Origin of the sequence: Isoptericola jiangsuensis, assembly GCF_048320105.1 — a bacterium.
Classification (GTDB): Bacteria; Actinomycetota; Actinomycetes; order Actinomycetales; family Cellulomonadaceae; genus Isoptericola; species Isoptericola jiangsuensis_A.
In genome coordinates this window covers 1-114,652 of sequence record NZ_CP182942.1, presented here as the reverse complement: position 1 = coordinate 114,652, position 114,652 = coordinate 1, and the positions used below count along the sequence as shown (strand labels likewise).

The 114,652-nt window shown below is 70.7% G+C and carries 96 protein-coding genes, 3 tRNA genes, 3 rRNA genes, 4 pseudogenes and 1 riboswitch (1 of these 107 cut by a window edge); of the genes and pseudogenes, 32 read left to right on the top strand and 74 right to left on the bottom strand.

Annotated elements, in window-relative coordinates; all coding sequences use genetic code 11:
* Positions 1-256: the 5' portion of a DAK2 domain-containing protein gene (locus ACNHYB_RS00530; protein ID WP_418276439.1), read on the bottom strand. Its footprint begins 1,553 nt before the window's first position; the window shows 256 of its 1,809 coding nt (coding positions 1-256); it begins with the start codon at positions 254-256; its stop codon lies beyond the left edge, outside the window.
* Positions 257-422: 166 nt separating this feature from the next.
* Between ACNHYB_RS00530 and rpmB the strand changes: the two genes are divergently transcribed.
* On the top strand, positions 423-614 hold the full coding sequence (rpmB, locus tag ACNHYB_RS00525; RefSeq protein ID WP_418276438.1) for a 50S ribosomal protein L28: 192 nt from the start codon (positions 423-425) through the stop codon (positions 612-614).
* 177 nt (positions 615-791) lie between these two features.
* Positions 792-1,310 carry an N-acetyltransferase family protein gene (locus ACNHYB_RS00520; protein ID WP_418276437.1) on the top strand — a complete coding sequence of 173 codons (519 nt, stop codon included), beginning with the start codon at positions 792-794 and terminating at the stop codon, positions 1,308-1,310.
* Between the two features lie 30 nt (positions 1,311-1,340).
* Here the strand turns inward: ACNHYB_RS00520 and ACNHYB_RS00515 are convergent, their stop codons facing one another.
* On the bottom strand, positions 1,341-2,384 hold the full coding sequence (locus ACNHYB_RS00515; protein ID WP_418276436.1) for a thiamine-phosphate kinase: 1,044 nt from the start codon (positions 2,382-2,384) through the stop codon (positions 1,341-1,343).
* 52 nt (positions 2,385-2,436) lie between these two features.
* Between ACNHYB_RS00515 and ACNHYB_RS00510 the strand changes: the two genes are divergently transcribed.
* Entirely contained in the window at positions 2,437-2,904 is a 468-nt protein-coding gene (locus ACNHYB_RS00510) for a DUF3515 family protein (RefSeq protein WP_418276435.1), read from the top strand.
* A gap of 114 nt (positions 2,905-3,018) precedes the next feature.
* On the opposite strand, the gene ACNHYB_RS00505 is transcribed toward ACNHYB_RS00510, so the two are convergent.
* Both ACNHYB_RS00505 and ACNHYB_RS00500 read right to left on the bottom strand, forming a co-directional pair.
* Positions 3,019-4,155: a D-alanine--D-alanine ligase family protein gene (locus ACNHYB_RS00505; RefSeq protein ID WP_418276434.1), complete on the bottom strand. Its 1,137-nt coding sequence runs from the start codon at positions 4,153-4,155 to the stop codon at positions 3,019-3,021.
* A 67-nt stretch (positions 4,156-4,222) separates the two neighbouring features.
* Positions 4,223-5,797 (bottom strand): AMP-binding protein, encoded by a 1,575-nt coding sequence (locus ACNHYB_RS00500; protein ID WP_418276433.1) that lies wholly within the window; start codon positions 5,795-5,797, stop codon positions 4,223-4,225.
* A 121-nt stretch (positions 5,798-5,918) separates the two neighbouring features.
* Here ACNHYB_RS00500 and ACNHYB_RS00495 point away from each other — a divergent pair, with 121 nt between their 5' ends.
* From ACNHYB_RS00495 to ACNHYB_RS00460, 8 genes are all read left to right on the top strand, one after another.
* Positions 5,919-7,082, top strand: coding sequence for an acyl-CoA dehydrogenase family protein (locus ACNHYB_RS00495; RefSeq protein WP_418276432.1), 1,164 nt, complete (start codon positions 5,919-5,921; stop codon positions 7,080-7,082).
* Positions 7,083-7,204: 122 nt separating this feature from the next.
* On the top strand, positions 7,205-7,552 hold the full coding sequence (locus tag ACNHYB_RS00490; protein WP_418276431.1) for a molybdopterin oxidoreductase: 348 nt from the start codon (positions 7,205-7,207) through the stop codon (positions 7,550-7,552).
* 2 nt (positions 7,553-7,554) lie between these two features.
* Positions 7,555-10,101 carry a nitrite reductase large subunit NirB gene (nirB, locus tag ACNHYB_RS00485; RefSeq protein ID WP_418276430.1) on the top strand — a complete coding sequence of 849 codons (2,547 nt, stop codon included), beginning with the start codon at positions 7,555-7,557 and terminating at the stop codon, positions 10,099-10,101.
* A complete protein-coding gene (locus tag ACNHYB_RS00480) occupies positions 10,098-10,442 on the top strand; it encodes a Rieske (2Fe-2S) protein (protein ID WP_418276429.1) in 345 nt (114 codons plus the stop codon). The genes nirB and ACNHYB_RS00480 overlap by 4 nt, the downstream gene beginning before the upstream one ends.
* Positions 10,443-10,490: 48 nt before the next feature.
* Positions 10,491-11,921 carry an MFS transporter gene (locus tag ACNHYB_RS00475; protein WP_418276428.1) on the top strand — a complete coding sequence of 477 codons (1,431 nt, stop codon included), beginning with the start codon at positions 10,491-10,493 and terminating at the stop codon, positions 11,919-11,921.
* On the top strand, positions 11,918-13,393 hold the full coding sequence (locus ACNHYB_RS00470) for a pyridoxal phosphate-dependent decarboxylase family protein (protein WP_418276427.1): 1,476 nt from the start codon (positions 11,918-11,920) through the stop codon (positions 13,391-13,393). The genes ACNHYB_RS00475 and ACNHYB_RS00470 overlap by 4 nt, the downstream gene beginning before the upstream one ends.
* Positions 13,394-13,435: 42 nt before the next feature.
* A complete protein-coding gene (locus ACNHYB_RS00465; protein ID WP_418276426.1) occupies positions 13,436-14,593 on the top strand; it encodes a trans-sulfuration enzyme family protein in 1,158 nt (385 codons plus the stop codon).
* A 44-nt stretch (positions 14,594-14,637) separates the two neighbouring features.
* A complete protein-coding gene (locus ACNHYB_RS00460; protein WP_418276425.1) occupies positions 14,638-15,288 on the top strand; it encodes a hypothetical protein in 651 nt (216 codons plus the stop codon).
* 19 nt (positions 15,289-15,307) lie between these two features.
* Here the strand turns inward: ACNHYB_RS00460 and ACNHYB_RS00455 are convergent, their stop codons facing one another.
* The 6 genes from ACNHYB_RS00455 to ACNHYB_RS00430 form a co-directional block, all read right to left on the bottom strand.
* Positions 15,308-16,309 carry an NAD(P)H-dependent glycerol-3-phosphate dehydrogenase gene (locus tag ACNHYB_RS00455; RefSeq protein WP_418277955.1) on the bottom strand — a complete coding sequence of 334 codons (1,002 nt, stop codon included), beginning with the start codon at positions 16,307-16,309 and terminating at the stop codon, positions 15,308-15,310.
* A gap of 5 nt (positions 16,310-16,314) precedes the next feature.
* Positions 16,315-17,070: a lysophospholipid acyltransferase family protein gene (locus ACNHYB_RS00450; protein ID WP_418276424.1), complete on the bottom strand. Its 756-nt coding sequence runs from the start codon at positions 17,068-17,070 to the stop codon at positions 16,315-16,317.
* Between the two features lie 83 nt (positions 17,071-17,153).
* Entirely contained in the window at positions 17,154-18,470 is a 1,317-nt protein-coding gene (murA, locus tag ACNHYB_RS00445; protein ID WP_418276423.1) for a UDP-N-acetylglucosamine 1-carboxyvinyltransferase, read from the bottom strand.
* A 232-nt stretch (positions 18,471-18,702) separates the two neighbouring features.
* Positions 18,703-20,373, bottom strand: a complete 1,671-nt coding sequence (locus tag ACNHYB_RS00440; protein ID WP_418276422.1) for an MDR family MFS transporter — start codon at positions 20,371-20,373, stop codon at positions 18,703-18,705.
* A 64-nt stretch (positions 20,374-20,437) separates the two neighbouring features.
* A complete protein-coding gene (locus tag ACNHYB_RS00435) occupies positions 20,438-21,610 on the bottom strand; it encodes a MarP family serine protease (protein ID WP_418276421.1) in 1,173 nt (390 codons plus the stop codon).
* Positions 21,611-21,692: 82 nt separating this feature from the next.
* Positions 21,693-22,187 carry a pyridoxamine 5'-phosphate oxidase family protein gene (locus ACNHYB_RS00430; protein ID WP_418276420.1) on the bottom strand — a complete coding sequence of 165 codons (495 nt, stop codon included), beginning with the start codon at positions 22,185-22,187 and terminating at the stop codon, positions 21,693-21,695.
* 191 nt (positions 22,188-22,378) lie between these two features.
* Between ACNHYB_RS00430 and ACNHYB_RS00425 the strand changes: the two genes are divergently transcribed.
* Positions 22,379-23,419 (top strand): acyl-CoA desaturase, encoded by a 1,041-nt coding sequence (locus tag ACNHYB_RS00425; protein ID WP_418276419.1) that lies wholly within the window; start codon positions 22,379-22,381, stop codon positions 23,417-23,419.
* 168 nt (positions 23,420-23,587) lie between these two features.
* Here ACNHYB_RS00425 and ACNHYB_RS00420 read toward each other — a convergent pair.
* The 4 genes and pseudogenes from ACNHYB_RS00420 to ACNHYB_RS00405 form a co-directional block, all read right to left on the bottom strand.
* Positions 23,588-23,665, bottom strand: a pseudogene (locus ACNHYB_RS00420) (deaminase); the annotation flags it as partial.
* A gap of 259 nt (positions 23,666-23,924) precedes the next feature.
* Complete coding sequence (locus ACNHYB_RS00415; RefSeq protein WP_418276418.1) at positions 23,925-24,710, bottom strand: SCO1664 family protein; 786 nt, start codon at positions 24,708-24,710, stop codon at positions 23,925-23,927.
* 46 nt (positions 24,711-24,756) lie between these two features.
* A complete protein-coding gene (locus tag ACNHYB_RS00410; protein ID WP_418276417.1) occupies positions 24,757-25,377 on the bottom strand; it encodes a DUF3090 domain-containing protein in 621 nt (206 codons plus the stop codon).
* A gap of 9 nt (positions 25,378-25,386) precedes the next feature.
* A pseudogene (locus ACNHYB_RS00405) lies at positions 25,387-26,090 on the bottom strand (MSMEG_4193 family putative phosphomutase).
* Positions 26,091-26,168: 78 nt separating this feature from the next.
* Here ACNHYB_RS00405 and ACNHYB_RS00400 point away from each other — a divergent pair.
* Complete coding sequence (locus tag ACNHYB_RS00400; RefSeq protein ID WP_418276416.1) at positions 26,169-27,113, top strand: serine aminopeptidase domain-containing protein; 945 nt, start codon at positions 26,169-26,171, stop codon at positions 27,111-27,113.
* A complete protein-coding gene (locus ACNHYB_RS00395) occupies positions 27,110-27,553 on the top strand; it encodes a MarR family winged helix-turn-helix transcriptional regulator (protein WP_418276415.1) in 444 nt (147 codons plus the stop codon). Before ACNHYB_RS00400 ends, ACNHYB_RS00395 begins: the two co-directional genes overlap by 4 nt.
* A gap of 27 nt (positions 27,554-27,580) precedes the next feature.
* Here the strand turns inward: ACNHYB_RS00395 and ACNHYB_RS00390 are convergent, their stop codons facing one another.
* Together ACNHYB_RS00390 and ACNHYB_RS00385 are read right to left on the bottom strand one after the other, a co-directional pair.
* Positions 27,581-28,519, bottom strand: coding sequence for a nucleotidyl transferase AbiEii/AbiGii toxin family protein (locus ACNHYB_RS00390; RefSeq protein ID WP_418276414.1), 939 nt, complete (start codon positions 28,517-28,519; stop codon positions 27,581-27,583).
* Positions 28,516-29,070 carry a type IV toxin-antitoxin system AbiEi family antitoxin domain-containing protein gene (locus tag ACNHYB_RS00385; RefSeq protein ID WP_418276413.1) on the bottom strand — a complete coding sequence of 185 codons (555 nt, stop codon included), beginning with the start codon at positions 29,068-29,070 and terminating at the stop codon, positions 28,516-28,518. The genes ACNHYB_RS00390 and ACNHYB_RS00385 overlap by 4 nt, the downstream gene beginning before the upstream one ends.
* Before the next feature lie 259 nt (positions 29,071-29,329).
* Here ACNHYB_RS00385 and ACNHYB_RS00380 point away from each other — a divergent pair, with 259 nt between their 5' ends.
* Entirely contained in the window at positions 29,330-30,436 is a 1,107-nt protein-coding gene (locus tag ACNHYB_RS00380) for a N(5)-(carboxyethyl)ornithine synthase (protein WP_418276412.1), read from the top strand.
* Positions 30,437-30,475: 39 nt separating this feature from the next.
* Positions 30,476-30,593, top strand: a riboswitch (SAM riboswitch).
* A 7-nt stretch (positions 30,594-30,600) separates the two neighbouring features.
* Positions 30,601-30,897, top strand: coding sequence for a hypothetical protein (locus tag ACNHYB_RS00375; RefSeq protein WP_418276411.1), 297 nt, complete (start codon positions 30,601-30,603; stop codon positions 30,895-30,897).
* Positions 30,898-31,301: 404 nt separating this feature from the next.
* Here ACNHYB_RS00375 and ACNHYB_RS00370 read toward each other — a convergent pair whose 3' ends face one another.
* The 15 genes and pseudogenes from ACNHYB_RS00370 to rnhA all read right to left on the bottom strand — a co-directional run bounded on the left by ACNHYB_RS00370 (position 31,302) and on the right by rnhA (position 50,217).
* On the bottom strand, positions 31,302-33,038 hold the full coding sequence (locus ACNHYB_RS00370; protein WP_418276410.1) for an ATP-binding protein: 1,737 nt from the start codon (positions 33,036-33,038) through the stop codon (positions 31,302-31,304).
* Positions 33,038-34,219 (bottom strand): SIR2 family protein, encoded by a 1,182-nt coding sequence (locus ACNHYB_RS00365; RefSeq protein ID WP_418276409.1) that lies wholly within the window; start codon positions 34,217-34,219, stop codon positions 33,038-33,040. The genes ACNHYB_RS00370 and ACNHYB_RS00365 overlap by 1 nt, the downstream gene beginning before the upstream one ends.
* Positions 34,220-34,244: 25 nt before the next feature.
* Positions 34,245-34,571, bottom strand: a complete 327-nt coding sequence (locus ACNHYB_RS00360; RefSeq protein ID WP_418276408.1) for a hypothetical protein — start codon at positions 34,569-34,571, stop codon at positions 34,245-34,247.
* A gap of 2,039 nt (positions 34,572-36,610) precedes the next feature.
* A pseudogene (locus ACNHYB_RS00355) lies at positions 36,611-37,072 on the bottom strand (DEAD/DEAH box helicase family protein); the annotation flags it as partial.
* A 307-nt stretch (positions 37,073-37,379) separates the two neighbouring features.
* The gene (locus ACNHYB_RS00350; protein ID WP_418276407.1) at positions 37,380-39,380 is read right to left on the bottom strand and encodes a site-specific DNA-methyltransferase; all 2,001 of its coding nucleotides are present in this window, start codon (positions 39,378-39,380) and stop codon (positions 37,380-37,382) included.
* A gap of 2 nt (positions 39,381-39,382) precedes the next feature.
* Positions 39,383-40,126, bottom strand: coding sequence for a DUF4391 domain-containing protein (locus ACNHYB_RS00345; protein ID WP_418276406.1), 744 nt, complete (start codon positions 40,124-40,126; stop codon positions 39,383-39,385).
* Positions 40,126-43,446 (bottom strand): helicase-related protein, encoded by a 3,321-nt coding sequence (locus ACNHYB_RS00340; protein ID WP_418276405.1) that lies wholly within the window; start codon positions 43,444-43,446, stop codon positions 40,126-40,128. The genes ACNHYB_RS00345 and ACNHYB_RS00340 overlap by 1 nt, the downstream gene beginning before the upstream one ends.
* Positions 43,446-43,655, bottom strand: a complete 210-nt coding sequence (locus ACNHYB_RS00335; RefSeq protein ID WP_418276404.1) for a helix-turn-helix domain-containing protein — start codon at positions 43,653-43,655, stop codon at positions 43,446-43,448. The genes ACNHYB_RS00340 and ACNHYB_RS00335 overlap by 1 nt, the downstream gene beginning before the upstream one ends.
* A 271-nt stretch (positions 43,656-43,926) precedes the next feature.
* A complete protein-coding gene (locus ACNHYB_RS00330; protein ID WP_418276403.1) occupies positions 43,927-44,268 on the bottom strand; it encodes a hypothetical protein in 342 nt (113 codons plus the stop codon).
* A gap of 482 nt (positions 44,269-44,750) precedes the next feature.
* The gene (locus ACNHYB_RS00325; RefSeq protein WP_418276402.1) at positions 44,751-45,062 is read right to left on the bottom strand and encodes an excisionase family DNA-binding protein; all 312 of its coding nucleotides are present in this window, start codon (positions 45,060-45,062) and stop codon (positions 44,751-44,753) included.
* Between the two features lie 103 nt (positions 45,063-45,165).
* Positions 45,166-46,110, bottom strand: coding sequence for a nucleotidyl transferase AbiEii/AbiGii toxin family protein (locus ACNHYB_RS00320; RefSeq protein WP_418276401.1), 945 nt, complete (start codon positions 46,108-46,110; stop codon positions 45,166-45,168).
* Positions 46,110-46,679 carry a type IV toxin-antitoxin system AbiEi family antitoxin domain-containing protein gene (locus ACNHYB_RS00315; protein WP_418276400.1) on the bottom strand — a complete coding sequence of 190 codons (570 nt, stop codon included), beginning with the start codon at positions 46,677-46,679 and terminating at the stop codon, positions 46,110-46,112. Before ACNHYB_RS00315 ends, ACNHYB_RS00320 begins: the two co-directional genes overlap by 1 nt.
* 95 nt (positions 46,680-46,774) lie before the next feature.
* Positions 46,775-48,061, bottom strand: a complete 1,287-nt coding sequence (locus tag ACNHYB_RS00310; RefSeq protein ID WP_418276399.1) for a tyrosine-type recombinase/integrase — start codon at positions 48,059-48,061, stop codon at positions 46,775-46,777.
* Between the two features lie 230 nt (positions 48,062-48,291).
* Positions 48,292-49,695: a dihydrolipoyl dehydrogenase gene (lpdA, locus tag ACNHYB_RS00305; RefSeq protein ID WP_418276398.1), complete on the bottom strand. Its 1,404-nt coding sequence runs from the start codon at positions 49,693-49,695 to the stop codon at positions 48,292-48,294.
* 78 nt (positions 49,696-49,773) lie between these two features.
* Positions 49,774-50,217 (bottom strand): ribonuclease HI, encoded by a 444-nt coding sequence (gene rnhA / locus ACNHYB_RS00300; RefSeq protein WP_418276397.1) that lies wholly within the window; start codon positions 50,215-50,217, stop codon positions 49,774-49,776.
* Between the two features lie 95 nt (positions 50,218-50,312).
* On the opposite strand from rnhA, the gene ACNHYB_RS00295 reads away from it, so the two are divergent.
* Positions 50,313-51,176 (top strand): LLM class flavin-dependent oxidoreductase, encoded by an 864-nt coding sequence (locus ACNHYB_RS00295; protein ID WP_418276396.1) that lies wholly within the window; start codon positions 50,313-50,315, stop codon positions 51,174-51,176.
* Between the two features lie 54 nt (positions 51,177-51,230).
* On the opposite strand, the gene leuD is transcribed toward ACNHYB_RS00295, so the two are convergent.
* Together leuD and leuC are read right to left on the bottom strand one after the other, a co-directional pair.
* Complete coding sequence (gene leuD, locus ACNHYB_RS00290; RefSeq protein WP_418276395.1) at positions 51,231-51,869, bottom strand: 3-isopropylmalate dehydratase small subunit; 639 nt, start codon at positions 51,867-51,869, stop codon at positions 51,231-51,233.
* A gap of 29 nt (positions 51,870-51,898) precedes the next feature.
* Positions 51,899-53,373: pseudogene (leuC, locus tag ACNHYB_RS00285) on the bottom strand (3-isopropylmalate dehydratase large subunit).
* 119 nt (positions 53,374-53,492) lie between these two features.
* Here leuC and ACNHYB_RS00280 point away from each other — a divergent pair.
* From ACNHYB_RS00280 to ACNHYB_RS00270, 3 genes are all read left to right on the top strand, one after another.
* On the top strand, positions 53,493-54,212 hold the full coding sequence (locus ACNHYB_RS00280) for an IclR family transcriptional regulator (RefSeq protein ID WP_418276394.1): 720 nt from the start codon (positions 53,493-53,495) through the stop codon (positions 54,210-54,212).
* 77 nt (positions 54,213-54,289) lie between these two features.
* Positions 54,290-54,484 carry a hypothetical protein gene (locus ACNHYB_RS00275; RefSeq protein ID WP_418276393.1) on the top strand — a complete coding sequence of 65 codons (195 nt, stop codon included), beginning with the start codon at positions 54,290-54,292 and terminating at the stop codon, positions 54,482-54,484.
* A gap of 2 nt (positions 54,485-54,486) precedes the next feature.
* A complete protein-coding gene (locus ACNHYB_RS00270; protein ID WP_418277954.1) occupies positions 54,487-55,278 on the top strand; it encodes a PH domain-containing protein in 792 nt (263 codons plus the stop codon).
* 98 nt (positions 55,279-55,376) lie between these two features.
* Here ACNHYB_RS00270 and ACNHYB_RS00265 read toward each other — a convergent pair.
* The 3 genes from ACNHYB_RS00265 to ACNHYB_RS00255 form a co-directional block, all read right to left on the bottom strand.
* Positions 55,377-55,449, bottom strand: a tRNA-Glu gene (locus ACNHYB_RS00265).
* 54 nt (positions 55,450-55,503) lie between these two features.
* Positions 55,504-55,576, bottom strand: a tRNA-Glu gene (locus ACNHYB_RS00260).
* A gap of 97 nt (positions 55,577-55,673) precedes the next feature.
* Positions 55,674-55,745 (bottom strand) — tRNA-Gln (locus ACNHYB_RS00255).
* Positions 55,746-55,935: 190 nt separating this feature from the next.
* Here ACNHYB_RS00255 and ACNHYB_RS00250 point away from each other — a divergent pair.
* Positions 55,936-56,697 carry a class I SAM-dependent methyltransferase gene (locus ACNHYB_RS00250; protein WP_418276392.1) on the top strand — a complete coding sequence of 254 codons (762 nt, stop codon included), beginning with the start codon at positions 55,936-55,938 and terminating at the stop codon, positions 56,695-56,697.
* On the opposite strand, the gene ACNHYB_RS00245 is transcribed toward ACNHYB_RS00250, so the two are convergent.
* Positions 56,666-57,565 (bottom strand): LysR family transcriptional regulator, encoded by a 900-nt coding sequence (locus ACNHYB_RS00245; RefSeq protein WP_418276391.1) that lies wholly within the window; start codon positions 57,563-57,565, stop codon positions 56,666-56,668. The two genes, ACNHYB_RS00250 and ACNHYB_RS00245, sit on opposite strands and share 32 nt — an antisense overlap.
* 70 nt (positions 57,566-57,635) lie before the next feature.
* Between ACNHYB_RS00245 and ACNHYB_RS00240 the strand changes: the two genes are divergently transcribed.
* The gene (locus ACNHYB_RS00240) at positions 57,636-58,694 is read left to right on the top strand and encodes a YeiH family protein (RefSeq protein WP_418276390.1); all 1,059 of its coding nucleotides are present in this window, start codon (positions 57,636-57,638) and stop codon (positions 58,692-58,694) included.
* Between the two features lie 28 nt (positions 58,695-58,722).
* On the opposite strand, the gene ACNHYB_RS00235 is transcribed toward ACNHYB_RS00240, so the two are convergent.
* The 3 genes from ACNHYB_RS00235 to ACNHYB_RS00225 form a co-directional block, all read right to left on the bottom strand.
* Positions 58,723-59,499: an HAD family hydrolase gene (locus ACNHYB_RS00235; protein ID WP_418276389.1), complete on the bottom strand. Its 777-nt coding sequence runs from the start codon at positions 59,497-59,499 to the stop codon at positions 58,723-58,725.
* Positions 59,496-60,947, bottom strand: coding sequence for a glutamate--tRNA ligase (gene gltX, locus ACNHYB_RS00230; protein ID WP_418276388.1), 1,452 nt, complete (start codon positions 60,945-60,947; stop codon positions 59,496-59,498). The genes ACNHYB_RS00235 and gltX overlap by 4 nt, the downstream gene beginning before the upstream one ends.
* A gap of 64 nt (positions 60,948-61,011) precedes the next feature.
* A complete protein-coding gene (locus ACNHYB_RS00225; protein WP_418276387.1) occupies positions 61,012-61,797 on the bottom strand; it encodes a fumarylacetoacetate hydrolase family protein in 786 nt (261 codons plus the stop codon).
* Positions 61,798-61,866: 69 nt separating this feature from the next.
* Between ACNHYB_RS00225 and ACNHYB_RS00220 the strand changes: the two genes are divergently transcribed.
* On the top strand, positions 61,867-62,472 hold the full coding sequence (locus ACNHYB_RS00220; RefSeq protein WP_418276386.1) for a hypothetical protein: 606 nt from the start codon (positions 61,867-61,869) through the stop codon (positions 62,470-62,472).
* 81 nt (positions 62,473-62,553) lie between these two features.
* On the opposite strand, the gene ACNHYB_RS00215 is transcribed toward ACNHYB_RS00220, so the two are convergent.
* Entirely contained in the window at positions 62,554-63,372 is an 819-nt protein-coding gene (locus tag ACNHYB_RS00215) for a methyltransferase domain-containing protein (protein WP_418277953.1), read from the bottom strand.
* Positions 63,373-63,587: 215 nt separating this feature from the next.
* Between ACNHYB_RS00215 and ACNHYB_RS00210 the strand changes: the two genes are divergently transcribed.
* A complete protein-coding gene (locus tag ACNHYB_RS00210) occupies positions 63,588-64,742 on the top strand; it encodes a heparan-alpha-glucosaminide N-acetyltransferase domain-containing protein (protein WP_418276385.1) in 1,155 nt (384 codons plus the stop codon).
* Positions 64,743-64,763: 21 nt separating this feature from the next.
* On the opposite strand, the gene ACNHYB_RS00205 is transcribed toward ACNHYB_RS00210, so the two are convergent.
* The gene (locus tag ACNHYB_RS00205; protein WP_418276384.1) at positions 64,764-65,612 is read right to left on the bottom strand and encodes a PhzF family phenazine biosynthesis protein; all 849 of its coding nucleotides are present in this window, start codon (positions 65,610-65,612) and stop codon (positions 64,764-64,766) included.
* A gap of 43 nt (positions 65,613-65,655) precedes the next feature.
* Here ACNHYB_RS00205 and ACNHYB_RS00200 point away from each other — a divergent pair, with 43 nt between their 5' ends.
* Positions 65,656-66,582: a 3-methyladenine DNA glycosylase gene (locus ACNHYB_RS00200; protein ID WP_418276383.1), complete on the top strand. Its 927-nt coding sequence runs from the start codon at positions 65,656-65,658 to the stop codon at positions 66,580-66,582.
* Positions 66,583-66,657: 75 nt separating this feature from the next.
* Here the strand turns inward: ACNHYB_RS00200 and ACNHYB_RS00195 are convergent, their stop codons facing one another.
* Positions 66,658-67,197, bottom strand: a complete 540-nt coding sequence (locus ACNHYB_RS00195; protein ID WP_418276382.1) for a CGNR zinc finger domain-containing protein — start codon at positions 67,195-67,197, stop codon at positions 66,658-66,660.
* Positions 67,198-67,236: 39 nt separating this feature from the next.
* On the opposite strand from ACNHYB_RS00195, the gene ACNHYB_RS00190 reads away from it, so the two are divergent.
* Both ACNHYB_RS00190 and ACNHYB_RS00185 read left to right on the top strand, forming a co-directional pair.
* Complete coding sequence (locus tag ACNHYB_RS00190; RefSeq protein WP_418276381.1) at positions 67,237-68,292, top strand: EamA family transporter; 1,056 nt, start codon at positions 67,237-67,239, stop codon at positions 68,290-68,292.
* 24 nt (positions 68,293-68,316) lie between these two features.
* Positions 68,317-71,049, top strand: coding sequence for a DEAD/DEAH box helicase (locus tag ACNHYB_RS00185; RefSeq protein ID WP_418276380.1), 2,733 nt, complete (start codon positions 68,317-68,319; stop codon positions 71,047-71,049).
* 21 nt (positions 71,050-71,070) lie between these two features.
* On the opposite strand, the gene ACNHYB_RS00180 is transcribed toward ACNHYB_RS00185, so the two are convergent.
* Positions 71,071-71,835, bottom strand: a complete 765-nt coding sequence (locus tag ACNHYB_RS00180; protein ID WP_418276379.1) for a TSUP family transporter — start codon at positions 71,833-71,835, stop codon at positions 71,071-71,073.
* A gap of 98 nt (positions 71,836-71,933) precedes the next feature.
* Between ACNHYB_RS00180 and ybaK the strand changes: the two genes are divergently transcribed.
* A complete protein-coding gene (ybaK, locus tag ACNHYB_RS00175) occupies positions 71,934-72,431 on the top strand; it encodes a Cys-tRNA(Pro) deacylase (RefSeq protein WP_418276378.1) in 498 nt (165 codons plus the stop codon).
* A gap of 51 nt (positions 72,432-72,482) precedes the next feature.
* Here ybaK and ACNHYB_RS00170 read toward each other — a convergent pair whose 3' ends face one another.
* Positions 72,483-72,884, bottom strand: coding sequence for a YccF domain-containing protein (locus tag ACNHYB_RS00170; protein ID WP_418276377.1), 402 nt, complete (start codon positions 72,882-72,884; stop codon positions 72,483-72,485).
* An 80-nt stretch (positions 72,885-72,964) separates the two neighbouring features.
* Between ACNHYB_RS00170 and ACNHYB_RS00165 the strand changes: the two genes are divergently transcribed.
* Positions 72,965-73,714 carry a YggS family pyridoxal phosphate-dependent enzyme gene (locus ACNHYB_RS00165; RefSeq protein WP_418276376.1) on the top strand — a complete coding sequence of 250 codons (750 nt, stop codon included), beginning with the start codon at positions 72,965-72,967 and terminating at the stop codon, positions 73,712-73,714.
* Between the two features lie 15 nt (positions 73,715-73,729).
* On the opposite strand, the gene ACNHYB_RS00160 is transcribed toward ACNHYB_RS00165, so the two are convergent.
* From ACNHYB_RS00160 to ACNHYB_RS00110, 11 genes are all read right to left on the bottom strand, one after another.
* A complete protein-coding gene (locus ACNHYB_RS00160; RefSeq protein WP_418276375.1) occupies positions 73,730-74,113 on the bottom strand; it encodes a hypothetical protein in 384 nt (127 codons plus the stop codon).
* Positions 74,110-76,563 (bottom strand): FAD-binding and (Fe-S)-binding domain-containing protein, encoded by a 2,454-nt coding sequence (locus ACNHYB_RS00155; protein WP_418276374.1) that lies wholly within the window; start codon positions 76,561-76,563, stop codon positions 74,110-74,112. The genes ACNHYB_RS00160 and ACNHYB_RS00155 overlap by 4 nt, the downstream gene beginning before the upstream one ends.
* Positions 76,554-77,501, bottom strand: a complete 948-nt coding sequence (locus ACNHYB_RS00150) for a BadF/BadG/BcrA/BcrD ATPase family protein (RefSeq protein ID WP_418276373.1) — start codon at positions 77,499-77,501, stop codon at positions 76,554-76,556. The genes ACNHYB_RS00155 and ACNHYB_RS00150 overlap by 10 nt, the downstream gene beginning before the upstream one ends.
* A complete protein-coding gene (murQ, locus tag ACNHYB_RS00145; RefSeq protein ID WP_418276372.1) occupies positions 77,498-78,421 on the bottom strand; it encodes an N-acetylmuramic acid 6-phosphate etherase in 924 nt (307 codons plus the stop codon). The genes ACNHYB_RS00150 and murQ overlap by 4 nt, the downstream gene beginning before the upstream one ends.
* Positions 78,418-79,917 carry a sodium:solute symporter gene (locus tag ACNHYB_RS00140; RefSeq protein ID WP_418276371.1) on the bottom strand — a complete coding sequence of 500 codons (1,500 nt, stop codon included), beginning with the start codon at positions 79,915-79,917 and terminating at the stop codon, positions 78,418-78,420. The genes murQ and ACNHYB_RS00140 overlap by 4 nt, the downstream gene beginning before the upstream one ends.
* A gap of 47 nt (positions 79,918-79,964) precedes the next feature.
* Entirely contained in the window at positions 79,965-81,152 is a 1,188-nt protein-coding gene (locus ACNHYB_RS00135) for an anhydro-N-acetylmuramic acid kinase (protein WP_418276370.1), read from the bottom strand.
* Positions 81,149-82,717, bottom strand: coding sequence for a glycoside hydrolase family 3 N-terminal domain-containing protein (locus ACNHYB_RS00130; protein ID WP_418276369.1), 1,569 nt, complete (start codon positions 82,715-82,717; stop codon positions 81,149-81,151). The genes ACNHYB_RS00135 and ACNHYB_RS00130 overlap by 4 nt, the downstream gene beginning before the upstream one ends.
* Entirely contained in the window at positions 82,714-83,556 is an 843-nt protein-coding gene (locus ACNHYB_RS00125; RefSeq protein ID WP_418276368.1) for a carbohydrate ABC transporter permease, read from the bottom strand. The genes ACNHYB_RS00130 and ACNHYB_RS00125 overlap by 4 nt, the downstream gene beginning before the upstream one ends.
* On the bottom strand, positions 83,553-84,521 hold the full coding sequence (locus tag ACNHYB_RS00120; RefSeq protein ID WP_418276367.1) for a carbohydrate ABC transporter permease: 969 nt from the start codon (positions 84,519-84,521) through the stop codon (positions 83,553-83,555). Before ACNHYB_RS00120 ends, ACNHYB_RS00125 begins: the two co-directional genes overlap by 4 nt.
* 3 nt (positions 84,522-84,524) lie before the next feature.
* Entirely contained in the window at positions 84,525-85,829 is a 1,305-nt protein-coding gene (locus tag ACNHYB_RS00115) for a sugar ABC transporter substrate-binding protein (protein ID WP_418276366.1), read from the bottom strand.
* Positions 85,830-86,021: 192 nt separating this feature from the next.
* Positions 86,022-87,098 (bottom strand): lipoate--protein ligase family protein, encoded by a 1,077-nt coding sequence (locus ACNHYB_RS00110; RefSeq protein ID WP_418276365.1) that lies wholly within the window; start codon positions 87,096-87,098, stop codon positions 86,022-86,024.
* An 85-nt stretch (positions 87,099-87,183) separates the two neighbouring features.
* Between ACNHYB_RS00110 and ACNHYB_RS00105 the strand changes: the two genes are divergently transcribed.
* Positions 87,184-88,059 carry a MurR/RpiR family transcriptional regulator gene (locus tag ACNHYB_RS00105; RefSeq protein ID WP_418276364.1) on the top strand — a complete coding sequence of 292 codons (876 nt, stop codon included), beginning with the start codon at positions 87,184-87,186 and terminating at the stop codon, positions 88,057-88,059.
* A gap of 19 nt (positions 88,060-88,078) precedes the next feature.
* Here ACNHYB_RS00105 and cimA read toward each other — a convergent pair whose 3' ends face one another.
* Positions 88,079-89,734: a citramalate synthase gene (gene cimA, locus ACNHYB_RS00100; RefSeq protein ID WP_418276363.1), complete on the bottom strand. Its 1,656-nt coding sequence runs from the start codon at positions 89,732-89,734 to the stop codon at positions 88,079-88,081.
* 307 nt (positions 89,735-90,041) lie between these two features.
* Between cimA and ACNHYB_RS00095 the strand changes: the two genes are divergently transcribed.
* Positions 90,042-90,578, top strand: a complete 537-nt coding sequence (locus tag ACNHYB_RS00095; RefSeq protein WP_418276362.1) for a hypothetical protein — start codon at positions 90,042-90,044, stop codon at positions 90,576-90,578.
* A gap of 113 nt (positions 90,579-90,691) precedes the next feature.
* On the opposite strand, the gene ACNHYB_RS00090 is transcribed toward ACNHYB_RS00095, so the two are convergent.
* From ACNHYB_RS00090 to ACNHYB_RS00045, 10 genes are all read right to left on the bottom strand, one after another.
* Positions 90,692-91,822 (bottom strand): branched-chain amino acid aminotransferase, encoded by a 1,131-nt coding sequence (locus ACNHYB_RS00090; RefSeq protein ID WP_418276361.1) that lies wholly within the window; start codon positions 91,820-91,822, stop codon positions 90,692-90,694.
* 157 nt (positions 91,823-91,979) lie between these two features.
* Positions 91,980-93,023, bottom strand: coding sequence for a 3-isopropylmalate dehydrogenase (locus ACNHYB_RS00085; protein ID WP_418276360.1), 1,044 nt, complete (start codon positions 93,021-93,023; stop codon positions 91,980-91,982).
* Positions 93,024-93,100: 77 nt separating this feature from the next.
* A complete protein-coding gene (locus ACNHYB_RS00080) occupies positions 93,101-93,661 on the bottom strand; it encodes an ASCH domain-containing protein (protein WP_418276359.1) in 561 nt (186 codons plus the stop codon).
* Positions 93,662-93,853: 192 nt separating this feature from the next.
* Entirely contained in the window at positions 93,854-94,882 is a 1,029-nt protein-coding gene (gene ilvC / locus ACNHYB_RS00075) for a ketol-acid reductoisomerase (protein WP_418276358.1), read from the bottom strand.
* Between the two features lie 77 nt (positions 94,883-94,959).
* Complete coding sequence (ilvN, locus tag ACNHYB_RS00070; protein ID WP_418276357.1) at positions 94,960-95,481, bottom strand: acetolactate synthase small subunit; 522 nt, start codon at positions 95,479-95,481, stop codon at positions 94,960-94,962.
* Between the two features lie 4 nt (positions 95,482-95,485).
* Entirely contained in the window at positions 95,486-97,309 is a 1,824-nt protein-coding gene (locus tag ACNHYB_RS00065; RefSeq protein WP_418276356.1) for an acetolactate synthase large subunit, read from the bottom strand.
* Positions 97,310-97,583: 274 nt separating this feature from the next.
* Positions 97,584-97,907, bottom strand: a complete 324-nt coding sequence (locus ACNHYB_RS00060; protein ID WP_418276355.1) for a 4a-hydroxytetrahydrobiopterin dehydratase — start codon at positions 97,905-97,907, stop codon at positions 97,584-97,586.
* A gap of 169 nt (positions 97,908-98,076) precedes the next feature.
* The gene (gene ilvD, locus ACNHYB_RS00055; protein WP_418276354.1) at positions 98,077-99,795 is read right to left on the bottom strand and encodes a dihydroxy-acid dehydratase; all 1,719 of its coding nucleotides are present in this window, start codon (positions 99,793-99,795) and stop codon (positions 98,077-98,079) included.
* A 67-nt stretch (positions 99,796-99,862) separates the two neighbouring features.
* Positions 99,863-101,725 (bottom strand): dihydroxy-acid dehydratase, encoded by a 1,863-nt coding sequence (gene ilvD, locus ACNHYB_RS00050; protein ID WP_418276353.1) that lies wholly within the window; start codon positions 101,723-101,725, stop codon positions 99,863-99,865.
* Positions 101,726-101,863: 138 nt separating this feature from the next.
* Positions 101,864-103,384 carry a peptide MFS transporter gene (locus ACNHYB_RS00045; protein WP_418276352.1) on the bottom strand — a complete coding sequence of 507 codons (1,521 nt, stop codon included), beginning with the start codon at positions 103,382-103,384 and terminating at the stop codon, positions 101,864-101,866.
* Positions 103,385-103,522: 138 nt separating this feature from the next.
* Here ACNHYB_RS00045 and ACNHYB_RS00040 point away from each other — a divergent pair, with 138 nt between their 5' ends.
* Positions 103,523-104,890: a cryptochrome/photolyase family protein gene (locus ACNHYB_RS00040; RefSeq protein WP_418277952.1), complete on the top strand. Its 1,368-nt coding sequence runs from the start codon at positions 103,523-103,525 to the stop codon at positions 104,888-104,890.
* Positions 104,891-104,903: 13 nt separating this feature from the next.
* On the opposite strand, the gene ACNHYB_RS00035 is transcribed toward ACNHYB_RS00040, so the two are convergent.
* From ACNHYB_RS00035 to ACNHYB_RS00005, 7 genes are all read right to left on the bottom strand, one after another.
* Entirely contained in the window at positions 104,904-105,485 is a 582-nt protein-coding gene (locus tag ACNHYB_RS00035; protein ID WP_418276351.1) for a GNAT family N-acetyltransferase, read from the bottom strand.
* On the bottom strand, positions 105,485-106,984 hold the full coding sequence (gene gatB, locus ACNHYB_RS00030) for an Asp-tRNA(Asn)/Glu-tRNA(Gln) amidotransferase subunit GatB (protein WP_418276350.1): 1,500 nt from the start codon (positions 106,982-106,984) through the stop codon (positions 105,485-105,487). Before gatB ends, ACNHYB_RS00035 begins: the two co-directional genes overlap by 1 nt.
* Positions 106,985-107,000: 16 nt before the next feature.
* Positions 107,001-108,506, bottom strand: coding sequence for an Asp-tRNA(Asn)/Glu-tRNA(Gln) amidotransferase subunit GatA (gene gatA, locus ACNHYB_RS00025; protein ID WP_418276349.1), 1,506 nt, complete (start codon positions 108,504-108,506; stop codon positions 107,001-107,003).
* 1 nt (position 108,507) lies between these two features.
* Positions 108,508-108,804: an Asp-tRNA(Asn)/Glu-tRNA(Gln) amidotransferase subunit GatC gene (gene gatC / locus ACNHYB_RS00020; protein ID WP_418276348.1), complete on the bottom strand. Its 297-nt coding sequence runs from the start codon at positions 108,802-108,804 to the stop codon at positions 108,508-108,510.
* 221 nt (positions 108,805-109,025) lie between these two features.
* A 5S ribosomal RNA gene (gene rrf, locus ACNHYB_RS00015) occupies positions 109,026-109,142 on the bottom strand.
* 144 nt (positions 109,143-109,286) lie between these two features.
* Positions 109,287-112,401, bottom strand: a 23S ribosomal RNA gene (locus ACNHYB_RS00010).
* A gap of 510 nt (positions 112,402-112,911) precedes the next feature.
* Positions 112,912-114,435 (bottom strand): 16S ribosomal RNA (locus ACNHYB_RS00005).
* Together the 16S, 23S and 5S rRNA genes form the textbook arrangement of a ribosomal RNA operon.
* Positions 114,436-114,652: the final 217 nt, after the last annotated feature.

Sequence of the window (114,652 nt, the reverse complement as noted above, 5' to 3'; positions counted from 1 at the left end):
AGTTGCCGCGTGCCCCCAGCAGCGCGGCACGCGCGGCGATCCGCAGGAGCCGGGCACCTCCGGTGTCCGGCGGGGCCGCGTGGACCGCCGCCGCCGCCTCGCGCAGCGTCTGGTGCATGTTGGTACCGGTGTCGCCGTCGGCGACCGGGAAGACGTTGACGCCGTCGAGCTCCGTGCGAGCGGCCGCCACGGCCGCGACGGCGCTGCGCGTCCAGGTCCGGACCACGACGGCGTCGAGGGGCTCAGGCTGATCCACGCCCCCACCGTATCGGTGACCCACGGCACGTCGGCGGCACATTGAGAGCATCGCCGCGGATCGGCTATGATCTTGTGGTTGCCCGGGTTCTCCGGGCCCCCCAAGACCACCGAAGACACGTCCTGCTGCCCTGGCGCGGGACGGTCACGACGATTCAGGAGACACCGTGGCTGCCAACTGCGACGTCTGCGGCAAGGGCCCGGGCTTCGGGCACAGCATCTCGCACTCTCACATCCGCACCAAGCGCCGCTGGAACCCGAACATCCAGCGCGTGCGCGCTGTGGTCGCAGGCACCCCCAAGCGTGTGAACGTGTGCACGTCGTGCCTCAAGGCCGGCAAGGTGCAGCGCCGGGCATGATCCCGGCGCACTCGTGCGCGCAGAACGACGTCAGCCCGTCGGGTCCTTCCCGACGGGCTTTTCGTCGTCCGCGTGCCGGTCCCGCGACCTCGATGACTTCGCATGGAAGCAAAGAGATCGTTAGGGATTCATCAATACCCCTTGGCGTGCGCACCCGCCGCGTGGCACTCTGAACTCATGCAGGTGGAGACCGACAACGACGTGCTGATCCGTTCCGCGACCGCTGCCGACGCGGACGCCATCGCCGCTGTGCACCTCGCGTCCTGGAAGAGCGCGCACTCGCACGTGCTGCCCGCCGACTACCTCGACTCCCTCTCGGTGGAGGAACGCGCGCAGAGCTGGCGCTCCATCCTCTCCGGCGACTCCGGCACCACCCTCGTCGCCGAGGCCGACGGCCGGACCCTCGGGTTCGCCAGCTACGGCCCGTCCCGCGACGAGGACGCCGAGGACGGCTGCCTGGAGCTGTACGCGATCTACCTCGATCCCGAGTCCTGGGGCCGCGGTGTCGCGCGCGACCTCATCCGCACCGTGCTGGGCGACGTCTCGCCCGGGGTCCGGATGACGCTGTGGGTCCTGTCCGAGAACCCACGGGCCCACCACTTCTACCGGCGCCACGGGTTCCAGCCGGACGGCGTGGAACGCATCGAGGAGACCGCTCAGGTCCCGGTGACCGAGATCCGCTTCGTGCGGGACTGACCCGCTAGCGCAGCCGCCACGCCGCTCCCCTCAGCGGCGGAAGTGGTCCCAGCCCACGTCGGCGGTACGGGCGACGCCGTCCACCAGCACGCCCGGCTCGCGTCCCTCGCACGCGACGACGTCGCCGACGGGCCGGAACGGTGCCGGCAGCCCCCTCGCCGCCACCTGGGCGGGGAACGTCGCCAGCAGACCGTGGTCCTCTCCCCCGGCGAGCACCCACGCCTCGGTCAGCGCCGCACCGTCCAGCCCGGTCGGGGAGGCGTCGGCCACGGCGAGCTCGACGGCGGCGGGCATCAGCGCGGTGACGTCCGCGCGCAGCGCACCCACGGCCAGGTCGAGCACCACCCCGCTCGCGCGGGCCACCCGACCCGCGTCGCGCAGCAGCCCGTCGGAGACGTCCAGCATGGCGGTGGCCCCCGCCCGGGCCGCCGCCGGCCCCGCGGCCAGCGGTGATCCGGGGCGCAGGTAGGCGCTGACGAACGGCGCCAGCGCACCGGCCGCGCCGGGCGCGCCGTCCGACCCCTGGGCGACGCCCGCGTCGAGCAGCGCCAGGCCGGCGGCCGAGGTGCCCAGCGACCCCGCGTAGGCCACGACGTCGCCCGGGCGCGCACCGGACCGCAGCACCGGCTCGCGACCCTCGAGGTCGCCGTGCACCGTGACGGACACCATGACCGTCTCTCCGGAGGAGAGGTCCCCGCCGACGACGGCGGCCGGGCCCGCGGACCCGGCGAGCCCTCGGGCGAACGACGTCACCCACTCGACCTCCAGGTCGCCGGGCGCCACCAGGGACACCACCAGGGACGTCGGCCGGGCCCCCATCGCCGCCACGTCCGCGAGGTTCTGCACGGCGGCCCGCGCCCCGACGTCGTACCCGCCCGACCAGCGGCGGCGGAAGTGCCGGTCCTCGACGAGCACGTCCGTGGTGACCACGAAGCGGCCGTCCGGCGCGCGCACCACGGCGGCGTCGTCACCCGGACCGACGTCGACACCCTCGCCGGACGGCAGCAGCGGGAAGATCCGCGCCAGGAGCTCGGACTCGTCGAGGTCGCGCACGCGCAGGGTGGGGTCGGTCACGACCGAACCCTAACCGGCCTGCCCGTGCCTGCCGGCCCGGTACCGTGGGCCCGTGCTCGTCCGCCGTCCCGCCGCGCTCCTCGCCCTGGCCTGCCTGGCCCTGGTCTCCGCCTGCACACCGACGATCGGCGTCGAGGCCGGCGAGAACGCCGCCGACCCGGCCTGCGCCCCGGTGATGCTCGCCCTGCCGGACGTCGTCGCGGGAGACCTCGACAAGGTGGACACGAACGCCCAGGCGACCGCCGCGTGGGGCGAGTCCGGAGCCGCCGTCACGCTGCGCTGCGGCGTCGCGCAGCCCGGCCCCTCTCCCGACTGCCAGCGCATCGAGGCCCCCGACGGCACGATCGACTGGATCGTCGCGAGCAGCGAGGACGGGACCTGGCAGTTCACCACCTACGGCCGTGACCCCGCGATCCAGGTCACCGTGCCGCCCACGATCACCGCGGACCACTCGACGTCGTTCATCACGGACCTGACCGGCGCCGTGCAGCTCGTGCCCGCCACCCAGGAGTGCACCTGAGGCACCGGCCGCCCGCCCGTGCGACGGTGTCCGGACGGGTTCCGGCCGGGAGGTGGCGTACGACCGGGGCCGATCGGCCGCACGGTGCTGCCCTGAGCCCCGAGCCCTGAGCCCTCAGCGCAGGCCGGTGGGCCGGGCCAGGGCGAGCTGGATGAGCTCGTCGACGAGCTCGGGGTAGCTCATGCCCGTGGCCTGCCACATGCGCGGGTACATCGAGAACGGCGTGAACCCGGGCATCGTGTTGATCTCGTTGACGACGACCTGCTGGTCGGGGGTGACGAAGACGTCGACGCGGGACAGGCCCTCGGCCTCGACCGCCTCGAAGGTGCGCACCGCGAGGTCGCGGATCTGCGCCACGACGTCGTCGGGGAGGTCGGCCGGGCACGCGAGCTGCACGTGCGCCTCGTCCAGGTACTTGGCCTCGAAGTCGTAGAACGCGTGCGTGCCGTCGACGACGATCTCGCCCGGCAGGGACGCCCGCGCCCGGGCGCCGTCGCGGCCGCCGAGCACCGCGCACTCGATCTCTCGTCCCTCGATCCCCGCCTCGACGATCACCTTGGGGTCGTGCTCGCGCGCGGCCTCGACCGCGGCGGTCAGGTCGGCCAGGTCGTCGACACGCGTGATGCCGAGCGAGGAGCCGGCGCGGGCGGGCTTGACGAACAGGGGCAGCCCGAGCGCCGCCACCCGGTCGAGGCACCCCGACGGGTCGGTGGCCCACTCGTGCGGCTTGATGACGACGTACGGGCCCACGGGGATGCCGTGCCCGGCCAGGACGAGCTTCATGAAGTGCTTGTCCATGCCGACGGCGGACGCCAGCACGCCGGCGCCCACGTAGTGCACGTCCGCGAGCTCCAGGAGCCCCTGCACCGTGCCGTCCTCGCCGAACGGGCCGTGCAGGACCGGGAAGACGACGTCGACCTCGCCGAGCACCGTCGGCACCTGGCCCGGTTCGAGCATCCGCAGGGAGCGCTCGCCGGCGGTGAGGGACAGGACGACCTCGGCACCGTCGTCGGCCGTCACCTCAGGCAGCGCGCCGTCGGTGATCTGCCAGCGCTCGGCGTCGTCCGCGGCGACGACCCAGCGTCCCCGGCGCGTGATGCCCACCGGGACGACGTCGTAGGCGTCGCGGTCGATCGCGCCGAGCACCCCGGCGGCCGTGGCCGCCGAGATGCCGTGCTCGCCGGAACGGCCGCCGAAGAGCAGGGCGACGCGCGGCTTGCGCGCGGGGGCTTCAGGCTGGGTCTCGGACATCGGGTGCGACCCTACCGGACCCGCGCCGGGCAGCACCCGGACGCGACCGCGCGACGCCCTGCGGGCCTCACGCCGCCCTGAGGTCCTTGCGCAGGATCTTGCCCGCGGCGGACTTCGGGATCGCGTGCGTGAACTCCACCAGGCGGACCTTCTTGTAGGGCGCGACCTTCGCCGCGACGTACTCCATGACCTCCTGCGCGCTCAGCTCCGCTCCCTCGGCGAGCACGACGAACGCCTTGGGGAGCTCCTCGCCCTCGCCGTCGGGGACGCCGACGACGGCGGCGTCGGCGATCTGCGGGTGCGCGATGAGCAGCGCCTCCAGCTCGGCGGGCGGCACCTGGTAGCCCTTGTACTTGATGAGCTCCTTGAGCCGGTCGACCACGTAGAACGCGCCGGCGGCGTCCACGGTGACGATGTCGCCGGTGTGCAGGAACCCGTCGGCGGTGATGGTGTCGCGCGTCTCCTGCTCGTTGCCGAGGTAGCCGACCATGACGTTGGGGCCGGCGCACATCAGCTCGCCCGGTGCGCTCACGCCCTCGGCGGGCTGCTCGATCTCCTCGCCCGTGGCGGGGTCGACGATCCTGGCCTGCATGTTCGGCACGAGGAGCCCGATCGAGCCCGGCGAGATGTCGGTGCGGCCCACCGGGATGGTGTGGGAGACCGGGGACATCTCGCTCATGCCGTACCCCTGGGTGACGGCGGCGTGCGGGAGCCGCTGCCCGACGACGGCGGCGAGGTGCTCGTCGAACGGTGCGGCGCCGGACATCATCAGGCGCACGCTGGACAGGTCGGCCTGCGCGGCGAGCGGGTGCTTGGCGATCGCCAGGGCGATGGGCGGGGCGACGAACAGCACGGTGGCGCGGTACTCGTCGATGATGCGCAGGTACTCGGGCAGGTCGAAACGGGGCATGGTCACGATGGTCGAGCGCTGGTAGACGGCCCCGTTCATGAGCACCGTCATGCCGTAGATGTGGAAGAACGGCAGGACCGCGGGGATGACGTCGTCGCGCGTCAACGGGATGAACGGTTCGGCCTGGACCACGTTCGCCACGAGGTTGCGGTGGGTGAGCATGACCCCCTTGGGCAGCCCCGTGGTCCCCGAGGAGTACGGCAGCACGGCCAGGTGGGTGGCGGGGTCGATGTCGACGTCGGGGGCCGGCGCCCCGGCCGTGAGGAGGTCGCGCAGGTTCGTGCGGCCTTCCGCACCGTCGAGCACGATGACGTCGGTCAGGCCCGCGGACTCGGCGCCCTCGGTGGCCTGCGCCAGCAAGGGCGAGACCGTGACGAGGGCCTTGGCCCCGGACGCGACGAGCTGCTTGGCGACCTCCGGGCCCGAGGCGAGGGCGTTGATGGTCGTGACGGTCAGGCCGGCGCGCAGCAGGCCGTGGAAGACGGTGACGAACGCCGGCACGTTGGGGCTGTGCAGGGCGACGACGTCGCCGGGCCGGTACCCGCGCGCGGCGACGGCGCCGGCCACGGCGTCGATCTGGGCCCGCAGCGCACCGTAGGTGGTCGTCTGGCCGCTGGGTCCGTCGATGACGGCGACCTTCTCCAGGTCCTCCCCGGTCAGGCCGGCGAACAGGAAGTCGTACAGGCTGACGTCCGGGATCTCGACGTCCGGATGGGGGCTGCGAATGACCACCGATGGCTCCTTTGCGTCCGTGCGGTCCGCGTCGACCGCTCTGCGTCCAGCGTAGCGGACAGAACCGACCGGACGGTATGTTCGCCGTCGGGCGGCCGTGCCGGATGCTTGAATCGACCCCATGACCTCGATGCTCCCCGCCGACCTCGTCGCCACGATCCGCGGCCGCGCCGCCATCCACGACCGTGAGAACTCGTACTTCACCGACGATCTCACCGACCTGCGCGACGCCGGCTACCTCGGAGCGCTCGTCCCCACCGCGCTGGGCGGAGCCGGACGCACCCTGCGCGACGTCGTCCACGACCAGGCCCGCCTCGCCGGTGCCGCCCCCGCGACGGCGCTGGCCGTCAACATGCACCACGTCTGGACCGGCGTCGGGCGGTACCTGCACGAACGCGGCGACGACTCCCTCGACTGGCTGCTCGCCGAGGCCGCCGCCGGCGAGGTCTTCGGGTTCGGGTACTCCGAGGCCGGCAACGACCTCGTGCTGCTCGGCTCGCGCACCGAGGCACGACCCGACGGCGAGGGCGGCTACACGTTCCACGGCCGCAAGATCTTCACCTCCAACTCCCCCGGCTGGACCCGCCTCGGCGTCATGGGCCTGGACACCACCACCGACCCCGACGACCCGCGGATCGTGCACGCCTTCATCACCCGCGACGGCGGCGGCTTCCAGATCCTCGACGACTGGGACACCCTCGGCATGCGGGCCTCGCAGTCGTGCACCACCGTGCTCGACGGCGCGCACGCGCCCGCCGACCGCGTCCTGCGACGCCTCGCACCGGGGCCGAGCCTCGACCCCTACGTGCTGGGCATCTTCACCAGCTTCGAGATCCTGCTCGCGTCCGTCTACGCCGGCGTCGCCGACCGCGCCCTGGCCCTCGCCGTCGAGACCGTCGGGCGCCGCACCTCCATGAAGTCCGGCAAGGCCTACTCCCAGGACCCCGACATCCGGTGGCGGATCGCGTCCGCAGCCCTGGCCATGGACGGCGTCTGGGCCCAGCTCGACCACGTCGCCGGCGCCGTCGACGCCGAGCCGGGCGGCACCGAGGAGCGCGGGGCGCGCTGGTTCCGCGAGACCGCCGGGCTCAAGGTGCGCGTCACCGAGTCCGCGCGGTACGTCGTCGACGAGGCGATCCGGTGCTCGGGCGGGTCGACCTACTTCAACCGCTCGGAGCTCGGCCGCCTGTACCGCGACGTCCTCGCCGGGATCTTCCACCCCAGCGACGACGAGTCGGCGCACTCCACGGTGGCGCAGTCGCTGCTCGGCCCGCTGGAGGACTGACCACGCGGGCGTGAGGAAGTCGAAAGACGGATTTAACGCAGCGGGACGGCGGTCGTCACAGGGGTCTCGCAGGCTGGAACGGCACGGAGTCGCGTCGCCGAGCCCACCGGAGGAACCGCCCCATGATCTCCTCGAACCGCTTCCTGCAGGGCGTCTACCCGTTCGCCGGCGTCGGGCTCGCCAAGCCGCAGCCGATCGACCCCGCGCTGTCCTACGTCGTGCCCGACGGCGTCATCGGCCAGGCCCTGTACTTCCGCGGCGGCAACTCGGCCGACGAGCTCGTCGTGGTCGTGCTCGTGTGCGACGGCGTCGCGATGCGCTACTTCCCGGTCGGCGCGAGGAGCGACGTCCACGTCCCGCTGCGCGTCGTGGAGGACATCGAGGGCGGCTCGGTGCTGGAGCTGCACCTGGGAGCGCCCGACGGCGTCACCGGGAGCGTCGTGGTGGACCTCGGGCTCGTGGAGCACTGACGATGACCGAGCTGCTGGAACGCCGCACCGGACCCGCCGCCGACCACGACCCCCGGGCGCGCCTGGTGGTGATCGGCAACGGCATGGCCGGCGCCCGCGCCGTGGAGGAGATCCTCGCCCGCGGCGGGGCCGAGCAGTTCTCGATCACGATGTTCGGCGACGAGCCGTACGGCAACTACAACCGCATCCTGCTCAGCCACGTCCTGTCCGGCGAGGAGTCCGACGCCGACATCTTCCTCAACAGCCTCCAGTGGTACCTCGACCACGAGATCACCCTGCACGCCGGCGTCCGGGTCACGCGGATCGACCGGTTCGCGCACGTGGTGATCTCCGACGACGGACGGGTCACCCCCTACGACAAGCTCGTCATCGCGACGGGCAGCCGGGCGTTCATGCCGCCGATGGACGGGATGCACGACGAGCAGGGCCGGCTGCTGCCCGGCATCTTCGCGTTCCGCACCCTCGACGACACCCGCGCGATGATCGCCCACGCCACCCTGGCCGACCATCGGCGGGCCCTCGTCGTGGGCGGCGGCCTGCTGGGCCTGGAGGCGGCGCACGGGCTGCAGCACCACGGGCTCGACGTCGGCGTCGTGCACTCGGGGCGGTGGCTCATGAACGCCCAGCTGGGGCGCGACGGCGGTCAGGTGCTGCAGCGCAGCATGGCCCGCCTCGGCATCACCTGCTGGACCGACAACCGTGCGGTCGCCGTGCGCGGGCCCGACCGGGTGCGCGCCGTCCGGCTGCGCGACGGCACCGAGGTCGACTGCGACCTCGTCGTGTACGCCGCGGGGATCCGCCCCAACACCGACGTCGCGCTCACGTCGGGCTTCACGGTGGAGCGGGCGATCGTCGTCGACGACTCGCTGCGCACCGTCGACGACGACGACGTCTACGCCGTCGGCGAGTGCGTGCAGCACCGCGGCCAGGTCTACGGCCTGGTGGCGCCGTTGTGGGAGCAGGCCGCGGTGCTGGCCGACGTGCTCACCGCGGCGGACCCCACGGCGTCGTACCTCGGGTCGCGCGCCGCGACCAAGCTCAAGGTGGCGGGCGTCGACGTGGCCTCCATGGGCATCACGGAGCCCGAGCGCGACACCGACGAGCACATCGTGTTCTCCGAGCCGCACAAGGGCGTCTTCAAGTCGATCGTCATCCGTGACGGCAAGGTGGTGGGCGCGACGCTGCTGGGCGACAGCTCGAAGGTCGCGTTCCTGCAGCAGGCGTTCGACCGTGGCCTGCCCCTGCCCGAGGAGCGGGTGGAGCTGATGTTCGACGTCGGCGGTCCCCCGGCCGAGGTGGGCGTGGCCGAGCTGGCCGACGACGCCCAGGTCTGCAACTGCAACGGCGTCAGCAAGGGCACCATCTGCGCGGCGGTGCGCGGCGGTCTGCGGACCGTCAGCGCCGTGGTGGACGCCACCCGCGCGGGCAAGGGGTGCGGATCCTGCAAGGTGCTGGTCGCCCAGGTGGTGGAGCACGCCGCCGGCGGCGCGGTCGAGGAGGACCCGGCGGCGAGCTGGTACGTGCCGGGAGTCCCGCTGGACAAGCCCACGCTGGTCCGCGAGGTCCGCGAGCGCGGGCTGCGGTCCGTGGCCGCCGTCTTCGCCGCGCTGGCCCCGGAGGGTGCCGAGGACGCGCGCTCGAAGATGGGGCTGGCGTCGCTGCTGAAGATGATCTGGGGCGCGGAGGCGGACGACGCCCGAGAGGCACGGTTCGTCAACGACCGGGTGCACGCCAACATCCAGAAGGACGGCACGTTCTCCGTGGTGCCGCAGATGCGCGGCGGGGTCACCACCCCGGAACAGCTGCGACGGATCGCCGACGTCGCCCAGAAGTACCAGGTGCCGATGGTGAAGCTGACCGGTGGGCAACGGATCGACCTGCTCGGCATCCGCAAGGAGGACCTCCCCGGGGTGTGGGCCGACCTGGACATGCCCTCGGGGTACGCCTACGGCAAGTCGATGCGGACGGTGAAGACGTGCGTGGGCCAGGAGTTCTGCCGGTTCGGCACGGGTGACTCGACCCGGTTGGGCGTCGAGCTGGAGACGCGGCTGCAGGGCATGGAGAGCCCCGCCAAGATGAAGCTCGCCGTGTCCGGCTGCCCGCGCAACTGTGCCGAGTCGTACGTCAAGGACGTCGGCATCGTGGCGATCGAGGGCGGCCGCTGGGAGATCTACGTCGGGGGCGCGGCCGGGGCGCACATCCGCAAGGGCGACCTGCTCTGCACGGTGGACTCGGCCGAGGAGGCCAAGCTCCTGACGGGCCGGTTCCTGCAGTACTACCGCGAGAACGCCAACTGGCTGGAACGCACCTACGCGTTCGTGCCGCGCGTCGGTCTCGACCACGTCCGGGCGGTGGTGGTCGACGACGCCGAGGGCATCGCCGCGCGGCTCGACGCCGAGGTGCAGCGCCACGCCGACACCCACGTGGACCCCTGGGAGCAGGGCGCGAACCCGGTGAGCCCGGGGCAGTTCGCCACCTCGCTGCCGCTGACCGTCCTGCCCCGCGTCCCCCGCGACCGGGCCGGCGAGCTGCTGGGGGGCCCCTGGTGAGCACCTCCACCGACCCGACCGCCGCCGACCCGACCGCCACCGTCCACCGGTTGGCCGCCGTCGACCAGATCCCCGTCGGGGAGGCGCGCACCTTCGCCGTCGACGGCGAGCAGGTCGCCGTGTTCCGCCTGCGCGACGGCACCGTGCGGGGCCTGTCGGCGGTGTGCTCGCACCGCGGGGGCCCGTTGGCCGACGGCCAGTTCGACGCCCGCGTCGTGATCTGCCCGCTGCACCTGGCCGCGTTCGACCTCGACACGGGGTGCTCCACCACCGGCGCCGCACCCGTGCGCCGGTTCGACGTCGCGGTCGAGGGCGCCGACGTCGTGCTCCACCTGCCCTGACCTGCCGGGCGTCCCGAGCACGGCGCGGCGTCTCGTAGGATGCGCGCCATGGGACTGCGCAGGGGCACGGTCGCCCGGTACGCCACCGGCTCCGTCGGCACCGGCGGGTTCAGCACGCTGCCCGGGCTCGTGCTGGTCTACTACCTCACCGACACCCTCGGGGTGGCGGCTCTGGCGGCGGGCCTCATCGTCAGCCTGGCCAAGGCGTGGGACGTCGTGATCGATCCCGTCATCGGCGCGATGAGCGACCGTGAGCGCGCCACGCGCGGCTCACGACGGCGTCTGATGATCGCCGGTGGTGTCCTGCTGCCGGTGTTCTTCCTGCTGACGTTCGCGGTACCGCCGACGTTCGGCTCGGCGGCCGGTGCCGCATGGGTGCTGGTGGCGTTCCTGTGCGCGGCGACGGCGTTCAGCCTGTTCCAGGTCCCCTACATCGCCCTGCCGGCCGAGCTCACGGACCGCTACGACGAGCGCACCCGCCTGCTCACCGCCCGGGTGGTGGTGCTGACGGTGGCGATCCTGGCGTTCGGCGGCGGCGCTCCCGCGCTGCGCGGCCTGGTGCCCGACGAGCACGCCGGCTACCTGGTGATGGCCGCCGTGGCCGGGCTCGTCCTCGGCGGCAGCCTGCTGGTCTCGGCCGGGGTGGAGCGCGCCGCCCGTCCCCGTGACGGAGCGTCCGCAGCGCCCGGCGACCGGGCGCTGCCCGGCCCCGCGACGGCGGCGGGCCGGCCAGACGTCGCAGCGAGCGTCACGGCGGGCGTCGCCCAGCACTATCGCGACGCGGTCGAGGTGCTGCGCACGAGCCGACCGTTCCGCGCGCTGCTCGCCACGTTCGTGCTGCAGGCGCTGGCGACCGGCACCATGCTCGCCGGCGCGCAGTACGTCGCCACGTGGGTGCTGGGCGACGAGGGCGCGGTGACGTTCCTCTTCGCGGCGCTGGTGGGCCCGGCGGTCGTGTTCGCCCCCGTGTGGGCCCGGGTCGCCGGCCGGGTCGGCAAGGAGCGCGCCTTCGCGGCGGCGTCCGTCGTCTTCGCGGTGGCCGCCGCGGCCCTGGCCGCCATGTACTGGTCCCCCGGCGCCTGGGTCTACGGCGTCGTCGCGGTCGCCGGGGCCGCGTACGCGGGCCTGCAGTCGCTGCCCATGGCGATGCTGCCCGACGTCGTCACGCACGACGCCGTCCAGCGCGGGCCGGGCCGGGCGGGAACCTTCGCCGGGGTGTGGACCGCCGGGGAGACGACGGGGTTCGGCCTCGGCACGGCCGTCCTGGCGCTCGTGCTCGCCTCGACCGGCTACCTGGAGTCCCGCGCCGCCACCCTCGTGTGGCAGCCCGACAGCGCGGTGCTCGGCATCGTGCTGGCGTTCTCGCTGCTGCCCGCCGTCCTCGTCGCCGCCAGCCTGGTGACGCTGCGCCGCTACCCGCTGCGCAGGCACGACATCGACGCCGCGCGTGCCGCGGCCGCACCCGAGGAGTCCGCATGAGGTTCGCGGTGACGCCCGACGACGTCCTGGCCCGCCTGGCCGCGCTGCGCGCGAAGGACGCACCCACCCACGGAGGGCGGGTGCTGAGCTACGTGTACGACTCGGGCGAGCCCGCCCTCGACGACCTCGCGGCCGCCGCCATCCGGCAGATGCAGCCGGTCAACGGGCTCGACCCGACGACGTTCGGTTCCGTCGCGGCGCTGGAGCGCGACCTCGTCGCGTTCACGCGCTCGCTCCTGGGCGGCGACGACGACGTCGTGGGCACCGTGACGTCGGGCGGCACGGAGAGCTGCCTGCTGGCGGTGAAGACCGCCCGCGACCTGTGGCTCGCCGCCCACGGCGCCACCCCCGGGGCGGCCCGCCCACGACTCGTCGCCCCCGTCACCGTGCACGCAGCGTTCCGCAAGGCGGCGCACTACTTCGGGCTCGAGCTGGACCTGGTGCCGGTCATGCCCTCCGGCGCGGCGGACGCCGCCACCTTCGTCGCGCGGCTCGGCGACGACGTGGCCCTGGCCGTGGTGTCCGCGCCGTCGTACCCGCACGCCGCCCTCGACCCGGTGCCGGACGTCGCGGCGGCCGCGAGCGCCGCCGGGATCCCGCTCCACGTGGACGCGTGCATCGGGGGGATGGCGCTGCCGTTCTGGCCTGACCTGCCCGCCTGGGACCTGCGCGTCGAGGGGGTGACGAGCCTGTCGGTGGACCTGCACAAGTACGGGTACGCCCCCAAGGGCGTCTCGGTGCTGCTGCAGCGTGGCCGGGACCGTCAGCGTGCGCAGTTCTTCGCCACGACCCGCTGGCCGGGCTACCCGGTGGTGAACCCGACGCTGCTGGGGTCGCGCTCGGGAGGTCCGCTGGCGGCGGCGTGGGCGATCACGCAGACCCTCGGGACGGCGGGCTTCGCGGAGCTGGCGGGCCGGGCGCTACGGGCGACGACGGCGTTGCGGCAGGCCGTGGAGGGCATCGACGGGCTGCGCGTGGTGGGTGACCCCGTGGGTCCGCTGCTCGCCGTCGCGACGGACGACGCCGTGGCGGCGGACCGGCGCGTGGACCCGCACCTGTGGGCGGACGCCGCGACGGGGCTGGGGTGGGTGCTGCAGGCGCAGCCGGCGCTGCGCCAGGGCGACGGCAGCCTGCTGCCGCACACGGCGCACCTGACCGTCACCCCGGTGACGGAGTCCGTGCTCGACGAGCTGGTGCCGGTGCTCGTGGCGGCGGCGGACGCCGTCCGGGGCCGGCCGCGTCCGGACGCGGGCGACCTGGTGGCGGCGCTGCCGCCCCTGGTGGGTGCGCCCGACTCGACGACGGCCGCGGCGGTCCTGGCCGGGATCGGCCTGGACACCTCGAGCATCGGCGACGAGGGTCCCGGCGTCGGGGCGATGGCGCCGCTGCTCGCCGCGATCGAGGCGCTGCCCGCCCCGCTGGCGGAGCGACTCCTGGTCGAGCTGCTGGCGCGGCTGGCCGAGCCGCGCTGACCGGCGCCCGGGGCGACGGCCCGGCGGACGTAGGCTGGCGCCATGTCGCAGCACCCCATCCGTGAAGTCTCCCCGGGCACCGTCGCGGTCACCGCGGGTCGCCCGCCGCGCGTCCAGGGCGGCCCCGTGAACCCGCCCGTCGTGCTCAGCTCCACCTACGTCTCGGCCGGGGACCCCGGCGGCGAGCGCCTGTACACCCGGATGGACACCGAGACGTGGGGCCCGTTCGAGGAGACGCTGGCAGCGCTGGAGGGTGGCCGCCACGGGATCGTGCTCGGGTCGGGCATGGCGGCGATCGCCGCAGCCGTGGGCGACCTGCGCCCCGGGAGCGTCGTCGTCGTCCCCCGGCACGCGTACCAGGTGACGCTCGGGTTCCTCGACGACCGGGCCGCCCGGTACGACGTCGAGGTGCGCCGGGTGGACGTCGCCGACACCGACGCCGTCGTGGCGGCGCTCGACGGTGCTGACCTGCTCCTGGCGGAGTCCCCCACCAACCCGATGCTGGAGGTCGCGGACCTGCCGGCGCTGCTCGCCGCCGCGCGGGAACGCGGCGTGCGCACCGTCGTCGACAACACCTTCGCCACCCCGCTCGGTCAGCGGCCGCTCGCGCTCGGTGCCGACGTCGTCGTGCACTCGGTGACCAAGTACCTGGCCGGGCACTCCGACGTCGTCCTGGGCGCCGTGGTGACCGACGACGACGCGATCGCCGCCGACGTGCGCGCCTACCGCACCCTGCACGGCGCCATCGCCGGGCCGATGGAGGTGTTCCTGGCGCTGCGCGGGCTGCGCACCCTGCACCTGCGCGTCGAGCGCGCGAACGCCAACGCCGACGAGCTGGCGCGGCGCCTCGCCGCCCACCCGGCGGTCGCCGAGGTGCGCCACCCGTCGCTGCCGGGCGACCCGGGCCACGAGCGCGCTGCGGCGCAGATGAACGGGTTCGGCGCGATCATCGGGCTGCGCCCCCGTGGCGGGCGTGCGGCGGCGGACGCCGTCGTGGACGCCGTCGCGCTGTGGGTGCCGGCGACGTCGCTCGGTGGCGTCGAGTCGTCGTTGGAGCGCCGCCGCCGGTTCGCCACCGAGTCGGTGACCGTGCCGGAGGACCTGCTGCGCCTCTCCGTCGGCGTCGAGGACGTCGAGGACCTCTGGGCGGACCTCGACCAGGCACTTTCTCGCGTCGCCGCGGGCCAGGGCCTCGCCTAGTCTCGTCGCCAGGGGCTCCGGTGCCCCTGGCGACGGGAGGCACGATGACCACGCACCTGCACCGACGGTCCGGGGCCGTGGCCGCCGCGATCGGGGCGATGCTGGCCCTGACGGCCTGCGGCGCCGCGGACGAGAGCCCGGCCGGATCTGCCGGGTCCGGCACGGCCACCCCGGAATCGAGCACCGGTTCGAGCACCGGGTCGAGTCCTGACCCGAGTGCCGAACCCAGCCCGGCGTCGAGCCCCACCGAGATGCTCGAGGGCAGCACCGAGGATTCCACGGGCGAGGCGAGCGCCGACGCCGTGCTGACCGTCACGGACGTGCGCACGAGCGAGCAGGACGGCGCCGACCGGGTCGAGCTGGAGCTCGACGGCACGGGCACCCCCGGATGGCACGTCGGCTACGTCGACGAGGCCTTCGACGAGGGCAAGGGCGACCCGGTCGACGTCGACGGGGACGCGATCCTGCAGGTCCACGTCACCGGCACGGCGATGCCCATGGACTCCGGCGTCACGGAGTACGCCGGGGACCCGGTGCCCGGCCCGGACGGCGGCGTCGTCGTCACCGAGGTGGTCTACCAGTTCGTGCTCGAGGGCACCACGACGGCGTTCGTCGGCGTCGACGGCGAGCCGCGGCCCTTCACGGTGACCACGCAGAGCGACCCGACCCGGCTGGTCATCGACGTCGCGCACTGAGCCCGGGCACGCCCGAGCGTCAGACCGTCTCGCTCTCGGCCTTCTGCGGACGCGAGAGCAGCGCGCGGGCCATGTCCTCCACGGACAGCCCGCCGTGCAGGACGGCCACGACGCCGGCGGTGATCGGCATGTCGACGCCGTGCTTCTGCGCGAGCTCCAGCACCGACCGCGACGACTTCACGCCCTCCGCCGTCGTCCCGGTGGCGACGAGCGCCTCGTCCAGCGTCATGCCCTGGCCGATGTGCTTGCCGAGCGTGTGGTTGCGCGACAGCGGCGACGCGCAGGTCGCCACGAGGTCGCCCATGCCGGCCAGGCCCGCGAACGTCTCGGTCTGGGCTCCCAGCGCGCGCCCGAGACGGGTGATCTCCACCAGTCCGCGCGTGATGACGGTCGCGGTGGTGTTCCACCCGAACCCGCGGCCCTGGGCCATCCCGATGGCCAGGGCGATGATGTTCTTCACCGCACCGCACAGCTCGACGCCGACGACGTCGGTGTTGGTGTACGGCCGGAAGTACGTGTTCGAGCAGGCCTCGGCGACACGGCGGGCGCTGTCCTCGTCGCTGCACGCCACCACGGTGGCGGTGGGCTGGCGCGCCGCGATCTCCTTGGCGAGGTTGGGCCCGGAGACGACGACGACGCGGTCGTCGGCGATGTCGAGCGCCTCGGCGATGACCTGGCTCATCCGCTTGTCGGTGCTGAGCTCGACGCCCTTCATGAGGGAGACGACGACGGCGTCGGCATCGAGGTGGGCCCGCAGGTCCTCCAGGGTGCGGCGCGCCACCTGCGACGGGATCGCCACGACGACGATCTTCGCGCCCGCCAGCGCGGCCGCCGCGTCCGTCGTGGCCGCCATGACGGGCAGCTCCACGCCGGGCAGGTACTTCTCGTTGCGACGCTCACCGGACACCTGGGCGACCACGGACTCGTCGCGGCCCCACAGGGTGACGTCGGTGCCGGCGTCGGCCATCACCATCGCGAACGTGGTGCCCCACGACCCGGAACCGAGGACTGCTGCCTTCACGCCGCTCACGGGCGCTCCACCGGGGGGTAGGTCATCTTCTTCACCTCGTAGTCAGGGTGTCTGCGCAGGTCGAACCGCCGGGCGGGCGGTGCCTCGTCGCGCAGCACGGCGAGCTCTGCGGTGATCGCGTCCATGACACGGTTCATCACCTCGCGCAGCGTCGCCGAGTCGATCGGTCGGTCGTACAGGTCGGACAGGTCCACGGGCGCCCCGGCACGCACCTTGACCCGCTTGCGCGGGAACGGCTTCAGCCAGCGACCGTACCGGGGAAGGATGTCGGTGACGCCCCACTGCGCCACCGGCACCACCGGCAGCCTCGTCAGGAGCGCGACCCGGGCCAGACCCGTCTTGGGTTCCATCGGCCACATGTCCGGGTCCCGGGTGAGGGTGCCCTCGGGCAGGATCGCGACGCACGCACCGTCGCCGAGCTCGCGCCCGGCGCGCTCGAGCGACTCGGCCGCCGCCGCGCTGCCCCGGTCGACCGGGATCATCCTGGTGGCGCGCATGACGCCCCCGACGACCGGCGCGGTGAACAGGCTCTTCTTCGCCATGACGCGCGGCTCGTAGCCGTGGTCGTACAGGTAGTGCACGAACGTCAGGGCGTCCAGCTCGGTGACGTGGTTGGCCGCGGCGATGAAGCCGCCGGACGTCGGGAGGTTCTCGGCGCCGCTCCACTCGTACTTGCACATCGCGAACATGGAGCTGCGCACGACGACGCCGATCAGGCGGTACAGGCGCGACTCGGGTCTGGCTTGGGGCACGGCGGTGAGCCTACCGGTCCGACGGCGCGGCGCGCCGTCGGACCCTCGCGCGGCGTCGCGTGGCAGGTCGGTCGCGGGGCAGGTCAGTCGCGCGAGACGTCGGCGCCGAGCGCGACCAGCTTGTCCTGGAAGGACTCGTAGCCACGGTCGATCAGGGAGATGCCCCGCACCGTGGAGGTGCCCTTGGCCGCCAGCGCGGCGATGAGGTGCGAGAAGCCGCCCCGCAGGTCCGGCACCTCGATGTCCGCGGCCTCCAACGGCGTCGGACCGGACACCACGGCGGAGTGGTGGAAGTTGCGCTGCCCGAACCGGCAGGCACCCCCGCCCAGGCACTCCTTGTACACCTGGATCGTCGCGCCCATCTTGCGCAAGGCCTCGGTGAACCCGAACCGGTTCTCGTACACCGTCTCGTGGACGATCGACAGACCCGTCGCCTGCGTCAGCGCCACGACCAGCGGCTGCTGCCAGTCGGTCATGAAGCCCGGGTGCACGTCCGTCTCCAGCACGATCGACTTCAGGTCGCCGCCCGGGTGCCAGAACCGGATGCCGTCCTCGGCGACGTCGAACTGACCCCCGACCTTGCGGAACGTGTTCAGGAACGTCATCATCTCGGGCTGCGTGGCGCCCTTGATCGTCACGTCGCCGCCCGTGGCCAGGGCCGCCGACGCCCACGAGGCCGCCTCGATGCGGTCCCCCAGCGCGGTGTGCGAGTAGCCGTCCAGACGGTCCACGCCCTCGATCTTGATCACCCGGTCGGTGTCCACCGAGATGATCGCGCCCATCTTCTGCAGCACCGCGATGAGGTCCATGATCTCGGGCTCCGTGGCCGCGTTGCGCAGCTCGGTGACACCCTCGGCACGCACCGCCGTCAGCAGCAGCTGCTCCGTGGCCCCCACCGACGGGTACGGCAGGGAGATCTTCGTGCCCTGCAGACGACGCGGGGCACGCAGGTGGATGCCGTTGGGACGCTTGTCCACCACGGCACCGAACTGGCGCAGGATCTCCAGGTGGTAGTCGATCGGCCGGTCACCGATGCGGCAGCCACCCAGGTCCGGGATGAACGCCTCGCCGAGGCGGTGCAGCAGCGGCCCGCAGAACAGGATGGGGATGCGGCTCGACCCGGCGTGCGCGTCGATGTCCGCCACGTGCGCCGACTCCACGTTCGACGGGTCCAGGTCCAGCACGCCCGCCTCCGGGTCGTACTTCACGGTCACGCCGTGCAGCTCCAGCAGGCCCGACACCACACCGACGTCACGGATCTGCGGCACGTTGCGCAGCACGCTCGCCGACTCACCGAGCAACGAGGCCACCATCGCCTTCGACACGAAGTTCTTCGCACCGCGCACCGAGATGGTGCCCTGCAGCGGCGTCCCGCCGTTCACGTACAGCAGATCAGTCATGGCCTCGTCGTTCATCCTGTCTTCAGGGGTCCGTCGGCGTGGTGACACCGACGGCGGTCCGGGCCGAGGGCCCGCGTGGCCCGCCCGTGGCGGACGCGGTCGATCCTGCCCCGTGCGGCCTGCGGGTGCCAACACCCGACCCTGCCGCGTTATTCACGTTCACCACACCTTCACCCCGACGGCGCGAACCCGCGCGAGGGCGCGCCGACCTCCACGAAGTCACGACATCCGCTCAGGACGGCTCCGCACCCGGGCGCGACCGCCCCTGATCGGGCGACGACACCTCCCGGTCGGGCGACGACATCGCCACGGCGCACAGGACGCCCACGACGAGCACGGCCACGACGAGCAGCAGCGACTGGGAGGCGGCCGTCGCGAACCCGGACCCGACGGCGTCCTGCGCCGCTGCCGCGAGCTGCGCGGCGACGTCGTCGGGCACGCCCGACGGGACGGAGAAGGAACCCTGGGCCACGGAGTCCGTGCCGGCGGCCGCCGCGGTGACGCCGTCGACGAACTGCTGGCGGTACTGCTCCGGGAGCCCGGCGGCAGCGTCCTGCGCCGCGGCGGGGATGGTCACGCTCAGGCGGGAGGACAGCACCGCCACCACGGCGGCCGACCCGATGACGCCGCCGACCTGCCGGTTGGTGTTGAACGCCCCGGCCCCGGCCCCGGCGGTGCGGTGGTCCAGACCGGTCGTGGCCAGGTTCGACAGCGGGGAGAACGTCAGTCCCGTCCCGAGGCCGAACAGCGCCATGGGGGCGAGCAGCACCAGGGGCGAGGCGTCCGGGTCGAGCACGAGGGCCAGCCACCCCACCGCGACGGCGATCGACGCGAACCCGGCGGCCACCACCCACTTGCCCGGCACGCGGTCCGACAGCCGCCCCGCGAAGGGCGCGACGACGCCGGAGACCAGCGAGCCCGGCGCCATGATCAGCGCCGCACGGATCGGCGTCAGGCCGAGCACCGACTGCAGGAAGATCGTCAGCGGGAAGAAGATCGCGATCATGGCGAACGACACGGCCATGCCGTCGACGTTCGCCAGCGAGAAGTTGCGCCGTCGGAACAGCTTGAGCGGCAGCAGCGCCGCGTCGCCCAGCCGATGCTGCCACCACAAGAAGCCCGCGACGACCAGCAGCCCCAGGCCGACGACGTTCCACACCGTGAACGGGCCGGCCAGGTGACCCCAGTCGTACGTCGAGCCCTCCTGCAGACCGAAGACGACCAGGCCCAGGCCCACCACGGACAGCACCACACCGAGGACGTCGATCCGTGCCTCCCGCGAGGCGAGGTGCGGCAGCCGTGTCACGGCCAGCCACAGGGCGACGACGCCCACGGGGATGTTGACGTAGAAGATCCACTCCCAGCCGACCGTCTCCACCAGCACCCCGCCCAGCAGCGGGCCCGTGATCGTCGCGACGCCCGCCGTCGCGCCCCACAGACCCATGGCCGATCCGCGCTGCTGCGCCGGGAACACGCGGGTGATCATCGACATCGTCTGCGGCGTCATCAGGGCGGCGCCGACGCCCTGCAGGGCACGGAACGCGATGAGCCAGCCGATCTCGGGCGTGCTGCCGAGCTCGCCGGAGAACCCGCACAGGAACGAGAACACGGTGAAGACCACCAGTCCGGCCACGAAGACCGCCTTCTGCCCGTACCGGTCGCCGAGGCGGCCCGCGAGCAGCATCAGCGTGGCGTAGGTGAGCAGGTAGGAGCTGTTCACCCAGCCCACCTCCACCAGGGACGCGGAGAACGCCTCGGTCAGGGTGGGGATCGCGATGTTCACGATCGTGGTGTCCACCATGATCATGAAGAACCCGAGGATCAGCGGGGGCAGCACGCTCCACGCGGACCGTCCGTGCAGGTCGACCAGCGGCGTCACGGTCCGCGGGGAGTCTGTGCTCATGGCCCCCAGCATCCTCCGCGCGGACCGATCGGACGAACGCTGCCCGGTGGCCGGACCGGGGGGCTCAGGCGGCGCAGCGTCCGGGGGTGACGGCGTCGTCCAGGTCCGGGGCCTGCGCGGCCACGGGCATCAGCTCGGTCGTGGTGACGCCGTAGGCGAGGTCGTCGTCGGTGTCGGACCGCGCGAAGATCACCCCGACCACCTCCCCGCCGTCGGACAGCACCGGCCCGCCGGAGTTGCCGGCGTGCACCTCGGCCGCGAGCGCGTACACGTCGCGCTCGGCCTCGCCGGAGTCGTCCGACGTGGCCATGCGCACGGCGCCGACGTCGAGCACCTGGCCGCCGGTGGAGGTGAAGGGACCGCCGTACGGGTAGCCCTGCACGACGGCAGGGTCACCCGTGTCGAGCGTCGGCGCGATGGTGAGCGGGTAGCCGTCGAGGCCGTCGACGGCCACCACCGCGAGGTCCGCGGCGGTGTCGTAGTAGACGACGCGACCCTCCTGCGCGGGCCGGCCGGGGAGCTCGACGAGGGGCTGGTCCACCCCGGCCACGACGTGCGCGTTGGTGACGACACGGTCGGGCGCGACGACGAACCCGGACCCCGTGGAGCTGATGCCGCACGCGTACGCCGTGCCCCACACGCGCGCGACCGACTGCGCGGCGGTCTCCAGGCGCGGGTCGGCCAGGTCCACCTCGGGCGCGACGGCGGTGCGGCGCGGGTCGAGCAGCGCGTCGATCTGCGGCAGCCCGTCGTCGAGGACGGCGGCGCGAGCCTGCGCCATCGTGCGGCGCACCGGCTCGGGGGTGCGTTCCTCGATGGCGCGCAGCACGGTCGAGGAGGACACCGCCGGGGCGAGCACGGGCATGCCGGTGGCCTTGATCGTGGACCCGACGAACGACACCGCCAGGACGGCGACGACCAGGCTGGCGAACCCGCCGAGCAGGCGGTCCAGGGGCCGCAGAGGCGTCCGGTCGACCTGCTGGCGCAGGCCGTGGCCCACCCCGGACCCCACCGACGCCCCGACCAGCGGGAGCCCGACGGCGAGGATCACGGTGACGGGGCCGCGCCACTGCGAGGTGGGCAGCGCGTCGATGACGAACGGGACGATCAGCACGGCGGCGAGCCCGCCCAGCACGAGGCCGACCAGGCTGCCGAGGGTGGCGAGCAGCCCGCGGCCGATACCCGCCGCGAGGGCGGCGACCAGGATGACGACGAGGACGACGTCCAGGGGGGTCACGGGCGTCCTTTGCTGGGATCGGGAACGGGACCAGGACGATACGCGACCAGTCTGGGAGGACCCTGGGGCCCCTGGTCGGGCGTCAGTCGCCCTGCCCGCCGCGTTCGGCGAGCTCCTGGAGGAACCGTGGGATCCGGCCCGTGCCGAAGTCGTAGTACCGCGCCCAGGTCGGCGTGATCGCGATCCGCGCCATCCGGGGGTACAGCCGGCGGCAGGCCTGCTCGAACTGCGCCGCCTCCTGGGCGCTCATCCCCTTGCGGGACGCGGCGAGGTACTCCTCGACCACGCCGTCGACGACGGTGATCCCGGCGCGGCCTCGCACCGACAGCGAGCGGGCCGCCCCGGGCGTGCCCCCGGCGTCGAACGTCACGGCCACGTCGGGAGCGGCCCGCAGCGCCGCGACCTTCGGCGCCGTCGTCGCCGTGGCGACGACGATCTGCGTGCCCGTCCACCAGAAGCCCACCGGGACCACCCGCGGTGTGCCGTCCTGCGCGACGTAGGCGAGGTGAGCGGTCCCGGGAGAGGCGAGCAGCTCGGCGCCCGCGGCGAGCTCGGCGTCCATCTCGTTCGTCTGCATCCCCGCATCCTGGCGCGAGAGGGCGCCGTCCGCCACCCTCTCGCGCCGGTCCGCCGCCGGACCGCAGGTGTACCGTCGAGGAGAGGGTGATCGACAGATCGACCCGACGAGGCCGATCGAGACGGACGACAGCGGGCACGAGCCTGCGGCCACGGATGCAGCCGGCCACCTGACGAAGGTGGAGGCAGACCATGCCCGGATCGACCGTTCGCGACTACTCCGTCCTGGCCAAGCTGGTGCGCGAGACAGGGCTCCAGCGCCGCCGCTACCGCTACTACTGGACGCGGCTGATCCTCACCGTCGGCGCCTTCGGGGCCGTCTGGGCCGCGATCGTCCTCGTCGGGGACACGTGGTGGCAGCTCCTGCTCGCCGTGGCGCTCGCCGTCGTCCTCGCCCAGCTGGCGTTCCTCGGCCACGACAGCTCGCACCGCCAGATCTTCCGGTCGCGGGCCTGGAACGACTGGACCGGCCGCATCCTGGCGAACGCGTTCGTCGGGGTCAGCCAGACCTGGTGGACCGCGAAGCACGACGCCCACCACACCGCACCCAACCAGGAGGGCCACGACCCGGACATCTCCCCCGGCGTCGTCGCCTTCACGCCCGCGGTGATGCGCAGCCGCCACGGGTGGCGCCGCCGGCTCGCCCGCCGGCAGGGCTGGTACTTCTTCCCGCTGCTCACCCTGGAGGGCCTGTACCTGCACGTCGCGAGCGTGCGCAAGGTGCTCGGCCGGGGCACGGTGGTGCACCGCGCCGTCGAGGCGCCCGTGCTGCTGGTGCGCCTGGTCGTGTACGTCGCCGCCCTGGCCCTGCTGCTGCCGCCCGCGATCGCCGGGACGTTCCTGGCCGTGCAGCTCGGCCTGTTCGGCGTGCTGCTGGGCGGCGCGTTCGCCCCCAACCACAAGGGCATGCCGATCGTGCCCGCCGACGCCGACGTGGACTTCCTGCGCCGGCAGGTGCTCATGTCCCGCAACATCCGCGGCAACGCCGTCGTCGACTTCTTCATGGGCGGCCTCAACCGGCAGATCGAGCACCACCTGTTCCCCAGCATGCCGCGACCCAACCTGCGCCACGTCCAGCCGCTCGTGCGCGAGTTCTGCGCCCGCCGCGGCGTCAGCTACACCGAGGTCGGGTTCTTCCGCTCCTACCGGATCGTCATCGGGTACCTCAACGACGTGGAGCACCGGGCCCGCGACCCCTTCGCCTGTCCGTTGGCGGCGCAGCTCGGCCGCTGAGGCGCCGAGGGGCTCAGCGGGTCCGGTAGCGGGCGTAGATGAGCCCGGTGGCGAACGACCGTTCCTCCACGAGCTCCAGATCGAGGCGGACGCCGTCGGGGAAGAACCGCTCTTGCCGCCGCCGACCACGCTCGTCGTGACGAACAGGTGGTACTCGTCGACCAGGCCGGCACGGATCGCCTGCGCCGCGAGGTGGGGGCCGTCGACGGACAGGTCGTGCGCGGACTCCTCCTTGAGCCGGCGCACCGCGTCCGGGCTCCGCGTACCCGTCCAGCGAGGTGATCATCGAGTAGACGAGCTTGGCCATGGTGACTCCTCGGGCTGCGCGCACGGGTACGGACCGGTCGGCCCTCACTCCCTGACCTCGGAGCGACCCCGAAGTCATCGATCGTGCGCCACCTGTTCGCGGCGTGCACCGGCCCGACCACGAGCACAGGAGCGCACCACGACGGTGGACCGGTCATGTGGTGCATCCGGACGTCCCGCGCAGAACCGGGCGTCCCACTCAGAACAGGGGCCAGGGCACGGCGGGCATGTCGCCCTCGGGCGCAGGGAAGACGGCGGACGTCAGCAGCCGGTCGCACCGCGCGGCGAGCGCGACGAGCTCGGCGTCGTCGAGCAGCTCGGCGAGCCGGCCGCCGAGGCCGCCTGCGCCGTCGTCGGCGAGGTCCGCACGCACGCGCCGCACGCCGTCGAGCTCGGCAGCGTCCAGGGGCTCGCCCACCCACCCCCACAGCACGGTGCGCAGCCTCGGCTCGGTGTGGAACGTGACGCCGTGGTCGACGCCGAACCGGTGGCCACCCGGCATCGGCAGCACGTGCCCGCCCTTGCGGTCGGCGTTGTTGACCAGCACGTCGAACACCGCCATGCGCCGCAGCGCCGGGGAGTCCTCGTGCACCAGGCAGACCGGTTCGTCGTCCGCGCCGCTGCCGGCGAGCGCCACACGCCAGCCGTCGCGCGGGGCGTCGCGCGCCGGGATCACGTCGACCGGGTCCTGGTCGCGGTCCGGCTCCTGCCAGAGCTGCACCATGCCGGGGCCGAGCGGCCCGTCGCGCAGCCAGGTCCGGGGCACCACGTCCCCGCCGAGCGATGCGGAGACGAGGTGGGCCGCGACCTCGCGGCGGGCCAGCGACCCGTCCGGGAAGTCCCACAACGGCTTCTCGCCCGCCACCGGCTTGTACACGACCGTGGCCTTGCCGATCCGGCCCACGAAGGTCGCGTTCGAGGCGACCGTGATGCGGCCGACGACCTCGAGCTCGTCCCGCTCGAGGTCGGCCTGCTGCTCGGTCACCGACCCGTCGCTCCGCGCTGCCGTGCGTCTGCCGGGCGTGGCGCACTCACGCGTCGTCGTCCGTGGCGCACTCGTGGCCGTCGTCGTCCATCGGCCTGCCGCAGTCCGCGCAGGTGGGGCGCCCCGCCTCGACGACCCGGCGGGCGCGCTCGGCGAAGGCCCGGGCGGTACCGACGGGGATCCGCACGAGCAGCATCTCGCTGTGCCCGGTCGCATCGGGCGCCCCCGGGCCGGCCGGCTCGAAGCCTGCTGCGTCGTCGTCGGCCGCCTCGTCGTCGGAGGTGTCGTCGACGGCCGTGTCGTCGTCGGCCGGGCCCTCGCCGACGGGATACGCCTCGATCACCATCTGCAGGGTGCGCGGGTCCCAACCGAGACGGATCAGCCCGGTGCGGAAGTCCTCCTCCACCGGCTGCTCGAGGGGTTCGTCGTCGAGCAGCTCGACAGGGGTCTCCGCGGGGATGGAGAGGTTGTCGTCGCTGGTGGTCAGCTCGTCGAGCAGCCGGTCGATCATCTCCGCGAGCGCCGCGGACTGCTGCTTCTCCAGCACGACGCTGGAGATCCGGTCGCCGGCGCGTGCCTGGAGGTAGAAGGTGCGCGACCCGGGGCGGCCGACCGTCCCGACCACGACCCGGTCGGGCCAGTCGAACTCGTGCACGAGAGTGGGCATGGCACCACTCTAGGAGGCTCCCCCACCGGGTCCGCCGCCGACGGGCGCGTCACCGCCCGGTCCGGCGTGCCGCAGCCAGGAGAGGTCGCCGGACTCGGTGTTGGTGGCGACGACCTCGGGACGGTGCGGGCCGTAGCGCACGATCGTCACCGACGCGGGGCCCACCGCGACGCGTTGGAACAGGTCGAGGTGCATGCCGAGGGCGTCGGCGATCACCGACTTGATGATGTCGCCGTGCGCGACGGCCGCCCAGACGGCGCCCGCGCCGTGCCGGGCGGCGACCGCGGCGTCGTGGCGGCGGATCGCCGCGACGGATCGGCTCTGCATCGCCGCGAGCGACTCTCCCCGGGGAACGTCACCGCCGACGGCTGCGCCTGGACCTGCGACCACAGAGGCTCCTGGGCGAGGTCGCGCAGCGCCCTGCCCTGCCACTGCCCGTAGTCGCACTCGGTGATGCCGTGCTCGACGACCGTCGGCACCGCACCTTGGGCGGTGGGCGCCTGGTGCTCGACGACGGCGCGGGCGGTCTGCCGGCAACGCTCCAGCGGGCTGGTCACCACCGCGGCGAGGGGCACCGCGGCGAGCCGCTCCGCGGTCCGTGCGGCTTGTCGGCGTCCGACGGCGTCGAGACGCACCCCCGCAGTCCGGCCCGCGAGGACGCCCTGCGCGTTCGCGGTGGTGCGGCCATGGCGGACGAGGAGGACGGTCGGCATGCTTCGGAGCCTACGGCGTGGTTCGAGATAGCAGGCCGTCCCCGACCGCATGCTCGAGCGCACGCTAAGGTATTTCGCATGCGAAGCAACACCCCCGCGACGGTGGACTCGGACGAGCTGCGGATCCAGATCCCGGCGGGCGGGTGGGTCGTCGGTACGGTGCGCAAGCCCACCGACGAGTCGCCCCGCGGCGTCGTCGTGTTCCACCCCGCGACGGCGGTCCCCGAGCGTCTGTACACGGGGTTCGCGGAGTTCCTCGCCACCAGCGGCTACGTGGCCGTCACGTACGACTACCGCGGCACCGGCCGGTCCGGCAGCCCGCGCGAGCATCGCGGCCTGCGCATGCGGGACTGGATGGCCGACGACGTCCCTGCGGTCGCCGCGTGGGCGCGCCCGCGCTTCGGCGACGTACCGCAGCTGGCCATCGGGCACAGCATCGGCGGGCACGCGCTCGCACTGGGGCACGGGTCACGGGGCCTGGCCGGGTTCGTCACGGTCGCGTCGCACGCCGGCGTGACGGCTACGGTCCCAGACCGCCGCGAGCGGGCACGCGTCCGGCTGGTCCTGCGGACGCTCGGCCCCGCCACGGCTCGGCTGCTGGGCTACGTGCCCGGCCGTCGTATGGGCCTCGGGGAGGACATGACCGCCGCCGCGATGCTCGAGTGGAGCCGCTGGTCGCGGCTGCCCGGCTACTTCTTCGACGACCCGACCATGCACGCCGCCGCGGACGCGGCGCGCGTCACCGGCGACGTCCTTGCCGTCGGGTTCACCGACGACCTGTGGGCCACGCCCGCCCAGATCGACGCGATCACCGACCATCTCACGGCCGCCCGCGTCGAGCGACGCACCTGGAGCCCCGCCGACGGCGGTGTGGAGACGATCGGCCACCTGGGCTTCTTCCGCCGCGCCCTGCGCGACACGCTGTGGCCCGAGCTGCTTGCCTGGCTCGACGCACGCGCCGGCGCAGCGCCGACCCAGGAGGACGGGAACGTCAGGTTCCGTGCCGGGAAGCCACGCCGATGACGCCCCGACCTCCGCGGCTGGTGTTCCTCACCACCGCGGCCGAACGCCAGCTGCGGCGATGGATCGCGCGACGCGGCGGTGCGAACGCCGCCGGGAAGGGCGGCCAGGGATTCGGCGCTCCCGCCGCCGGGGTGCTGCTCCATCTCGCAGACCACCCCGGCGCAACCGTCGGCGAGGTCACGACCGCGTTGCAGGCCTCCCCCGCCGGTGCCAGCGGCCTGCTCGCGCGCATGGAGCGCGCCGACCTCGTGCGCCGTCGGACCGACCCCGACGACCGCCGCACCGTCCACCTGGACCTCACACCTACCGGCATCGCGGCGGTGCACGACGTCCGCATGACGCTGGCGGAGCTGAACGACCACCTCACCGACGGTTTCACCCCCGACGAGCTCGCCACCGTCGCCCGCTGGCTCGAGCACGTGACGCGCACGCTCTCGTAAGGGCATGGCACCGCATCGCTTCAGGGCTCACGGCTGGTCGTCCGGATGAACGGCACGACGGAGGAGCCCGCGGCACGCCCACGTACGCACGGGCGGTTGCCAGACGAGCCCGCCGGACAGGTCGGACAGGACGGGATCGGCAAACTCCGTCACTTCGTCGAGAAGCAGCTGGAGGCTGTCCGGTGTGCTGTCGGTCAGGCGCTGCTTGCGCCTCCATGCGCTCCACCGTGACTGCGCGATCTCGCCCATACCGGTGAGCGACTCGTCCAGACTGCGCAGGTCGACGGTTCGGTGATCGGCCACGACCCGGATCGCGGCGGCAAGCTCCGCTCCGTCGACGGTCTGGGTGCGAGTGATCGAGGCGATGTCGACGAAGTCCCGCCATCGCGTGTTGGCCACACCTCGGTCGATCGCCGTGACGATCTTCTCCGCCAGGACCATGTGCGGCGGGTAGCCGTTTAGCTCGACCTCGCCACCGAGAAGTAACGGCAGTCTCGTCGCCTGAGGTGCGGGCCAGATCGGATCGCCGAAGTTGACGTCGACGTGGATCGGGACCCGTGCCTTGGACACCGTTGCGAGCACGTGGACGCGGACGCCGGAGTAGTCGGCCTCGTCCCGGATGGTCTCGCTGCGGATCCCTCCGGCGTCGAATTCCAGGCCGTCGACGACGTCGATCGCCAGGATCTCACTCACCCGATGTTCGACGTCGTCGATGTCGCGGGGGAAGCCTGAGGCGGCCAGGTCGATGTCGCGCGTCGGCCGCCGTGCGGCGAACGCCGCGAGCAGCACACCACCCTTGAGGACGAAGTCATTCCGGAGGCCGGAGGCTGCCAGACGCGTCAGGAATCCCTCGAGCGCATACAGCGCCAGGTATTCAGCAGGGTCGCGCTGATGTGCCTTGGCGAGGTTACGCAGGTCGTTGTACGCCCGGCCTGCTGGCGTCGCGCGCGGCGGGTTCGGGCTCACAGCAGCACCTGGAGCGATCGGCGGATCACGGTGACCGTCCGCGGAAAGTTCCCGGCTGTGCGGAGAAGGTCGGCAGGCGAGTTCCCCGGCGAGCGCACCCAGCGACGCAGCGCCTCGTTGGCCAGATCGATGCCTTCGAGGTGCGCGATCCGGAACGTGTCCACGATGCTCCGCTCCGCGGAGTACACCGCCAACTCCGGATGCTCGGACATGGCGCCGCGACCAACCTCGAACGTCGACTGTCCGAAGGCGTGCCAGGTCACGTGATCAAAGCCCGCAGGGAATCTGGTCCCCCGAGGTAGCGCGATGTCTGTCGTGAGCGGGATCTCGTCGCTCAGCCCGTGGTACACGAGTGCGCTCGTCAGACACATCGTCGCGGTCGGCTTCACCGCTGTCGCTCCCGCCAGTGACGCCACGGCGGGATCCAGCTCTCCGGGTCGGATGTACACCCCGCGTCCAATGCGCTCCAAGTCGCCGGACCGAGCCATGCGGTACACCTCGTCCTTGCGCAACCCAGCGGCGCGTGCCGATTCCAGCGTCAGTACCGTCATCCGCTCGCCTCCTTACTGTCTACAGCAATGCTAGACCTGTCCACAGTAAGGAACAAGAGCAGGCGCGACGCCGTCCGAGGTGACGGAGGGTACAGTCGGCCACGGAGCTGCCCCTGGTTCCCCGATGTTGGGAGTCCGGATGTCCGGCACCGCTCATTCTTCCTCTGCCACACCCCCCGCCTGGCCCACCGCGTCGTCGGGCGGCCCCTCGCCGAGCAGCGGACGACTGCTCAGCCTCGGCCTGCTGGCCGACTCGTCGATGGAGAACGAGCGTCGACTGCCGATCCATCCCCGCCACCTGGACCGGATCGACGCTGACGTGCGCGCACGGATGATCGTCGAGCGAGGCTACGGCGCCGACTTCCAGCTGAGACCCGACTACGTGGAGTCACGAGTGGGCCGGGTCGCGGAACGGTCCGAGGTGATCGAAGCCGCGGACGTGCTGCTCCTGCCCAAGCCGCAGGCGGCGGACCTGGCCGCCATCCCCGAGGGCCGCGTCCTGTGGGGGTGGCCGCACTGCGTGCAGGACGTCGGCACGGCGCAGGCGGCGATCGACCGCCGGCTCACCCTGATCGCCTTCGAGGCGATGAACCACTGGAGCAGCCGCGGCGACTTCTCCCTGCACGTGTTCCACAAGAACAACGAGCTCGCGGGCTACTGCTCCGTGCTGCACGCACTGCACCTCACGGGCTCCACCGGCGACTACGGGCCGCGCCTCAGCGCCGTCGTCATCGGATTCGGGGCGACGGCACGAGGTGCCGTGACCGCGCTCAAGGCCCACGGGATCCACGACATCCAGGTGCTCACGCAACGCGGGGCCGCGGCCGTCGGATCACCGATCCACGCCGCCCACATCACCCAGCTCAACACCGACGACGGCCCGACCCACCTCAGCACGGTCCTCACCAAGGAAGGCGACGTCCTGCTCCCCGAGTTCCTGGCGTCGCACGACATCGTCGTCAACTGCACGCTCCAGGACGTCGCCGCGCCCCTCACCTACCTGCGCACCGAGGACCTCGCAGCCTTCGCCCCGGGCAGCCTGGTCGTCGACGTCTCCTGCGACGAAGGGATGGGCTTCGAGTGGGCGAGGCCCACCACGTTCGACGACCCGATGTTCATGGTGGGCGACGGCGTGAGCTACTACGCCGTCGCCCACAGCCCGTCGTACCTGTGGAACTCGGCCACGTGGGAGATCAGCGAGGCGATCCTGCCGTTCCTCCGCACCGTCCTGGAGGGGCCTGCCTCCTGGGCGAAGGACGACACCATCTCCCGCGCGATCGAGATCCACGACGGGACGATCAACAACGAGAGCATCCTGAGCTTTCAGGGCCGCGACCCCGTCTACCCGTACCCGCTCACCGCCTGAGATCCAGCGCTCCACATCGCCGTGCTAAGTTCCTGCCCAGGTCAAGAGCGATCAGCGACACGCCCTCTGCGTGCTGATCCGGCAACCGCGCGACCTCGCGCACGGTGCCCCGGAGGAAGACCGGCCCACCCGCAGATCGCGGTGGGAAGTGCGATGGAGAGACGATGAGCGACACGTTCCTGCGCCCTGACGGCTACGTCGAGTGGCGCCCCGGCCCAGCGACCGTTGCCGAAGTCGTCGACAGCGGCAGGTCCGTCATCTCGCGGAGGCAGCTGTGCACCGCCTGCCTGGTGGGCGACTGGCCGCTGAGCATGTTCCGGTTCTCCCAGACCCTGTGCGACACCTGCCATGCACTGGACGGGGAGGTGACCCGCCGGGCGAGCCTGGACCGTGCGCCCAATGCCGGTCGGCTCGTCCAGAACGTGGGCGCATCGGCGGCTTGCACGACCCCGACCGAGTGAGCATGAGCGGCCCCGCTTCTCGTCGAACGTGGCATCGAGCACGGCGATGAGCTCCTTGTACCCGGTCCCGGACCACCCTGCTCCGGCCTCCCGGCGCCGCCCCCCCAGTCGTCCATCAGGCTCAGCCACAGAAAGAGGCCCGGACCTGCGAAAACTCGCAGGTCCAGGCCTCTTCGTGGCCACCGCCGTCGGGCGGCGCGGCCAGTGATCAGAAGTTGATCATCTGGGCTGGATGGTCTGGAACCGTTGATATTCCACGGCTTCGATGCTCGGAGGGTGGGCGTCGTGCCCTCTACGTGCCCCTTCGAGAGCGCAGCAACTCCCTACGGCTCGGGTGGGGACTCGGACAACCTCGTCCAGAACGGCTTCTTGCCACGAACTGAAACCACTGAGAGTCCGAGCCGTCAGATCAGTTCAGCGATCGAGTTCCGTTCCCAGGCAGCGTAGTCGGGCCCGTCTGACGCGGGAGGATGCACGGGCCGCTGGATGCGGACGCTGACGGGTACCGGGAAGTCGACGCCCATCAGGATGGCCTCGCCAGGAACAAGCCCGGGTAGCAGGCGGGTCGCCGAATGGTCGATCTCCGCTGCTGCCTGCTCGATACGTTGTCGATCCCGGCCCTCGGCAAGGCGATGAACGATCGTCATCCCGACCTGGCTGAACACTCCGGCGGGAAGGTCCGAAGGACGCTGGGTGACAACGCAAGCGGTCAGCCCGTACTTGCGCCCTTCCTTGGCGATCGAATCAAAGGCGTTGAGCCGGGACGTTGCGTACTCGTCGCCAACGGTCACATCGAAGAACTGGTGCGCTTCATCAACTGCGACTACGAGCGGCTTCGAAGAGAAGAAGTTCTTGCGAGCGGCGGAGAGCAGGACCTGTCCAAGAATATTCACCACAATCTCCCGCAGATGGTTCTCGAAGGTGAGATTCCGGAGCGAGATGCGCAAAAGTGGCGCGCTGTCGTCCTTGAGCCAAGCGGCGATCTCGGACACTGCGTCTGCGGTCCCCGCAGCATTCGGATCGATAACCTTCATGATCTCGGGCATCTGGAGCAGATCGTTTACGCGGCTGATCAATGAACTTACGTATCCGAGGTCGTTCTGGTTCGCGTCTCCGAACTTCGCGGCCGTCGGGCCGCGACCGGTCGGCCAGATGCATTCGTTCTGCACCTGAGCCGCAAGCAACGAAATATCGAATGGCGCGTTGAGCTTCTCGGTCGCCGAGCTGTACTCGTTCGTCAACGCCTGGAATTCGACGATGCTACGGCTGGCTTTGACGACCGTTCCGTTGGCGCTCACCCAGTTCCTGTGTGCTGTCGACGCCGAAGTGTCAGAACTAATGGCGTGCGCGAGCTTGAGGGAACGGACCGCTTCCCGGAGCTTCGGAAGCTGCGCCCCGGCAGAGGGCAGGAGGAACGCGTTCCGGTCCGACTCACGCATTCGGTAGTGCGGGACGCCAATTACGGTCGTGCCCGTGGGTTCCCCTGCACTGTCAGCGAACGCAAGGTGCTTGGCCGCGGCGAGAGTACGAAACTCGCCCGTCGCGTCGATGAGGATCATCTTGCCGTTCAGCGCTGCAACGCTCTCGGCGAGATGTCCCAGGGTCCAACTCTTGCCCGAACCAGTCGCGCCGACAACCGCAAGGTGGCGCCCAAACAGCCTCGCCAGCGGCACGTTCACGACGAGGGACTCATCAACTGACAGCCGCCCGATCGGGACGACACCAGCGCCGCTCGGAGTGGCATCCAGCACTGCGCCGATTGACTGTCCACTTGCCGCATAGACGGGGTCGCCGATTCGCGGGTACTTCTCGATCCCGCGGAAGGAAGTTCCATCGAGACGAAGCGTCGACAGAAGTTGAAACTTGCCCTGGACGGGGATGCGCCGGTCGGAGTCCGTGCGGCCGAGATTGTCGGAGTTTGTAACCGGGGTCTCGACGCTCACCACCCTGCCGAACGCCCCGACCCCGCCCACGTCCACGATGAGAAATTCGCCAACCTCGCCGCGGCCCACGTACTCGCCAAAGAGAGAGCGTGGGAGTTTGCTCGCGTCCGCGAACGCGACCCCGACATAGGATCCCTCTACCTCAAAGACGGTGCCGACGAGACGCTCTGGGGTGAATGGATGCAGATCCAGTGCCATCAGCGACCGTCTCCACGACGCCGCTCGAAGCGGTCGAGGTGTACGGTTCGATCCTCCAGCGGTGGCACGTCCGGCAAGAGCCGGACGAGATCGGAGAACTTGCCGCTGAGCAAGGCGAGTCTCCGGTCACCAAGGCCGATGAGCCGCTCCATTTCCCCGATCGTCATTGCCCGGGACGGAGCGTTCACGTTGGGACTTGCTACGACGACCCGAAGCCCGATGTTGCTACGAAGTGCAGCCTCGATGGGTGCGACGATGTGCGCATCGTTGAACCCGAACCCGACCACGATCAGGCCAACATCAGGCTGTCTGAGAGCGATCTGGAACCTCGACATGAACTCCAAGTAGGGCTGTTGGTAAGAGAGCTGGTACTTGGACGCCGACGGGTAGATGAGCACGGGCGTGGTCGGCGTGCCACCGGACTTCCGGACGACGTCCGAGCTCTGATCCCAGTCCACAGAGCCATGGAGTTTGAGCAAGTGGAAAACGTTCGGCTCAAGGGTCGGCGCCTCGTTGGGGCGGCGACGGACGTAGTCGAGGTCGAAGGAACTTCCATCGAAGGTGGTACCGCCGTAACCGAACCCATCGATCACATTGAACCTTGCACGACGAGCAGCCGTCTCGAACGCGAGGTCGTAGTTGGTCGTGAACACCTGAGTCCGCTGAAGGCGCGTAGAGCGGCGAGCAACCTTCCGCAGGAAGGTCTCGTGCTGCGGCAGCGCCGAATCATCGTCGATGAACCCACATTTCTCTAGCACAATGCGCTCAGCCGCGTCGATGAACGAGGCAAGAGCAGCCTCGTCGGGCTTGAGCGCCGAACGGGCTTGCGCTTCAGACAGCAGGTGCTCGAAGTTCTTTGTCTCCAGTAGTGAGGGCGTGAAGCCCGCGGTCGCGGGCGCGAAAGTGTCCAGGGCCGCGACAGCATCCCAGAGCGCGCTCATCGAGGGCGCGGTCTTCGACGGATCAGCCCCCGCCGTCACGCCGATCGAGGTGCCGCTCCCTGACAGCACCACGAGGTTCTCAGCATTGACGACCGCTCCCAGGTGATCCTGCAGCTCGTCCGCGGCAGTGCTGGCGGCGTTCTTGACGGTGTCATCTGCGTCGTCAGCCGCCATGAGCGGCTTCCACCCTGCGGTTCCGCTAAGCAGGACTTGGAGGCCGTCGGCCCGTTCCTGCGGCATGTCACCTTTGCCAATCGCCACGATGTCACGTCCCCACGAGGGTCAACAGCGAGCCGTACGAGTCGACGACGTCATATATCACGCCGTCGTGCTCAGCCTTGTCGTTCAGTGAGGCGAAGAACTTGCGGGCGCACTCGATCTTGGCGTTCTCGACGCCCTTGAGCTGGAGCGTGGACATGGAGCCCTTGGTCTCGGCGACGAAGTAGACGTGCTTGATGTTCGTGGCGTCGTCGCGGAAGGCGATGGCCCAGTCGGGGTTGTAGTCGCCGACGGGCGTCGGGATGAAGAACCCACGCGGGAGCTTGGAGTAGACGACGACCTCGTCGCTGACGTCGAGTTGCTCGACGAACATACGCTCCACCTTGGAGTCGGCGACGACGTACTCGTAAACACTCTTCTTGAGCTTCTCCCCGCCTTCGACAGGTCCTGGGCAGTCTGGTTCTCGGTGAAGATCGAGGAGTCGTACCGCTGGTCGAGCGGATCGTAGGTGAGGTGCTCGACGATCGCGGTGGCCTTCTGCTCGTTGATGAGCCGGGCGGCCTCAGTGATGAACTGTTCGGGGTTCTGCTTGAACTTCGCAAACGTGAACGGCTGGATGCCGGTGAGGATGGCCGCGCAGGTGCGCCGCGTGAGCTGCGTCTTCTCCGCGATCTCGCCAAGCAGGTCGTACTTGACGGTCGACGCCGCCGACACCGCGGACTCCTCGACCTTCTGGGTCGCGACCTTGAAGCCCTCGCCACGTTCGAAGTGGTCGACTTCGAGTACATCGAGCTGCACGCCGGACTGCACGACGTACTGCATGACGGTGACCTGGAGCTTCTTGTCGAGCTCGGCGACGCACTTGCGGATCAGTTCGTCGGAGTCGAACTCCACCTGGTACACGGCCCGGCGGTTGATCCGGCCCCAAAGCTCCTGGAACTCGCGCTTGGCGAAGTTGGACTGGTTGAGCGGGATCTTCTTCGGCTTGCGGCCGTCGGCAGGCGTGGGCACGTCGAGGTAGAGCGCGTCGACGAGGGGCCACAGATAGTCGATGACCGGGGCGAGAACCTCCGACGTGGGCGCGGCGAGCGTGCCGGAGGCCTTTGCCTCCTTGTATGCGTCGGTAATGAGGTCGTTGTCGTCAATGTAGTCGTGCTTGACGAGGTGCTTGTACAGAGCCTTCGCCAGCACCTCCTCGACCAGGGCCGGTCCATCGACAGTCTCGAACCTGCGCCCCGTGAAGAACTCCACGCTGGCCTTGCGCGGCCGTGCCGAGAGCGTCTCAATGGTTTCCTTTTGGAGTGCGGCGACGAAGTCGGTGTAGGACTCGTCGGTGACGACGGTCAGCTCGTTGATGTCGTGGACGGTGACGGGGTTGTCCATGCGCTCGCCGTGCTGGTCGACGGCGAGGCGCAAGCCCCGGCCGATTTCTTGACGGCGGGTGGTGGTGTCGTCGGACTTCTTGAGCATGCCCATGACAAACACGTTGGGGTTGTCCCACCCCTCCCGCAGTGCAGAGTGCGACCAGACGAACCGGACGGGCTCCTCGAACGAGAGCAGGCGTTCCTTGTCTTTGAGGATAAGGTTGTAGGCGTCGACATCATCGGATTGTCCCTTGGTCTCACCGGTCTTCCTGATCGACCCGTCAATGAAGTTCTTGGTCCGCTTGTCGACGGAGAAATAACCCTCGTGGGTACGGCGGACGTCGATCGACTCCAGGTGCCTGCGATACCTCTCGGCGGCCTCGGTCAGGTCGAGGCGGCCGAGGAAATCGGCTTTGATGGCCCCGTACTCCTCTTCGAAGATGCGGGCATACTCGCCAAGGGTGTCCTCGCGTGAATAGTCGCGGTACTTGGCGACCTCGTCGATGAATAGCAGCGACAGCACCTTGACGCCCTGGGCGTGGAGTTGAGACTCCTTGTCAAGGTGGGCCCGGATCACCTCACGGATCTGGATCCGGCGCTTGGCCTCGTCTGTGACGTCCCGTGTCACCTCGCCGGCGTGGATGATCGTGCCGTCAGAGAGCTCGATGATGTCGCGGTTGGCGTCAACATCGACGACGACAAGGTCCTTGTACGCCTCGATCTCCCCGGACAGATCGTGAAGACGGGAGCCTTGGTTCACTCGGAGCGTCTTTCGCTGGATTCCGCCGCCCTTGGTCTGAATCTCAAGTTCGATGCGCGCGCGCGGGAAGTCGGGGCCCTTGCCGACCTCGACTCCGTCCACGTAGAGGTAGGCACTGGAGCCAGCGAGGTGCTTGACGGTGATGCCGCGGACGGCGATCTTCTTGACGAGTCTGGCGTTGTACGCGTCGATCGCGTCAAGTCGGTGCACCTTGGTGCGTTCGATCTTATGGGTAGCCGAGTAGCGCAGCGCGATGAGAGCGTTGAAGTGCGCGAGCGCCTGGAGCGACTTGGACGCCTTCTTCCCGTCACCCTCAATCTTCTGGGGCTCGTCGATAATGAGGATCGGCCGATTGGCGGCGATGACGTCGATGGGCTTGCGGGAGCCGAAGTCATCGAGGTCGCGGAAGATGCGCCGGGCCGCGTCGGAGGCTCGTTTGCCTTCGACGGCCTTAGCTTCGGCGTCGGCGGCGGCGTTGAACGCCTGGGTGTTGATAATCATCACCTGGACGCCAGCGTTGGACGAGAAGGCTTCGATCTCATGGAGCCGCGACGAGTCGTAGACGAAGGTGCGCGGCTTGGTGCCGTAATGCTGCTGAAAGTGCTCGGTGGTGATGTCGAACGTCTTGGCGACACCCTCGCGGATGGCGATGGAGGGGACGACGACGATGAACTTAGACCATCCGTACCGCTTGTGGAGTTCCATGATTGTCTTGATGTAAACGTACGTCTTGCCTGTTCCGGTCTCCATCTCGACGTCGAGGTTGATCGGCGCGGCAGGCGACTTCACGAACTCCTTGGACAAGGTGAGCCCGCGTTCCCGCTGGACCTCATGAAGGTTGTCCAGCAACTGCTTGGGCGACAAGGCGACGTCGGCGTTGCGGAGACCGGCGTGTGCGACGTCGAGGGACCCCTGTCCCGCCTGCTGAGAACGGCCCCGACCGGGGTCGATTCGGTAGGTGATGCCATCGGCTCTGGGCTGACCAGCGAAGACATCTACGACGGCGTCGACCGCCTCAGTCTGGTACGGCTGAACCTTGAACTGGAGCTTCATCGGATCAGAAGGTCCTTACCTCGGTCTCGGGTGACAACTCGCGGAAGATCTGCTCGGCGTTGATGCGCGCGGAGTCGGTCGCAAAGCCGGCATCCTGGAACACGGCACGGAGCGGATGACGGTTCGCAATCGCGCGGACGACAGCATCGCTGATTTCGTCGCCGAAACACGCGATAAGCGCACCATCGGCAACCGAAAGGACCTCGCGGCCGTCGACTTGCTCCGTGACGACTGGCTCGCTGAGGTCGAGAGCCCAGTCGAGCAAGACTTGAAACAGCAGGTCGTGCGCGGAACGATCCGGCTTCACGCTTTCAATCGCGTCGGTCAGCGTGTCCTGGACGAGGCCATCAGGCGCGGCGTACGTGTCGGCCAGGTTCGAAGTGTCGACCTTCAACACACGGAACCCACTGTCGACCAGCAGGTCGCTCGCAAGCTGCTCGTGTACGAGCCTCATCCGTTGCTTCGTGATCTCCGCGACGGTGGCAGGACGACCCAGGCACGTGAGTTGCTTGATCGCGTTCGTCGTGATCTTCTTCGCCGCTCCCTTCGCCGTCTTGAGCACCTCGGTCAAGTCCTCGGCGACCTGGATGCCGATATAGCGGCAGGAGGACGTCTCCGCGCCGCGGTTCAATTCGACCACCGCCTGCATAGCCGAACCTGAGCCCGCGAACATGTCGAGCACGATGTCGTCGCCGGTCACGCCAACGGCACGGTAGATGTCGCGAAGAAGGAGCTCGTCCTTCGGGTTCGTGAACACCTTCTCACCGAACAAGGTCGCGAGTCGTTTCGAGGCCGCGCGCCCGTCGACATACCGGATACTCGTGAGGCTCTGGTATTCAGTGTTGGCAAGGTAGGTCTTGAGGTTCGGAACCGTGGTGTGGTCTGGGCCGAAGTGAATGCGCCCCTCAGCGATCCTCGCTTCGAGGGATTCTTTCGGCGAGACCCAGCCGCGGGAAGGGCGCTTCACGTTCTGCCCTGTAACCGGATGCGGGATGTCGTAGACGTATTGACCGTCGTTCGGTCCCGAGATATTGTCGGGGAAGTAGACTCCGCGTTCGTCCATCCACGTGTAGTGTTTACTCGCGGCCACAGGGTCGCTCGCAGGGAACTGCTTGAACCAAGCCTTCGCCTCCGCGTTGATAGCAGTCCAGTCATCGCCGTGCTTCTTCCTGAACCCGGCGAAGGCGGCGTAGATCTTGTCGAGGCCTTCCTTCTTCTCGACCCACTTACCCGGGTTCGCTTGCCGATTCTTTACGAAGAAGACAATGTATTCATGCTGCATGGAGATGTAAGACTGGTCGTTCTTACTGCTGTTCTTGAGCACGATCTCGCCCACATAGGAGGCATCGCCCAGCACTTCCTCGCCGAGGCGCACGAGACTCGCGTGCTCGTTCTCGTCGATCGAGACGACGAGTACGCCGTCGTCGGCAAGCAGGTTCTTCGCAAGCTTCAGCCGCGGGTACATCATACTGAGCCAGTCGGAATGGAACCGACCATTCGATTCCGTGTTCGCGATGAGGCGGTCGCCCGTCTGAGTCTTCTGCCCCGAGCGGGCCAGGTAGTCGGCGCTCGACTCGGCGAAGTCGTCTTCGTAGACGAAGTCGTTCCCGGTGTTGTAGGGCGGGTCGATGTAGATCAGCTTCACCTTGCCGAGGTACGACTCCTGGAGCAGCTTGAGCGCTTCCAGGTTGTCGCCCTCAATGAAGAGGTTCTTCGTGGTGTGGAAGTCGACCGACTCCTCGCGAACCGGCCGCAGGGTCTTGGCGATGGGCGCATTGGCAGCGAACGCCGCCGCACGCTTACCTGGCCAGTCGAGCTGGTACCGCTCCTGCGGCCCCTCAACGACGTGGCCTGAGAGTTCCTGACGAAGCAGGTCGAAGTCAACGGCGCGGGTCACGTTGCCCTCCGCATCCCTCGACTCAGTGATGATCTGCGGGAACAGCTCGGCGATCCGCTCGATGTTGCGAGCCTTAAGGTCTGGCGAGTGCATTTTGAGCTTGTCCACGATCATTCCTTGGTTTCCATAGCAGGTGCAGTGCTTGCAACGGGAGCGGTCAACTCGGCGAGCGCGGCCTCGCGCCCCTTGAGCTGTCTGCGGAGTTCGATCTTCCGGTTGAGTTGACGTTCAGAACGGAGTTTGCGCTCCAAGGCTTTGATCTCCCGTTCGACCTTCTCGACGGCCTTGAGTCTGGCAGCCGCATCTGCCACGGCCTCGCCCCGACGCACCGCCACGGGCATCAGTGGCGTCAAGAGCGCGCCGTGCAAGCCAGCGAGGTCGAGGGCCGCCGGTAGGGGAGCGCGGGCCGTCTCAGCAGGGAGCCACGCGGTGCTGAAGTACGCGCTCACCCGGTTCTGTGCGCTGCCGATCGTCTTGTTCGCGGCGACCATGCGGACCTCGCGGACCTCGGGATCCGTGACACCACCGTCGTCACCCACCACTCCACCCATGCGGGTGATCTCAAAGACCAGCGGGTACGGGACGGCCTTGTCGATCGCAGCGAGGACGTCGTCGGACACATCGGCGCCCTTGGCGTCGATGACAAAGACCTGGACCTCGGGCACGGCATCAGACCCGGCGAGGTGAATCGTCGAGTCGGCGAGCTTATACGCCCATGTGATGCGCTGAACCTCGCCGACAAACCGCTCCTTGAGTGCAGCGGGAATCGTCGCGTGCTCGTAGAATTTTCCCTTCGGCACCGGGCGACCGAACTTCGCGGCGGCCGGCCACTGATAGAGCGTGCCGTGCGTCATCAGGCGTGGCCGCCGCCGTTGGCCAGGCGCTTCGCGCCCCGGGCTTGTGCGGTACCGGGGTCGACGATGGCGAGGAAGGCGATGAGTTCGAAGTCGTCGAGGCCGGCGATCTCTTGGCTCAGAGCCGTCGTCGAGCCGCCCGTGAACAGCGAGTCGATGTCCTGCTCTTCGGTCACGTCGATCATCGACAGGATCGCGTCAGTGAGCAGGCCCGAGTACTTCTCCATCCGCGTGCCCTGATCGGTCTCCGCATTGAACAGGCGCGTCACCTCGGCCACCGGGGCGTCGTACGGCCGGCAGCCGCTGCGGATGAGGTCGAGGAGATGCTTGACCTCGGTGTGGTTGGCGATCACCTCGCCGTCGTCGTTGAGGTACACGAGGTAGTGCGGGTGGAGGCGGTTGCCGCGGTTGATGTGCTCGTCCGCGTTGACGTTCCGCAGCGCGAACAGGACGCCGGGCTTGAGGCCGATCTCCGGCTTGGCCGGAACGACCGCGTGGAGGCCCTTTGGTGCGGCGGCGAGGTCGCCGTACTCCTTGACGTAGCCGAGCAGGTCCATCCGGAACTCGTTGAGCCCAAGGTCAGTGATGGACACGCCCGTGCGGACATCCTCCAGCTCGATCACCTCGTCCTGAAGCTTCCGGAGCTGCTCCCTGCGGAAGGCGGTGTCACTCGACTCCTGGGTGAGGACGTTGTCGTCCGCCGTCGCCGACAGGTCGGCGATCACCATGCGGTTCTCGACGCGCTCCTTGAGGTTAATGTACTCGTCCAGGGAGATGTCCGGCCAGAAATTGACCATCTGGATCTTCGCGTTGCGCGACCCAATGCGGTCGATGCGCCCGAACCGCTGGATGATCCGCACCGGGTTCCAGTGGATGTCGTAGTTGATGAGGAAGTCGCAGTCCTGAAGGTTCTGGCCCTCGGAGATCACGTCCGTGCCAATGAGGACGTCGATGGCGCGTGGGTCCTGCGGGTAGATGAGAGCCTTCTGCTTCGAACGGGGGCTGAACAGGGTCAGGACGTGCTGGAAGTCCAGGGCCTTGCCGACAGTCGTCTTCGGTGCGCTCTGGCCGCCCGTCACCAGCGCGGTGTCGAGTCCGGCCTCCGCGAATACCGGGGCGAGCTCCCGGTACAGGTAGTTCGCAGTGTCCGCGAACGCCGAGAAGATCAGCACCTTCCGGTTGCCCTCATTGATCGGCGTGGTCACCTTGTCGCGCACACGATCCAGCAGCGCTTGAAGCTTGAGGTCGTGGGCCGGTGTAACCGGCTCGATGCCACGGAGCAGGTCCGCAATGACCTCGGCGTCGTGGGCGAGGTCGCGCCGCCAGGAAATCGTGTCCACGTCGTCGAGGTCAATCTGCACCTTGGTTCCGACCGTACTCGTCGGAATATCGATATCATCCTCGTCGGCCTCAACGTCGCCGAAGCCTGCGCCGAAGTCACCGAAGCTCGACCGGTGCTTGTCGATCGCGGCAATCGCTCCATTGACCAGGCCGCCAACCTTGGTCAGGGTGAGCCGGAAGGCCTCGACGCTGGACTCTAGGCGCTTGAGAAGGTTGACCGTCATGAGCTTTTGGATGCCGAACTCGCGACTCTTCGCGGCGAGGTTGCCCATCGAACCACCCGCGCGGTTGATGCCCTCAACGGCGTACCGTTCCTCGTACTTGCCGAGCATGCTGGGATGCACGTAGCCGAGCGGGGCATACACAGCGAGCGTCAGCGAGGACAGTGCTGCGTAGACCTCGTTGAAGGTCGGCACGTCCGGGAGGTCGGTCAGGGCGCGGCGGATCGATTCCGGCGGAAGGCGGTCGGGGAACGCGCCGATCGCGCTCGTATCGTAGAAAGCCTGAATATGCTTGCGCGAACGAGCGATGGTCACGGCGTCGAGCACCTCGAAGAAGTCGAAGTCCAGCCGGGACAAAATCGCGTCGGTCGTGCGTTCCTCGACAGGGAGCTTCGACCACTCGTTAAAGACGCGCTGGGCGTCGCGGAACACGGTCTCGATCGTCGAAGTAACACTCAGCTTGCTCGATAGGTTCTCCGACTCACCCTCATAGGCGAGTGCGAGCTGGTTCTTGAGGTCGCCGAAGTGGTTGTTCACCGGCGTCGCCGAGAGCATGAGGACCTTCGTTTTGACGCCCTCGCGGACCACCTGCCGCAGTAGGCGCTGGTAACGCGTCTCCTTTTCGATGCTAAACTCCGCGTTACGGAAGTTGTGCGACTCGTCGATGACGACGAGATCGTAGTTGCCCCAGTTCACACGGTCGAGCGGGATACCGAGCGATTCTCCCCGCGTGCGGGATAGGTCGGTATGGGCGAGGACATCGTAGTTGAACCGGTCCTCAGCAAAGATGTTCGTCGTGAGGTTCTTGTTGTAGTTTGTCCAGTTGTCGGCGAGCTTCTTCGGGGCCAGTACCAGGACGGACTTGTTCCGCAGTTCGTAGTACTTGATCACGGCGAGCGCAGTGAACGTCTTGCCGAGACCAACGCTGTCGGCCAGGATGCAGCCGTTGTACGTCTCCAGCTTGTTGAGGATGCCCGTCGCGGCATCACGCTGGAAGTTGTAGAGGCTCTGCCAGACCTTCGTCTCCTGATAGCCCGTGCGGTCGTTCGGAAGGACGTCCTCGGTGATGTCGTCGAGAAACTCGGCGAACACGTTGTAGAGGATCAGGAAGTAGATCCGGGCCGGCGAATTCTCGGCGTAGACGCTCGCAATGTGGTCGTGGACCGCTTGGGTCACATCCTCCACCTGGTCAGGGCTGTTCCAAATCGCGTCGAAGGTTTGGGCGAGTTGCGCGGTCATCGGGGCTTCGAGCGGATCGTCGAACTTTGTGACGATGTTCGAGACGGCGTCGCCGCGCTCGTAACCGAGGTCGGCCGCCGTGAAGCCCTGCAACGGCATGTACGCGGCGTCGCCGTCGACCACCGCAAACTGCTGCATCGGCGCGCCGGTGTTGTTGGACCGGAACGTCACCTTGCGGCGCACCCACTCGGCGCACTCACGCGCGATCGCACGCTGCGTGAGTTTGTTGCGCAGGCGGATCTCGAACTCCGAGCCGTACAGCGTCGACTCGCCGTTGCGGCCGTGCGGGATGAAGAACTGCCGCCGCTCCTTGGCGACCTTGTCCGTCGCCTTTGCCGCCACGAACGACGGGGCCGTAAAGATGAACTCGAGCTCCTCGATGTTTTCGAGTTCGGCTTTGAGGGCTTCAAATGCGAAGATCGAGAACGTCGCCGCCGCGATCCGCACGTGCGATCCCGGCTTGATCTGCTCCTTGAGGTCGTCGCCTAGCCCGTTGTTGACGTTGTCGATCATGCGCATCAGGACTCACCGCCCCGGGATGCCTCGGCCGACTGCTGTTCCACCCCAGCACCGCGCACCCACCCGTCGATCTCACTCGTCTGGAACTTCCAGAGGCGGCCCACCTTGTGAGCCGGCATGCCCTTGTCCGCGATCCACGCGTAGACCGTGTCCTTGGTGACACCGAGGTACGCGGCAATGTCTTCGGCGGACAGCCACGGGTCAGCCATGAGCCGCCTCCACCTGCTCGGTACCGGATCACAAGGTCGGCACAACCCTACCCGCGCTCGGGACGCTGTGACCTGGTTTGACCGGGTCTGATCGGCGGGAGCCGGATGTTTCACCCGGACGGCGGGGGCCTCCCCGACGTCCTCCGCCTACAAGCCAACGCCGACGACCGCGGACGGGCCGATGCCGAGATGGGAGATCCAGAAATCCGACGGGTCTGGACCGACCGGTCGCGGCGGCTCGTGGATCGCCGCGACCAGTTGATGAATCCGCTCAAACGTCGCGTCGCTGCTCCCGGCTCGTCGCCATATCGGCGTCGAGCCCCATGCCCGTGATGCCGTAGCGGTCGCGGTAGGCCGCCGCTGCGATCACCGCGGCCTCCCAGCGGTCCAGTTGCCATCCGCTGTCGGGCCTCGGCGGCAGTGACGCGAGCCACGGCGCACCCTCGCGGATGGCTCGGTCGGCCACCTCGACAGCCCTCGGTTCGATCGCCGTCACGCCGTCGTCGAGGGCAGCACGCATCTCAGGCGCCATGTCGACAAGTGCCGCGGGGACGAGGCGCGCGACGTAGTGGTGTTCGTCGATGTGCGGGCCGTCATAGGCAGCACTGTCCACGAAACGGTCAACGCGATACCAGAGGACCGCAGCCGCCTGGGCGATGTGTCGAGGGTTCGGGCAGCAGCCAGGATGACCTCGTCGACGAAGACGAACCGCCCGCGTGCGAGTCACCTGCGGCCAGCATTGTGCTCCCAAACCCAATTCGTGATGTTCACGCACCGCGGCGGGTCGAGGTCGGCGAGCACGGTGGCGGCCGCACATGCAAGGCCGGACTCGTCGTCGTCTCCGTGCGCCGCGTAGCGCGCCCTTCTGGAGACCGTCCGTCACGCGAATATGTCAGACGGTCAGGGCGCCGATCTACACGGGTGCAAGAGGCGCGTCACAGACTTTGGTGACGGCGGTCTTGGCGTCGACCGTGACAGGACATCACCCTGGCGGCAGTGGCATTTGGTCCTCAATTCCGGCCTGGCCGAGCTGGACGGTGAGCGGGCTGGAGATCGATGTGAGGCGTGGTTGACGACTTGGTGCTTCGCACGGTCTCACGCTTCGTCGTAGGGGATGAGGAGTGCGTCGCGGACCTCGTCGAGGTTCACTCGGATGGCCCGGCCGCCGCCAAGCCGGTACGCCGGCAGTACGTGCGCGGTGATGCGGCGCCGGAGCGTCTTGACCGACACCCCGACGAGCTCGGCGGCGACGACGAGCGAGACGAAGTGGCCGTCGGGCGGCGCCTCCTTGGAGGTGGGACGCCCGGGCTGCCGCCGGGCGGTGCCGTAGCTCGACGCGGCTCGCGGACCGGGCGTCGACATGCCCCGCTGACCGGTACGGCCGCGTGCTTCCTGCTGTGCGTCCATCAGAATCTCCTCGGTGACGGTGGCCAGCGGTGGTCGCTGGTCACCAGGGACATCGCCGCGGAGACACGAAGGCCCACGCCGATACCGGCGTGGGCCGCTTCACCTACTTCGTACTGTCGATCTGGACGATCCACTCGTTGACCGTCGCGACCGCCTCGTCCAGCGACATCGACAGCCCGGCATCTTGGGCCGCCGCCGCGTAGTCGCGCACCCAGTGGTCGTGAGCGCTCATCAGCGGCGGCCATGAGCGCTCAGGACGGCCGAGCTCCCGGGCATCCTGAGCGCGCGCTTCGAAGACAGCGACCGCTGCCGTGCGGATGTCGGTCAGGGTCGGTTGCCCCTCCGCCTCGATCAGTGACCGCAGCAGCACGAGGTCGACGACGTCGCGAGGGCGGTCGTTGACCCACGTCGGCGGATCGTGCGGGTCCGAGGCCGCGTGCAGCTTCTGTGCGACTTGGAACCGCATCGCGATGGTGACGAGGGTATCCGGCGTCGGCAGGCCGAAGGGTTCGAGGCGAGGCGCCGGAATCGTCTCCGGCGTGGCACCCGCGCCACCCTCGTCGGGGGCAAGCTCGACCTGCACCTTGCGCCAGACCTGACCCTTGAGGCTGACGAAGACCTGGAAGCGGCGGGGCTGGACGACGCGGGTCGGCGTCTGGATGACCTCGACCTCCGACCGGGTGAGGGTCAGCGGGCCCCATTGCTCGGCAAAGGCATCGTCGAGCGCGACGATGAAGTCGTCGATGTCACCGCGCACGAGACCGTCGAGGTCGCTGGTCGCGCGCGCTGTCTTGCCGAGCCGATGCTGAAGGTACGTGCCGCCCTTGAGCAGGAAGCGGGGCGTGCCGCCTCCGTCGCTCGCGCGTTGGAGCGCGGCGATCACGACGGTGGAGGCCACGAGCCACCCCATACGTCCACCGGCTGCGGGCACGTCGAGCGCCTTCTCCGCGTGGGTGACCCACTGCGCCAGGATCGATGCGCTGGCCGGCGGCTTCGCCTTGGGCTTGAGGTCGGCGAGCGTCTTCTCGGCCGGACGAGACTCGGTCATCAGCGATCCTCCAGAAGTTGGGTCAGACGGGCGACGTCGTCGCGACGGACCACGCCGGTCCGCTCGCCGCGTTCGATGGCTTGGCGCAGCAGGTAGGTCGGCGTGCCGTCGGCGATGCACTGTTCGATCGCTGTCGTCGCGGTGACGATACGCATGAGGTTCCACCAACCGAGCTGATCTGGCTTCAGCTCGTCGACGTGGACGACGAAAGCGTCGTTGTCGGACCGCCTGATGCGCCGCGCCTTGGGAACGGTGACGTGGTACCGCCCCGGGTTCACATCGCTGATCTCGTAGAGCGCGAGGGCCGTCTCGTGGCTCAACGCGGCGTCCGGGTCGCCGGTGCGGAGCAACGCGACTTGGAACCGCTCGTACTCGAATCCCGGCAGGTACGGGACGCGGTAGACCCCACGGGCCACCGGGAGCAGCCCGCCGCGGGCGACGAGATTGTCGACCGCTCCCGCCGTGAGGTCCAGATCATGCATGGCCTGCTGGCGGGTGACGAGGCCGTTCTGCCCCTCCGCGAGGGCGCGCAGGGCATCTCGCGCGAGAGTTCCACCTGGACCTGGCATGTCAAAAACCTATCACTAGTGATGCACTTTTGACGGGCCATGTCTTGCCCGCCGCGCGAGAGTCTTGCCCGGAACCTTGCCCAACCGGCACGTCCCTACCGTGCCGGCGTCGCCGTCGCACAGGCGAGCTCTGCGTCGACGCTCGCGCTCATGCGGGCGGCGAGCTCGATATCGCGGGCCATCGTCGCCTTCTGGTAGCGCAGCACCACCTTGATGTCGGCATGCCCGCCGCGGCGCATCAGCTCGGCGAGCGTCGCGCCCTCCTGCGCGAACCGCGTGAGCCCCGTGTGCCGCAAATCGTGGAACCGGTAACCCTCGGGCAAGCCCGCGACGGCCGCGCGGCGGTCGGCCCACACCGAGTTCCAGCGCGACGCCGACATGTGCTCCTTGCCCTTCACGCTCGTCGGAACGATGGGCGACTTCGCACCCGCGCCGACCCGCTCGTCGAGGTGCTCCCGCAGCCGATCGATCATGAGCGGCGGCACCGCCATCGAGCGCACGCCCGTCTCCGACTTCGGGTCGGTGAGCCCACCCGTGGACCCGTTCTTCTGGCGGCGCACGTAGAGCGTCGCCGCGGTGCGGTCGATGTTCCACACGATGTCCCGGCGCTGGAGCCCGAGCACCTCGCCCCGGCGCAGCTGGCACCACGCGGCAAGCAGTACGGCGATCCGCCACGGCTGCGGGATCGCGGCGTACAGGGCCTCGACCTGTCCTGGCGTGGCGACGTCGTCCTCGGGCGCGTGGTCCTGGTCGTGCCGCACGGACTTGCGCTGCGGCGTGGCGACGTCGGGCATGCGCTCGAGCACACCGTCGGCGACGGCGGCCCGCAGGATCATCTTCAGCACGTCGATCGCGTCGCCGGCAACGCCGTTGTGGGGCGCGTCCGGGCGCAGACGCGACGGGATCGCGACGAGGTCCCGTGTCAGGGCGCGGACGACGTCGGTGTCGATCTCGCGGACCAACGTGTCCCCGAGGCGCTCGCGCAGGTAGTTGTTGACCCGGCCGCGGTACATCATCACGGTCGCGGGCTTGCGCATCTTGCTGCCCTTGCCCGGCTCGGTCGCGATGCGTTCCAGCCACCGGTCGGCATACTCGGCGAAAGTGATGTCCCGCGCGGCAGCCTCGGCCTCCTCGCGCTCGCGCCGGGCGGCAGCCTCGGCGGGCGGCTCCCACTCGCCGCGGGCGATGGAGTCATGCACCCGGTTGAGCCAGGCACGCGCGTCGCCCTTGGTAAGGAACGTCAGGGGGCGATCGTCCTCGGTGCGCGCCGAATAGAGCTTGCCGTCCGGCGCGGGGTACCGCGCCTGCCACCGCTTCGAGGGGAGCTTGCGCAGTCGACCCCACGCCTCGCGGCGACTCTTCGCCGTCGTCGTCTCCGCCATCGTCGTCCCCTCCCCTGAACCTCTCCCGACGCGTTCCGGCGGTGGGGCACGAACCTCACGATACTCGGGTTCGTGCCCCCTGCGTGCCCCTCAAAATGAACACTCCCGTCCACCGCGGTCAACGAGTGTCCACTCGATCCCGGGCATAGAAAGAGGCCCTGACCTGCATCGATAGTGCAGGTCAGGGCCTCCGACCAGGACACGCAGACGTGTCCGGTTTGTCCCAGCGATCAGAGGTTGATCATGTGCCCCGCGATGCCGTGGATGGACTCCTGGACGGCCTCGGACAGCGTGGGGTGGGTGTGGACGTTGCGGGCGACCTCGTCGGCGGTGAGGTCCCACTTCTGCGCGAGGGTGAGCTCGGGCAGCATCTCGGAGACGTCGGGGCCGATCATGTGGGTGCCGAGCAGCTCGTTGTACTTGGCGTCGGCGACGATCTTGACGAAGCCGGTGGGGTCGCCGAGGCCGTGGGCCTTGCCGTTCGCCATGAACGGGAAGGTGGAGACCTTCACGTCGTAGCCCTCGTCCTTGGCCTGGGCCTCGGTGAGCCCGAAGGAGGCGACCTGCGGGGAGCAGAACGTGGCGCGCGGCATCATGCGGTAGTCGCCGAGCGTCATGGTCTCGGCGCCGCCGATGGTCTCGGCGGCGACGACGCCCTGAGCCTCGGCGACGTGGGCGAGCATGAGCTTGGCGGTGACGTCACCGATGGCGAAGATGTGCGGCACGTTGGTGCGCATGTGGTCGTCGATGGCGATGGCGCCGCGCTCGGTGAGCTGGACGCCGGTGTTCTCCAGGCCGAAGTTCTCGACGTTGGGCGCGAACCCGACGGCGGAGAGCACCTTGTCGACCTCGAGCGAGCCCGGCTTGTCGTCCTTGACGCCCTTGTACTCGACGGTGACGGACGAGCCGTTGTCCTTGACGGTCTGGACGGCGGTGGAGGTGAGGAGCTTGATGCCGAGCTTCTTGTACTGCTTGGCGATCTCCTTGGAGACGTCGGCGTCCTCGTTGGGCAGGGCTCGGTCGAGGAACTCGATGATGGTGACGTCCACGCCGTAGTTCTTCAGGACGTAGCCGAACTCCATGCCGATGGCGCCGGCGCCGACGATGGCGATCGACTTCGGCAGCTCGCGGGTCATGATCTGCTTCTCGTAGGTCACGACGTTCTCGCTGAGCTCGACGCCGGGCAGCAGGCGGACCTTGGAGCCGGTCGCGATGATCGCGTTGTCGAAGGTCACCGTCTCGGTGCCGCCCTTGTTGAGCGTCACCTCGATCGTGTTCGCGTCGCGGAACGTGCCGCGGCCGTCGTACTCGGTGATCTTGTTCTTCTTCATGAGGAAGTGGACGCCCTTGGTCCGGCCGTCCGCGACGTCGCGGGACCGGTCGAACGCCTTGCCGAAGTCGAACGTCACGTCTCCCGACATGCCGAAGAAGTCGGCCTGCGTGTGGAAGATGTGCGCGAGCTCAGCATTGCGCAGGAGGGCCTTGGAGGGGATGCAGCCCACGTTGAGGCAGACACCACCCCAGTACTTCTCCTCGATGATGGCGACGGACTTGCCGAGCTGGGCCGCACGGATGGCGGCGACGTAGCCGCCGGGTCCAGCTCCGAGGAGGACGACGTCGTAGTGGGAAGCCATGGCCCCCAGCCTATTGCCGCCCGGCGCTTCGTGTGCTGTGACGTCCATCGCACCGCCGCTGCGGTGCGTCGGCGTGGTTCAGCGCACGGAGTCGACGCCGTCGTTGGCGAGCTGGTCGGCGCGTTCGTTGCCGGGGTCGCCGGCGTGCCCCTTGACCCAGATCCAGCGCACCTCGTGCCGTGCCACCTCGGCGTCGAGGGCCTGCCACAGGTCGACGTTCTTGACGGGCTTCTTCGCGGACGTCTGCCACCCGTTGCGCTTCCATCCGGCGATCCACGTCTTCATGCCGTTCATGACGTAGGACGAGTCGGTATGCACGGTGACGGCGCTGGGGCCTTTGAGTGCGCGGAGCGCCTCGACGACGGCGGTCAGCTCCATGCGGTTGTTGGTGGTGACCTTCTCACCGCCGAACAGCTCCTTGGTGTGGCCGCCGGAGCGCAGCAGCGCACCCCAGCCGCCGATCCCGGGGTTGCCCTTGCAGGCGCCGTCGGTCCAGATCTCCACGGTGGGGGTGTCGCTCACGCGGGCCACCCTATGCCGGGTTCGGGTGTCGGACGGCGGGCGTAGCGTCAGGAGCGGCAGTTCGGTCCGACGGCGGCGCAGGAGGAGGAGTGACCATGAGGTTCGGGTTCGTCGGCAGCTTCGGCTCGCCGGAGCAGCAGGTGCGGCTCGCGCGCGAGTGCGAGGAGCACGGGTGGGACGGGTTCTTCACGTGGGACGGCGTCAGCCTGGACGACGAGGGGTTCGGCGCCACCCCGACGTGGGACCCGTTCGCCCTGCTCGCGGCGGTGGCGACGGTGACGGAGCGGATCACCCTGGGCGCGATGGTGTTCGCCCTGCCCCGCCGCCGGCCGTGGGAGCTCGCGCAGCAGGTCCTCACGGTCGACCACCTGTCCGGCGGGCGCCTCGTGCTCCCGGTGGGCGTCGGCGTCCCGATCGACCGTGCCTTCACGTCCGTCGCCGGCCAGCCCACGGCCCTGCGCGACCGCGCCCGCGCGCTCGACGACGTCCTGGACTGGCTGGAGCGGTCCTGGCGGGGTGAGCCGTTCGACCATGACGGGCACTGGACGACGACGGGGACGTTCCAGCTCCCGACGCCGCCGGTGCACGGACGCGTCCCGGTGTGGCCGGTCGGCGTCTGGGACGCCGCCAGTCCCCCGCTGCGCAGCCTGCGGCGCGCGCTGCGCTGGGACGGCATCGTCCCGCAGGTCCGCGGCGACTCCCCCGAGGGCGCCGAACCGGGCCCGGCCGACCTTCGCGCGCTCACGCAGTGGATCGGTGAGCACCGCGACGTGGCCTCCGAGCCCTTCGAGGTGGTCCATCAGGGCCGCCTCGACGACGACCCGGCCACCGCCCGGCAGCAGGCCGCCGACGCCGCGGACGCGGGCGCCACCTGGTGGATGGAGTCCCACTGGGACCCGACGACGGCCACCCCGGAGGAGCTGCTCGGCAAGGCCCGCCAGGGCCCGCCCGCCCTCTGAGGCGACGTCGTCGTCCGTCGTGAGCCCCGGGACCGAGCGCGGGACGAACCGAGGTCAGGAGACCGGACGTGCCGGCTCGATCTCGACCTTCGGCAGGTGCTTGGCGGGCAGGGTCTTGGGCCGCCACGGGGCACGCTTCGCCTCGAACGCGGCGATGTCCTCCTCGTGCTGGAGGGTCAGGCCGATGTCGTCGAGGCCCTCCATGAGGCGCCAGCGGGTGTAGTCGTCGATCTGGAACGGCACGGTGACGTCGTCGGCCTGGACGGTGCGGTGCTCGAGGTCGACGGTGATCTCGGTGCCGGGCTTGGTCTCGAGGATCTTCCAGAGGAGCTCGATGTCCTCCTGGGCGACGATCCCGGCGACCAGGCCCTGCTTGCCCGAGTTGCCGCGGAAGATGTCGGCGAACCGGGAGGCGAGCACGACGCGGAAGCCGTAGTCCTTGAGCGCCCAGACGGCGTGCTCGCGCGACGAGCCGGTGCCGAAGTCGGGGCCGGCGACGAGCACGGAGCCGGCCCGGTACGCGTCCTGGTTGAGCACGAACGTGGGGTCGCCGCGCCAGGCGGCGAACAAGGCGTCCTCGAACCCGGTGCGGGTGACGCGCTTGAGGTAGACGGCGGGGATGATCTGGTCGGTGTCGACGTTGCTGCGGCGCAGCGGGACCCCGACGCCGGTGTGGGTGGTGATCTTCTCCATGACAGGACTCCTTGCAGGCGCTGGGGGGCTCAGACGAACGACGGCGTGGACAGCGGCGCGAGGGGCGTGCCGTCGAAGGTCGTCAGGTCGACCTCCTGGTCCAGGTCGAGGTCGGAGACGGAGGACAGGGTGCCGCGGATGGCGGTCGCGGCGGCCACCAGCGGGGACACGAGGTGGGTGCGTCCACCCTTGCCCTGGCGACCCTCGAAGTTGCGGTTCGAGGTGGAGGCGGCCCGCTCCCCGGGGTGAGCTGGTCGGGGTTCATGCCGAGGCACATGGAGCAGCCGGCGTTGCGCCACTCGGCGCCGAACTCCTTGAAGATGACGTCGAGGCCCTCGGCCTCGGCCTGGAGGCGCACGCGGGCGGACGCCGGCACGACGAGCACACGGACGTCGTCGGCCTTGACCCTGCCCTGGACGACCTTGGCGACGGACCGCAGGTCCTCGATGCGCCCGTTGGTGCAGGAGCCGATGAACACGGTGTCGACCTTGACGTCGCGCAGCGGCCGGCCGGCCTCGAGGCCCATGTACTCCAGGGCGCGCTCGGCGGCGACGCGCTCGTTCTCGTCGGCGATCTCGGCGGGGACGGGCACGTTGGCGGACAGCGGCAGGCCCTGGCCGGGGTTGGTGCCCCAGGTGACGAAGGGCTCGAGGTCCTCGGCGCGCAGGACGACCTCGGCGTCGAACTGGGCGTCGTCGTCGCTGCGCAGGGTGCGCCAGTACTCGACGGCGGCGTCCCAGTCCTCGCCCTCGGGCGCGTGCGGGCGGCCCTTGAGGTAGTCGAAGGTGGTGTCGTCGGGGGCGATCATGCCGGCGCGGGCGCCGGCCTCGATGGACATGTTGCAGATGGTCATGCGGGCTTCCATCGAGAGGCGACGGATGGCCTCGCCGCGGTACTCGAGCACGTAGCCCTGCCCGCCGCCGGTGCCGATCTTGGCGATGATCGCCAGGATGATGTCCTTGGACGTGGCGCCGACGGGGAGCTCGCCGTCGACGGTGATCGCCATGGTCTTGAAGGGGGCGAGCGGCAGCGTCTGGGTGGCCATGACGTGCTCGACCTCGGAGGTGCCGATGCCGAACGCGAGGGCGCCGAAGGCGCCGTGCGTGGAGGTGTGCGAGTCGCCGCAGACCACGGTCAGGCCGGGCATGGTGAGACCGAGCTGCGGTCCCACCTGGTGGACGATGCCCTGGTCGGCGTCCCCGAGGGAGTGGATGCGGACGCCGAACTCGCGCGCGTTGTTGCGCAGCGTGTCGATCTGGGTCCGGCTGGTGAGGTCCGCGATCGGCAGGTCGATGTCGAGTGTCGGGGTGTTGTGGTCCTCGGTGGCCAGGGTGAGGTCCGGGCGGCGCACCGGACGGCCCGCGAGGCGCAGTCCTTCGAAGGCCTGCGGGCTGGTCACCTCGTGGACCAGGTGAAGGTCGATGTAGAGCAGGTCCGGCGCCCCGTCGGTGCCCTGGCGCACCAGGTGCGCCTCCCAGACCTTCTCTGCCAGCGTCCCGGCCATCACGAACTCCTCGTCCGCCGCCTGTGGGCGGCTCTCGACTGCTTCTGAGTGGTGCGACCTGACCCGTGGCAAGTTCCCAGGACTTGCAATCTCAGTAAGCGAGACGTCAGTATCGACCTATGGACGATACTAGCGGAGTCGGCGTACTGGACAAGGCCGCGTCCGTTCTCGGCGCACTCGAGGCCGGGCCCGCCACCCTTGCCCAGCTGGTCTCCTCGACCGGGCTGGCCCGGCCGACGGCCCACCGCCTCGCGGTCGCGCTCGAGCACCACCGGTTCGTCGCCCGCGACATGCAGGGGCGATTCATCCTCGGCCCCCGGCTCAACGAGCTCTCCACGGCCGCCGGCGAGGACCGCCTGCTCGCGGCCGCGAACCCGGTGCTCACGGCGCTGCGCGACCACACCGGTGAGAGCGCCCAGCTCTACCGCCGCCAGGGCGACCACCGCGTGTGCGTCGCCGCGGCGGAGCGCCCGGTCGGTCTGCGGGACTCCATCCCCGTGGGGGCCGCCCTGACCATGCTGGCCGGGTCGGCCGCGCAGATCCTGCTCGCCTGGGAGGAGCCGGACCGGCTCCACCGCGGCCTGCGCGAGGCCGTCTTCACCGCGACGATCCTCTCCGGCGTCCGACGCCGCGGCTGGGCGCAGTCCGTCTCGGAGCGTGAGCTCGGGGTCGCCTCGGTGTCCGCACCCGTGCGCGGCCCGTCCGGCAGGATCGTCGCCGCCGTCTCGGTCTCCGGACCGGTCGAGCGCCTCACCCGCCAGCCGGGCCGCCTGCACTCGGCGTCCGTCGTCGCCGCCGCCAACCGGCTCTCCGAGGTCCTGCAACGATCCGGTGAATGAGATGCGGCACGCCGAGAGGGGTCTGGCCAGCGCGGCCCGGCAGTCAGTAGTCTCCTGACCAGCACGGCAACCCTGCCGTGTCGACCGAGAGGCGTGAGGACCCGATGCCGGCCAAGGCCAAGACCCTGCTCGTCTGGCTCGTCGTGATCTTCCTGATCTACGCGATCGTTTCGAACCCGGGCCGATCCGCGGACGTCGTCCAGGCGATCTGGGACGTCATCAGCGGTGCGTTCGCGAGCTTCGGGGAGTTCTTCGCCAACCTGACGTCGTGACGATGTCGGACCCCGGCAAGGGCTTCCGCACACCACGGAGCCTGCGCCGGTACATCCTCGACGGTGAGCGCATCGCCGTGGCCACCCGACTGCACTGGGCCCGGCTCCTCGAACCGCTGATCACCACGTTCGCGGTGACGGTGATCGCCGCCTGGCTGCACGCCTCCTCGGGCAGCGGCTGGTTCTGGGTGCTGTGGCTGGTGGCCGCGGGGCGTCTCGCCTACCGATGGCTCCAGTGGTACGTCGAGTGGTTCGTCGCCACGGACAAGCGCCTGGTGCTCGCCTACGGGGTGATCGTGCAGAAGGTCGCGATGATGCCCCTGATGAAGGTGACCGACATGGGCTACTCGCGGACGCCCCTGGGCCAGGTCATCGGGTACGGGCGCTTCACGATGGAGTCCGCCGGCCAGGACCAGGCCCTGCGGCAGATCGACTACGTGCCCACCCCGGACCGCACGTACCGCACGCTGTGCGACACGATGTTCTTCAAGCCGGGCGCCCCGCCACCGGACCGCAAGAGTCCGCCCTCCGTGGTGCCGGGGCCCCAGGAGCCGGCCGCGTCGACGGCGGAGATCCCCGTCGTCGACCAGGGCGCCCACGGCGGCGCGAACCCGCCCGACCTGCGGCCCGGACCGTCGTCGTCCTCGCAGGCGGGTGGCGAGGACGACCGGCGTCCGACCGGGCTCGGCGGGCGCAAGCTGTGGCCCTCCTGGACGCCGCCGCGCCGCCGCTCTCCCTACGACCCGCCCGAGAGCGCCGGGGCCGGGAGCCACGTCCCCGACCCGTTCCTCTGACGGCCGGCACGGAAACGACCGCCCGGGTACGCACACCCCGGACATGCACACCCCGAACAGGCAAAAGGCCCGGTCCGACGGACCGGGCCTTGCTTGCGTACCCCCAGCGGGATTTGAACCCGCGTTACCGCCGTGAGAGGGCGGCGTCCTAGGCCGCTAGACGATGGGGGCCGGACGTGGTCCTGTTGCCAGGACCGGTGTGCCGTCCGTCGCCGGACGACTACGTACCCCCAGCGGGATTTGAACCCGCGTTACCGCCGTGAGAGGGCGGCGTCCTAGGCCGCTAGACGATGGGGGCCTATGGTGCGTCGATGTCGCATCGACGTGCCGGTGAGAACTCTAGCGCACGACCATCGCCGCCAAGAACGGGGAAGGTGGTGCACAGGAGCGCTGCGCTGGGGTACCAGGACTCGAACCTAGACTAAGAGAATCAGAATCTCTCGTGCTGCCAATTACACCATACCCCATGGTATGTGGACACTTCGGGCGGGAGCGGCCTGCGCCGTTCGCCATCCGTAGAGGCCCAACGACCCAGAACATTACCGGACGCGAGGCCGTGATCCAAACCCGTGGCGCGGTGCTCTTCGTCACGACCCGAGCCGCGATCCCCCAGGTCGGGACCTGACAACGCCGAACCCTCCGTGGCAGCATGCGAGCATGCCGACGACGCCCGACCCGCACTCCCGCACCGACCGTGCCGCCGCGTTCACCCGCGGCGCCGGCGTCTACGCCAGGGTCCGGCCGTCCTACCCGTCCGAGGCCGTCGGTTGGATGGTTCCGCCGGGCGCGCGGGTGCTCGACCTCGCCGCGGGGACCGGTCTGCTGACCCGCCGCCTGGTCGAGGCGGGGCACGACGTCGTGGCCGTCGACCCGGCCCCGCAGATGCTCGCCGAGCTCTCCACGGCGCTGCCCGACGTCGCCGTGCAGGTCGGCTCCGCCGAGTCGATCCCGCTGCCCGACGCGAGCGTGGACGCCGTCGTCGTCGGCCAGGCGTGGCACTGGTTCGACCCGGCCCTGGCGAGCGCAGAGATCGCGCGCGTGCTGCGACCGGGCGGCACGCTGGGGATCTGCTGGAACGACCGTGACGAGCGCATCGAGTGGGTCCGCCGGTTCGGCCGCATCCTGCACGACGGCGACGGCCTGCACCCGCACGACGCCCCCCAGCACGTGGAACCGGAGCTCGGGCCGGCGTTCGAGGTGCTGGAGCAGGCGTCGTTCCGGTGGTCCCACCACCTGCCGACGTCGGCGCTGCGCGACCTCGCGGCGTCGCGCTCCTACGTCCTGACGCTTCCCGACGACGAGCGCGAGGAGCACCTGCAGCAGGTCGACGACCTCGTGGTCACCCACCCGGACCTCGCCGGGACCACCGAGGTCGCGATGCCGTACGTCACGGTCGCCTGTCGCGCGCGACGGCGCTGAGCCGCCGGGCGGCCGCCGACGGCGTCGCCCCGTCACGCCACACCACCCGCAGCCGCCGCGACAGGTCGAGGCCCGTCACCGGAACGGTGATCAGACGCCCCGACTCGACGTCGTCGGCGACCGTCAGCGCGGACAGCACCGCCACGGAGCCGCCGTGCGCGACCGCTGCCTTGAGCGCCGCCGTCGACCCGAGCGTCGGCAGGTGGTCGGGCAGCGCGAGCCCCACCTGGCCGAGCGCCCGTTCGAGGATCTCCCGCGTCCCGGAGCCGGCCTCGCGCAGCACGAGCCGCCCGGCGAGCAGGTCCTCGGGGGCGATCGCACGGCGTCGGGCCCACGGGTGCGCGGGTGCGACGACGGCGACCAGCTCGTCGTGCGCGACGGTGCGGCTGCGCAGGCCGCGCCGCACGCCCGGGCTCTCCACGAACCCCAGCTCGGCGGAACCGGCGAGCACGAGCTCCATGACGTCGTGGGAGTTGCGCACGGTCAGCTCGACCTCCGCGGCGTCGTGCGGGCCGGCGAGCACCGCCAGCCATCGCGGCACGAGGTACTCGGCCACGGTCAGGCTCGCGGCGACGCGCAACGCCGTGGCCGGCCCGGTCCGCAGCCCCGCGACGGACCGTTCGAAACGGTCGGAGGCGGCCACGACCTCCCGCGCCCAGCCGGCGGTCGCCCGGCCGGTCGGTGTCAGCTCCGTGCCGCGCGCACCGCGCGCGACCAGCTCCAGCCCGAGGCGTCGCTCCAGGCGGCGCAGACCGGCGGACGCCGTCGGTTGGGCGAGCCCGAGCGCCCGTGCCGCAGCACTGATCGACCCGTGGGTGTCCACGGCCACGAGCAGCTCGAGCGCGGCGAGCGAGGTGCGTTCCGCCATAGCAGGAGTCTATGGATGGATCACCGGTTCGACCTTCCGAGGCCCACCGGGGCACCGCAGGGTGGACACCATGACCCGCCTCCTGCCCGGCCTCGGCCTCACCGCCGTCGCGGCCGCCGCGCTCCTGGCCGCCGCCCCGGCACTGACCGCCGCCGCACCCGCGCTGTCCCCGCTGGTGCTCGCACTGCTGCTGGGTGCGGGCGTCGGGTCCGTGCTGGGCGTCGCGTCCCGGCGCGGGGCTCCCCGGCCGCTGGAGACCGTCACGCCCGGCACCACGTGGGCGGCCCGGCACGTGCTGCGCGCCGGGGTCGTGCTCCTCGGCCTGCAGCTCTCGATCGGCGACGTGCTGGACCTCGGCTGGCGCGGGCTGACCGTGGTGGCCACGACCGTCGCGGTCACGTTCTGCGGCACCCTCGCGCTCGGACGGTGGCTGCGCGTGCCCCGCGAGACGTCGCTGCTCGTGGCGACGGGCTTCTCGATCTGCGGCGCCGCGGCCGTGTCGGCCATGTCCGGTGTCCTGGACCGGACCCCGGGACGCACCAGGGACGACGACCGCTCGACCGCGGTGGCCGTCGCCCTGGCGCTCGTCGCCCTCTACGGCACGCTCGCGGTCCTCGCGCTGCCGTGGCTCGCGCACCTGCTGGGTCTGACGCCCGCGCAGGCCGGCCTGTGGATGGGGGCGAGCGTGCAGGAGGTCGCCCAGGTGGTCGCCGCGGCGGGCACCCTGGCGGGCACCGCCGCGCTCGCGACGGCCACGGTCGCCAAGCTGGCCCGGGTCGTGCTGCTCGCGCCGCTGGTCACCACCGTCGGTGCCGTGCGTGCGCGCCGCACCGCGCCGACGGCGTCCGCCGTCCCCGGCACGACGCGGCCGCCGCTCGTCCCGGGTTTCGTGCTCGGATTCCTCGGGGCCGTCGCGGTGCGCAGCCTCGGGATCCTCCCCCCGGGCGTGCTCGCCGTCGCGGCGAGCGCCTCGACGGCGCTGCTGGTCGCGGCCATGTTCGCCCTCGGCCTCGGCGTCGACGTGCCCCGCCTGGTGCGCACCGGGCGCCGTCCGCTGGTGCTCGGCGCCGGCTCCGCCGTCGTCGTCACCGGGACGTCCCTGAGCGCCGTGCTGCTGCTGACCCCCTGACGACCGGCGGCCGGGTCGGGCGTCAGGTTCAGCCGGTCGCCGTCGCCAGCGCGGCCGGCACCTCGTCCAGCCCGGGCACGACGACGATCCCCGCCGCCCGCATCCCGGCGACGTCGACGTCCTGCTCGGTGGACCGCCGGGCGCCCGGCCGGTCGAGCCACACGCCCACCAGACCGGCGTCGTGCGCGCCGAGCGCGTCGATGCGGGGCTCGTCGCCCACGTAGGCCGTGCGCGCCGGGGCCGTCCCCAGCAGCCGCGCCCCCTCGACGAACACGTCCGGGTGCGGCTTGCCGTACCCGAGGGTGTCCACCCCGACCAGGACGGGCACGTCCAGCCCGGCGGCGGCGAGTTTGCGCTCCTGCAGCTCCACCTGGGCGTTCGTCACGACGCCGACGGCGATCCCCGCGGACCGCAGCGCCGCCAGCAGCGCCGCGGCGTCGTCGAACGAGGTCCAGGACCGCTCGAAGGTGCCCCAGAACAGCTCGTCCCAGGCGCTGAAGGCCGCCTCGTCCACCGGTGAGCCCCCGAAGGTGCGGTGCATGAGGTCGGCACGCAGCCGGCGCTGCGTGCGCACGTCGGTCTCACCGCGGGTGAAGCGGGCGTAGAACTGCCCCGGGTCGGAGCGCCAGTGGTCCAGCAGCGCGGCCCGGTCGACGTCGGCGGGCAGGTGGGCGTCCGCGACGGCGTCCAGCGCCCGGGCGAACGCGCCGCGGGTGTCCACCAGGGTGTCGTCGACGTCCAGCAGCACGCCGTCCACCCGGTACCCGGACGCGGCGTCGAGGACGCCGGGCCGTGGCTGCGTCACTGCGCCGGGGCCGCGGGCGGGTTCTCGGCCAGGCGCGCCAGCGCCGCGTCGACGCGCCCCAGGGTGCGTTCCCGACCCAGCACCTCGAGGGACTCGAACAGCGGCAGGCCGATCGTGCGGCCGGTCACGGCGACGCGCACCGGCGCCTGCGCCTTGCCCAGCTTGAGGCCGTGCGCCTCCCCCACCGCCAGGATCGTCTCCTTGAGCGGCTCGGCCGCCCACGGCTCGAGGCCCGCGAGCGCCGTGCGGGCGTCGGCGAGGAGCTCGGGGGCGCCGGCCTTCATGGCCTTGTTCCACGACTGCGCGTCGTCCACGGGAGCGTCCAGGAAGAGGAAGTCGACGTTGGCGGTGATGTCGCTGAGCAGGGCGACGCGCGACTGGGCGAGCGGGGCGACGGCGGCGAAGGCCACGGCGTCGAACTGCTCCTCGGCCCAGGGGGCGTGGGGGGCGCGCAGCCACGGGCCGACGGCGGCGACGAACTCCTGGACGTCGAGCGCGCGGATGTACTCGCCGTTGAAGGCGGCGAGCTTCTTGAGGTCGAAGAACGCCGAGGCGGAGTTGACGTCCTCGATGCGGAAGCGGGAGATCATCTCCTCGAACGGCAGGATCTCCTCGTCGTTGCCGGGCGCCCAGCCGAGCAGCATGAGGTAGTTGACCATCGCGGCCGGCAGGTACCCCTCGGCGAGATAGTCCTCGAGCGCGACCTTGTCGCGGCGCTTGGAGAGCTTCTGGCGCTTCTCGTTGACGATGACGGGCAGGTGGGCCCACACGGGCGGCTCGGCGCCGAGCGCGGCCCACAGCAGCTGCTGCTTGGGGGTGTTGGGCAGGTGCTCCTCGCCCCGGATGACATGGGTGATGCCCTCGTCGAGGTCGTCGACGACGTTGGCGAGCAGGAACACGGGCGAGCCGTCGCCGCGCGCGACGACGAAGTCCTCCATCGCGGAGTTCGGGAAGGTGGGGTTGCCGCGGATCAGGTCGACGACGGCCGTCTCGCCGTCGTCGGGGGTGCGGAACCGCAGGGCGCGGCCGGGGGCCTCGTCGAGCCCGCGGTCGCGGCAGTGGCCGTCGTAGCCGGTCTGCTGGTTGCCGGTGCGTGCCACGACGTCGTCGCGGGTGCAGTCGCAGAAGTAGGCGCGGCCGTCGTCGAGCAGGCGGCGCGCGGCCGCGACGTGCTTGTCCCGGTTCGCGGACTGGAAGTACGGGCCCTCGAAGGTGGGGTCGTCGGCGTGCATGCCGAGCGCGGCGTGGGCGGCGAGGATGCCGTCGACCCACTCCGGCTTGTTCCGTGAGGCGTCGGTGTCCTCGATGCGCAGCACGAACGTGCCGCCGGTCTGCTTGGCGACCGCCCAGTTGAACAGCGCGGAGCGGGCGCCGCCCACGTGGAACATGCCCGTCGGCGACGGGGCGAAGCGGACACGGACGTCAGAGGTACCTGCTGCGGGGATCACGGAACCAGCCTAGTTGCCCGGCGCCGGTGCGGCGGCGGCCGCCCGACGCCGGGCCGGGCCCTGCTCAGATCTCGCGACGCACCACGGGGTTGGCGAGCGTGCCGATGCCCTCGACCGCGCACTCGACGCGGTCGCCGGCGTCGATACGCCCGACGCCGGCCGGGGTGCCGGTGAGGATCACGTCACCGGGCAGCAGCGTCATCGCCTTGGACGCGTACGACACGAGGTAGTCGACGTCGAAGATCATCTCGGAGGTGCGCCCGTCCTGCTTGAGCTCGCCGTTGACGCGCGAGCGCACACCGACGTCCTCGGGGTCCAGGTCGGTCTCGATCCACGGCCCGAGGGGGCACGAGGAGTCGAACCCCTTGGCGCGCGCCCACTGGTCGTCGGTGCGCTGGGCGTCGCGGGCGGTGACGTCGTTGGCCACGGTGTACCCGAGCACGTACGCCCGGGCGTTCTCCGGCTCGACGTCCTTGCACAGCCTGGACACGACGACGGCGAGCTCGGCCTCGTAGGAGACCTCGGCCGTCCAGTCGGGCAGCACGATCGGGTCGTCCGGCCCGACGACGGACGTGTTCGGCTTGAGGAACAGCAGCGGGGACGTGGGCGGCTCGTTGCCCATCTCGCGGATGTGGTCCATGTAGTTGCGTCCCACGGCCACGACCTTGGACCGCGGGATCACCGGCGCCAGGAGGCGCACGCCGTCGCCGAGCTCGATCCGCTCCCCCGTCGGCATCGCCGGCATGTAGAGCGGGTCGCCGCTCAGCACGGCAAGGTAGGTGGAGTCCCCCTCGGTCTGGACGAAGGCGAAGCGGGGGTCGTCGCCGGTGGTGAATCTCGCGATGCGCACGGCACCAGGCTATCCGGCGACGGACCCGATAGCGTTCCAGCTCGACCACTCGACGCGAAGGATCACTCCATGAGCACGCCGTACGAGCCCGAGGGCTCCGACCGTCCCGCCCAGCCGCAGCCGCCCTACGGCGCCCCGCAGCAGAACCCGGCACCGCAGTCGCCCTACGGCGCCCCGCAGCAGCACTCCGCAGGTCCGTCCCAGCCGTACGGCACGCCCCCGCAGCCGGGCTACCCGGGGCAGGCGCCCGGGCAGCCGGGCTACCCCGGGCAGGCGCCCGGCCAGCCGGGCTACTACGGCACGCCGCAGCAGCGCCCGGCCTCGGAGCGCAAGGGGCTGGCCATCACGGCCCTGGTCCTCGGCATCCTGGCGCTGCTGGGCTGCTGGATCCCCGTGCTGAACATCGGTTCGATCGTCCTGGGCATCGCCGGCCTCGTGCTGGGCATCATCGCGCTCGTCCAGGTGTCCAAGGGCACGGCCGGCGGCAAGGTCATGGCGATCGTCGGCGGGTCGCTGTCCCTGCTCGCGATCGTGCTCGCCATCGTCGTCACCGTGTTCTTCGTGGCCGTCATCGAGGGCCAGGGCCCGACGTTCCAGCAGGAGCTCGAGCAGGAGCTCCAGGAGCAGGGCAACCTCACCGACGAGGAGCTGGAGCAGCTCTTCGGCGACAACTGAGCCCGCACGCCCCACCGACGACCAGAGCGCCCGGCCCACCGCGCGGTGGGCCGGGCGCTCTGGTCGTCGGCGCTTCCGCCGTCACACGCGGGCGAGGACCTCGCCGTGCAGGATCGCGAACCAGCCGTCCGGGGCGTCCGCCCAGGCGAGCCAGTCGTGCGCGAGCTGTTCGAGGGCGACGTCGTCGGCGAGGTTCGACTCGACGGCCTGCCGGGCGAAGTTCGACTCGACGCAGCGTTCCGCCCACACCTGACCCCACCACTGGCGGTCCGTCGGTGTGGCGTAGCACCAGGAGGAGGCGCTGGGGACGGCGTCGGCGACCTCGAAGCCGGCCTGCTGCACCCAGGAGAACAGCCGGCGGCCGGCGTCCGGCTCGAAGCCGTACGCGTGCGTGACCTCGTGGTACAGCGTGTTCCACTCGGTGAGGCCGGGCGACTCGGGGTACCAGGCCATCGCGGCGTAGTCGGCGTCGCGCACGGCGACGAGCCCGCCCGGCCTGGTCACCCGCTTCATCTCGCGCAGCGCCGCGACGGGGTCGGACAGGTGCTGCAGGAGCTGGTGGGCGTACACGACGTCGAACGAGTCGTCCGCGAACGGCAGCTCGTAGGCGTTGGCCTGCTCGAAGCGCACGTTCTGCGCGCCGAGCGCCTCGGCGTGGGAGCGGGCGGCGTCGAGGACGGTCGCCGACGCGTCCACCCCGACCACCTCTCCCCCGGCGAGGATGCGGGCGAGGTCGACGGTGACCGTGCCGGGGCCGCAGCCCACGTCGAGCAGGTGCAGGTCGTCCTTGAGGTGCGGCAGCAGGAACCCGGCCGAGTTCTGCGCGGTGCGGGCCCGGTGGGCGCGCAGCACGGACTCGTGGTGGCCGTGCGTGTACGACTCGGACTCCTGGCTCTGCACCGTGTGGTGGGTGCTGGGAGCCTCGATCGCGTCCGACAGCGCCGCGCCGGACGGCTCCCCGCTCGACGGGCCCTCCACCGGGCTGCCGAGGCTCGGCGGGTCCGGGAAGTCGGGGCCGGAGTCGATCGAAAGGTTCATGGTCCTAACGTAGGCCACGGCTCCCTTTCTGGACACGTCCTTCTCACGGGCCGGGACGTCTGGCACGCTGGGCGGTCATGACGCTGCGCGAACGGCTGGTGGGCGGCCCGGACCGGGTGGTGGGCCTCGACGTGGCCCGCGGCCTGGCCGTGCTCGGGATGTTCGTCGCGCACGTCGGCGTCGCCGAAGGTCCCACGACGTGGCTCGAGGTCGCCGACGGGCGCTCGTCGGTGCTGTTCGCCCTGGTGGCGGGCGTGTCCCTCGCACTGGTCACCGGCGGGGCTCGCCCCCTGACCGGGGACGCGCTGATCCACGCCCGCACCCGGGTGCTGGTCCGCGCCGTGCTGCTGCTCGCCCTGGTGGCGCTGCTCGACCTGCTGGGCACGCGGGTGCTGCTCATCCTCGGCTTCTACGCCGCCTACTTCGTCCTGGCCCTGCCGTTCCTGCGCTGGGGGCCGGGCCGGCTCGCCGTGGCCGCGGGCGTCGTCGCCGTCGTCGGCCCGCCGATCGCCTACTGGGGACCGGAGGTCCTGGCCCGCGCCGGGCTGCGGGCCCCGCACGACGGCTCCGGCGCCGCCACCGACTTCCTGCTCACCGGCCACTACCCCGCGGTCGTCTGGATGGCGTACGTCTTCGCCGGGATGGCGATCGGGCGCTGCGACCTGACCTCCTCGCTGGTGCGCACGCGGCTCGTGGTCGGCGGCCTGGCCGCGACGGCCCTCGGCTATCTCGCCTCCGGTGCGCTCGTGGGCGGCGTGGAGCCGGGCGCGATCGAGGACCAGGTCGCCACGACCTCGAGCCGGTACGTCGCCGAGCCGTACGCCTGGGGCGACGCCTGGCCCACCGGCTGGTTCCTCGCGCAGGCCGAGCCGCACGACAACACGTTCTTCGAGGTGGTCGGCTCGGGCGGGTTCGCCGTCGCCGTGCTGGGCCTGTGCCTGTTCGCCCGGCGGACCGGGGCGGTCGCGCTGTCACCGCTGGCGGCCACCGGTGCGATGGCACTGACCGTGTACTCCCTGCAGATCGTCGCGATCTGGCACTGGGACCTCGTCGGCACGCCCACCAACGGCCCGCTCCTGGTCATGGTCGCGGTGACGCTGGTCGCCGCCACCGCCTGGCGGCTCACACTGGGGCGCGGCCCGCTGGAGCGACTGTTCGCCGTCGTCGCGCTGCGCACCGCGCCGCCACCCCGTCCCGAGACCGCGACGAGTCCCGAGCCCACCCCGAGGTAGCGGTCCGGGGACGATCCGGCGCTACCCCGGGGGCAGGGTGAGGTGGCCCTGCAGCGTCGTGGTGGTCGCCCCACCCACCCACACGCACGCGTCGGCGTCGCGACGCACGTGCACGCGGCCCCGCCGTCGTAGCGCCGTGCCCTGGGAGGCGACGTAGCGGGTCGGCAGCACGTCGCCCGCCAGCCACGCACCGAGCCCCGCGTTGAGCGAGCCGGTCACCGGGTCCTCCGGGACGCCGATGCCGGGCACGAACGCCCGCACCTCGACGTCGGCGTCGTGCTCGCCCGGCTCGTACGGCCCGACGACACCGATCTTCAGGTCCCCGAAGACCGCGAGGTCGGGGCGCACCGCGAGCACGGCGGCCGCGTCCGCGAGCCGCACACCGATCCAGCCGGGGCCGTTGTCCACCCAGGCGGCGTCCACGACGTCCGCGACCGTGAGGCGCAGCGCCCGCACGACCTGCGCGAGGTCCTCGGTGCCGACCCGGCCCGACCGGCGCAGCGGCGGCCCCGCGAACGCCAGGTGATCGGTGGACCGGTCGATGGTGACGAGCCCGACCTCGCACTCCTGGACGACGACGCCGTCGGCGGCCGGCACTCCCCCGGCCTCCAGCCAGGCGTGCGCGGTGCCGAGCGTGGGGTGGCCGGCGAACGGCAGCTCGCCGCCCGGCGTCCAGATCCGCACCCGGTAGTCGGCGCCCGGATCGGTGGGCGCGAGCAGGAACGTCGTCTCGGAGAGGTTCGTCCAGCGCGCGAAGGCGGCCATCCGGTCGTCGGTGAGGTCGTCGGCGTCGTGCACCACGGCCACCGGGTTACCGGTCAGCGGACCGGACCCGAACACGTCAACCTGGCGAAATCCGTAGCTGCTCATGGTCGCCACGCTAGCCCGTCGCGGCACCACCTACCCTGGAACGGTGCCTTCCCCGACCACGACCGCCGATCCGGCGACGCCCGAGCGCGTCGCCGGGTGCGACGTCGTGCACGACCGGGGCGCGGCGGCCGCGGCGCACGCCGCGCGCGCCGACGCGCTGACCGCCGTCTGGCGCGACGCCCGTGACCGCGGCGAGAAGCACGCGATCGAGGACTTCCTGTTCACCTACTACCCCACGCGGGTGAGCCACCTGCGACGCTGGCACCCAGGCGTGGGTGTCGTCCTGGCCGGCGCGGCCGAGCACGCCACGTGGCGCTGGTACCGCGAGGTGTCGCCGGCGGACGGCGGCACGGGGGCGACGCTCGACGTCGCGGGGTTCCTGGCCGAGCGCGGCGACACGGTGCGCTACGTGCGTTCGCTCCTCGGCGCGACGGCGGCACGGCCGGGCACGTTCGGATGCTTCGGGCTGCACGAGTGGGCGATGGTGTACCGCGACTCCGCGGCCGGGCGCGACCACCGCCACCCGCTGCCGCTGCGGCTCGGGGGCGACGGCACGGACGAGGTCGTCGAGTCGCACCGCATCGGCTGCTCGCACTTCGACGCCTTCCGGTTCTTCACGCCGCAGGCCCGCGACCGCAACGAGCTGGCGCCGACCCGCGAGCGCCAGGTCGCGATGGAGCAGCCGGGCTGCCTGCACGCGACCATGGACCTGTACAAGTGGGCGCTGAAGCTGGGGCCCGCTGTTCCCGGGGACCTCCTCCTGGACACCTTCGAGCTGGCGCGCGACGTCCGGTACACCGACATGGCGGCCTCCCCCTACGACGTGAGCGCGTACGGCGTGGACGCCGTGGCGATCGAGACGCCGGCGGGCAAGGCGGAGTACGTGCGCCGTCAGCGCGGCTTCGCCGAGCGCGGCCAGCGGCTGCGGGCACGACTGGTCGACGTCTGCGACGCGCTGCTGGCGCACTGAGCGTCCGACGCTCCTGCTGAGCGGCTGCCGGCCGGGCGGCCGAACGTGGCGCGGTCTTCGCGCCGGGGCGCGGGGTCAGTCCTCGGCGGCGCGGCGCGCACGCAGGGCGGCCTGGGCGTTGCGGTTGGTGCAGGTGGTCGAGCAGTAGCGGCGCGAGCGGTTGCGGGACAGGTCCAGCACGAGGCCGTCGCAGGTGTCGTCGGCGCAGGTGCCGATGCGGTCGTGGGCGTCGGCGCGCACGACGTCGATCATCGCCATCGCGGTCTCCACGAGGATGCGGGTGGCCAGGGGCGCGTGGTCGGGCACGGCGTGGACGTGCCAGTCCTCGGCGTCGTGGCGTACGAGCCGGGGTACGGCGTCGGCCTCGGCGAGGGCGTCGTTGACGAGGGCGGGGGCGTCGTCGCGTGCCGCGAGGAGCAGTGCGCGCAGCCGGCGCGGGAGGCCGAGGACGTCGTCGAGCTCGGCCGTGGTGCGCTCGTGCCGACCCGTGTACCCCTGCTCGCGGTAGAAGGCGTCGAGGTCGGTGACGCTGGTGATCGTGCTCGGCGGTCCGACGGCGTTGACCAGGGCGACGGCGGACTGCAGCGCCACCGTGGTGTCATGCGCGAAAACCATGTTGACACGTTATCAGGCGCTGACGTAGCGTCATGCGTCATGGCAACGTTGGCGCATGACGCCTCTCCTCGGGCCGGCGGAGCCGCCCTCCGGTCCACGACCGGCGTCGGGCTGGCACTCGCCCTCGCCTCCGCACTCTGCTTCAGCCTCTCCGGACCGCTGGCCGCCGGGCTCTTCGCCACCGGATGGACCCCCGGAGCCGTCGTCCTCGTCCGGGTCGTCGTCGGCGCGCTCGTCGTGCTGCCCTTCGGCCTCGTCGCCCTGCGCGGCGACTGGAACGCCGTCCTGCGCAACCTGCGCCTGCTGGTCGTCTACGGCGCCCTCGGCGTCGCCGCCACCCAGTTCTGCTACTTCGCGGCGATCCAGCACATGCAGGTCGGCCCCGCGCTGCTCATCGAGTACTCCTCGGCCGCCGCCGTGGTCGCCTACCTCTGGCTGCGGCACGGACAGCGCCCCGGACGCCTCACCCTCGTCGGCATCACCCTCGCCGCCGCCGGACTGATCCTCGTCCTGGACCTCACGGGCACCGCCCTCGACGCCGTGGGCGTGGCATGGGCGCTCGGAGCGATGGTCGGCGTGTCCGCCTACTTCCTCGTCAACGCCCGCGTCGACACCGGGCTGCCGCCGATCAGCCTCGCCGCCGGCGGCCTCGTCGTCGGGGCCGCGCTGCTGGGCCTGCTCGCCGCCGTCGGCCTCCTGCCCGTCGCCACCTCCACCGACGCCGTGGACCTGGCCGGCGCCGCCGTGCCCGCCTGGCTCGTGCTCGCGATCCTGGGAGTGGTGACCGCCGGCCTCGCCTACGTCACCGGCATCGGCGCAGGACGGCGGCTCGGCGCCCGACCCTCCTCCTTCGTCGGCCTGCTCGAGGTCGTCAGCGCCGTGTTCTTCGCCTGGCTCCTCCTCGGCGAGGTGCCGAGCCTCGTCCAGGCCGGCGGCGGGCTGCTGGTGCTCACCGGGGTCGTCGTCGTGCAGCAGGGCGAAGCCGCCACCCGCCGGACCGTGCCGCCCGGCGCCGTCGAACCCGTCACCGTCGAACCCGGCCCCGTCGAACCCGTCACCGCGGAGCCCATGACAGTCCCGGGAGCCGCCACGTGACGGGCTGACACAATGGCCCCCACGATGACTTCTGCCGACACCGCCCCGGTCACTGCACCCACCGCCACCACGCCGCGACCCGCCGGCACCCTGCTGCCGCACCTGCCCGCCCCCACGGGCAAGGCACCGGACCCGGACGTGCTGTTCGAAGGGTTCGGCCAGTGGGCCGCGGAGTCCGGCCGCGCCCTCTACCCCCACCAGGAGGAGGCGCTGCTCGAGATCATGACGGGCTCGCACGTCGTCCTGGCGACCCCGACCGGGTCCGGCAAGTCCATGGTGGCGATGGGCGCGCAGTTCGCGGCGCTCGCGGCCCGCCGTTCCGGCGGCGGCGGCCGCACCTACTACACGGCCCCGCTCAAGGCACTGGTGAGCGAGAAGTTCTTCGACCTCGTCGCGGCGTTCGGGTCGCGCAACGTGGGCATGATGACGGGCGACTCCGCGGTCAACGCCGACGCCCCCATCATCTGCTGCACCGCGGAGATCCTCGCGAACCTCGCACTGCGCGACGGTGCGGGAACGCCCGGCGACGACGACTTCATCGCCCAGGTCGTCATGGACGAGTTCCACTACTACGGCGACCCGCAGCGCGGCTGGGCGTGGCAGGTGCCGCTCCTGGAGCTGCCGCACACCCAGTTCCTGCTGATGAGCGCCACCCTGGGCGACACCACCCGCCTGCGCGAGGACCTCACCGAGCGCACCGGGCGCGACGTCGCCGAGGTGGCGGGCGCCGAACGTCCCGTGCCGCTGACGTTCTCCTACGTGATGGAGCCGCTGCCCGAGGTCATCGACGAGCTCGTGTCCACGCACCGCGCCCCGGTGTACGTCGTGCACTTCACCCAGAAGGACGCCGTCGACCGCGCGCAGGCGCTGCTCAGCTCCAAGATCGCCACCAAGGAGGAGAAGGACGCGATCGTCGCCGAGATCGGCGCGTTCCGCTTCGGCACCGGGTTCGGCAAGGTGCTCACCCGGTTCCTGCGGGCGGGGATCGGCGTGCACCACGCGGGCATGCTGCCCAAGTACCGCCGCCTCGTGGAACGCCTCACCCAGAAGGGCCTGCTCAAGGTGGTGTGCGGCACGGACACCCTGGGCGTCGGCATCAACGTGCCCATCCGCACCGTGCTCATGACGTCCCTGGTGAAGTTCGACGGCGAACGCATGCGTCACCTGTCCGCGCGCGAGTTCCACCAGATCTCCGGCCGGGCCGGTCGCGCCGGGTACGACACGCTCGGCGAGGTGCTCGTCATGGCGCCCGAGCACGTCATCGAGAACCGCAAGATGGTCGCCAAGGCCGGGGACGACCCCAAGAAGCTGAAGAAGATCGTCCGCAAGAAGGCGCCGTCGGGCGCGGTCAACTGGACGGACTCGACGTTCGAACGGCTGCGCGACGCTCCCCCGGAGCCGCTGTCGAGCCAGTTCACCGTCAACCACGCCATCGTGCTCAACGTGCTGGCCCGCACCCGGGGCGGGCACGGGACGCACGGCGGCGACGTCGACCCCGTGGCCGCCATGCGCCACCTGCTCACCGCGAACCACGACACCGAGGCGCAGCAGGCCAAGCACGTGCGCCAGGCGCTGCGCATCTACCGCTCCCTGCGGGTGGCCGGCGTGGTCGAGAAGGTCCGCGTGCCCGACGCCTCGCGCCCGGAAGGCTACCGGCCGAGCGTGCGGCTCGTCGTCGACCTGCCGCGCGACTTCGCGCTCAACGCGCCCCTGTCCCCGTTCGCCCTGGCCGCCATGGACCTGCTCGACGTCGAGTCGCCGACCCACGCCCTCGACGTCGTCTCCGTCATCGAGGCCACCCTCGACGACCCCCGCCAGATCCTCTTCGCCCAGCAGAAGAAGGCGCGCGGCGAGGCCGTGGCGGAGATGAAGGCCGAGGGCATCGAGTACGACGAGCGCATGGAGCTGCTCGAGGAGGTCACCTGGCCCAAGCCGCTCGCCGACCTCCTCGCGCCCGCGTTCGAGACGTACAAGCGCTCCAACCCGTGGGTCGCGGGTGCCGAGCTCGCTCCGAAGTCCGTGGTGCGCGACATGCTCGAGCAGGCGATGACGTTCGCCGAGCTGGTCAGCACCTACGCCCTGGAACGCACCGAGGGCGTCGTGCTGCGCTACCTCGCGGACGCCTTCCGGGCCGTGCGCCAGGTCGTGCCCGAGGAGCACCGCACCGAGGACGTCGCCGAGGTCGTCGAGTGGCTCGGCGAGCTGGTGCGCGGTGTCGACTCCTCCCTGCTGGACGAGTGGGAACGGCTGCAGAACCCGGTCGACGACGACGCCGACGACGTCGTGCAGGGCGAGCTCGCCGAGGCCGGGGCCGAGGCGCCCGCCCGGCCCGTCACCGGCAACCCGCGCGCCCTGCGCCGCCTGGTGCGCAACGCGCTGAACCGCCGCGTCGAGCTCGCGGCGCGCGAGGACTACGACCGGCTCGGCGCCCTCGACGCCACCTCCGGCTGGGACGGCGACGCATGGGCGGCGGCCCTCGACCCGTTGTTCGACGCCCAGGGGGACCAGGCCGTCGGCATCGGCCCCGCCTCGCGGGCCTCGTCGCTGGTGACCATCCTCGAACCCGGCGCCGAGCTGCCGCCGGGGGCCGCACCGGCGGACCTCGGCGTCGTGGAGTCGGGCACGTGGTGGGTGCGCCAGGTGCTCGACGACGCCGACGGCGACCGGGACTGGGCGATCACCGCCCTGGTGGACCTGCCCGCCTCCGACGAGGCCGGCGAGCCCGTGCTGCGGCTGGTGAGCGTCGGGCGGCTCTGAGGAAGCGTCCGACGGCGGCGCTCACGTCAGGCCGAGCGTCCCGCGCACCAGCGTGGCCGCCCCGCCCGCGTACGCCAGCACGATGAGCGCGCGGCGCGTGTGCGCGGCCGACACCCGCGGCGCGAGCACCTCGCCGATGACGAGGCCGCCGACGATCGCGGCCATGAGCACCACCCACTGCCAGACGTCCAGCGCGGGGAACGAGGCGTCCGCGAGCACCAGCTTGGCCGCCAGGGCGGCCAGGGCGTTGGCCGCGAAGAAGGGCTGGGCGGTCGCGGCGAACTTCCTCGGCTCCCACCCGGTGAGCACCGCGTAGACCGCGACGGGCGGGCCACCGATCCCCGCCGCGACCGAGCCGACGCCGCTGGACAGCCCCGTCGCCACCAACGGCCAGCGCGCGGTCCCGTCGACCCCCGAGGCACCCGGTGCCCGGCGGGCGCGCAAGCGCGACGTCACCACCGCCAGGGTCATGGCCGCCACGACCACCGCTCCCACGGTGATCTCCAGCACCGGGGCGCTGACGTCCCGCAGCAGCAGCGCCGCGGGCACGATGGCGACCAGTGAGGAGACCAGCAGCCACCCGAACCTGGACCACTCCACGTCGCGCACCACGCGGCCCAGGATGATGGTGGAGGCGATCGCGCCCGCCAGGTTGACGAACAGCACCCCCTCCAGGGGGCCGACGATGAGCACGATGAACGGCCCGGCGACCAGCCCGAACCCCATGCCCGTCACCCGCTGCAGGATCCCGCCGACGAGGATCGCGAGGACGAGGAGGGTCAGCACCTGACCACCGTACGGGAGCGGCCCACCGAGCTGTCCCGCGTCCGGGCCGTCCCACGAGCCTTCCCGGCGCAGAGGCGCCCTCGGGCACAATCGGTGCCGTGGCGAAGAAGAACCGGACGTCCTCGCACGGCACCCCCGCCGTCGTCGCCCTCGACCGGGACGGCGCGCCGTACGGCCTGCACCCGTACGAGCACGATCCGACGTCGGACCTCAGCTACGGGCTGGAGGCCGCGGCCGCGCTCGGCGCCGACCCGGCGCAGGTGTTCAAGACGCTGCTGGCCGACGTCGACGGCACGCTCGTCGTGGGCGTCGTGCCGGTGTCCGGGACGCTCGACCTCAAGGCCCTCGCGCGGGCGGTGGGCGGCAAGCGGGCCACGATGGCCGACGTGGCCGTGGCGCAGCGGGCCACCGGCTACGTCGTCGGCGGCATCTCCCCGCTCGGGCAGAAGCAGCGCCTGCGCACGGTCGTGGACGAGTCGGCCACGGCGTTCGACGTCGTGTACGTCTCGGCCGGGCGCCGCGGGCTCGACCTCTCCCTCGCGCCGGCCGACCTGGTCCGGCTCACCGGAGCGACGACGGCGCCCCTGGGGCGATGACGCGTCCGGTGCCCTGACGCGGCCACGGCCACCGGCTCCGGCGTCGCGCCGTCAGGAGGGCTGGTAGGTGGGGTACTTGGCGTCGCTCGGCACGATGTCCTTGCCCAGCGGCAGCAGCGAGACGGGGATCAGCTTGAGGTTCGCGATCGCCAGCGGGATGCCGATGATGGTGATCGCCTGCAGCACGGCGGTGACGACGTGGCTCAGCGCGATCCACCAGCCGGCGAAGACGATCCAGACGATGTTGCCGAGCACGGACCAGCCCCCGGCGCCGGGCTTGTCGACGACGGTGCGCCCGAAGGGCCACAGCGCGTAGCCCGCGATGCGGAACGAGGCGATCCCCCACGGGATCGTCACGATCAGCACGCAGCACACGATGCCCACGAGCGCGTACTCCAGCGCGAGCAGCAGCCCGCCGAAGATCAGCCAGATGACGTTCAGGATCGCCTTCACGAGGAGATCATCCCATCGACCGGAACCTGCCGGGATCCGGGACGCCCCTGAGCCGACCCGGAGTTCCTAGACTGGCCGGCATGGCTTCACCGCTCCACGACTCCGTCCTCGCCGCGCGCACCCGCATCGATGCCGCCGCACGCGCCGCCGGCCGCGAACCGGCATCGGTCCGGATGCTCCTGGCGACCAAGACCCAGGACGCCGCCACGGTGCTCGACGCCGTGGCGTCAGCACTGGAGATCGCGGCTGCACGCGGTGACGACACCCCGGTGCTGCTCGGGGAGAACCGCGTCCAGGAGCTCGTCGAGAAGGCGCCCGCCCTGACGGACCTCGTCGCCGCCGGACGACTGGACGTCCACATGATCGGCACCCTGCAGCGCAACAAGGTCAACCAGATGCTCGCCACCGTCACGGGCATGGAGTCGGTGGACCGGCTCTCCGTCGCGCAGGCCGTGGCGGCGCGCTGCGTGCGCGACGGACGCGTCCTGGACGTCATGGTGCAGGTCAACGTCTCCGAGGAGGACACCAAGGCCGGGGTGGCGCCGTCGGACGCCGTGGCGCTGGCCACCCAGGTGGCCGCGCTGGAGGGACTTCGCCTCACCGGGTTCCTGACGATCGGCGCGCGGTCCGACGACGACGCCGTCGTGCGGGCCGGGTTCGCGCGCCTGCGGGCCGTGCGCGCCGAGGTCCTGGCGTCCGGCGCGCCCGGCACCGACGACGCGCACGAGCTCTCCATGGGCATGTCGACCGACCTGGAGCTCGCCGTCGCGGAGGGCGCCACGATCGTGCGGGTCGGCACCGCGGTGTTCGGTGCCCGCCCGCCCCTCTGACGTGACGGACGCCCGTCAGTCCGGGGCGTCCACCGTGCTCGCGGCCACCTCGAGGAGATGGCGGTAGGAGCGCCGGGTCGCGCGGGACAGGGCGATCTCGCAGGCACGGTTGCACGAGGCGTGCTCGACCGCGTCGATCAGTGCGACCTCCGCCGCCTCGGCGGCCGTGGCCGCCGCGGTCAGCTCTGGGTGCAGCATCCCGCGGTCACCGGCGAAGCCGCAGCAGCCGGCATCGACCGGCACGTGCACCGCACGGGCGACCGTCTGCGCGACGGCCCGCAGGTCGTCGTCCGTGCCGGAGCGGGCCGACGCGCAGGTCGGGTGCAGGGTCAGCGTGTGGACCGGTCGGATGCGCTCGGGCGCGATGCGCGGCAGCACGCTGCGTCTGACGAAGGTCACCGCGTCCTCGACCTCGACGGCTCGCGGATCACCCTGGGCGCGCGCGTCGGCCATGATCCGTTGGACCCCCTCGGTGCACGAGGTCGCGTCGACCACCACGGGCACGTCCCGGCCGAGGTCGTCCCGGGCGGCCGCGACCGCTGCGAGGACGCGCTCGGCCATCCGGTCGTGCCCTGCGGTGTAGCCCTTGGAGGACCACGGCGTCCCGCAGCACAGGCCGTCCAGGCCGGGGGGACGGCGAGTCCGACGCCGGCCGCCCGGCACAGCCGCGCCACCGCCTCCTGCACGCCGGGGCCGTCGGCGGCGGGCGCGAACATGGCGCCCTGACAGCTCGGGAGGAACACCGCGGCGACGTCCTCCCGCACGCCGCGGCCGCCGGGCACCCGACTGCGCGCCCGCCCCCCGGAGGGCAGGTCGGGGGCCCAGCGCGGGACCGTGTCGTGCCCCAGGGCGGCCCGCGCCACCGTGTTGGAGGTCTCGACCAGCCGACGCGGCGCCCGCCGGGCGGTGTCCAGCACGGTCCCGACCGTCGCGGTCACCGCCGACCAGTGCTGGGCCGCCACCCCCCAGACCTGCTGCTCCGCGCGTCCTCGGTCCTGGGCCCGCAGGCGCTTGACCAGCGCTCCGGTGTCGATCCCGACCGGGCAGGCCGTGGCGCACATCCCGTCGGCGGCGCACGTCTGCAGGCCGTCGTAGTCGAAGTTCGCGTCAATCTCGTCCACGAGCTCCCGGTCGCCGTCCGCCTCGGCCCGGGCCCGCACCCGCCGGGCGACGATGCGCTGGCGAGGTGTCAGGGTCAGGTCCCGACTGGGGCACACCGGTTCGCAGTACCCGCACTCGACGCAGCGGTCGACCTCCTCCTCCACCCGGTCCACCGGCTTGAGGTCGCGGAGGTGTGCCCGCCGGTCGTCGGTGAGCACCACACCGGGATTGAGGATCCCGGCGGGGTCGAAGGCCTCCTTGACCCGGCGCATCACCTCCACGAGCCCTGGGGAGTACTGGCGCGGGACGAACGGGGCCATGGCACGTCCGGTGCCGTGCTCGGCCTTGAGGTTGCCGCCGTGCCGCAGCACGAGATCCACCAGGTCCTCGGTGAACGCCTCGAGGCGTGCGACGGCCGCGGGGTCCTCCAGGTCGTCCGTCAGCATGAAGTGCAGGTTGCCGTCCTTCGCGTGCCCGAAGATGACCGGGTCGACGTAGCCGTGCGCCGCGAGCAGCGTCGACAGCTCGCGGCACGCGTCGGCGAGGTGCTCGACGGGGACCACCACGTCCTCGAGCAGCGCCGTGGTCCCGGACGGTCGCGCGCCCGCCACCGCGGCGTACAGGCCCTTGCGCACCGTCCAGAGGGCGGCCCGCTCCCCCGCGTCGGTGGTGAGCCGCACCGGCACGGTCGTCGGCAGCCGCGACAACGACTCCTGCGCGGCGCCGACCGTCCGTTCGAGCGTCGCGCGGTCGTCCGCGCGGTACTCGATCAGCACCGCCGCGTGCTCGTCGACGTGGAGGTCACGCATCGTCGTCGGCACGGACGCCGACCGCTGGGCGACCCGCAAGGACGTGGCGTCCATCAGCTCCAGGGCGGCGGCCCCGGTCGCGACCAGCGCCGGCAGCACGGCGGCAGCGGCCTCCACGCTGTCGAGCACCAGCAGGCCCGTCGCGGCCGCGGGCTGGACGGGCACCGTCCGGAAGACCGCCTCGGCGACGAACCCGAGCGTCCCCTCCGACCCCACGAGCAGCAGGCGCAGGATGTCGAGCGGGTCGTCGGCGTCGCAGAACGCGTCGACCCCGTAGCCGATCGTGTTCTTCATCGCGAACCGCGCTCGGATCTCCGCGACGGCCGCTGCGTCGGCCCTGACCTGGTCCCGCAGCTCCTCCAGCACCGAGACCAGACGCGGCTCGTCCTGCCGGAGACGGGCGGCCGCACCGGGTGCCGCCGTGTCGACCACCGTTCCGGAGGCGAGCACCGCCGTCACCGCCTCCAGGGTGCGGTAGCTGTTGTGCTCGGTGCCCGCCGCCATCCCGGAGGAGTTGTTCGCCACCACTCCGCCGATCGTGCACGCGGACTCGCTGGCCGGGTCCGGACCGAGCGCCCTGCCGTACGGGGCGAGCCGGGCGTTGACGGCCCGCACGGTGGCACCGGGCTGCACCCGCACCCGGGCACCGTCGTCCAGCACCTCGATCCCCCGGAAGCCGCGGCGGGTGTCCAGCAGCACGCCCGCACCGCAGGCCTGTCCGGACAGGCTCGTGCCGGCGGACCGCAACGTCACCGGTGCGGCGTGCCGCTCGGCCACGGCGAACACGCGTGCCACGTCGGCGGCGTCGTGGGCGACCGCGACGACGTCGGGCACGAGCAGGTAGTGCGAGGCGTCGTGGGCCCGCGCGTGGCGGTCCAGCGCACCGGTCATCACCTGTCCGGCCCCCAGGGCCTCGACCAGGTCCTCGATCAGGTCCACACGAACCCTTTCTGCTCCTCGACCCCGTCCACGCTCGCCGATCGGGCGAGAGCCAGCGCGCCGTCCAGGGGGTCCCCCGCCGGCTCCTGGACCCGCACGTCGGGGCGCAGAGCGGCGACCGTCGTCGAGAACGCGGACCGAAGCACCCCGTCCGCCGCCCGGGCGAGCCCACCGGTCAGCGCCACCACGGCCGGCGTGCCCGGCCCGAGCGCGGCGACGGCGCTGCGGGCCGCGTCGGCACCGGCGTCGGCCACGACGCGGTGCGCCGTCGGCTCACCCTGCGCGGCCAGGTCGACGACGTCCACGGCGAAGGTCGCCAGCACGCCGGCCCGGTCGGGACGGGTGTACAGCTGTCCCGGCCAGGTCTCCGGGTCGCCGAGCCGCCGTCGGGCCGCGTCGAGCAGCACCGCACCGGCCGCGTCCACACCGTCGTGAGCCCGCAGCGCGGCCCGCAGAGCTTCCATGCCGACCAGGGCTCCGCTGCCCCGGTCGCCGAGCAGGTGTCCCCAGCCGTCGACACGGGCCCACCCGAGGTCACCGGACGGTCCGCCGTACCCCACGGCGATCGCCCCTGTGCCGAGCACGACCACGGCGCCGCCGGCGCCGCCCAGCGCGCCGAGGTGAGCGGTCACCGCGTCGATCGCCACCGCCGTCGGGGCGTGGGTCGTGCTGCGGACCGCCCGCGCCAGCTCGGCCGGGTCGGCGACCAGGGACCCCAGGCCCGTCGCACCGACGGCGACGCCGTCGAGCACGGCCGTCTCGTCGGGCCACCGCTGCCGCGCGGCGGCCAGGAGGGCGAGCACCAGCTCCGGGACGGTGCTGCCGTCCGGGCCCACCTCGGCCCGCCCGCCCAGGATCTCCTCGCGCGGGACCGCGTCGTCGCGCGAGAGGGCGACACGGCTGCCCGACCCGCCGACGTCGATCGCCAGGACGGTCACGAGCCTGCACCGCCGTGGCCGTCGAGCTCCGCGAGCGCCGCACGGACCGAGCCGTCCGTGCGTGCCAGGGCGTGCCGGGCCGGCGCCGGGTCGGCGGCTGCGAGCGCGACCACGATGGCCGTCTTGAGGTCACCGTCGCAGCGTTCCAGCAGGATCCGTGCCTCGGCCTCCGCGACGCCGGTGGCCTCCTGCAGGATCCGCACGGTGCGTTCACGGAGCTTGGCGTTGGTGGCCACCACCGAGACCATGAGGTTCCCGAAGGTGCGCCCCACGGCGATCATCAGGGCGGTGGAGAACCCGTTGAGCACGAGCTTCTGCGCGGTACCGGCCTTCAGCCGGGTCGATCCGGTCACGACCTCGGGACCCGTGCGCAGCACGATGTCGGTGTCGACGCCCGCCGCGAGCGGGGCGCCGGGGTTGCTCGAGACGAGCACCGTGTAGGCGCCCGCCGCACGTGCCGCCTCGAGCGCCCCGCCCACGTAGGGCGTGGACCCGCTCGCCGCCAGACCGATCGCGACGTCGTCCGGGCCGAGACCCGCGGCGTCCCGGCGGCCCTCGGCGGCCGAGTCCTCGGCGTCCTCGACTGCCCGCACGAGCGCGTCGGACCCGCCGGCGATGTGCCCGACGACGCGGCCGGGCGGGAGGTTGTAGGTGGGCATCAGCTCGCTGGCGTCGAGCACGCCGAGACGGCCCGACGTCCCGGCCCCGAAGTAGTGCACCGTCCCGCCACGTCGGAAACGTTCGGCGGCGAGGTCCACGACGTCGGCCAGCCGGGGCAGCACCTCGGCGACGGCGTCGACCGCGACGTGGTCCTCGCGGTTGATCCGGCGCAGCACCTCGATCGTGCCGACCGTGTCGATGTCCTCGGTTGCGGGGTGGCGCTGCTCGGTGGGCGACAGCGACGTCCTGGCCGGCGTCATCGGACCTCCTCCGCGGCCTCGACCGGCGCGGGCCGGGCCGGGTGCCGCAGGGAGAGCAGGCCCCCCACGACGAACGTGGTGATCACGCCGAGCAGCGGGTACCACTGCCAGGCGACCCAGACCTCGCCGGTCACGTACTTCTCCATGACGAAGAAGTACAGGTTGACGCCGACGGCGGCGACGAACGCCACGTTCGCGTCGAGTGCCGTGGCCCGCTTGTCGACGATCCCGAAGACGAAGGCACCGAGGAGCCCTCCGTAGGTGATCCCGGCGATGCCGAGCGCGAGGACGACGATGTTGCCCTCGTCGGACTGGAAGAACACCGCGGGAGCGATGAAGGCCAGGCCCCACCCGATCGTCGCCCAGCGTCCCACCCGCAGCCCTTCGGCGTCGGTGACGGGTGTCCGGCGCAGCTTGGCGTACACGTCGGTCACCGTCGAGGAGGACAGGGCGCTCAGCGACGACGACAGCGTGCTCATCGCGGCCGCCAGGATCGCGGCGAGCAGCAGTCCCGACACCCCCACGGGCAGCCCCTCGACGATGAACTTCGGGAAGATCTCGTCGTCGCGGGTCAGCCCGAGCTGGTCGGGGGTCATCTGGTCGTAGTAGCCCCACAGTGCGAGGCCGACCGCGAGGAAGACGGCGAACTGGAAGAAGACCACCACGCCGGACCAGATGAGCGCCTTCTGCGCCTCGACCTTGCTGCGGCACGCGAGCAGCCGCTGGACCACGAGCTGGTCGGCGCCGTGGGACGCCATGGCGAAGACCGCGCCGCCCAGCAGGGACGCCACGAACGACGACGGGTCCGAGATCGGGTCGCCGGAGAAGACGAACATCTGCAGCTTGCCGGCGTCGGCCGCCTCGGTGAGCCAGCCGCCGCCCGTCTGCACGGAGATCACCACGATGGCCAGGATCCCGCCCAGGACGTACAGCAGCATCTGGGCGACGTCGACCCACACCACCGCGCGGATGCCGCCGATGAACGTGTAGACGATGGTCACGACCGCCAGGACGACGATGATCGTGAAGTAGTTGGTGGTGATGCCGAGCCCGTCGAGGATGAGCTTGAGCGGGATCGCCGCGGCCAGGACGCGCACGCCGTCGGCCAGCAGTCGCGTGATGAGGAACGTCACCCCGGCCGTGGTCTGGGTGCTCGGCCCGAAGCGCTTGCCGAGGTAGGCGTACGCGGTGACCATCTCGCCGTCGTAGTAGCGCGGCAGCATCAGGAACGCCACCACGACGCGCCCCAGCAGGTAGCCGAGCGCCACCTGCAGGAACGAGATGTTCCCGACGAAGCTCATCACCGGGGTCCCCACCACGGTCAAGGCGCTGGTCTCGGTGGCGACCACGGACAGGCACACGGCCCACCACGGCAGGTTCCGGCTGCCCAGGAAGTAGTCCCGCAGGCCCTTCTGCCGTCCTGCCAGCCGCAGGCCCAGCCAGGCGGTCGCGGCCAGGTAGGCGACGATCACTACCAGGTCGACGGTGTGCAGCATGTCGTTCTCCCTCGTCGGTCTCGGGGACGTCGGTGAGTCGTTCGCGGTCAGCGCACCCGCAGCGCGGCGGGCAGGTCGATCAGGGGTTCGGGCAGACGCAGCGGTGCGGCGCCGGGAGTGAGACGGCCGGCGACGGTGCCGTGCGAGGCACCCGTGACGCTGGGCAGGGTGGCGGGGAGCCCGTGCCAGGTCAGCCAGCCGATCAGGGCCATCAGGCACGCCTCCTTGGCTCCCTCGCGAAGCCCGAAGGTCGCGTCCGTGGTGGACAGCGTCACCGCCGGGCCGAGCTCGCGGCGCAGCGCGGCCATCAGCACCGGGTTGCGGGTCCCGCCTCCGGAGGCGACGACGGTGCCGACGCCCTGGTCGCGGCACGCGTCGGCGACGGTGCGGGCGGTGAGCGCCGTGAGGGTCGCCACCACGTCGTGGGGGTCCAGGTCGCGACGACCCGCGAGGAAGCGGTCCAGGTACGCGCCGTGGAAGAGCTCCTTGCCCGTCGACTTCGGCGCGGGCAGGCGGTAGTAGGGCTCGGTGAGCAGGTCCTCCAGCAACGGTGCCGAGACCTCGCCCCGGGCGGCGAGCAGCCCGTCGCGGTCGAAACCACGCTCGGAGCCGAGGATGCGTCGTGCGGCGAGGTCGACGAGGGCGTTCGCCGGTCCCGTGTCGAACGCGATCGTGTCGCGGCCCGGCGCCACCACCGTGATGTTGGCGATGCCGCCGAGGTTGAGGGCAGCGGTGGGTTCGCCGGTGCCGGCGAGCAGCAGGTGGTCGAGGATGCTCGCCAACGGTGCACCCTGGCCGCCGGCGGCCACGTCGCGCGACCGGACGTCCGAGAGCACCGGGTACCCCGTGCTCTCGGCGACCCAGGCGGGCTGCCCGAGCTGCCATGTCGAGGTGACGACGCCGTCGGAGACGTCGTGGCGGACCGTCTGCCCGTGCATGACCACCAGGTCGCAGGTCGCCCCGGCAGCCGCGCAGGTCGTGGTCACGGCGTCCGCGCAGAGCCGGCCCAGCCGGGCGTCGACGCTGCTGACCAGCGACAGCGGGACGTCGTACGGTTCGAGCAGCCGCAGGATGTCGTGCGCGAGCTCGTCGGGGAAGTCCATCTCTTGCCGGTCGAGCAGGTGCAGGGTCAGCTCCCCGGGACCGGCACCGCGCTCGCGGTCCGGCCGGATCTCGACGAGGGCCACGTCGAGGCCGTCGGCGGACGTCCCGGACATGAGGCCGGCGATGATCATCGGTCGTCTCCTGCGAGCAGTCGGACGGCGGCGTCGGCGGTGGCCCGCCCGGTGCCGTGGGTCATGACGACGGCCGGGCGCCCCTCCGTGCCGGTCGGGCCGAACCAGCGGTCGACGGCGGAGCGCACTCCCGTGTGCAGCACCACCACGTCCGGGTGTGCGGCCACGAACGAGACAGCGCGTTCCCTGTCGGCGTCGGTCGACGGCGGCTCCCGGGTCAGGAGCAGCGTCGGGCGCCCGCCGTGCTCAGCGTCGCCGGTCGGCTCCGTGGGGCGCTGGTCCGGCCCGTGGAGGGCCAGGTCCGGCCAGCGTCGGCGCAGGGCGCCGACGACGTGCCTGCCCCGGTCGCCGGCCGCGTGGTCCGCCCGTCGGCGCAGGTCCACGACGGCCGGCGCCGCCACGCAGTGCGGGGTGTGCGCCGGGTCCTCGGCGCGCACCGCCGCCTGGGCGGCGCACCGACCGATCTCGTCCAGCTCGGCCAGCGCCCGGTCGGCGGCCTCCGGGCCGCGGGTCGTCCCGGCACCGTGTCGCCGGGCTCGCAGCGCGGCCGCGCAGGCGGCGGTCCGCACGGCAGACGCGGCCAGCCGTTCCAGGGTGATCCGACCGGTCCCGACGGCCTCCAGGAGGGCCTGGACGGCGTCCTCGAAGAGCGCCCGGTCGTCCCGCCCGGCCGTCGTGCCGAGGCACAGCAGGTCCGCCCCCGCCTCGACGGCGCGCACGGCGACCTCGCCCAGGTGGGCGCCGTCGGACACGGCGCCCATGTCGAGGGCGTCGGTGATCACCGGCCCGTCGAGGCCGAGCTCGCGGGCGAGCGCGACCGTCGCCGGTTCCAACGACGCCGGGCCGGGCCCGAGCTCGGGGACCACGACGTGCGCCAGCATCACGGCGTCCAGGCCCGCAGAGGCCGGGTCGGCGCGGTGGGCGTCGACGAACGGCACCAGGTCGCGGCGGCGCAGGTCGTCCAGGGTGGCGGTCACCCGGGGCAGGTCGACGTGCGAGTCCACCGTGGTCCCGCCGTGCCCGGGGAAGTGCTTGGCGCAGGCGCCGACACCGGCGTCGTGCAGGCCGTCCACGTACGCCCGCCCGTGCCGCGACACCCTGGCCGGGTCGTCGCCGAAGGCCCGGGTGCCGATCACCGGGTTGCCCGGCGCGTCCACGTCGAGCACGGGGGCGAGGTCGAGGTCGACGCCGCAGGAGGCCAGGAGCCGGCCCAGCGCCCGGGCGACCGCACGGGTCGTTGCGACGTCGTCGACGACGCCGAGAGCGGCGGCCGACGGCACGGAGGACCCGTGCTCGGCCTCCAACCGGGAGACGTCGCCGCCCTCCTCGTCGATCGTGACGAGCAGGTCGGCACGGACGTCGTGCAGCTGGGTGGTCAGCCGTGCGGTCGTGCGGACGTCCGGGGTGTTGTGCCCGAACAGCACGACACCGGCCAGACCGTCGCGTGCGGCGTCCAGCAGCCATCCGGGGGCCGAGGTGCCCGAGAATCCCGGCAGCAGCATGCCGAGCACGGCTCGGCGCGCGTCCTGCAGGTCGGGGGTCGGCTCGTGGTGCGTCGTCGTCATCCCTTGACGGCTCCCGAGGTCAGGCCGGCGGCGAGGCGCCGCTGGACCAGGATGAAGAAGATCATCACCGGGACGGTGATGAGGGTGGAGGCCGCCATGATGGCGCCCCACTCGTTGGAGAACTGCCCGAAGAAGGACCGCAGGCCGATGGCCACCGTGTAGTTCTCGGTGGCCCCGCCGAGCAGCGTCATCGCGAACAGGAACTCGTTCCAGGCGGTGATGAAGCTGAAGATGCTGGTCGCGACCAGCCCGGGTGCCACGAGGGGGAACAGCACGGAGCGGAACATGCGCCCCCAGCTCGCGCCGTCGATGTAGGCGGCCTCCTCCAGCTCGACCGGGACGGCCGCCACGAACCCGCGCAGCATCCAGATGGCGAACGGCAGCGCCAGCGCGACGTACACCACGACCAGGCCCAGCAGCGTCTCGAGCAGCTGCAGGTTGCGCACCTGGACGAACAGCGGGATCACCAGGGCCTCGAGCGGGACCATCTGCACCACGAGGATCATCAGCAGGATCTGCGTGCGGAACCTGAACCTGAACCGGGCGACCGCCACCGACGCCAGCAGGGCGAGCACCGCCGAGGCCAGGACCGTGATGAGCGCCACCACCGCGGAGTTGCGCAGGAAGACGTCGAAGCCGCCCTCGGTGAGCACGAACCTGAAGTGCTCGAGGGTGGGCTCGGCCGGGACGAACGAGGTGCCCAGGCCCGCCTTGGCGTCGAAGGCGCTGACCAGCATCCAGTAGGCGGGGAACAGCGTGAAGACGAGCAGGAGCACGACGGCGACGGCCTTGCCCGCCTGGGCTCGCGGCGTCGGGCGTCGGGCGCTGAGGACGCTCACAGCTCTTCCTCCTTGAGGATGGTGCGGATGTAGACGACGGTGATCGCCAGCAGCATCAGGGTCAGCAGCACCGCGATCGCGGAGCCGAAGCCGTAGCGGTTCTGCCCGAACGACTCCACGTAGGACCAGACCCCGAGGTTGAGCACCTCCCGGTTCGTTCCGGCGCCGCCGGGCATGAGGAACACCTGCGCGAACACCTTGAAGTCCCAGATGGTCGACATGATGACCACCACGGCGAACACCTGGCGCAGCTGCGGGACGATGATCGAGAAGAACCGGCGCCACCCCCCGGCCCCGTCGATCTCGGCCGCCTCGATCAGCTCCCTCGGGACGCCCAGCAGGGCCGCGAGCACCGTCACCGCCACGAACGGGAATCCGTGGTGGACGACGTTGAGCAGCACGATCGCGTAGAAGCTCCACCGGTCGGTGAACCAGTTCACCGGGGCGTCCTGCAGGCCGAGGCCCTGCAGCACGTGGTTGAAGACCCCGCGATCGGCGTCGAAGATCCACACCCACACATAGGTCCCGGTGACGGCGGGCATCGCCCAGGCGGCCATGATGCAGCTCGAGACCACGGTGCGCCACACGGTGCCCAGGGACGCGAGCAGGACTGCCACAGCGGTGCCGAACGCCACCGTCGCCGCCACCGCCAGGATCGCGAAGCCGATCGTGTTCGGCAGGACGACGGCCCAGAGCTGCTCCGAGGTGAGCACCTCGACGAAGTTGCCGAGGCCGATCCAGTTGGACTCGCCGGAGACGATCTCCGGCAGCCCGTAGTCCTGGAGCGAGAACAGGAAGACCCGCACCAGCGGCCAGAGCATGAGCACGGCCAGCACCGCGAGGCCCGGTGCGAGCAGCAGCCACGGGCGGGTCCGGACGACCCAGGAACGGCCGCGGCCGTTCCTGGTGCGGGTGGACGGCGGCGCACCGTCCACCCGCACCGTGTCAGGAGCGGTCGACGCCATGCGTCAGCTGCCCCCGTTGAGCAGACCGGTCATCTCCTCGGCTGCCGCGGAGCTCGCGGTGGCGACGTCGGCGTTGCCCGAGAGGATCGACTGCATCATCGTCGACGTGGTGGCCTTGGCCTGCACCGCGCCGAAGTGGGGCGACACCGGGACCGAGGCGCCGCCCTCGACGAACTGTTCGGCGAACGGCGCGACCAGGGGGTCGGTGCTGGCCAGCGTCTCGTCCAGCAGCGACGTCTGGCCGGGGAAGTAGCCCGCCTGCTCGGCCCACTTCGTGGCGAACTCGCCGGTGGTCATCATCTCGATGAACGCGAACGCGAGGTCCTGGTTCTCGGCGGTGGAGAACATGCTCAGGTGGGATCCGCCGAGCACGGACGGGGCGATGCCGCCGTCCTGACCGGGGATGGGCACCGCCGCGAACTTGCCCTCCATGTCGGGGTTGGCCTCCACGATCGCCCCCGGTGTCCAGGAGCCCATGACGGCCATGCCGACCTCGCCGGCGGCGAAGGAGTCCAGGACGTCCGTCTCGCGCCAGGTGGTCGCCCCTGCCGAGGACAGGCCGTCCGCGGCGAGCCCGGTCCAGAACTCGAGGCCCTCCTGCGACGCGGTGCTGTCGAGCTGGGACGTCCACGTCTCCCCGTCCAGGGTGGCGACGTCGCCGCCCGCGCCCCAGATCCAGGGGTAGACGGTGAACTCGGCGTCACCGGGCACGGCGACGGCGATCTTGTCGGGCAGCTCCTGCTTGATCGTCCGCGCGGCGTCCTCGAGCTCGGCCCACGTGGTGGGGGGTTCGACGCCGGCCTGCTCGAAGATCTCGGTGTTGTAGACCAGCGAACGGACCCCGGCGTACCACGGCATGCCGTAGAGCTCGCCGTCGTAGGTACCGGCCTCCACCAGGCCCTCGACGAGATCTCCGTCGAGCCCGGCGTCGGCGACGGCGTCGCCCAGGGGGGCCAGCGCACCGGCGTCGGCGAACTCGGGCGTCCAGGTGGTCCCCGTCTCGGCCACGTCCGGAGTGGTCCCGCCGGCGATGGAGGTGACGAAGCGGTCGTGCGCGTCTCCCCACTCGACGAACTCGACGTCGAGCTCTGCGCCGGTCTGCTCGGTGAACGCCGTGCCGACCTCGTCGAAGAAGTCGTCCGCACTGGGGTTGGTGCCCTGCATGATCCACACCTCGAGGGTCTGGCCCTCGGCGTCCGTCGCACCCTGGGTGCTGCCGTCGTCGGACCCTGAGCATCCGGCCAGGGCCAGCGCCACGGCGGCGGCCGTGGCAGTGGTGGCAGTGGCACGGGAGTCGAGCCGCTTCATCGCGTTCCTCCGTCGTTCGATCGGGCGCCGGCAGGCAGGCATCACCGTCGCCTGCCGACTGAAATTAACTTTCTACGTCATCGTTCAACGTGAAGATTAGTGCCATCTTGGCACAGGCGAAAGCCCCGGTCGACATCGTGATCGGACGGTGACCTTCCCCCACGAGGCCAGGAGGTCACCCGGCAGGGTGGATCAGGGCACCCGGTGCAACCACTCCGGCGTCGCGAACTTGGTGCGCACCAGCTCCTCGGCCCGCGCGAGCTCCTCGGGCCGCAGCGCCGACTCCTCGGTGCGGTGGTGCTCGACGAAGTGTCGCGCCAGCTCCTCGACGACGGCGTCCCGCGCCATCCCGGTCTGCGAGCGCAACGGGTCGACCCGCTTGTTCGCGCTGCGGGTGCCCTTGTCGGACATCTTCTCGCGGCCGATCCTCAGCACCTGCGTCATCTTGTCCGCGTCGATGTCGTAGGCCATGGTCATGTGGTGCAGCACGGCGCCGCCGGCCAGCCGCTTCTGGGCCGACCCCGCGATCTTGCCCGCCGGGGAGGCGACGTCGTTCATGCCCGAGAACCGGGCCTCGACGCCCATCGCGCCGAGAGCGTCCAGCACCCAGCGGTCCAGGAACGCGTAGGACTGCTCGAAGCTGAGACCGTCGACGAGCGAGCCCGGCACGACCAGCGAGAACGTCACGCAGTTCCCCGCCTCCATGAACATGGCGCCGCCGCCGGAGATGCGCCGCACCACCGTGACGTCGTGGGCCGCGACACCCTCCTCGTCGACCTCGTTGCGGTACGACTGGAACGAGCCGATGAACACCGCACGTTCGTCCCACTCCCAGAACCGCAGGGTCGGGCCGCGTTCACCCGAGGCCAGCTCCTCGGTGAGGACCTGGTCCAGCGCCGCGAGGGTGCGCGGCGGGAGCGGGCCAGGTCGGAGCACCTCGAAGGTGTGGTCGTCCCAGGTGGTGGCCAGCCCGAGCGCGCGCCGCACGGCCACGGCGACCGCGCGCGCGTCGAAGCCGACCATCGCCACCGGGCCGGCGAGCGCACCCGTGCGCTCCGCCTCGTCGAGGCCGTCGGTCACCCGACGGGCCAGCTCCCCCGTGGGGGTCGACGCCGCGGCGCCGGTCAGCGCACGGTCGATGACCTCCAGGGCCTCGTCGGGCTCGAGGAAGAAGTCTCCCGAGAGCCGTACGTCCACGAGCCGATCGTCCTCGACCGCCAGGTCGACCGCCACGAGCTTGCCGCCGGGAACCTTGTACTCTCCTCGCACCGGACCACCGTAACCCCGCGCGACGCCGGGACCGGTGCCAGACTGAGCCCGAGGCGGGACCCGTCGAGGGGAAGGAGGACGTCTCGTGGACGGAGACCTGCTCGTCAGGTTGCGCCAGATGCTGCCCGACCTGCGACCGGCCGAGCAGCGCATCGCCGAGACGGTCCTGGCCGACCCGGTCTCCGTGGTCGGCGCGACGATCGCCGACCTGGCCACCCGTGCCGGGGTGTCGCAGGCGAGCGTGGTCCGCTTCTGCCGCACCGCCGGGTACGAGGGCTACCCGGGCTTCCGGATCGACCTCGCCCGGACGACGAGCCGCCGCGCCGCCGAGCACGAGCGCTCCGGCGTGGCCGAGGGCGAGATCACCCGCGACGACGACCTCGCCGACGTCGTGTCCAAGATCGCCTTCCACGAGGCCCGCACCATCGAGGGCACCGCCCGGTCCATCGACCTCCAGGCGCTCGAGCGCACCGTCCGCGCGGTGGTCGACGCCGACCGGGTCGACGTCTACGGCGTGGGCGCCTCCGGCCTCACCGCACAGGACCTCGGGCAGAAGCTTGCCCGCATCGGCCTGGTCTGCTTCGCGCCCGTGGACTCCCACCAGCAGCTCCAGTCGGCCGCGGTGCTCGGTCCTGGATCGGTCGCGATCGGCATCTCCCACACCGGGCGGACCGTCGAGGTCCACCAGGCGCTCTCGCTGGCGCGCAGGCGCGGTGCGACGACGGTGACCGTGACCAACTTCCCGGCCTCGCCCCTGGCCCGCGTCTCCGACGTCGTCCTGACGACGTCGGTGCGCGAGACGCAGTTCCGCACCGGCGCGCTCGCCAGCCGCATCGCCCAGCTGGCCGTGATCGACTTCCTGTTCGTCAACGTCGCCCAGCGCCGGTTCGACGCGACGTCCGAGGCGCTGAAGCACACCTATGAGGCCGTCCAGCAGCACCGGATGGCGCCCGGCACCTGAGGCCGGTGACGAGCGCCGGTCAGCGCGGCTCGATCCCGGCGTGCAGCAGCCCGTAGACGTGGGCGTCGATGAGCGCCTCCCAGGCGGCCTCGATGATGTTGGGTCCGACGCCGACCGTCGACCAGTTGTGCTGCCCGTCGGTCGTCTCGACCAGCACGCGCGTCGTCGCGTCGGTGCCGTGCTCGGCATCCAGGATGCGCACCTTGAAGTCGACGAGGTCGAACTTCTCGATCGTGGGGTACACCCGCGTCAGGGCGTGCCGCAGCGCCTGGTCGAGCGCGTTGACGGGGCCGTTGCCCTCCCCCGTGACCACGATGCGGTCGCCGCCGGCGCGCAGCTTCACGGTCGCCTCCGCGACGGCGTCCGCGTCCCGACGGTCCGCGTTCGGCACGCTGCCCCGCGATCCACCCGTCGTCTCGACGATGGCGCGCCACGACTCGATCTGGAAGTAGTGGGGACGCGACCCGGTGAGCTCCTCGCGCAGGATCAGCTCGAACGAGGCGTCCGCGGCGTCGAAGGTGTAGCCGCGGGCCTCGGCGTCCTTGACCCGGTTGGTGACCCGGGTCAGCAGCTCGCCCTGACCGGCGAGGTCGAACCCGAGCTCGCGCCCCTTCAGCTCGATCGAGGCACGCCCCGCCATGTCGGAGACGAGCATGCGCATGTCGTTGCCGACCACGACCGGGTCGATGTGCTGGTAGAGGTCCGGGTCGACCTTGATGGCACTGGCGTGCAGCCCGGCCTTGTGCGCGAACGCGCTGGCCCCGACGTACGGCTGACGCGCGTGGGGTGCGATGTTGGTGATCTCCGCGACGGCGTGGGCGATGCGGGTCGACTCGGCGAGCCCGTCACCGGCCAGCGTCGACCGACCGTGCTTCAGGGCCAGGTTCGCGACCACGGTGAGCAGGTCGACGTTGCCGGTCCGCTCGCCGTAGCCGTTGACGGTGCCCTGCACGTGGGCGGCGCCCGCCTCGACGGCGGCGAGCGTGTTCGCGACGGCGCACCCCGAGTCGTTGTGGGCGTGCATGCCCAGGAGCGGGTCGCCCGCGACGGCGTCGACGCCGTGCGGCAGCCCGAGGCTCTCGCGCAGCTCGGCCACGATCTGGACGACCCACGACGGCAGCATGCCGCCGTTGGTGTCGCACAGGGCCACCACCTCGGCGCCCGCCTCGAAGGCGGTCCGGACCGCCGCCGTCGTGAAGTCCTTGTCGAAGCGGTAGCCGTCGAAGAAGTGCTCGGCGTCGACGACCACGCGGCGTCCTTCGCCCGCGAGGAACTCCACCGTGTCGCGGATCATCGCCAGGCCCTCGTCCGGGGACGTGCGCAGGGCCCGTTCGACGTGCCGCACGTCCGACTTCGCGACCAGCGTGACCACGGGCGCCTCGGAGTCGAGCAGGGCGCGGACCTGCGGGTCCTCCCAGGCACGGCTGCCCGCCTTGCGCGTCGAGCCGAACGCGGCCAGCACGGCGTGGCGCAGGTCGAGCTCCTTGGCGGCGCGGCGGAAGAACTCGGTGTCCTTGGGGATCGCGCCCGGCCAGCCGCCCTCGATGAAGCCCACCCCGAGCTCGTCCAGGAGCGGGGCGATCGCCAGCTTGTCGGCGACGGAGAGGTTCATCCCCTCCTGCTGCGCGCCGTCGCGCAGGGTGGTGTCGTACACGTGGAACGGGGCGGTGACCATCGGTGGCTCCCCTGGGGGCTGAGGCGAGAACTGGTTCGGCACAACAAAAAAGACCTTCCGGGTACGGAAGGTCTGCGCGTCCGGTCTGGTGGGCCGGACGCGCTAGCTAATGATGAAGCGGCGCAGGTGGTCGCGATTCATGCGTGACATCGTGCCACACGATCCAGGACGCGTCACGACCCGTCCGTACCGCGGACCTCACGACGCGTCGTGGCAGGTCGGCCGCCACCGTGCCGTCACGGTCGCGGTGGGACGAAATTCGTGGTCGGGTAGGAACCGCGAGAACCGGACACCCAAGGAGGCCCTCATGAGCGGCTCGATGCAGCCCTACGACCCGGTGGACCCCGGTGATCCGACGCAGCCGCCGAGCATCACGCCCGGCGCCGCCCCCGGTGCCACACCGGTGGGCTCCTCGCCGCAGGACCCGGCAGCACCCTCACGTCCTCGCCTCGACGCAGGACGCTACTGGAGAGGGGTCGCGGTGACAGCCCTGGTCTCGGCGCTGCTCGGCTTCGCGGCCGCAGTGATCCTGGGCGAGGTGTTCGACCTCGACATCGGCGCCGACTCCGCGCCCGTCACCTGGACGCTGACGGCCGGGTTCTTCGCCCTCCTCGCCGGCGTCGTGCTCTACCTGCTGGTGCTCGGCGCCCCCCGTCCGCGGATGTTCTTCGGGTGGCTGGTGACGATCGCCACCCTCATCCTCGCCGTCCTGCCGTTCACGGCCTCCGAGATCACCGTGGAGTCCGTGCTCACCGCCCTCGCCTGGGTCGTGCTCGGCATCGCGGTCTACTCCATGACGGCGGGCGTCCTGAGCCGGACGCTCGTGCCGGGCCGCCGGCTCTGACCCGGTACGCACGAGGGGCACCGCGACGTCGTCGCGGTGCCCCTCGTGCGTGCGGCGCCGAGCCGGCTCGCTCAGGCCGGCTCGCTCAGGCCGGCTCGCTCAGGCCGGCTCGCTCAGGCCAGGCGGCGCAGCCAGCCGTGCCGGTCCTCGACGCGGCCGTACTGGATGTCCGTGAGCTCGGTGCGGATCGCCATCGTCAGCTCCCCCGGCTCCCCGTCGCCGACGGTGTGGTCGAACGTGCCGCCGGCCAGCCGCCCGATCGGCGTGACGACCGCCGCGGTCCCGCACGCGAAGATCTCCCGGACCTTCCCGCTCGCCAGCCCGTCCACGACCTCGGCCAGCGGGATGCGGCGCTCCACGACCTCACGCCCGTGGTCGGCGGCGAGCTGCAGGATGGAGGATCGTGTCACACCCTCGAGGATCGAGCCGGTCAGCTCCGGGGTGTGCACCGCACCGTCGTCCGTGACCACGAAGACGTTCATGCCCCCGAGCTCCTCGAGGAAGGAGTTCGTCGCGGAGTCCAGGAAGCAGACCTGGTCGCACCCGTTCTCCTGCGCCTCGGTCTGCGGCAGCAGGCTCGCGGCGTAGTTGCCCCCGCACTTCGCGTCGCCGGTGCCGCCGGGACCGGCCCGGTGGTAGTCCTGGGAGACCCAGATCGACACCGGCTTGACCCCGCCGGCGAAGTACGGGCCCACCGGGGAGGCGATGCACAGGTACTCGACCTCGGTCGCGGGCCGCACACCCAGGAACGCCTCGGAGGCGAACATGAAGGGACGCAGGTAGAGGCTGGAGTCCTCGCCCCCGGGCACCCAGGGCAGGTCCGTCCGCACCAGCGCGGCGATCGAGCCGACGAAGTCGTCGACGCTCAGCGGCGGCAGCGCCAACCGGTGGGCGGACCGGGCGAACCGGGCAGCGTTGGCGGCGGGCCGGAAGGTCCAGACCGAGCCGTCGGCGTGCTTGTACGCCTTCATCCCCTCGAAGATCTCCTGCGCGTAGTGCAGGACGGCGGTCGCCGGGTCGAGCAGCAGCGGGCCGTACTTCTCGATGCGGCGATCGATCCACCCGGTGTCCTTGCGCCAGGTGATACGGGCCATGTGGTCCGTGAAGACCGTGCCGAAGCGCGGCGCGGCGAGCGCGGCCTCGCGCTCGTCGTCCGGCGTCGGGGAGTCGGTCGGGGTCACGTCGAAGAGCTTCACGAGGTCCTCCAGCTCAGCAGGGAGGATGTCGTGCGAGGTCGTGGTCATGTTCGCAGGGCCTTTCACCGGGATGACCACTGTAGTTTTCCACGTCTTGCGGACCTACGGGCCCGCACGGGCGCGTCCACCACACGGCCGTCCCGGAACGTCGAGCTCGGGGAGGGTCGGCAGGGGGCGACGACCGTGGTCGGGCGTGGCGGGCTCGTCAGCCGGCGACGCGGGCTGCGAGCTCGCGCCCGACCTCGGCCGTCGACCGTACTCGCCCACCCCGCTCGGCGAGGTCGGCGGCGACCGCGGCCTCGACCCTCTGGGCCTCGGCGGCGAGTCCCAGGTGGTCCAGCAGCAGCGACACGGAGAGCACGGTGGCGGTCGGGTCGGCCTTGCCCTGGCCCGCGATGTCCGGCGCGGAGCCGTGCACGGGCTCGAACATCGACGGCGCCGTGCGGTCCGGGTTGATGTTCGCCGACGCGGCCAGGCCGATGCCGCCGGTGATCGCGGCCGCCTGGTCGGTGAGGATGTCGCCGAACAGGTTGTCCGTGACGATGACGTCGAAGCGCGACGGGTTGGTCGTCAGGAAGATCGTCGCGGCGTCGACGTGCAGGTAGTCCGTGGTCACGTCGGGGAAGTCGGCGTTGACGGCCTCGACCGTGCGGCGCCACAGGTGACCGGCGTTGACGAGCACGTTGTGCTTGTGCACCAGCGTGAGGTGCTTGCGCTCGCGGGCCTGGGCACGGGCGAAGGCGTCACGGACGACGCGCTCGACACCGAAGGCGGTGTTGACGGAGACCTCGGTGGCGATCTCGTGCGGGGTGCCGGTGCGCACCGACCCGCCGTTGCCGACGTACGGGCCCTCGGTGCCCTCGCGCACGACGACGAAGTCGACGTCGCCGGGGTTCGCCAGCGGGCTGGTGACCCCCTCGTAGAGCTTGCCCGGGCGCAGGTTCACGTAGTGGTCGAGCGCGAAGCGCAGCTTGAGCAGCAGTCCGCGCTCGAGCACGCCGGACGGCACGGACGGGTCACCGATGGCGCCGAGCAGGATCGCGTCGTGCGCCTTGATGCGCTCGAGGTCGCCGTCGGTCAGCGTCTCGCCGGTGGCGTGCCAGCGACGCGCACCCAGGTCGAACTCGGTGGTGGAGAACTTCACGTCCGAGCCGGCCACGGCCGCCTCGAGGACGGCGAGACCCTGCTCGACGACCTCGGTTCCGATACCGTCACCTGCGACCACTGCGAGATCGATGTTGCGCGTCATGGGCCGAGCCTACGCTCCCCCGGTCAGGATACGGGACACCCGTCTCACGATGTGAGCGCGCCTCCGTCAGGCGGGGATCACTCCGAGTAGAGCACCGTGAACCGCTCGCACACCACCGGCATCGACGTGTCGAACTCGTGCCCCGTGGCCTCCAGGGTGCGGCGCCAGTAGGTCTCGTGGCCCTCTCGCCACGACTCCAGGCTGAGGTCGCCCTCACCCTCCAGCCGCGCGTGCTCGGCGGTGACCTCGTCGAAGGCCACCGTCTCGACCAGGTCCGTCCGGATCAGCGCCCGCGGCTCGCCCGCGCCGTCGAGCACGATCGCCAGGTCCCCCTTGCGCGGCAGCGGCTCCCCCGCGTGCTCGAACTCCCACAGCGCGCTCGCCGTCGCGGACTTCGTCCCGGCGAGCACCAGACCGATCAGCTCGTCCGCGAGCAGCGACGAGTCGCCGAACGCCCACGCCGGCGGCGGCACGACGTTCTCCGAGCTCTCGCCGATCGCCCCGCCGTGGCTCGTGCGCCCCGCCTTGGGACGCGCGTTGTCCCAGAAGCGGGTGATGCTGTCGGCCTGCTGGGTGTCGTCCACCGTCGGACCGGGCGCGTCCTGCCAGGTGCCGCCTGACGTCTCGTCGTCGCTCATGCGCCACATCCTGCCACTGCCAGGGACGATCCGCTCCGACCCCGGCCGGGAACCCGTCGGCGCGGCACCGCCCTGGACCCTGGGGCGCCACGGGGCACGAACCGTCGCGACCGGTGGACGGACGTACGCGCGGCCGCCGCCCCGGGGTCGGGGCGACGGCCGCGCGCGTCGTTCGCTGACGGAGGGTGGTTGTCAGCGAGCGGCGCTGCCCTCCTGGTAGTCGGAGTCAGCGGGCTTGATCCACGCGAACATCTTGCGCAGCTCGCGGCCGGTGGTCTCGATGGGGTGCGCCTCGCCCTTGGCGCGCAGCTCGGTGAACTCCGGGGCGCCGGCGTCCTGGTCGGCGATGAAGCGCTCCGCGAAGGCACCCGACTGGATGTCCGCGAGCACGGCCTTCATGTTCTCCTTGACCTCGGGAGAGATCACGCGCGGGCCGGAGACGTAGTCGCCGTACTCGGCGGTGTCGGAGACGGACCAGCGCTGCTTGGCGATCCCGCCCTCGACCATGAGGTCGACGATGAGCTTGAGCTCGTGCAGGACCTCGAAGTAGGCGACCTCGGGCTGGTAGCCGGCCTCGGTGAGGACCTCGAAGCCGTACTGGACGAGCTGCGAGGCGCCACCGCACAGGACGGCCTGCTCGCCGAACAGGTCGGTCTCGGTCTCCTCGGTGAAGGTGGTCTTGATGCCACCGGCACGCAGACCGCCGATGCCCGCGGCGTAGGACAGCGCGAGCTCCCAGGCGGCACCGGACGCGTCCTGCTCGACGGCGACGATCACGGGCACGCCGCGACCGTCGACGTACTCGCGGCGGACCAGGTGACCCGGGCCCTTCGGGGCGACCATGATGACGTCGTGGCCGGGCTCCGGCTTGATGTAGCCGAAGCGGATGTTGAAGCCGTGGCCGAAGACGAGCGCGGCACCCTCGTTGAGGTTCGGGGCGATCTGGTCGCGGTAGAGGTCGCGCTGGCTCTGGTCGGGGGCCAGGATCACGACGACGTCGGCCTCCTTGACCGCGTCCGCGACCGTCAGGACGCGCAGGCCCTGGTCGGCGGCCTTGGCGGCCGAGGCGGAGCCCTCGCGCAGGCCGACGCGGACGTCGACGCCGGAGTCGCGCAGGTTCAGCGCGTGGGCGTGGCCCTGGCTGCCGTAGCCGATGACGGCGACCTTGCGCTGCTGGATGATGGACAGGTCGGCGGCGTCCTCGTAGAACATCTCAGCCACGGTGGTGCTCCTCTTTCTTCAGGGGTCTTGCGTCGGGGTGATTGTGACAGGCGTTGCGGGGCGGGTGCGCGGGCGTCTCAGGCGCTGCGCACGCGCTCCAGCGCCCGGTCTGTGATGGATCGTGACCCGCGCCCGACGGCGAGGGTCCCGGACTTGACGATCTCACGGACGCCGAAGGGCTCCAGCGCCGCCAGGAGCGCGTCGAGCTTCGCGCCGGTGCCCGTGGCCTCGACGACCACGGTGTCGGGGACCACGTCGACGACGTGGGCGCGGAAGAGGTTGACGACCTCCAGCACGCCGGCACGGTTCGAGGCGTCGGCGCGGACCTTGACCAGCAGCAGCTCGCGCTGCACGGAGGACTCGGCGTCGAGCTCGACGATCTTGATGACGTGCACGAGCTTGTTGAGCTGCTTGGTCACCTGCTCCAGCGGGTGCTCGTCGACGTCGACCACGACGGTGATCCGCGAGATCTCCGGGTGCTCCGTCGGACCGACGGCCAGCGACTGGATGTTGAACGCGCGGCGGGCGAACAGGCCCGCGACCCGCGTCAGCACGCCCGGCTTGTCCTCGACCAGGACGGACAGGGTGTGACGGCTCATCGGCTCAGTCCTCTCGTTCCCAGGCGGGCGAGATGCCACGCGCGTACTGGATGTCGTCGTTGCTGACCCCCGCGGCGACCATCGGCCACACCATGGCGTCGCGGGAGACGGTGAAGTCGACGACGACGGGTCGGTCGTCCACCTCGTTCGCCCGCTTGATGGCGTCGTCGACCTCGGACTCGTGCTCGACGCGGATGCCGAGGCAGCCGTAGGCGTCCGCCAGCTTGACGAAGTCGGGGATGCGCACCGTGCCGTGGCCGGTGTGCAGGTCGGTGTTGGAGTAGCGCTCGTTGTAGAACAGGGTCTGCCACTGGCGGACCATGCCGAGCGAGCTGTTGTTGATCAGCGCCACCTTGATGGGGATGTCGTTGATCGCGCAGGTGGCCAGCTCCTGGTTGGTCATCTGGAAGCAGCCGTCGCCGTCGATCGCCCAGACGTCGCGGTCGGGCGCGCCGACCTTGGCACCCATCGCGGCCGGCACCGAGTACCCCATGGTGCCCAGGCCGCCGGAGTTGATCCAGGTGTTGGGCCGCTCGTAGCGGATGAACTGCGCCGCCCACATCTGGTGCTGGCCGACGCCCGCGACGTAGATCGCGTCCGGGCCGACGACCTCGCCGAGCCGGGAGATGACGTGCTGCGGGGCGAGGTGACCGTCGGCGGTCGAGGTGAAGCCGAGCGGGTAGGTCTCGCGCCAGGTGTCGATCTGCTTCCACCAGGCCTCGACGTCGGGCTTGCCGACGGTGGCGTGCTCGGCCTCCAGCGCGGGCACGAGGTCGGTGATGACCTCGCGCAGGTCGCCGACGATGGGCACGTCCACGGCACGGTTCTTGCCGATCTCGGCCGGGTCGATGTCGGCGTGCACGATCGCGGCGTGCGGCGCGAAGCTGGAGAGCTTGCCCGTCACGCGGTCGTCGAAGCGCGCACCCAGTGCGACGACGAGGTCGGCCTTCTGCAGCGCGGCGACGGCGGGCACGGTGCCGTGCATGCCGGGCATGCCGAGGTTCTGGGGGTGGGAGTCGGGCACCGCGCCGCGAGCCATCAGCGTGGTCACGACGGCCGCGCCGGAGACGTCCACCAGGCGGCGCAGGGCCTTCGAGGCACCGGCCCGGATGACGCCACCGCCGACGTAGAGCACGGGGCGCCGGGCCGTGGCCAGCAGCTTCGCGGCCTCGCGGATCTGCTTGGCGTGCGGCTTGGTGACGGGGTGGTACCCGGGCAGCGCCATCTCCTGCGGCCAGGAGAACGTGGTGGGTGCGGTCATCGCGGACTTCGCGATGTCGACGAGCACCGGACCGGGGCGCCCGGTCGAGGCGATGTGGAAGGCCTCGGCGATGGTGCGCGGGATCTCGGCGGGGTCGGTGACCAGGTAGGAGTGCTTGGTGATCGGCATCGTGATGCCGACGATGTCCGCCTCCTGGAACGCGTCGGTCCCGATCGCCGGCGCGGCGACCTGCCCCGTGATGGCGACCATGGGGATCGAGTCCATGTTCGCGTCGGCGATCGGCGTGACGAGGTTCGTGGCGCCGGGGCCCGACGTCGCCATGGTGACGCCGACCTTTCCGGTCGCGTGGGCGTAGCCGGACGCCGCGTGGCCACCGCCCTGCTCGTGGCGCACCAGGATGTGGCGGAGCTTGGCGGAGTCCATCAGCGGGTCGTACGTCGGCAGGATCGCACCGCCGGGGATCCCGAAGACGGTCTCGGCACCCACCGCCTCGAGCGAGCGCACGATCGACTGCGCGCCCGTGACCTGCTCGGACACGACCGGCTCGACCATGCGTGAGGGTGTGCGCGCTGCCACCTGGGCGGGTGTCGGGTTCGGCTGGCCCATCGGTCTCTCCTGCCGCTCGATCGGGTGTCGAAAGGGAATCTGTGCAATGAAAAACCCCTCGGTCCCGGATGCTGCGGGGACTGACGAGGGGTGAGCGCGCTGACGAAGCCCGGGCGTGGCCTCAGCCGGCGCGCTCAGGAAGTACTACGAGAAGGATCGTCTGCACGTGATGCACGTTACGCCGCCGCCGCGTGGATGTCACGCCACGGTTCGATCGTCCCAGATGCTGGGACGCGGTCTCGCCTCACCGGCGGGCGCCGGGGAAGCCGGCGTCTCAGGAGTCCTCGTCCGCGGGGTCCGCCGGGATGTCGAGCTCCCGTGCCGCGTCGCTGATCTGCGCGGCCAAGGTCGCGTCCCGCGCGCTCAACCCTCCGACGTCGTGCGAGGTGATCCGCACCGTCACCGTGCCGTAGCGCAGGTCCACGTCGGGGTGGTGGTCCGCGGCGTCGGCGAGCTCGCCGATCGCGTCCACGAGCTGCACCCCCGTCGCGAACGATCCCGTGCCGAACACGGTGCGGGCCGCCTCGTCCACCACGTGCCAGTCCGCGACGCCGTCGCTCTGGCGGAACTGCTCGGCCGTGATCCGGTCGTCGGTCATCTGGTCTCCTCCGCTCGGCACCCCACGTCGTCACCGTCCACGATGCCGTGCCCAGGCCCGGCTCGCTCCCCGACGGCGCCCGCGACGCTCACGCCGTCGGCGCGGGCACCACGTCGGTCCTTGCCGTGCCGACTTCTCACAGGCACGGTACCGACCGGCCCGGTCCGTCTCATTCCAGGACGGCGCCCCGCGAGGCCGACTGCACGAGCTTGGCGTACTTCGCGAGCACCCCGCGGGTGTACCGGGGCGGCAAGGGCGCCCAGCCCTCGCGGCGGGCGGCGAGCTCGTCGTCGTCCACGAGCAGGTCGAGCGTCTTGTTCGCGACGTCGAGGCGGATGCGGTCACCGTCGCGCACGTACGCGACGGGTCCGCCGTCGACCGCCTCGGGCGCGACGTGCCCGACGCACAGGCCGGTCGTGCCGCCGGAGAACCGCCCGTCGGTGAGCAGCAGGACGGTCTTGCCGAGCCCGGCGCCCTTGATCGCGCCGGTGATCGCGAGCATCTCGCGCATGCCCGGGCCCCCCTTGGGGCCCTCGTAGCGGATGACGACGACGTCGCCGTCGGTGATGGTGCCGTCCTCCAGCGCGTCCAGGGCCGCGCGCTCGCGCTCGAACACCCGCGCGGTGCCCTCGAAGACGTCGGTGTCGAACCCCGCGGACTTCACGACGGCGCCCTCGGGGGCGAGCGACCCGTGCAGGATCGTGATGCCGCCCGTGGGGTGGATGGGGCGGTCGAGCGCGCGCAGGATCTTGCCGTCCGGGTCGGGCGGGGCGATGTCGGCGAGGTTCTCGGCGACGGTGCGGCCCGTGACGGTCAGCGCGTCGCCGTGAAGCAGGCCGGCGTCGAGCAGCGCCTTCATCACCACGGGCACCCCGCCGATGCGGTCGACGTCGTACATGACGTAGCGGCCGAACGGCTTGAGGTCGCCGAGGTGCGGGACCCGGTCGGCGACGCGGGAGAAGTCGTCGAGCGTGAGCTCGACCTCCGCCTCGTGGGCGATGGCGAGCAGGTGCAGTACCGCGTTGGTGGACCCGCCGAACGCCATGACGACGGCGATCGCGTTCTCGAACGCCTCCTTCGTCATGATGTCCCGCGCGGTGATGCCGCGGCGCAGCAGCTCGACCACGGCCTCCCCGGAGCGGACGGCGAACATGTCGCGCCGACGGTCCGCCGACGGCGGCGCCGCCGACCCGGGCAGGGACATCCCCATCGCCTCGGCGACCGACGCCATGGTGTTCGCGGTGTACATCCCGCCGCAGGCACCCTCGCCGGGACAGATCGCGCGTTCGATGCGGTCGACGTCCTCACGGCTCATCAGCCCGCGGGAGCAGGCGCCCACCGCCTCGAAGGCGTCGATGAGGGTGACGTCCTTCTCCGTGCCGTCCGACAGCTTCACCCAGCCCGGCATGATCGACCCGGCGTAGAGGAACACGCTCGCCAGGTCGAGCCGGGCGGCGGCCATCAGCATCCCGGGCAGGGACTTGTCGCAGCCGGCGAGCAGCACCGAGCCGTCCAGGCGCTCCGCCTGCATCACCGTCTCCACCGAGTCGGCGATGACGTCCCGGCTCACGAGCGAGAAGTGCATCCCCTCGTGGCCCATCGAGATGCCGTCCGAGACGGAGATGGTGCCGAACTGCAGCGGGTACCCGCCGCCGGCGTGCACCCCGTTCTTCACGCCCGCGGCCAACCGGTCCAACGAGAGGTTGCAGGGGGTGATCTCGTTCCACGAGCTCGCGACACCGATCTGCGGCTTCGCGAAGTCCTCGTCGCCGAGGCCGACGGCGCGCAGCATCCCGCGTGCGGCCGTCGCCTCCAACCCGTCGGTGACCTGACGGGAGCGCGGCTTGAGGTCCGGTGTCGTTCCTGGTGCGGCGGCGTCGGAAGTCATGTGCCCCAGGCTAGGTCCGACGACGGCGTCCGGCCTGGTGGACCGGCCACGCGCCGCCCCGGCTCCCTCAGCGGCGAGCGATGAGCGACACGTCGCGGACGGCTCCGCGGTCCGCGGACGTCGCCATCGCGGCGTACGCCTGCAGCGCCGGGGAGACGTAGCGGTCCCGGTCGACCGGCTGCCACGGGTTCTCCCGGGCCTCCATCTTGGCGCGACGCTCGGCGAGCACCTCGTCGCTCACGTTGACGCGAAGAAGGCGGGTGTCGACGTCGATCTCGATCTCGTCGCCGTCCTCGATGAGCCCGATCGTGCCGCCCGCGGCGGCCTCCGGCGAGATGTGGCCGATCGAGATGCCGCTGGACCCGCCGGAGAACCGGCCGTCCGTGATGAGCGCGCAGACCTTGCCCAGGCCGCGGCCCTTGATGAACGACGTCGGGTAGAGCATCTCCTGCATGCCCGGGCCGCCCGCCGGACCCTCGTAGCGCACGACCACGACGTGGCCGGGCTCGACCTGCTTGGTGAGGATCTTCTCGACGGCCTCGTCCTGCGACTCGCAGACGAGGGCCCTGCCCACGAAGTGGAAGACGTCGGGGTCGACGCCGGCGGTCTTGAACACGGCGCCGTCCTCGGCGAGGTTGCCGCGCAGCACCGCCAGGCCGCCCTCGACCGTGTAGGCGTGCTCCAGGTCGCGGATGCAGCCCTCGGCGGCGTCGGTGTCGAGCGACTCCCAGCGGTTCGACGTCGAGAACGCCTGCGTGGTGCGCACGCCACCGGGCGCCGCGTGGAACAGCTCGACCGCGCGGTCGGTCGCCCTGCCGCCCCGGACGTCCCAGTCGTCGAGCCACGCGCGCAGGGTGGGCGTGTGCACCGAGGTGACGTCGTGGTCGAGCAGCCCGGCCCGGTCGAGCTCACCGAGGAGGGCGGGGATGCCGCCCGCGCGGTGGACGTCCTCCATGTGGAAGTCCGGGTGGTTGGGCGCGACCTTCGACAGGCACGGCACCTGGCGGCTGATGCGCTCGATGTCGGTGAGGTCGAAGTCGATCTCACCCTCCTGCGCGGCGGCCAGGACGTGCAGCACGGTGTTGGTCGAGCCGCCCATCGCGACGTCGAGCGCCATGGCGTTGCCGAAGGCGGCCTTCGTCGCGATGTTGCGCGGGGCGGCCGAGTCGTCCTCGTCCTCGTAGTAGCGGCGTGCGAGGTCGACGATGGTGCGGCCGGCCTCGAGGAAGAGCTCCTTGCGTGCGGCGTGGGTGGCCAGCGTCGATCCGTTGCCGGGCAGGGAGAGCCCGAGGGCCTCGGTGAGGCAGTTCATCGAGTTCGCGGTGAACATCCCGGAGCACGAGCCGCACGTGGGGCACGCGTTCTCCTCCACCTGCGCGAGCGCCGCGTCCGAGACGTTGTCGTCGGCCGCGTAGTTGATCGCGTTGATGAGGTTCAGGCTGGTCTTCGCGACGCCGTCGGCGACGATCGCCTTGCCGGCCTCCATCGGCCCGCCCGAGACGAAGATGACGGGGATGTTCAGGCGCAGCGCGGCGTTGAGCATGCCGGGCGTGATCTTGTCGCAGTTGGAGATGCACACCAGGGCGTCGGCGCAGTGCGCGTTGACCATGTACTCCACGGAGTCGGCGATGAGGTCGCGGCTGGGCAGCGAGTAGAGCATCCCGGCGTGGCCCATCGCGATGCCGTCGTCGACGGCGATGGTGTTGAACTCCTTCGAGACGCCACCCGCCTCCTTGATCGCGGACGCGACCAGGTCGCCCATGTCCTTGAGGTGGACGTGCCCCGGGACGAACTGGGTGTAGGAGTTCGCGATGGCGATGATCGGCTTGCCGAAGTCCTCCGAGCCCATGCCGGTCGCGCGCCAGAGGGCTCGGGCGCCGGACATGTTGCGGCCGTGGGTGGACGTTCGGGAACGGAGCGGGCGACTCATGCGCACACGATAGACCTCGCCCGCACCAGGGCGGACCAGGAGTCTGCACAGCGGACGCCGATCGCCGGCGACGGCTGCTCGTGCGCGACGTCGACGGCCGCCCTGCCCTGTCGGAGCGTGGCGAGACGGCCCGTCGTCTCACTCGCCGGCGGTCCGGGTCCCTTCCATCTCGTCCGCGTGACGGATGTGCCGGGTCACCCACGGGGCCAGCAGCAGGAGCAGACCGGCGAACACGAGCGTGACGACACCGATCCAACCGAAGTAGGCCGTGTCGGACGCGCCCTCGGTCGCCTGGATCGTCTGGGCCGTGATCGCCTGCCCTGCCGCCGAGGCGAGGAACCACAGCGCCATCGCCTGCCCACGGAAGGCCCGCGGAGCCAGCAGGGTGGTCGCCGCGATGCCGACGGGCGACAGGCACAGCTCGCCGAGCGTCTGGACGACGTACACGGTGATGAGCACCCACGGAGAGGCCAACGAGTCACCGACGAACGCGGAGGCCGCGGCGAGGAAGATGAAGGACAGCGCTGCGAGCGCCAGCCCCATGACGAACTTGTACGCCGTCGGCGGCCGGTCGTGGGTCTTCGTCCAGATCCAGGCGAACACCGGAGCCAGGATGATGATGGTCAGCGGGTTGATCGACTGGAAGAACGCCGGCTGCAGGTCGACGCCGAAGAGCTCGAGGTCGGTGCGGTTCTTGGCGAACGTCGCCAGGGTCGTGGCGGCCTGCTCGAAGATCATCCAGAAGAGCATCGCCGCGACGAACAGGGGGATGTAGGCGAGGATGCGTGGCCGTTCGGCATCGGTGACCCGGGGCGACCGGTACATCACGGTCAGCAGCACCACCGGTGTCACCAGGGCGAGGTAGGAGGTGGCGTCGATGAAGGTCGTCACGCCCCACTCGCCCGAGAGCAGCACCGCCAGGAGGGTCGCGACGACGATCGCGCCCGCCACCATCAAGCCGAGACGGATCACCGCCGGCCGGTCCTGCGGGGTGATCGGGTTCGGGACGTCCGTGCCCGCCTTGCCCAGGTAGCGGTAGCCGCCGACGAAGAACACCAGTGCGATCGCCATGCCGACGGCCGCAACCGAGAAGCCGGCGTGGTAGCCCCACGCCTCGGACACCGCCCCCACGACGATCGGCGAGAAGAACGACCCGAGGTTGATCCCCATGTAGAAGATCGAGAACGCGGGGTCGCGCCGCGGGTCGTCGCGGGCGTACAGCTCGCCCACCATGGAGGACACGTTGGGCTTGAGCAGCCCGGTGCCGAACGCCACCAGGGCGATGCCGATCATCGAGGCCGCGTAGGTCGGCACGGTGAGCGCCAGGTGCCCCGCGGCGATGATGATGCCGCCGTAGAGCACGGAGCGTCGGGCGCCCGCGACGCGGTCGGCGAACCATCCGCCGACGATGGACAGCAGGTAGACCGAGGTGCCGTAGATGGCGACGAACGCCTCGCCCGTCGTCTCGTCCATCGCCAGTCCGCCGTTGGCGGTCGTGTCGACGAGGTAGTACAGGAGGATGGCACGCATGCCGTAGTAGCTGAACCGCTCCCACATCTCCGTGGTCGCCAGCGTCATGAGTCCGCGGGGATGGCCGAAGAACGCGCGGTCGCCGTCGTGCTGCGGGCGGGGCTCCGGTACCGCTGCCTGCTCGGTCATGTCCCAAACTTTGACACCGGTGCGCCGTCCTTGCGACCGGACGACCGTGCCCCGGCGCGCGGCCGGGTCACGGCCGCCGGGCCCCGTCGGGCGCCGTCGGGCACGCGCCCCTACGGTGGCCGGGTGCCGACGACCGTGATGTGGTTCCGCCGCGACCTGAGACTTGCCGACAACCCTGCCCTGGTGGCGGCCGTGGAGGCGGCCCGCGCCGACGGGCACGAGGTCGTGGGACTCTACGTGCTCGACGACGTGCTGTGGTCGCGGGCGGGCACCAACCGGCTGGCCTACCTGCGTGCGTCGCTCGCGGCGCTGGACGAGGCCATGGGTGGCGCGCTCGCCGTCCGGCGCGGCGATGCCGCCGACGTCCTCCCCGGGGTCCTCCGGGAGGCCGGGGCGCGCGAGGTGCACGTCGCGGCCAGCCACGAACCGTACGGCCGGCGTCGGGACGAGCGCGTCAGGTCCGCTCTGGCCGCGCTCGACGTCCCGCTCGTGGCGACCGGGTCGGCGTACGCGGTCTCCCCGGGTCGGCTGCGCACCCGGGCCGGGTCGCCCTACCAGGTCTTCACCCCGTTCCGGTCCGCGTGGCTCGAGCACGGGTGGCGGGCACCGGCACCCCGCCCGCGATCGATCGGGTGGGCGTCGCTGCCTGGCGAGGAGCTCCCGGACCCTCCCCCCACGGACGCGACGCTGCCGACCGCCGGCGAGCACGCCGCACGACGGCGCTGGCACGAGTTCCTCGCCGACGGTCTCGCCGGCTACGACCAGCGTCGCGACCGCCCCGACGTCGACGGCACCTCGGCCATGTCGGTGCACCTGCGCTGGGGGGAGATCCACCCCCGCACGATGCTCGCGGACCTCGCCGTGGCGGTCGGCGAAGGTGTCCCGGCCGACGACGTCGCGTCGTTCCGCTCGGAGCTCGCCTGGCGGGAGTTCCACGCCGACGTGCTCCACCACTCCCCGGGCGCGCGGACCCGGTCCCTGCGCACCGTCGTCCCGCCGGACGCCTGGACCGTCGGCCCACAGGCCGAGGCGTGGTTCGACGCGTGGGCCCGTGGCCGCACCGGCTACCCGTTCGTGGACGCCGGGATGCGCCAGCTGCTGGCCACGGGGTGGATGCACAACCGGGTGCGCATGGTGGTGGCGTCGTTCCTCGTCAAGGACCTGCACGTCCGGTGGCAGCGGGGCGCCGAGCACTTCATGGCGCACCTCGTCGACGGCGACGTCTCCCAGAACCAGCTCAACTGGCAGTGGGTGGCGGGTACCGGGCACGACGCCGCCCCCTACTTCCGGATCTTCAACCCGGTCACGCAGGGGGCGAAGTTCGACCCGGACGGCCGCTACGTGCGCCGGTGGGTCCCCGAGCTGCGGGACATCGAGGGCGGGCGGGTGCACGAGCCGTGGAAGCTCGACACGCCGCCCGCCGGGTACCCCGCACCTCTCGTGGACCACCGGCACGAGCGCCAGGTCTCGTTGGACGACTTCCAGCGCGCTCGTGCCGGGCGGTGACCGCTGATCGCGGTCAGGACGCCGTGGACCGGAACTCGTCCTCGAGGATGCTCATGACGATCGCGTCCGCCCAGTCGTCCCCGTCCCGGTAGGCGTCCCGCAGGCGCCCCTCCTCGACGAAGCCGAGCGAGGCGTACAGCGCCTTGGCCCGCGGGTTGATGCTCAGCACGTCGAGGCTGACGCGGTGCAGCCGCAGTCCGCCGTCGGCGCGGGGGACGTCGAAGGCGAACCGCAGGACCTCCACGATGGCCTCCTGGCCGTACCCGCGCCCCCGGTAGTCGGGCAGCATCTGCAGGCGCAGCGTGGCCGACCGTGCCACGAGGTCCATGTCGTCGAGGACGATCTCGCCGATCAGCTCGTCGCTGACGAGCGCACCGTCGCGGACCGCGGACGGCGTGATGGCCCAGTCGTACCGGCCCTCACGATCGGCGATCGTGGCCGCCCAGTCGTCGACCTGAGCACGGGTGAACGACGTCGTCGTCCCCGTCAGGCGCATGCCTTCCGGGTCCCGCCGGGACTCCCAGATCCTGGCCGCGTCCCGTGCCTCGATGGCGCGCAGCCGCATCATCTCCCCGGTCAGGACCGGCGACCTCATCAGCCGATCCTCTCCAGCACGAGCTCACGGACCCGCTTGGCATCGGCCTGCCCCTTGGTGGCCTTCATGACCGCGCCGATGATCGCGCCGACGGGTCCCTGGTTGCCGGACCGGACCTTCTCGACGACGTCGGGCTGCGCGGCGAGCGCGGCGTCGATCGCCTCGAGCAGCGCGCCGTCGTCGGAGACGACCTCCAGGCCCCGCGCCACGACGACGGCCTCCGGGTCGCCCTCGCCGGCGAGCACGCCGTCGAGCACCTGACGCGCGATCTTGTCGTTGATGCGTCCGGAGTCGACCAGGCCCTGGAGCTCGCCGATCTGGGCAGGGGTGATGGCCAGCGCGGCCAGCTCGACCTCGTCCTGCTTGGCGCGGCGAGCCAGCTCGCCCATCCACCACTTGCGGGCCGCGGCCGGGCTGGAGCCCGCCGCCACGGTGGCCTCGATGAGGTCCAGCGCACCGGCGTTGACGACGTCGCGCATCTCGGCGTCGGCGTAGCCCCACTCGTCGTGGAGCCTGCGACGGCGGGCCTGCGGCAGCTCGGGGAGCGTGGCGCGGATCTCCTCGACCCACTCCCTGGACGGCTCGACCGGCACCAGGTCCGGCTCGGGGAAGTAGCGGTAGTCCTCCGCGTCGGACTTCACGCGGCCGGCCGAGGTGCTGCCGTCCTCCTCGTGGAAGTGGCGGGTCTCCTGGACGACCGTCCGGCCGGCGTCGAGGATCGCGGCCTGCCGCGAGACCTCGTACCGCACGGCCCGCTCGACCGAGCGGAACGAGTTCACGTTCTTGGTCTCCGTGCGGGTACCGAGCGGGGAGTCCGGGGTCGCGCGCAGCGAGAGGTTGACGTCGGCGCGGACGTTGCCGCGCTCCATCCGGGCCTCGGACACGTCCAGCACGCGGAAGATGTCCCGCAGGGCCTGCACGTAGGCGCGCGCCACCTCCGGCGCCCGCTCCCCCGCACCGGTGATCGGTCGCGTCACGATCTCCACCAGCGGGATCCCGGCACGGTTGTAGTCCACCAGCGAGTACTCCGCACCGTGGATGCGTCCGGCCGAACCACCCACGTGGGTGTTCTTGCCGGCGTCCTCCTCCATGTGCGCCCGCTCGATCTCGACCCGGTGCACGGTGCCGTCCTCGAGCTCGACGTCGAGCCAGCCGTCGAAGGCGATCGGCTCGTCGTACTGGGACGTCTGGAAGTTCTTCGGCACGTCGGGGTAGAAGTAGTTCTTCCGCGCGAACCGGCACGACTCGGCGATCTGGCAGTTGAGCGCCAGACCGATCCGGATGGCGTACTCCACGGCCTTGCCGTTGACGACCGGCAGCGCACCCGGCAGCCCGAGGCTCACCGGCGTCGTCTGGGTGTTGGGCTCCGCGCCGAACGAGGCCTCCGCCGCGCAGAACATCTTCGTGCGGGTGCCGAGCTCGACGTGCACCTCGATGCCGAGCACCGGGTCGTAGCGTCGGACCGCGTCGGCGTAGTCGACCAGCTGGGTCACAGTCATCTCCTTCGTGGGTCCGTCAGCCGAGCTCGGGCGCGCGGTCGAGCAGGGGGCCGCCCCAGGCGTTCTCGAGCGCTGCCTCCAGGGCGGCGCCCACCCGGTACAGGCGGTCGTCGGCCTTCGCGGGCGCGAGGATCTGGAACCCGACGGGCAGTCCGTCGTCGGACAGGCCGTTCGGGATCGACATGCCCGGGACGCCGGCGAGGTTCGCCGGGATCGTGGCGACGTCGTTCAGGTACATCGACAGCGGGTCGTCGAGCTTCTCGCCGAGCTTGAAGGCCGTGGTCGGTGCCGTCGGGGAGACCAGGACGTCGACCTGGTCGAACGCGGCCGCGAAATCCTGCTGGATCAGCGTGCGGACCTTCTGGGCGCTGCCGTAGTACGCGTCGTAGTAGCCCGCGGACAGCGCATAGGTGCCCAGGATGATGCGTCGCTTGACCTCGTCACCGAAGCCGGCCCCACGCGTGGCGGCCATGACGCGCTCGGCGGTCAGCGGCCCCTCGGAGGGCTCGACGCGCAGACCGAACCGCATGCCGTCGAACTTCGCCAGGTTGCTCGACGCCTCGGCCGGGAGGATCAGGTAGTAGGCGGCCAGCGCGTACTCGAAGTGCGGGCACGACACCTCGACGACCTCCGCGCCGGCGGCCCTCAGCAGGTCGAGCGACTCGTCGAACCGTGCCTGGACACCGGCCTGGTAGCCCTCGCCCTGGAGCTGGGTCACGACACCCACGCGCACCCCGGACAGATCACCCTGGGCGCCGGCGCGTGCCGCGTCGACCAGCGGCGGGAGCGGCTCGGGGATCGAGGTGGAGTCGCGCGGGTCGTGACCGCCGATGAGCTCGTGCAGGAGCGCGGAGTCCAGCACCGTGCGGGTCACCGGGCCCGCCTGGTCCAGACTGGAGGCGAGCGCGATGAGCCCGTAGCGCGAGACGCTGCCGTACGTGGGCTTGACGCCGACCGTGCCGGTCACGGCGCCGGGCTGCCGGATCGAACCACCCGTGTCGGTACCGATCGCCAGCGGCGCCGTGAAGGACGCGAGCGCTGCCGCCGAGCCGCCGCCCGAGCCACCCGGGATGCGCTCGAGGTCCCACGGGTTGTGGGTGTTGCCGTACGCGGAGTGCTCGGTGGAGGACCCCATCGCGAACTCGTCCATGTTGGTCTTGCCGAGGATCGGCAGGCCCGCAGCCTTGATCCGCTCCACCAGGGTCGCGTCGTAGGGCGGGATCCACCCCTCGAGGATCTTCGACCCGGCCGTCGAGGGGATGCCCTCGGTGACCACGACGTCCTTGACGGCGATCGGCACGCCGGCCAACGGGTGCAGCTCCTCACCGGCCGTGCGTCGTTCGTCGACGTCCCGTGCCGTGGCCAGCGCCTCGTCCGCGCTCACGTGGAGGTAGGCGTGCACAGCACCGTCGACGGCGGCGATGCGGTCGAGGTACGCCTGAGTGACCTCGACGCTCGAGACCTCTCCCGCACGCAGCTTCTCCGCCAGCGCGGCGGCGGACAGCCTGATCAGGTCCGTCATCTCACTCCTCCCCGAGGATCTGCGGCACGGTGAACCGTCCGTCGTGCGCGTCGGGGGCACCCGACAACGCCTGCTCGACCGTCAGAGGCTTCTGAGGAACGTCGTCGCGGAACACGTTGGACATCGGCAGGGGGTGGCTCGTCGCAGGGACGTCCGGCGTCGCGACCGCGCTCACCTGGGCGATGGACTCGACGATGACGTCGAGCTCACCGGCGAGCCGGTCCAGCTCGTCAGGGCGCAGGTCGATCCGAGCCAGCGCAGCGACGCGCGCGACCTCGTCACGGGAGATGGTGGACATGGTGCCAGTCTAAGGGCGCCCACCTGGGCGGCAGAACCCGCCACCGTGGTGCGGACGGCGACCCCGGAAGTTCTGTCGTCAGCGGGTCGGAACGGCCGGCGAGGGGCCCGGCGGGCGGCTCGGCTGCCCCAACGAGCCCATGGCCTTCGACCTGGCCACGTCGTGCCCGGAATGCAGCAAGGCCCCCCAACCGGTGGTTGGGGGGCCTTGTTGTGAATGGTGTCCGGCGGCGTCCTACTCTCCCACCCCGTCTCCAGGGCAGTACCATCGGCGCTGAAGGGCTAAGCTTCCGGGTTCGGTATGGGACCGGGCGTTTCCCCTTCGCTGTGACCGCCGTAACGTTGTCGAGTTGTTCGGGTTTCCCCCCTTGTTGTGGTGGCTGGTGGCTGGTGTCAACGGGTGTGTTGACGGCCTGGCCGGCCTGGGGGGGGTGGTGCCCGTTTCTCGGGAACCGCACAGTGGACGCGTAGCATGTTTTGTGGTGTGTGAAGTTGTTGGCTGATTAGTACCGGTCAGCTGCGACAGTCTTTGGTCCTGTCTTCCACTTCCGGCCTATCTACCCAGTGGTCTAGCTGGGTGCCTTCACCCCTCGAGGGGGATGGAAACCTCATCTTGAAGCAGGCTTCCCGCTTAGATGCTTTCAGCGGTTATCCCTTCCGAACGTAGCGAACCAGCGGTGCTCCTGGCGGAACAACTGGCATACCAGAGGTTCGTCCGTCCCGGTCCTCTCGTACTAGGGACAGCCCTTCTCAAGTTTCCTGCGCGCGCAGCGGATAGGGACCGAACTGTCTCACGACGTTCTAAACCCAGCTCGCGTGCCGCTTTAATGGGCGAACAGCCCAACCCTTGGGACCTACTCCAGCCCCAGGATGCGACGAGCCGACATCGAGGTGCCAAACCATCCCGTCGATATGGACTCTTGGGGAAGATCAGCCTGTTATCCCCGGGGTACCTTTTATCCGTTGAGCGACGGCGCTTCCACAAGCCACCGCCGGATCACTAGTTCCGACTTTCGTCCCTGCTCGACCTGTCGGTCTCACAGTCAAGCTCCCTTGTGCACTTGCACTCGACACCTGATTGCCAACCAGGCTGAGGGAACCTTTGAGCGCCTCCGTTACATTTTGGGAGGCAACCGCCCCAGTTAAACTACCCACCAGGCACTGTCCCTGGTCCGGATCACGGACCGAGGTTAGATGGTCGATGCGGTCAGAGTGGTATTTCAACGGCGACTCCACTCGCGCTGGCGCGCGGGTTTCATAGTCTCCCACCTATCCTACACAAACCGCACCGAACACCAATACCAAGCTATAGTAAAGGTCCCGGGGTCTTTCCGTCCTGCTGCGCGTAACGAGCATCTTTACTCGTAGTGCAATTTCGCCGAGTTCGTGGTTGAGACAGCGGAGAAGTCGTTACGCCATTCGTGCAGGTCGGAACTTACCCGACAAGGAATTTCGCTACCTTAGGATGGTTATAGTTACCACCGCCGTTTACTGGGGCTTAAATTCTGGGCTTCGCCGAAGCTGACCCGTCCTCTTAACCTTCCAGCACCGGGCAGGCGTCAGTCCGTATACATCGTCTTGCGACTTCGCACGGACCTGTGTTTTTAGTAAACAGTCGCTTCTCCCTGGTCTCTGCGGCCCTCACCGCTTCCCCCAGCAAGTGGGTTCACGGATCAGGCCCCCCTTCTCCCGAAGTTACGGGGGCATTTTGCCGAGTTCCTTAACCACGATTCTCTCGATCGCCTTAGTATTCTCTACCTGACCACCTGAGTCGGTTTGGGGTACGGGCGGCTAGAACCTCGCGTCGAGGCTTTTCTTGGCAGCATAGGATCACCCAGTTCCCCCGTACGGGTTCTCTGTCAGCTCTCACCCTTGATGCTCTGCGGATTTGCCTACAGAGCGGGCTACAGCCTTGGACGTGGACTACCATCGCCACGCCGGGCTACCTTCCTGCGTCACCCCTGTTAATACGCTTACCTACTACCGGTTTGGGTCGCACGCCGCCACGTCAGGTGTCACCCGAAGGTGACGGTTGACGTCTTGGGGTGCTGAGCATCACCGGGCTCGGTATGGGCGGTTCTTCGCCGGTAGGAGAATATCAACTCCTTGTCCATCGACTACGCCTGTCGGCCTCGCCTTAGGTCCCGACTTACCCAGGGCGGATTAGCCTGGCCCTGGAACCCTTGGTCATTCGGCGGACGGGTTTCTCACCCGTCATTCGCTACTCATGCCTGCATTCTCACTCGTGTAGTCTCCACCGCTGGATCACTCCGCGGCTTCACTGCCCACACGACGCTCCCCTACCCACCCACACTCCTGAACACACCTCAAGGATGTGCTGGGATATTGTGTGAGTGCCACGGCTTCGGCGGTGTACTTGAGCCCCGCTACATTGTCGGCGCGGAATCACTTGACCAGTGAGCTATTACGCACTCTTTCAAGGGTGGCTGCTTCTAAGCCAACCTCCTGGTTGTCTGTGCAACTCCACATCCTTTCCCACTGAGCACACGCTTAGGGGCCTTAGCCGGTGGTCTGGGCTGTTTCCCTCTCGACTACGAAGCTTATCCCCCGCAGTCTCACTGCCACGCTCTGGCTTACCGGCATTCGGAGTTTGGTTGACGTCAGTAACCTGGTGGGGCCCATCGGCCATCCAGTAGCTCTACCTCCGGTAAGGAACGCGTGACGCTGCACCTAAATGCATTTCGGGGAGAACCAGCTATCACGAAGTTTGATTGGCCTTTCACCCCTAACCACAGGTCATCCCCTCAGTTTTCAACCTAAGTGGGTTCGGTCCTCCACGCCGTCTTACCGGCGCTTCAACCTGCCCATGGCTAGATCACTTCGCTTCGGGTCTAGACCCGGCGACTGTATCGCCCTATTCGGACTCGCTTTCGCTACGGCTTCCCCACACGGGTTAACCTCGCCACCGAGCACTAACTCGCAGGCTCATTCTTCAAAAGGCACGCCGTCACCCCTGCTAGGGAGGCTCCGACGGATTGTAGGCACACGGTTTCAGGTACTATTTCACTCCCCTCCCGGGGTACTTTTCACCTTTCCCTCACGGTACTGGTCCGCTATCGGTCACTAGGTAGTATTTAGGCTTAGCAAGTGGTCTTGCCAGATTCACACGAGATTTCTCGGGCCCCGTGCTACTTGGGATCCCCTCCACCAGGCCGCACCATTTCGTCTACGGGACTCACACCCTCTACGGTCCGCCTTTCAATGCGGTTCGACTATGACACGGCTTTCTTACTGGTCCCAGGACTGTCAGATCCTGAAAGAAGGTCCCACAACCCCGCACACGCAACGCCTGACAGCTTGACACGTGCACGGTTTGGCCTCATCCGCTTTCGCTCGCCACTACTCACGGAATATCTCTTCCTGCCGGTACTGAGATGTTTCACTTCCCGGCGTTCCCCCCTACACCCTATGTATTCAGATGCAGGTGACCCAACATGACTTGGGCCGGGTTCCCCCATTCGGACACCCTCGGATCACAGCTCGTTTGCCAGCTCCCCGAGGATTATCGCAGGCTACCACGTCCTTCTTCGGCTCCTAGTGCCAAGGCATCCACCGTGTGCCCTAAGAAACTTCGACACACTCTACAAAATTGCTACAGAAATCCAAGAAACAAGCACCCCCTCAAAGAAGAGGTGCCGCTTGAACATCTGAGATGCTCGCGTCCACTGTGCAGTTCTCAAGCAACGGACGAACCCGCCGGCCCCCGTGCCACCAACCCCGCGACCAGACCCCCTCCCCTCCAGGGAAGAGAACCCAGCACCAGGCGGTATGACACCAGCCGACGACCCGCGTCGTGAAACCCCCGACCATGGCCGGTTGCCTCAGGACCCAACAGTGTGCTCTCCCAGCCAACCCTGACACCGAGACCCGTTCCCACCAGCAGACCCCCGAAGGAACCCACCAGCTGTACTGGACGCCTCGACCACCAGGGCCGACCGTACGGTCAATGTTCCACCCAGAGCAGCCACCAGACACACGAACGGTGCCTCGAGCGGCCTGCATGGACCCCAGCTACCAGCCCCACCAGCAACCCACCCGAACGGGCGAGCACACGCCGACGAGACCACCAGGGCCACGTGCTCCTTAGAAAGGAGGTGATCCAGCCGCACCTTCCGGTACGGCTACCTTGTTACGACTTAGTCCCAATCGCCGGTCCCACCTTCGACCACTCCCCCCGGAAAACCGGTTGGGCCATGGGCTTCGGGTGTTACCAACTTTCGTGACTTGACGGGCGGTGTGTACAAGGCCCGGGAACGTATTCACCGCAGCGTTGCTGATCTGCGATTACTAGCGACTCCGACTTCATGGGGTCGAGTTGCAGACCCCAATCCGAACTGAGACCGGCTTTTTGGGATTCGCTCCACCTTACGGTATCGCAGCCCTCTGTACCGGCCATTGTAGCATGCGTGAAGCCCAAGACATAAGGGGCATGATGATTTGACGTCATCCCCGCCTTCCTCCGAGTTGACCCCGGCAGTCTCCCATGAGTCCCCGGCATAACCCGCTGGCAACATGGGACGAGGGTTGCGCTCGTTGCGGGACTTAACCCAACATCTCACGACACGAGCTGACGACAACCATGCACCACCTGTGCACCGACCTTGCGGAACAACCATCTCTGGAAGCGTCCGGTGCATGTCAAGCCTTGGTAAGGTTCTTCGCGTTGCATCGAATTAATCCGCATGCTCCGCCGCTTGTGCGGGCCCCCGTCAATTCCTTTGAGTTTTAGCCTTGCGGCCGTACTCCCCAGGCGGGGCACTTAATGCGTTAGCTGCGGCACGGAACTCGTGGAATGAGCCCCACACCTAGTGCCCAACGTTTACGGCATGGACTACCAGGGTATCTAATCCTGTTCGCTCCCCATGCTTTCGCTCCTCAGCGTCAGTTGCGGCCCAGAGACCTGCCTTCGCCATCGGTGTTCCTCCTGATATCTGCGCATTCCACCGCTACACCAGGAATTCCAGTCTCCCCTACCGCACTCTAGTCTGCCCGTACCCGATGCACGCCCCAGGTTGAGCCTGAGGTTTTCACACCAGACGCGACAAACCGCCTACGAGCTCTTTACGCCCAATAATTCCGGACAACGCTTGCGCCCTACGTATTACCGCGGCTGCTGGCACGTAGTTAGCCGGCGCTTCTTCTGCAGGTACCGTCAACCGAAGCCTTCTTCCCTGCTGAAAGAGGTTTACAACCCGAAGGCCGTCATCCCTCACGCGGCGTCGCTGCATCAGGCTTTCGCCCATTGTGCAATATTCCCCACTGCTGCCTCCCGTAGGAGTCTGGGCCGTGTCTCAGTCCCAGTGTGGCCGGTCGCCCTCTCAGGCCGGCTACCCGTCGACGCCTTGGTAGGCCATCACCCCACCAACAAGCTGATAGGCCGCGAGCCCATCCCCCACCGAAAAACTTTCCAACCCACACCATGCGATGCAGGCTCATATCCGGTATTAGACCCCGTTTCCAAGGCTTATCCCGAAGTGGAGGGCAGGTTGCTCACGTGTTACTCACCCGTTCGCCACTGATCCACCCAGCAAGCTGGGCTTCACCGTTCGACTTGCATGTGTTAAGCACGCCGCCAGCGTTCGTCCTGAGCCAGGATCAAACTCTCCGTAAAAGAGAGAAAACACCACAACACCCCGAAAGATGCGCGATGCCAATCGATACTGGCCAGACCAAACAAACTAGCAAAACTAGCTGTCCAATCTAGTCCAAAGGAACCAATAAGGTTCAAAATTTGGCATTGACTATCAAGCACACTGTTGAGTTCTCAAACAACCGACACACACCATCAGAAGCCAGAACAACCGTCCCGACCCCCTCCGGGGCAACCC

Bases quoted from the DNA above. Each gene is read 5' to 3' on its own strand.
- ACNHYB_RS00520 (WP_418276437.1), top strand. From the start codon at position 792: ATGCAGGTGGAGACCGACAACGACGTGCTGATCCGTTCCGCGACCGCT.
- ACNHYB_RS00505 (WP_418276434.1), bottom strand. From the start codon at position 4,155: ATGTCCGAGACCCAGCCTGAAGCCCCCGCGCGCAAGCCGCGCGTCGCC.
- ACNHYB_RS00495 (WP_418276432.1), top strand. From the start codon at position 5,919: ATGACCTCGATGCTCCCCGCCGACCTCGTCGCCACGATCCGCGGCCGC.
- ACNHYB_RS00490 (WP_418276431.1), top strand. From the start codon at position 7,205: ATGATCTCCTCGAACCGCTTCCTGCAGGGCGTCTACCCGTTCGCCGGC.
- nirB (WP_418276430.1), top strand. From the start codon at position 7,555: ATGACCGAGCTGCTGGAACGCCGCACCGGACCCGCCGCCGACCACGAC.
- ACNHYB_RS00475 (WP_418276428.1), top strand. From the start codon at position 10,491: ATGGGACTGCGCAGGGGCACGGTCGCCCGGTACGCCACCGGCTCCGTC.
- ACNHYB_RS00470 (WP_418276427.1), top strand. From the start codon at position 11,918: ATGAGGTTCGCGGTGACGCCCGACGACGTCCTGGCCCGCCTGGCCGCG.
- ACNHYB_RS00465 (WP_418276426.1), top strand. From the start codon at position 13,436: ATGTCGCAGCACCCCATCCGTGAAGTCTCCCCGGGCACCGTCGCGGTC.
- ACNHYB_RS00460 (WP_418276425.1), top strand. From the start codon at position 14,638: ATGACCACGCACCTGCACCGACGGTCCGGGGCCGTGGCCGCCGCGATC.
- murA (WP_418276423.1), bottom strand. From the start codon at position 18,470: ATGACTGATCTGCTGTACGTGAACGGCGGGACGCCGCTGCAGGGCACC.
- ACNHYB_RS00440 (WP_418276422.1), bottom strand. From the start codon at position 20,373: ATGAGCACAGACTCCCCGCGGACCGTGACGCCGCTGGTCGACCTGCAC.
- ACNHYB_RS00430 (WP_418276420.1), bottom strand. From the start codon at position 22,187: ATGCAGACGAACGAGATGGACGCCGAGCTCGCCGCGGGCGCCGAGCTG.
- ACNHYB_RS00425 (WP_418276419.1), top strand. From the start codon at position 22,379: ATGCCCGGATCGACCGTTCGCGACTACTCCGTCCTGGCCAAGCTGGTG.
- ACNHYB_RS00410 (WP_418276417.1), bottom strand. From the start codon at position 25,377: ATGCCCACTCTCGTGCACGAGTTCGACTGGCCCGACCGGGTCGTGGTC.
- ACNHYB_RS00400 (WP_418276416.1), top strand. From the start codon at position 26,169: ATGCGAAGCAACACCCCCGCGACGGTGGACTCGGACGAGCTGCGGATC.
- ACNHYB_RS00395 (WP_418276415.1), top strand. From the start codon at position 27,110: ATGACGCCCCGACCTCCGCGGCTGGTGTTCCTCACCACCGCGGCCGAA.
- ACNHYB_RS00385 (WP_418276413.1), bottom strand. From the start codon at position 29,070: ATGACGGTACTGACGCTGGAATCGGCACGCGCCGCTGGGTTGCGCAAG.
- ACNHYB_RS00380 (WP_418276412.1), top strand. From the start codon at position 29,330: ATGGAGAACGAGCGTCGACTGCCGATCCATCCCCGCCACCTGGACCGG.
- ACNHYB_RS00375 (WP_418276411.1), top strand. From the start codon at position 30,601: ATGAGCGACACGTTCCTGCGCCCTGACGGCTACGTCGAGTGGCGCCCC.
- ACNHYB_RS00370 (WP_418276410.1), bottom strand. From the start codon at position 33,038: ATGGCACTGGATCTGCATCCATTCACCCCAGAGCGTCTCGTCGGCACC.
- ACNHYB_RS00365 (WP_418276409.1), bottom strand. From the start codon at position 34,219: ATGCCGCAGGAACGGGCCGACGGCCTCCAAGTCCTGCTTAGCGGAACC.
- ACNHYB_RS00360 (WP_418276408.1), bottom strand. From the start codon at position 34,571: ATGTTCGTCGAGCAACTCGACGTCAGCGACGAGGTCGTCGTCTACTCC.
- ACNHYB_RS00345 (WP_418276406.1), bottom strand. From the start codon at position 40,126: ATGACGCACGGCACGCTCTATCAGTGGCCGGCCGCCGCGAAGTTCGGT.
- ACNHYB_RS00340 (WP_418276405.1), bottom strand. From the start codon at position 43,446: ATGCGCATGATCGACAACGTCAACAACGGGCTAGGCGACGACCTCAAG.
- ACNHYB_RS00335 (WP_418276404.1), bottom strand. From the start codon at position 43,655: ATGGCTGACCCGTGGCTGTCCGCCGAAGACATTGCCGCGTACCTCGGT.
- ACNHYB_RS00325 (WP_418276402.1), bottom strand. From the start codon at position 45,062: ATGGACGCACAGCAGGAAGCACGCGGCCGTACCGGTCAGCGGGGCATG.
- ACNHYB_RS00320 (WP_418276401.1), bottom strand. From the start codon at position 46,110: ATGACCGAGTCTCGTCCGGCCGAGAAGACGCTCGCCGACCTCAAGCCC.
- ACNHYB_RS00315 (WP_418276400.1), bottom strand. From the start codon at position 46,679: ATGCCAGGTCCAGGTGGAACTCTCGCGCGAGATGCCCTGCGCGCCCTC.
- ACNHYB_RS00310 (WP_418276399.1), bottom strand. From the start codon at position 48,061: ATGGCGGAGACGACGACGGCGAAGAGTCGCCGCGAGGCGTGGGGTCGA.
- lpdA (WP_418276398.1), bottom strand. From the start codon at position 49,695: ATGGCTTCCCACTACGACGTCGTCCTCCTCGGAGCTGGACCCGGCGGC.
- ACNHYB_RS00295 (WP_418276396.1), top strand. From the start codon at position 50,313: ATGAGGTTCGGGTTCGTCGGCAGCTTCGGCTCGCCGGAGCAGCAGGTG.
- leuD (WP_418276395.1), bottom strand. From the start codon at position 51,869: ATGGAGAAGATCACCACCCACACCGGCGTCGGGGTCCCGCTGCGCCGC.
- ACNHYB_RS00280 (WP_418276394.1), top strand. From the start codon at position 53,493: ATGGACGATACTAGCGGAGTCGGCGTACTGGACAAGGCCGCGTCCGTT.
- ACNHYB_RS00270 (WP_418277954.1), top strand. From the start codon at position 54,487: ATGTCGGACCCCGGCAAGGGCTTCCGCACACCACGGAGCCTGCGCCGG.
- ACNHYB_RS00250 (WP_418276392.1), top strand. From the start codon at position 55,936: ATGCCGACGACGCCCGACCCGCACTCCCGCACCGACCGTGCCGCCGCG.
- ACNHYB_RS00245 (WP_418276391.1), bottom strand. From the start codon at position 57,565: ATGGCGGAACGCACCTCGCTCGCCGCGCTCGAGCTGCTCGTGGCCGTG.
- ACNHYB_RS00240 (WP_418276390.1), top strand. From the start codon at position 57,636: ATGACCCGCCTCCTGCCCGGCCTCGGCCTCACCGCCGTCGCGGCCGCC.
- ACNHYB_RS00220 (WP_418276386.1), top strand. From the start codon at position 61,867: ATGAGCACGCCGTACGAGCCCGAGGGCTCCGACCGTCCCGCCCAGCCG.
- ACNHYB_RS00210 (WP_418276385.1), top strand. From the start codon at position 63,588: ATGACGCTGCGCGAACGGCTGGTGGGCGGCCCGGACCGGGTGGTGGGC.
- ACNHYB_RS00205 (WP_418276384.1), bottom strand. From the start codon at position 65,612: ATGAGCAGCTACGGATTTCGCCAGGTTGACGTGTTCGGGTCCGGTCCG.
- ACNHYB_RS00195 (WP_418276382.1), bottom strand. From the start codon at position 67,197: ATGGTTTTCGCGCATGACACCACGGTGGCGCTGCAGTCCGCCGTCGCC.
- ACNHYB_RS00190 (WP_418276381.1), top strand. From the start codon at position 67,237: ATGGCAACGTTGGCGCATGACGCCTCTCCTCGGGCCGGCGGAGCCGCC.
- ACNHYB_RS00185 (WP_418276380.1), top strand. From the start codon at position 68,317: ATGACTTCTGCCGACACCGCCCCGGTCACTGCACCCACCGCCACCACG.
- ACNHYB_RS00165 (WP_418276376.1), top strand. From the start codon at position 72,965: ATGGCTTCACCGCTCCACGACTCCGTCCTCGCCGCGCGCACCCGCATC.
- murQ (WP_418276372.1), bottom strand. From the start codon at position 78,421: ATGACGCCGGCCAGGACGTCGCTGTCGCCCACCGAGCAGCGCCACCCC.
- ACNHYB_RS00140 (WP_418276371.1), bottom strand. From the start codon at position 79,917: ATGCTGCACACCGTCGACCTGGTAGTGATCGTCGCCTACCTGGCCGCG.
- ACNHYB_RS00135 (WP_418276370.1), bottom strand. From the start codon at position 81,152: ATGATCATCGCCGGCCTCATGTCCGGGACGTCCGCCGACGGCCTCGAC.
- ACNHYB_RS00130 (WP_418276369.1), bottom strand. From the start codon at position 82,717: ATGACGACGACGCACCACGAGCCGACCCCCGACCTGCAGGACGCGCGC.
- ACNHYB_RS00120 (WP_418276367.1), bottom strand. From the start codon at position 84,521: ATGGCGTCGACCGCTCCTGACACGGTGCGGGTGGACGGTGCGCCGCCG.
- ACNHYB_RS00115 (WP_418276366.1), bottom strand. From the start codon at position 85,829: ATGAAGCGGCTCGACTCCCGTGCCACTGCCACCACTGCCACGGCCGCC.
- cimA (WP_418276363.1), bottom strand. From the start codon at position 89,734: ATGGTCACCGCCCCGTTCCACGTGTACGACACCACCCTGCGCGACGGC.
- ACNHYB_RS00095 (WP_418276362.1), top strand. From the start codon at position 90,042: ATGAGCGGCTCGATGCAGCCCTACGACCCGGTGGACCCCGGTGATCCG.
- ACNHYB_RS00090 (WP_418276361.1), bottom strand. From the start codon at position 91,822: ATGACCACGACCTCGCACGACATCCTCCCTGCTGAGCTGGAGGACCTC.
- ACNHYB_RS00085 (WP_418276360.1), bottom strand. From the start codon at position 93,023: ATGACGCGCAACATCGATCTCGCAGTGGTCGCAGGTGACGGTATCGGA.
- ACNHYB_RS00080 (WP_418276359.1), bottom strand. From the start codon at position 93,661: ATGAGCGACGACGAGACGTCAGGCGGCACCTGGCAGGACGCGCCCGGT.
- ilvN (WP_418276357.1), bottom strand. From the start codon at position 95,481: ATGAGCCGTCACACCCTGTCCGTCCTGGTCGAGGACAAGCCGGGCGTG.
- ACNHYB_RS00065 (WP_418276356.1), bottom strand. From the start codon at position 97,309: ATGGGCCAGCCGAACCCGACACCCGCCCAGGTGGCAGCGCGCACACCC.
- ACNHYB_RS00060 (WP_418276355.1), bottom strand. From the start codon at position 97,907: ATGACCGACGACCGGATCACGGCCGAGCAGTTCCGCCAGAGCGACGGC.
- ilvD (WP_418276354.1), bottom strand. From the start codon at position 99,795: ATGACTTCCGACGCCGCCGCACCAGGAACGACACCGGACCTCAAGCCG.
- ilvD (WP_418276353.1), bottom strand. From the start codon at position 101,725: ATGAGTCGCCCGCTCCGTTCCCGAACGTCCACCCACGGCCGCAACATG.
- ACNHYB_RS00045 (WP_418276352.1), bottom strand. From the start codon at position 103,384: ATGACCGAGCAGGCAGCGGTACCGGAGCCCCGCCCGCAGCACGACGGC.
- ACNHYB_RS00040 (WP_418277952.1), top strand. From the start codon at position 103,523: ATGTGGTTCCGCCGCGACCTGAGACTTGCCGACAACCCTGCCCTGGTG.
- ACNHYB_RS00035 (WP_418276351.1), bottom strand. From the start codon at position 105,485: ATGAGGTCGCCGGTCCTGACCGGGGAGATGATGCGGCTGCGCGCCATC.
- gatB (WP_418276350.1), bottom strand. From the start codon at position 106,984: ATGACTGTGACCCAGCTGGTCGACTACGCCGACGCGGTCCGACGCTAC.
- gatA (WP_418276349.1), bottom strand. From the start codon at position 108,506: ATGACGGACCTGATCAGGCTGTCCGCCGCCGCGCTGGCGGAGAAGCTG.
- gatC (WP_418276348.1), bottom strand. From the start codon at position 108,804: ATGTCCACCATCTCCCGTGACGAGGTCGCGCGCGTCGCTGCGCTGGCT.